Source organism: Enterococcus sp. 6D12_DIV0197 (genome assembly GCF_002174385.1).
Lineage (GTDB): Bacteria > Bacillota > Bacilli > Lactobacillales > Enterococcaceae > Enterococcus_D > Enterococcus_D casseliflavus.
On the sequence record NZ_NIBN01000001.1, the window covers coordinates 415,001 to 530,343 of the forward strand.

The 115,343-nt window shown below is 43.3% G+C and carries 119 protein-coding genes and 2 pseudogenes (1 of these 121 cut by a window edge); 102 read left to right on the forward strand and 19 right to left on the reverse strand.

Translation table 11 applies throughout. The features are described from left to right. The first annotated feature begins 415 nt into the window (after positions 1-415). From A5867_RS01970 to A5867_RS02010, 8 genes and pseudogenes are all read left to right on the forward strand, one after another. Entirely contained in the window at positions 416-709 is a 294-nt protein-coding gene (locus A5867_RS01970; RefSeq protein ID WP_005226807.1) for a hypothetical protein, read from the forward strand. 19 nt (positions 710-728) lie between these two features. Beyond that, the gene (locus tag A5867_RS01975; RefSeq protein ID WP_005226808.1) at positions 729-1,616 is read left to right on the forward strand and encodes a hypothetical protein; all 888 of its coding nucleotides are present in this window, start codon (positions 729-731) and stop codon (positions 1,614-1,616) included. Positions 1,617-1,632: 16 nt separating this feature from the next. Further along, positions 1,633-2,109, forward strand: a complete 477-nt coding sequence (locus tag A5867_RS01980) for a hypothetical protein (protein ID WP_060791603.1) — start codon at positions 1,633-1,635, stop codon at positions 2,107-2,109. A gap of 518 nt (positions 2,110-2,627) precedes the next feature. Next, positions 2,628-2,840 (forward strand): hypothetical protein, encoded by a 213-nt coding sequence (locus tag A5867_RS01985; RefSeq protein WP_236596103.1) that lies wholly within the window; start codon positions 2,628-2,630, stop codon positions 2,838-2,840. A 14-nt stretch (positions 2,841-2,854) separates the two neighbouring features. Then, positions 2,855-3,040: pseudogene (locus tag A5867_RS01990) on the forward strand (site-specific integrase); the annotation flags it as partial. A gap of 366 nt (positions 3,041-3,406) precedes the next feature. After that, positions 3,407-3,847 carry a GTP pyrophosphokinase gene (locus A5867_RS02000; RefSeq protein WP_249270005.1) on the forward strand — a complete coding sequence of 147 codons (441 nt, stop codon included), beginning with the start codon at positions 3,407-3,409 and terminating at the stop codon, positions 3,845-3,847. 6 nt (positions 3,848-3,853) lie between these two features. Further along, positions 3,854-4,654, forward strand: coding sequence for a metallophosphoesterase (locus tag A5867_RS02005; protein ID WP_087626773.1), 801 nt, complete (start codon positions 3,854-3,856; stop codon positions 4,652-4,654). A gap of 115 nt (positions 4,655-4,769) precedes the next feature. Beyond that, positions 4,770-5,066 (forward strand): hypothetical protein, encoded by a 297-nt coding sequence (locus A5867_RS02010; RefSeq protein WP_087626774.1) that lies wholly within the window; start codon positions 4,770-4,772, stop codon positions 5,064-5,066. 74 nt (positions 5,067-5,140) lie between these two features. Here the strand turns inward: A5867_RS02010 and guaA are convergent, their stop codons facing one another. Further along, positions 5,141-6,706, reverse strand: coding sequence for a glutamine-hydrolyzing GMP synthase (gene guaA / locus A5867_RS02015; protein WP_008376418.1), 1,566 nt, complete (start codon positions 6,704-6,706; stop codon positions 5,141-5,143). A gap of 80 nt (positions 6,707-6,786) precedes the next feature. Further along, positions 6,787-7,710 (reverse strand): type I pantothenate kinase, encoded by a 924-nt coding sequence (gene coaA, locus A5867_RS02020; protein ID WP_005226828.1) that lies wholly within the window; start codon positions 7,708-7,710, stop codon positions 6,787-6,789. Positions 7,711-8,046: 336 nt separating this feature from the next. Between coaA and A5867_RS02030 the strand changes: the two genes are divergently transcribed. The 13 genes from A5867_RS02030 (at position 8,047) to A5867_RS02090 (ending at position 21,808) form a co-directional block, all read left to right on the forward strand. Beyond that, positions 8,047-8,652 carry a class I SAM-dependent methyltransferase gene (locus A5867_RS02030; protein ID WP_005226831.1) on the forward strand — a complete coding sequence of 202 codons (606 nt, stop codon included), beginning with the start codon at positions 8,047-8,049 and terminating at the stop codon, positions 8,650-8,652. Between the two features lie 250 nt (positions 8,653-8,902). After that, a complete protein-coding gene (locus A5867_RS02035) occupies positions 8,903-9,922 on the forward strand; it encodes a LacI family DNA-binding transcriptional regulator (RefSeq protein ID WP_005226832.1) in 1,020 nt (339 codons plus the stop codon). 123 nt (positions 9,923-10,045) lie between these two features. Next, the gene (locus tag A5867_RS02040; protein ID WP_005226834.1) at positions 10,046-11,347 is read left to right on the forward strand and encodes a pyrimidine-nucleoside phosphorylase; all 1,302 of its coding nucleotides are present in this window, start codon (positions 10,046-10,048) and stop codon (positions 11,345-11,347) included. A 13-nt stretch (positions 11,348-11,360) separates the two neighbouring features. Continuing rightward, positions 11,361-12,023 carry a deoxyribose-phosphate aldolase gene (gene deoC / locus A5867_RS02045; protein WP_005226835.1) on the forward strand — a complete coding sequence of 221 codons (663 nt, stop codon included), beginning with the start codon at positions 11,361-11,363 and terminating at the stop codon, positions 12,021-12,023. Positions 12,024-12,077: 54 nt separating this feature from the next. Next, positions 12,078-12,476, forward strand: coding sequence for a cytidine deaminase (locus A5867_RS02050; RefSeq protein WP_005226837.1), 399 nt, complete (start codon positions 12,078-12,080; stop codon positions 12,474-12,476). Positions 12,477-12,539: 63 nt separating this feature from the next. Continuing rightward, on the forward strand, positions 12,540-13,658 hold the full coding sequence (locus A5867_RS02055) for a BMP family protein (RefSeq protein WP_087626775.1): 1,119 nt from the start codon (positions 12,540-12,542) through the stop codon (positions 13,656-13,658). Between the two features lie 178 nt (positions 13,659-13,836). Then, entirely contained in the window at positions 13,837-15,405 is a 1,569-nt protein-coding gene (locus A5867_RS02060; RefSeq protein ID WP_005226842.1) for an ABC transporter ATP-binding protein, read from the forward strand. Continuing rightward, entirely contained in the window at positions 15,398-16,549 is a 1,152-nt protein-coding gene (locus A5867_RS02065; protein WP_005226844.1) for an ABC transporter permease, read from the forward strand. The genes A5867_RS02060 and A5867_RS02065 overlap by 8 nt, the downstream gene beginning before the upstream one ends. Next, positions 16,549-17,502, forward strand: a complete 954-nt coding sequence (locus A5867_RS02070; protein ID WP_005232556.1) for an ABC transporter permease — start codon at positions 16,549-16,551, stop codon at positions 17,500-17,502. Before A5867_RS02065 ends, A5867_RS02070 begins: the two co-directional genes overlap by 1 nt. Before the next feature lie 194 nt (positions 17,503-17,696). Next, positions 17,697-18,863 (forward strand): phosphopentomutase, encoded by a 1,167-nt coding sequence (gene deoB, locus A5867_RS02075; protein WP_015508806.1) that lies wholly within the window; start codon positions 17,697-17,699, stop codon positions 18,861-18,863. Positions 18,864-18,873: 10 nt separating this feature from the next. Beyond that, positions 18,874-19,692 carry a purine-nucleoside phosphorylase gene (locus A5867_RS02080; protein WP_005226849.1) on the forward strand — a complete coding sequence of 273 codons (819 nt, stop codon included), beginning with the start codon at positions 18,874-18,876 and terminating at the stop codon, positions 19,690-19,692. A 25-nt stretch (positions 19,693-19,717) separates the two neighbouring features. Next, positions 19,718-20,422 (forward strand): purine-nucleoside phosphorylase, encoded by a 705-nt coding sequence (gene deoD / locus A5867_RS02085; RefSeq protein ID WP_005226852.1) that lies wholly within the window; start codon positions 19,718-19,720, stop codon positions 20,420-20,422. 198 nt (positions 20,423-20,620) lie between these two features. Further along, on the forward strand, positions 20,621-21,808 hold the full coding sequence (locus tag A5867_RS02090) for an iron-containing alcohol dehydrogenase (protein WP_010748609.1): 1,188 nt from the start codon (positions 20,621-20,623) through the stop codon (positions 21,806-21,808). A gap of 52 nt (positions 21,809-21,860) precedes the next feature. Here A5867_RS02090 and A5867_RS02095 read toward each other — a convergent pair whose 3' ends face one another. The 4 genes from A5867_RS02095 to rpiA all read right to left on the reverse strand — a co-directional run bounded on the left by A5867_RS02095 (position 21,861) and on the right by rpiA (position 24,898). Further along, the gene (locus A5867_RS02095; RefSeq protein WP_087626776.1) at positions 21,861-22,508 is read right to left on the reverse strand and encodes an SGNH/GDSL hydrolase family protein; all 648 of its coding nucleotides are present in this window, start codon (positions 22,506-22,508) and stop codon (positions 21,861-21,863) included. 102 nt (positions 22,509-22,610) lie between these two features. Beyond that, a complete protein-coding gene (gene gpmA / locus A5867_RS02100; RefSeq protein WP_005226871.1) occupies positions 22,611-23,297 on the reverse strand; it encodes a 2,3-diphosphoglycerate-dependent phosphoglycerate mutase in 687 nt (228 codons plus the stop codon). Positions 23,298-23,491: 194 nt separating this feature from the next. Then, on the reverse strand, positions 23,492-24,073 hold the full coding sequence (locus tag A5867_RS02105; RefSeq protein WP_005226873.1) for a recombinase family protein: 582 nt from the start codon (positions 24,071-24,073) through the stop codon (positions 23,492-23,494). 150 nt (positions 24,074-24,223) lie between these two features. Next, complete coding sequence (rpiA, locus tag A5867_RS02110) at positions 24,224-24,898, reverse strand: ribose-5-phosphate isomerase RpiA (protein WP_005226875.1); 675 nt, start codon at positions 24,896-24,898, stop codon at positions 24,224-24,226. Between the two features lie 304 nt (positions 24,899-25,202). Here rpiA and rpsL point away from each other — a divergent pair, with 304 nt between their 5' ends. The 4 genes from rpsL to tuf all read left to right on the forward strand — a co-directional run bounded on the left by rpsL (position 25,203) and on the right by tuf (position 29,658). Next, positions 25,203-25,616: a 30S ribosomal protein S12 gene (gene rpsL, locus A5867_RS02115; RefSeq protein ID WP_003127956.1), complete on the forward strand. Its 414-nt coding sequence runs from the start codon at positions 25,203-25,205 to the stop codon at positions 25,614-25,616. Between the two features lie 70 nt (positions 25,617-25,686). Further along, complete coding sequence (gene rpsG / locus A5867_RS02120; RefSeq protein ID WP_003127957.1) at positions 25,687-26,157, forward strand: 30S ribosomal protein S7; 471 nt, start codon at positions 25,687-25,689, stop codon at positions 26,155-26,157. Between the two features lie 80 nt (positions 26,158-26,237). After that, positions 26,238-28,322 carry an elongation factor G gene (gene fusA, locus A5867_RS02125; protein ID WP_005226900.1) on the forward strand — a complete coding sequence of 695 codons (2,085 nt, stop codon included), beginning with the start codon at positions 26,238-26,240 and terminating at the stop codon, positions 28,320-28,322. Between the two features lie 148 nt (positions 28,323-28,470). Next, the gene (tuf, locus tag A5867_RS02130) at positions 28,471-29,658 is read left to right on the forward strand and encodes an elongation factor Tu (RefSeq protein WP_005226902.1); all 1,188 of its coding nucleotides are present in this window, start codon (positions 28,471-28,473) and stop codon (positions 29,656-29,658) included. Between the two features lie 128 nt (positions 29,659-29,786). Here tuf and A5867_RS02135 read toward each other — a convergent pair whose 3' ends face one another. Further along, positions 29,787-30,512 carry a nitroreductase family protein gene (locus tag A5867_RS02135; protein WP_010748613.1) on the reverse strand — a complete coding sequence of 242 codons (726 nt, stop codon included), beginning with the start codon at positions 30,510-30,512 and terminating at the stop codon, positions 29,787-29,789. Continuing rightward, on the reverse strand, positions 30,496-31,941 hold the full coding sequence (locus tag A5867_RS02140) for a PLP-dependent aminotransferase family protein (RefSeq protein ID WP_074934450.1): 1,446 nt from the start codon (positions 31,939-31,941) through the stop codon (positions 30,496-30,498). Before A5867_RS02140 ends, A5867_RS02135 begins: the two co-directional genes overlap by 17 nt. A gap of 107 nt (positions 31,942-32,048) precedes the next feature. On the opposite strand from A5867_RS02140, the gene thiD reads away from it, so the two are divergent. The 34 genes from thiD (at position 32,049) to truA (ending at position 50,887) form a co-directional block, all read left to right on the forward strand. Next, entirely contained in the window at positions 32,049-32,879 is an 831-nt protein-coding gene (gene thiD, locus A5867_RS02145) for a bifunctional hydroxymethylpyrimidine kinase/phosphomethylpyrimidine kinase (protein WP_087626777.1), read from the forward strand. A 341-nt stretch (positions 32,880-33,220) separates the two neighbouring features. Next, positions 33,221-33,529 carry a 30S ribosomal protein S10 gene (rpsJ, locus tag A5867_RS02150; RefSeq protein ID WP_003127966.1) on the forward strand — a complete coding sequence of 103 codons (309 nt, stop codon included), beginning with the start codon at positions 33,221-33,223 and terminating at the stop codon, positions 33,527-33,529. 22 nt (positions 33,530-33,551) lie between these two features. Further along, entirely contained in the window at positions 33,552-34,181 is a 630-nt protein-coding gene (gene rplC / locus A5867_RS02155) for a 50S ribosomal protein L3 (RefSeq protein WP_003127967.1), read from the forward strand. Positions 34,182-34,210: 29 nt separating this feature from the next. Continuing rightward, a complete protein-coding gene (gene rplD / locus A5867_RS02160) occupies positions 34,211-34,834 on the forward strand; it encodes a 50S ribosomal protein L4 (RefSeq protein ID WP_005226910.1) in 624 nt (207 codons plus the stop codon). Beyond that, a complete protein-coding gene (locus A5867_RS02165) occupies positions 34,834-35,127 on the forward strand; it encodes a 50S ribosomal protein L23 (protein ID WP_005226911.1) in 294 nt (97 codons plus the stop codon). The genes rplD and A5867_RS02165 overlap by 1 nt, the downstream gene beginning before the upstream one ends. Before the next feature lie 39 nt (positions 35,128-35,166). Then, positions 35,167-36,000 (forward strand): 50S ribosomal protein L2, encoded by an 834-nt coding sequence (gene rplB / locus A5867_RS02170; protein WP_005226912.1) that lies wholly within the window; start codon positions 35,167-35,169, stop codon positions 35,998-36,000. A 42-nt stretch (positions 36,001-36,042) separates the two neighbouring features. Beyond that, positions 36,043-36,321: a 30S ribosomal protein S19 gene (gene rpsS, locus A5867_RS02175; protein ID WP_005226914.1), complete on the forward strand. Its 279-nt coding sequence runs from the start codon at positions 36,043-36,045 to the stop codon at positions 36,319-36,321. A gap of 23 nt (positions 36,322-36,344) precedes the next feature. Continuing rightward, complete coding sequence (gene rplV / locus A5867_RS02180) at positions 36,345-36,692, forward strand: 50S ribosomal protein L22 (RefSeq protein WP_003127973.1); 348 nt, start codon at positions 36,345-36,347, stop codon at positions 36,690-36,692. 13 nt (positions 36,693-36,705) lie between these two features. After that, positions 36,706-37,362, forward strand: coding sequence for a 30S ribosomal protein S3 (rpsC, locus tag A5867_RS02185; protein ID WP_005226916.1), 657 nt, complete (start codon positions 36,706-36,708; stop codon positions 37,360-37,362). Between the two features lie 2 nt (positions 37,363-37,364). After that, positions 37,365-37,799, forward strand: coding sequence for a 50S ribosomal protein L16 (gene rplP, locus A5867_RS02190; protein WP_005226918.1), 435 nt, complete (start codon positions 37,365-37,367; stop codon positions 37,797-37,799). Next, positions 37,789-37,977: a 50S ribosomal protein L29 gene (rpmC, locus tag A5867_RS02195; protein ID WP_002288664.1), complete on the forward strand. Its 189-nt coding sequence runs from the start codon at positions 37,789-37,791 to the stop codon at positions 37,975-37,977. The genes rplP and rpmC overlap by 11 nt, the downstream gene beginning before the upstream one ends. Positions 37,978-38,001: 24 nt before the next feature. Next, the gene (rpsQ, locus tag A5867_RS02200) at positions 38,002-38,268 is read left to right on the forward strand and encodes a 30S ribosomal protein S17 (RefSeq protein ID WP_003128005.1); all 267 of its coding nucleotides are present in this window, start codon (positions 38,002-38,004) and stop codon (positions 38,266-38,268) included. Positions 38,269-38,328: 60 nt separating this feature from the next. After that, the gene (gene rplN / locus A5867_RS02205; RefSeq protein ID WP_003128006.1) at positions 38,329-38,697 is read left to right on the forward strand and encodes a 50S ribosomal protein L14; all 369 of its coding nucleotides are present in this window, start codon (positions 38,329-38,331) and stop codon (positions 38,695-38,697) included. 35 nt (positions 38,698-38,732) lie between these two features. Beyond that, positions 38,733-39,044, forward strand: a complete 312-nt coding sequence (rplX, locus tag A5867_RS02210) for a 50S ribosomal protein L24 (RefSeq protein WP_003128007.1) — start codon at positions 38,733-38,735, stop codon at positions 39,042-39,044. 27 nt (positions 39,045-39,071) lie between these two features. Then, positions 39,072-39,611 (forward strand): 50S ribosomal protein L5, encoded by a 540-nt coding sequence (gene rplE, locus A5867_RS02215; protein WP_005227088.1) that lies wholly within the window; start codon positions 39,072-39,074, stop codon positions 39,609-39,611. A gap of 18 nt (positions 39,612-39,629) precedes the next feature. Continuing rightward, entirely contained in the window at positions 39,630-39,815 is a 186-nt protein-coding gene (locus A5867_RS02220) for a type Z 30S ribosomal protein S14 (protein ID WP_003128010.1), read from the forward strand. A gap of 32 nt (positions 39,816-39,847) precedes the next feature. Then, positions 39,848-40,246, forward strand: a complete 399-nt coding sequence (rpsH, locus tag A5867_RS02225) for a 30S ribosomal protein S8 (RefSeq protein WP_005227093.1) — start codon at positions 39,848-39,850, stop codon at positions 40,244-40,246. Positions 40,247-40,277: 31 nt separating this feature from the next. Next, positions 40,278-40,814, forward strand: coding sequence for a 50S ribosomal protein L6 (gene rplF / locus A5867_RS02230; RefSeq protein ID WP_005227095.1), 537 nt, complete (start codon positions 40,278-40,280; stop codon positions 40,812-40,814). A 57-nt stretch (positions 40,815-40,871) separates the two neighbouring features. Next, positions 40,872-41,228: a 50S ribosomal protein L18 gene (gene rplR, locus A5867_RS02235; RefSeq protein ID WP_081118833.1), complete on the forward strand. Its 357-nt coding sequence runs from the start codon at positions 40,872-40,874 to the stop codon at positions 41,226-41,228. 20 nt (positions 41,229-41,248) lie between these two features. Beyond that, positions 41,249-41,749, forward strand: coding sequence for a 30S ribosomal protein S5 (rpsE, locus tag A5867_RS02240; RefSeq protein WP_003128014.1), 501 nt, complete (start codon positions 41,249-41,251; stop codon positions 41,747-41,749). A 13-nt stretch (positions 41,750-41,762) separates the two neighbouring features. After that, positions 41,763-41,942 (forward strand): 50S ribosomal protein L30, encoded by a 180-nt coding sequence (gene rpmD / locus A5867_RS02245; protein WP_003128015.1) that lies wholly within the window; start codon positions 41,763-41,765, stop codon positions 41,940-41,942. A 40-nt stretch (positions 41,943-41,982) separates the two neighbouring features. Beyond that, positions 41,983-42,423, forward strand: a complete 441-nt coding sequence (rplO, locus tag A5867_RS02250) for a 50S ribosomal protein L15 (protein ID WP_003128016.1) — start codon at positions 41,983-41,985, stop codon at positions 42,421-42,423. Then, positions 42,423-43,718, forward strand: a complete 1,296-nt coding sequence (gene secY, locus A5867_RS02255; RefSeq protein WP_087626778.1) for a preprotein translocase subunit SecY — start codon at positions 42,423-42,425, stop codon at positions 43,716-43,718. Before rplO ends, secY begins: the two co-directional genes overlap by 1 nt. Positions 43,719-43,778: 60 nt before the next feature. After that, positions 43,779-44,423, forward strand: a complete 645-nt coding sequence (locus A5867_RS02260) for an adenylate kinase (RefSeq protein ID WP_005227100.1) — start codon at positions 43,779-43,781, stop codon at positions 44,421-44,423. Between the two features lie 188 nt (positions 44,424-44,611). Continuing rightward, the gene (infA, locus tag A5867_RS02265; protein WP_002288695.1) at positions 44,612-44,830 is read left to right on the forward strand and encodes a translation initiation factor IF-1; all 219 of its coding nucleotides are present in this window, start codon (positions 44,612-44,614) and stop codon (positions 44,828-44,830) included. A gap of 32 nt (positions 44,831-44,862) precedes the next feature. Beyond that, entirely contained in the window at positions 44,863-44,979 is a 117-nt protein-coding gene (gene rpmJ, locus A5867_RS02270) for a 50S ribosomal protein L36 (RefSeq protein ID WP_002288710.1), read from the forward strand. A 17-nt stretch (positions 44,980-44,996) separates the two neighbouring features. After that, positions 44,997-45,362 carry a 30S ribosomal protein S13 gene (gene rpsM / locus A5867_RS02275; RefSeq protein WP_005227102.1) on the forward strand — a complete coding sequence of 122 codons (366 nt, stop codon included), beginning with the start codon at positions 44,997-44,999 and terminating at the stop codon, positions 45,360-45,362. Between the two features lie 27 nt (positions 45,363-45,389). Beyond that, complete coding sequence (gene rpsK, locus A5867_RS02280) at positions 45,390-45,779, forward strand: 30S ribosomal protein S11 (protein WP_005227104.1); 390 nt, start codon at positions 45,390-45,392, stop codon at positions 45,777-45,779. Positions 45,780-45,858: 79 nt separating this feature from the next. Beyond that, positions 45,859-46,797, forward strand: a complete 939-nt coding sequence (locus A5867_RS02285) for a DNA-directed RNA polymerase subunit alpha (RefSeq protein WP_008376367.1) — start codon at positions 45,859-45,861, stop codon at positions 46,795-46,797. Between the two features lie 70 nt (positions 46,798-46,867). Beyond that, positions 46,868-47,248, forward strand: a complete 381-nt coding sequence (gene rplQ / locus A5867_RS02290) for a 50S ribosomal protein L17 (RefSeq protein WP_003128038.1) — start codon at positions 46,868-46,870, stop codon at positions 47,246-47,248. A 271-nt stretch (positions 47,249-47,519) separates the two neighbouring features. Continuing rightward, positions 47,520-48,356, forward strand: coding sequence for an energy-coupling factor ABC transporter ATP-binding protein (locus tag A5867_RS02295; RefSeq protein WP_005227109.1), 837 nt, complete (start codon positions 47,520-47,522; stop codon positions 48,354-48,356). Beyond that, positions 48,332-49,198 (forward strand): energy-coupling factor ABC transporter ATP-binding protein, encoded by an 867-nt coding sequence (locus A5867_RS02300; protein ID WP_005227111.1) that lies wholly within the window; start codon positions 48,332-48,334, stop codon positions 49,196-49,198. The genes A5867_RS02295 and A5867_RS02300 overlap by 25 nt, the downstream gene beginning before the upstream one ends. Then, on the forward strand, positions 49,188-49,985 hold the full coding sequence (locus A5867_RS02305; protein ID WP_005227113.1) for an energy-coupling factor transporter transmembrane component T: 798 nt from the start codon (positions 49,188-49,190) through the stop codon (positions 49,983-49,985). Before A5867_RS02300 ends, A5867_RS02305 begins: the two co-directional genes overlap by 11 nt. A gap of 155 nt (positions 49,986-50,140) precedes the next feature. After that, a complete protein-coding gene (gene truA, locus A5867_RS02310) occupies positions 50,141-50,887 on the forward strand; it encodes a tRNA pseudouridine(38-40) synthase TruA (protein WP_060791592.1) in 747 nt (248 codons plus the stop codon). Positions 50,888-50,947: 60 nt separating this feature from the next. Here truA and A5867_RS02315 read toward each other — a convergent pair whose 3' ends face one another. Further along, positions 50,948-52,258 (reverse strand): MFS transporter, encoded by a 1,311-nt coding sequence (locus A5867_RS02315; protein WP_087626779.1) that lies wholly within the window; start codon positions 52,256-52,258, stop codon positions 50,948-50,950. 311 nt (positions 52,259-52,569) lie between these two features. Here A5867_RS02315 and A5867_RS02320 point away from each other — a divergent pair, with 311 nt between their 5' ends. Then, a complete protein-coding gene (locus tag A5867_RS02320; protein WP_074934444.1) occupies positions 52,570-53,556 on the forward strand; it encodes an Rgg/GadR/MutR family transcriptional regulator in 987 nt (328 codons plus the stop codon). Positions 53,557-53,765: 209 nt separating this feature from the next. Here the strand turns inward: A5867_RS02320 and A5867_RS02325 are convergent, their stop codons facing one another. Further along, entirely contained in the window at positions 53,766-56,414 is a 2,649-nt protein-coding gene (locus A5867_RS02325) for a YfhO family protein (RefSeq protein ID WP_087626780.1), read from the reverse strand. Positions 56,415-56,576: 162 nt separating this feature from the next. Continuing rightward, positions 56,577-56,765 carry a 50S ribosomal protein L28 gene (gene rpmB, locus A5867_RS02335; RefSeq protein WP_003128045.1) on the reverse strand — a complete coding sequence of 63 codons (189 nt, stop codon included), beginning with the start codon at positions 56,763-56,765 and terminating at the stop codon, positions 56,577-56,579. A gap of 266 nt (positions 56,766-57,031) precedes the next feature. Here rpmB and A5867_RS02345 point away from each other — a divergent pair, with 266 nt between their 5' ends. The 14 genes from A5867_RS02345 (at position 57,032) to ftsY (ending at position 75,274) form a co-directional block, all read left to right on the forward strand. Beyond that, entirely contained in the window at positions 57,032-57,394 is a 363-nt protein-coding gene (locus tag A5867_RS02345) for an Asp23/Gls24 family envelope stress response protein (RefSeq protein ID WP_005227125.1), read from the forward strand. Positions 57,395-57,440: 46 nt separating this feature from the next. Further along, positions 57,441-59,123, forward strand: coding sequence for a DAK2 domain-containing protein (locus A5867_RS02350; protein WP_005227126.1), 1,683 nt, complete (start codon positions 57,441-57,443; stop codon positions 59,121-59,123). Between the two features lie 111 nt (positions 59,124-59,234). After that, positions 59,235-61,265: an ATP-dependent DNA helicase RecG gene (recG, locus tag A5867_RS02355; RefSeq protein ID WP_087626781.1), complete on the forward strand. Its 2,031-nt coding sequence runs from the start codon at positions 59,235-59,237 to the stop codon at positions 61,263-61,265. A 45-nt stretch (positions 61,266-61,310) separates the two neighbouring features. Beyond that, the gene (plsX, locus tag A5867_RS02360) at positions 61,311-62,330 is read left to right on the forward strand and encodes a phosphate acyltransferase PlsX (RefSeq protein WP_087626782.1); all 1,020 of its coding nucleotides are present in this window, start codon (positions 61,311-61,313) and stop codon (positions 62,328-62,330) included. A 110-nt stretch (positions 62,331-62,440) separates the two neighbouring features. After that, positions 62,441-62,683, forward strand: a complete 243-nt coding sequence (acpP, locus tag A5867_RS02365) for an acyl carrier protein (RefSeq protein ID WP_005227129.1) — start codon at positions 62,441-62,443, stop codon at positions 62,681-62,683. A 324-nt stretch (positions 62,684-63,007) separates the two neighbouring features. Further along, the gene (locus A5867_RS02370) at positions 63,008-64,015 is read left to right on the forward strand and encodes an ABC transporter ATP-binding protein (protein ID WP_005227130.1); all 1,008 of its coding nucleotides are present in this window, start codon (positions 63,008-63,010) and stop codon (positions 64,013-64,015) included. After that, positions 64,016-64,960, forward strand: a complete 945-nt coding sequence (locus A5867_RS02375; protein ID WP_087626783.1) for an ATP-binding cassette domain-containing protein — start codon at positions 64,016-64,018, stop codon at positions 64,958-64,960. It abuts the gene before it with no gap. After that, on the forward strand, positions 64,960-65,916 hold the full coding sequence (gene opp4B / locus A5867_RS02380) for an oligopeptide ABC transporter permease (RefSeq protein ID WP_005227132.1): 957 nt from the start codon (positions 64,960-64,962) through the stop codon (positions 65,914-65,916). The genes A5867_RS02375 and opp4B overlap by 1 nt, the downstream gene beginning before the upstream one ends. Positions 65,917-65,931: 15 nt before the next feature. Continuing rightward, on the forward strand, positions 65,932-66,849 hold the full coding sequence (locus tag A5867_RS02385; RefSeq protein WP_005227133.1) for an ABC transporter permease: 918 nt from the start codon (positions 65,932-65,934) through the stop codon (positions 66,847-66,849). 16 nt (positions 66,850-66,865) lie between these two features. Next, complete coding sequence (locus A5867_RS02390; RefSeq protein ID WP_087626784.1) at positions 66,866-68,653, forward strand: oligopeptide ABC transporter substrate-binding protein; 1,788 nt, start codon at positions 66,866-66,868, stop codon at positions 68,651-68,653. A 212-nt stretch (positions 68,654-68,865) separates the two neighbouring features. Next, positions 68,866-69,558: a ribonuclease III gene (gene rnc / locus A5867_RS02400; protein ID WP_005227136.1), complete on the forward strand. Its 693-nt coding sequence runs from the start codon at positions 68,866-68,868 to the stop codon at positions 69,556-69,558. A gap of 15 nt (positions 69,559-69,573) precedes the next feature. Beyond that, positions 69,574-73,152, forward strand: coding sequence for a chromosome segregation protein SMC (smc, locus tag A5867_RS02405; RefSeq protein WP_087626785.1), 3,579 nt, complete (start codon positions 69,574-69,576; stop codon positions 73,150-73,152). 12 nt (positions 73,153-73,164) lie between these two features. Further along, a complete protein-coding gene (locus A5867_RS02410; RefSeq protein WP_005227138.1) occupies positions 73,165-73,983 on the forward strand; it encodes a Cof-type HAD-IIB family hydrolase in 819 nt (272 codons plus the stop codon). Between the two features lies 1 nt (position 73,984). Next, positions 73,985-75,274 (forward strand): signal recognition particle-docking protein FtsY, encoded by a 1,290-nt coding sequence (gene ftsY / locus A5867_RS02415; RefSeq protein ID WP_087626786.1) that lies wholly within the window; start codon positions 73,985-73,987, stop codon positions 75,272-75,274. A 282-nt stretch (positions 75,275-75,556) separates the two neighbouring features. On the opposite strand, the gene A5867_RS02420 is transcribed toward ftsY, so the two are convergent. Continuing rightward, positions 75,557-75,925, reverse strand: coding sequence for a BlaI/MecI/CopY family transcriptional regulator (locus A5867_RS02420; RefSeq protein ID WP_005227140.1), 369 nt, complete (start codon positions 75,923-75,925; stop codon positions 75,557-75,559). A 246-nt stretch (positions 75,926-76,171) separates the two neighbouring features. On the opposite strand from A5867_RS02420, the gene gshAB reads away from it, so the two are divergent. Both gshAB and A5867_RS02435 read left to right on the forward strand, forming a co-directional pair. Further along, on the forward strand, positions 76,172-78,436 hold the full coding sequence (gene gshAB / locus A5867_RS02430; protein WP_087626787.1) for a bifunctional glutamate--cysteine ligase GshA/glutathione synthetase GshB: 2,265 nt from the start codon (positions 76,172-76,174) through the stop codon (positions 78,434-78,436). Between the two features lie 903 nt (positions 78,437-79,339). After that, positions 79,340-80,842 carry a LysM domain-containing protein gene (locus A5867_RS02435; RefSeq protein WP_087626788.1) on the forward strand — a complete coding sequence of 501 codons (1,503 nt, stop codon included), beginning with the start codon at positions 79,340-79,342 and terminating at the stop codon, positions 80,840-80,842. Between the two features lie 221 nt (positions 80,843-81,063). Here the strand turns inward: A5867_RS02435 and A5867_RS02440 are convergent, their stop codons facing one another. Continuing rightward, positions 81,064-81,483 carry a hypothetical protein gene (locus A5867_RS02440; protein ID WP_010748629.1) on the reverse strand — a complete coding sequence of 140 codons (420 nt, stop codon included), beginning with the start codon at positions 81,481-81,483 and terminating at the stop codon, positions 81,064-81,066. Positions 81,484-81,497: 14 nt separating this feature from the next. After that, entirely contained in the window at positions 81,498-81,950 is a 453-nt protein-coding gene (locus A5867_RS02445; protein ID WP_010748630.1) for a YueI family protein, read from the reverse strand. A gap of 107 nt (positions 81,951-82,057) precedes the next feature. On the opposite strand from A5867_RS02445, the gene A5867_RS02450 reads away from it, so the two are divergent. The 6 genes from A5867_RS02450 to A5867_RS02475 all read left to right on the forward strand — a co-directional run bounded on the left by A5867_RS02450 (position 82,058) and on the right by A5867_RS02475 (position 85,565). Then, the gene (locus A5867_RS02450; protein WP_087626789.1) at positions 82,058-82,627 is read left to right on the forward strand and encodes a GNAT family N-acetyltransferase; all 570 of its coding nucleotides are present in this window, start codon (positions 82,058-82,060) and stop codon (positions 82,625-82,627) included. 15 nt (positions 82,628-82,642) lie between these two features. Continuing rightward, the gene (locus tag A5867_RS02455) at positions 82,643-83,020 is read left to right on the forward strand and encodes an iron-sulfur cluster biosynthesis family protein (protein WP_005227145.1); all 378 of its coding nucleotides are present in this window, start codon (positions 82,643-82,645) and stop codon (positions 83,018-83,020) included. A gap of 1 nt (position 83,021) precedes the next feature. Then, positions 83,022-83,915, forward strand: coding sequence for a metallophosphoesterase (locus tag A5867_RS02460; RefSeq protein WP_087626790.1), 894 nt, complete (start codon positions 83,022-83,024; stop codon positions 83,913-83,915). Between the two features lie 85 nt (positions 83,916-84,000). Next, a complete protein-coding gene (locus tag A5867_RS02465) occupies positions 84,001-84,222 on the forward strand; it encodes a DUF2829 domain-containing protein (RefSeq protein ID WP_005227147.1) in 222 nt (73 codons plus the stop codon). Beyond that, positions 84,219-84,968 carry a 3-oxoacyl-ACP reductase gene (locus tag A5867_RS02470; RefSeq protein WP_016609197.1) on the forward strand — a complete coding sequence of 250 codons (750 nt, stop codon included), beginning with the start codon at positions 84,219-84,221 and terminating at the stop codon, positions 84,966-84,968. Before A5867_RS02465 ends, A5867_RS02470 begins: the two co-directional genes overlap by 4 nt. Positions 84,969-84,998: 30 nt before the next feature. After that, positions 84,999-85,565: a nucleotidyltransferase family protein gene (locus tag A5867_RS02475; RefSeq protein WP_016609199.1), complete on the forward strand. Its 567-nt coding sequence runs from the start codon at positions 84,999-85,001 to the stop codon at positions 85,563-85,565. Positions 85,566-85,656: 91 nt separating this feature from the next. On the opposite strand, the gene A5867_RS02480 is transcribed toward A5867_RS02475, so the two are convergent. From A5867_RS02480 to acnA, 4 genes are all read right to left on the reverse strand, one after another. Continuing rightward, positions 85,657-86,196 (reverse strand): biotin transporter BioY, encoded by a 540-nt coding sequence (locus A5867_RS02480; protein WP_005227150.1) that lies wholly within the window; start codon positions 86,194-86,196, stop codon positions 85,657-85,659. A gap of 105 nt (positions 86,197-86,301) precedes the next feature. Beyond that, positions 86,302-87,156, reverse strand: coding sequence for a helix-turn-helix transcriptional regulator (locus A5867_RS02485; RefSeq protein ID WP_087626791.1), 855 nt, complete (start codon positions 87,154-87,156; stop codon positions 86,302-86,304). 104 nt (positions 87,157-87,260) lie between these two features. After that, positions 87,261-88,511, reverse strand: coding sequence for an NADP-dependent isocitrate dehydrogenase (icd, locus tag A5867_RS02490; protein ID WP_087626792.1), 1,251 nt, complete (start codon positions 88,509-88,511; stop codon positions 87,261-87,263). Further along, positions 88,504-91,200, reverse strand: a complete 2,697-nt coding sequence (gene acnA, locus A5867_RS02495) for an aconitate hydratase AcnA (RefSeq protein ID WP_015508827.1) — start codon at positions 91,198-91,200, stop codon at positions 88,504-88,506. Before acnA ends, icd begins: the two co-directional genes overlap by 8 nt. A gap of 256 nt (positions 91,201-91,456) precedes the next feature. Between acnA and A5867_RS02500 the strand changes: the two genes are divergently transcribed. From A5867_RS02500 to spx, 10 genes are all read left to right on the forward strand, one after another. Further along, the gene (locus A5867_RS02500) at positions 91,457-92,818 is read left to right on the forward strand and encodes a citrate/2-methylcitrate synthase (RefSeq protein ID WP_170927486.1); all 1,362 of its coding nucleotides are present in this window, start codon (positions 91,457-91,459) and stop codon (positions 92,816-92,818) included. 315 nt (positions 92,819-93,133) lie between these two features. Further along, the gene (locus tag A5867_RS02505) at positions 93,134-94,093 is read left to right on the forward strand and encodes an ABC transporter permease subunit (RefSeq protein ID WP_087626793.1); all 960 of its coding nucleotides are present in this window, start codon (positions 93,134-93,136) and stop codon (positions 94,091-94,093) included. Between the two features lie 9 nt (positions 94,094-94,102). Beyond that, entirely contained in the window at positions 94,103-94,990 is an 888-nt protein-coding gene (locus tag A5867_RS02510; RefSeq protein ID WP_016609205.1) for a carbohydrate ABC transporter permease, read from the forward strand. An 11-nt stretch (positions 94,991-95,001) separates the two neighbouring features. Then, the gene (locus A5867_RS02515) at positions 95,002-96,567 is read left to right on the forward strand and encodes an extracellular solute-binding protein (RefSeq protein WP_087626794.1); all 1,566 of its coding nucleotides are present in this window, start codon (positions 95,002-95,004) and stop codon (positions 96,565-96,567) included. 62 nt (positions 96,568-96,629) lie between these two features. Continuing rightward, the gene (locus A5867_RS02520; RefSeq protein ID WP_087626795.1) at positions 96,630-97,277 is read left to right on the forward strand and encodes a DUF624 domain-containing protein; all 648 of its coding nucleotides are present in this window, start codon (positions 96,630-96,632) and stop codon (positions 97,275-97,277) included. A gap of 219 nt (positions 97,278-97,496) precedes the next feature. Beyond that, positions 97,497-98,510 carry a LacI family DNA-binding transcriptional regulator gene (locus A5867_RS02525; protein ID WP_087626796.1) on the forward strand — a complete coding sequence of 338 codons (1,014 nt, stop codon included), beginning with the start codon at positions 97,497-97,499 and terminating at the stop codon, positions 98,508-98,510. Between the two features lie 13 nt (positions 98,511-98,523). Further along, positions 98,524-100,818: a glycosyl hydrolase family 65 protein gene (locus A5867_RS02530; RefSeq protein WP_087626797.1), complete on the forward strand. Its 2,295-nt coding sequence runs from the start codon at positions 98,524-98,526 to the stop codon at positions 100,816-100,818. 223 nt (positions 100,819-101,041) lie between these two features. After that, positions 101,042-102,475, forward strand: a complete 1,434-nt coding sequence (locus A5867_RS02535) for a peptidoglycan DD-metalloendopeptidase family protein (RefSeq protein ID WP_241655684.1) — start codon at positions 101,042-101,044, stop codon at positions 102,473-102,475. Positions 102,476-102,761: 286 nt separating this feature from the next. Then, the gene (locus A5867_RS02540; RefSeq protein WP_005227156.1) at positions 102,762-103,163 is read left to right on the forward strand and encodes an Asp23/Gls24 family envelope stress response protein; all 402 of its coding nucleotides are present in this window, start codon (positions 102,762-102,764) and stop codon (positions 103,161-103,163) included. A gap of 50 nt (positions 103,164-103,213) precedes the next feature. Then, complete coding sequence (gene spx, locus A5867_RS02545) at positions 103,214-103,663, forward strand: transcriptional regulator Spx (protein ID WP_010748641.1); 450 nt, start codon at positions 103,214-103,216, stop codon at positions 103,661-103,663. Between the two features lie 147 nt (positions 103,664-103,810). Here the strand turns inward: spx and rpsD are convergent, their stop codons facing one another. Next, on the reverse strand, positions 103,811-104,422 hold the full coding sequence (gene rpsD / locus A5867_RS02550; RefSeq protein ID WP_005227158.1) for a 30S ribosomal protein S4: 612 nt from the start codon (positions 104,420-104,422) through the stop codon (positions 103,811-103,813). A 367-nt stretch (positions 104,423-104,789) separates the two neighbouring features. Between rpsD and A5867_RS02555 the strand changes: the two genes are divergently transcribed. The 10 genes and pseudogenes from A5867_RS02555 to A5867_RS02600 all read left to right on the forward strand — a co-directional run. Continuing rightward, positions 104,790-105,587 (forward strand): formate/nitrite transporter family protein, encoded by a 798-nt coding sequence (locus A5867_RS02555; protein ID WP_060792410.1) that lies wholly within the window; start codon positions 104,790-104,792, stop codon positions 105,585-105,587. Positions 105,588-105,804: 217 nt separating this feature from the next. Continuing rightward, on the forward strand, positions 105,805-106,581 hold the full coding sequence (locus A5867_RS02560; protein WP_005227160.1) for a Cof-type HAD-IIB family hydrolase: 777 nt from the start codon (positions 105,805-105,807) through the stop codon (positions 106,579-106,581). Positions 106,582-106,699: 118 nt separating this feature from the next. Further along, on the forward strand, positions 106,700-107,122 hold the full coding sequence (locus A5867_RS02565; RefSeq protein WP_008376307.1) for a methylglyoxal synthase: 423 nt from the start codon (positions 106,700-106,702) through the stop codon (positions 107,120-107,122). A gap of 37 nt (positions 107,123-107,159) precedes the next feature. Further along, a pseudogene (gene pepT, locus A5867_RS02570) lies at positions 107,160-108,394 on the forward strand (peptidase T). A 150-nt stretch (positions 108,395-108,544) separates the two neighbouring features. Continuing rightward, complete coding sequence (locus A5867_RS02575) at positions 108,545-109,342, forward strand: TIGR00282 family metallophosphoesterase (protein WP_010748642.1); 798 nt, start codon at positions 108,545-108,547, stop codon at positions 109,340-109,342. 7 nt (positions 109,343-109,349) lie between these two features. Then, positions 109,350-109,739 carry a YlbF family regulator gene (locus A5867_RS02580; RefSeq protein ID WP_010748643.1) on the forward strand — a complete coding sequence of 130 codons (390 nt, stop codon included), beginning with the start codon at positions 109,350-109,352 and terminating at the stop codon, positions 109,737-109,739. Continuing rightward, positions 109,723-112,275 (forward strand): DNA mismatch repair protein MutS, encoded by a 2,553-nt coding sequence (gene mutS, locus A5867_RS02585; protein WP_087626799.1) that lies wholly within the window; start codon positions 109,723-109,725, stop codon positions 112,273-112,275. The genes A5867_RS02580 and mutS overlap by 17 nt, the downstream gene beginning before the upstream one ends. Positions 112,276-112,290: 15 nt before the next feature. Continuing rightward, a complete protein-coding gene (gene mutL / locus A5867_RS02590; protein ID WP_087626800.1) occupies positions 112,291-114,399 on the forward strand; it encodes a DNA mismatch repair endonuclease MutL in 2,109 nt (702 codons plus the stop codon). Next, positions 114,396-114,956 carry a Maf family protein gene (locus A5867_RS02595; RefSeq protein ID WP_087626801.1) on the forward strand — a complete coding sequence of 187 codons (561 nt, stop codon included), beginning with the start codon at positions 114,396-114,398 and terminating at the stop codon, positions 114,954-114,956. Before mutL ends, A5867_RS02595 begins: the two co-directional genes overlap by 4 nt. A 2-nt stretch (positions 114,957-114,958) precedes the next feature. Continuing rightward, positions 114,959-115,343: the 5' portion of a GFA family protein gene (locus A5867_RS02600; RefSeq protein ID WP_087626802.1), read on the forward strand. Its footprint extends 14 nt past the window's final position; 385 of the gene's 399 nt are visible here — the first part of the coding sequence; the start codon lies at positions 114,959-114,961; its stop codon lies beyond the right edge, outside the window.

Below are 115,343 nucleotides of genomic sequence, written 5' to 3' on the forward strand. Positions count from 1 at the left end.
CTGTAAAAAAGACATTGAAGACTCCTATATAGAAAATGATGTGAAAATAAAGATAGCATTAGATAGAGTCTTTGCTACTTATGAGAAAAATTTATCAGAATGATTTTCTACTATGAAAAAATATAAAAAACCAATTGATATCAGACACAAAAAAGCCTTGGTAGGCCTTTTTATAGGAACTCCAAAGCTTTTTATACTATTCCCATTCCATGCGCTTGATGATTTATAAGGATTGATTTGTTGAGTTTATGCAGTTTTGTATCGTTTGGGAGTGATAGAAATTGTAATGTTCTTCTTGTGTTGGTTGCAAATTGGTTGCAGTAATAAAATTTTTTTGAATGAAATGCTTGAAAATGATTGAATTTATGTTATTGTAAGTTGTAGTAATTCAAATAAACAAAAGAGGTGGGGTTTTATGTTGTTCAAAGAAAATCTAGATAGAGTTTTTAAAAGTAGTGACCTAAGAATTCTAATTGATCCAGAATTTAAAATATTAATTGATAACTGGGGAAAGCTTCAATTAAATGAATACTTAAGTAGAGATGAACTAAAAGAATTATGCAGGGGTATAAAATATGCTTTAATCGAAGCGAATAAAAAGGTTGTGGAAAAAGAGAACTTTGTTTTTTATGATTTTGATGCCAAATATTTCATTGATGATGTGCAGTTTTTCTTACTTGCAAGTGCAAACGCAAAAGATTTGATTTGAGAATTTGAGAGGGAAAAAAATGTTATCTGAAAAACAAGAAAAATTAAAACAAATGCTGCTAACACCTATTGTGGTTGATAAACTTACCAATACAATTCAAAAAGAAGGCGACACAATAAAAAGCGCTCAAGTATATAGAGGTGTGGAAGACCCCGACATGTCTGATGTATCAATTGCTTTTTACGAAATCATCTATAAAAATACTATTCCCAAAAATCAACAAGGCGAATTTAATGTATTTGGAAAATCTGATGATAAAGGAAATATTTATATTAATGATTTTGCCAATGTTTCTTTTGCTGGTGATACAATGAACTCTTTTAAAACAATTTCTGGGAAATTGATTAAAGAGTTATCAATAGATGGGGAAAAAATAAATAAGCAATACTATATGCCCAATGATTCAAAAGGACGAATGAGATTGATATTTGACAGTGATGCTGATGAGTATACTCAAAAGATATTTTATGAATTTTATAAACTGTATCATAGTTTAGCTAATTTTTGGATAATACCTATAGAGATGGGAAGAAAGAGTTCTAAAACAATTTCTATAGATAATTTTGAATTTAGAACACAAGATTATATGGGAAGGTTTTTGAGTGAAATTAGGAATAATTGGAACAGATTGAAAAAACAAGGATTATACAATTTCTATTTTAAAAATTTTGAAGATTACAGCGAATTTATAGAAAAGCATTTTATTATTGAAACGGACTATTTAGAATCTCCAAAAGATGAAACTGAAAACTTCGGTTCACTGAATGAAAAAGATGCTGTTAGCATTGTTTCAGGAATGATTACTGCAATTAAAAATAGAGCGGAACTGTTATCGAAATCAGAATACGCCGAACAATTATGGATTTTACTTAGCAATATCACAACAGATAGCTCTGATAAATTGTAAATAGGGAGTATGACAAATGGCAAGGGTATATAAAGCAGTCAGATTGGCTTATGAGGCTAAAATTTGGATAGACAAACTAATTATTCATAGAGAACGAGAACTAAAAAATGAACTAAAAAATGGCTTGATTAATAAACTAGAAACAGACATGCAAGAACATTACAGTGATTTGCTGGATGGGATATCATTCAATGTGGTGTTAAAAGTATCAGCTGGTAGTGTTATAGAACAAGCTTACAGATATTGTAAAAAACAAAATTTCACTGATGACGATTGGGAAAAAATTCAAAATCGCATGGATAGAACAATTGTAAAAGAAAATTATAAAGATAAATCTTCCGTTACGCCCCGACTTTATTTAGATGAAAATGTATTAGATGGCTTAGAGGAATATCGTTACCATTTTAAAAGTGATGAGCCTAGTAAACGTCTACCGCGATTAAGTTATATCATTAAATTAATTATTTTTGCCTTTTATAGTCAAATCGACTAGAAAGTTATTTTTCTAAATAGTTTAGTCGCTATTTAGAATTTTATTTCAAATAAATGTTTACATGTTGTACCACGATATCGAATAGAGGGTGTTATTATGAAAAAGTGGAACAAGCAAGCCTTATTCTAAAAGAAATCGAATACTACTTACAATTCGATACCCTATAACGTGAATACGCCGAAAAAGCATACTCAAAGCATTATCAAAAATTGAAAGGATTGAAAAAAATGAACGCTGATAATTTTCGTTTCTACTTTTTCTTAGCTCTAGGTATAGGGCTAGCCATAACAAAGGTGACTGGCTTAATGTTTGGTTTACTAGCCGTAGTCAGTTCCCTCAACAACAAATTAACCCCCTCGAAGTGAGTGAAATAGGCAGGTAGTCGCCCCAGCGACTAAACGGAGTGTCCGAGTCTTTTCACTCACTTTGTGGGGGCCAGTCGGGCGGTTTTTGCCTGACACTTAACTTGATATATAAAACAACATCTGCTCGTTTGAGCGCGCGCTGAGAGGTGTGTGATGTCTAAAGAAACTCGTGCGTATAATACTAAAATTATTGAAACTTCCACCTATATTGAGGTGTATCAGTATGATGAACCTATTTTCTATAGTTATTCTGTTGAAAATGAAAATGGTTCACGTCAATTAGATTGGTTAATTGATAGTAATACACGTCGAACTTATGATGAGCTACCAACTATTGAGAAATATGATAGCTTAAAGCGAAAATAACAACATTATGAAGAAATGCGTTGGTCGTTCGTGATCGCTTAGGTCATGAAGATATTCAAACAACTTTGGGAACTTACGGACATTTATACGAGAACGCTAACAAAGAAGTCGCTAAAAAATTAACGAATACTATTGAAATGCCTAAGGAAAATGCGCAACGGAAACTTACAGGCAATCAGTATGTGAAGCATAAAGAATGACGAGGTGTATCAATATGGAAAATACTGTTTTTGATTCAGACAAATTTAAAGGGTAAAAAATACCGAAATATGATTCTAAATCTGGTGTTTGGGCTGTTGATACAGGTAATCGTGTTGAATTTGGCGATATGTATTATGTTTTATCGGAATTTATTGAGGACGGGTTACATTATAGTTTTAATACCTTAATAGCCGGAGATGTACGGCGAGACCATGCACATTCTTTTGATTGTGTCGTTTCAGCTTTACTCAAGAATGTCACCCATTTTTCAATTGTCGGATTTGAGAAAGATGATTCTCAGCAAGAAATAAAGTTCCTCAATGACATTCAGACCAAAATTTTAAAAGAAAGTCGGGATTACCAACATGACAGAATATAATAAATTTAAAAATATGGCTATCGAGGTAGCGAAAAAAGCTCACGTTCGTCCAACTGACAAAGGTGGTGAACCTTACTTTTTTCATGTTCAGCGAGTGGCAAATTCATTAACAGATAAAAATTCTAAAGTTGTTGCCTATCTTCATGATACTGTTGAAGACACAGATATTACTATTGAAAAACTGAAAGAGTTAGGTTTTCCATACACGATTGTTTCGGCAGTACAGGGTTTGACGCATGAACGTTATCAACCCTATTTTGGCTATATTGTAGAAATTAAGAAAAATAAACTAGCCACTATGGTAAAACTTGCAGACTTAAAAGATAATATGAATCTTTCAAGAATTACTTCCCCAACTGAAAAAGATTTTGAAAGAGTTAAGAAATATCAAAAGGCGTTTAAAATATTAGAGTTAGAGGGAGAGTGATTCAAAATGAGAACACTTTTAGTGGGCGATTTACACTTAACAGCACAAATAATCTTGCCAATGGTTGAGCAGAAAGTTAAAGAATTAGGCATTAAACAAGTGATTTTGCTAGGAGATTATACAGACGCATACGAGCAAGAAAAAAACGTTGATCTTTACATGAATGAATTAGACTATTTGTTCATATGGAAATCAAAGATGAAAGTTTTCGGTGTCGAAGTGATAAATCTCTTAGGAAATCATGACGTGTCTTATTTGACGGTTACACCTAGAAGGTATTCACTGCAAAGTGCAGATGGATTTCTTTCAGTCGGTCGAAAGCTGTTGAAGTTAAATCTGCAAATTGCCTTTCAGTTAGATGATTATTTGATTAGTCATGCTGGTTACACCCAAGACTTTAATTTAGAAGATTGGCATTTTGAAACAATAACTGAAAATTTAATCGACAATTTAGATGATTTAGAAGACCATGTCGGCAAAGCAAGAGGTGGGAAATACTTTTTAGGTAGTCCATTATGGGCTGACTTTGACCATGAATTAAGCTGTTTGCCAAATCCAAAGTATCAAAAACAAATTGTAGGGCATACACCGCAAACGAAAATCACGACTGTTCATAAGGGAGAGTCTGAACTTGTGGGAATTGATACATTTACGATTATTCCAATTAAAAGAAAACCTTTTTTCAAAGAAATTGGTAGTGGAGAAATTTTACTTTATGATAATGGCACACTAATACCAATTCAAGTGGATTGGCAAAGTGATGAAGTGTTTAACAAGTTGAACGAAATATTTGAAAAAAATTCATAGTATTGCTAAGTTATATGGCATTTTATTAGATTTTAAAAATGGTCGATGACTGTTGATGATAAAGAAATCTTTTTGAATAGAAAATATCTTTAGAACATAATTAGGAGGTTGTTGTATGCGGAAAAATCAAGTATCTATAAAATTTGAAAGATTTGGCAAAGATATACCAGATGAGTTTAAAGAATTGAATATGCAAGTCATGTCTGTTTATGCTGATGGAAATGATTTATATGAAACATTATGTGGAGCTTTTCAGTTAGCCTTAAATGAAGTTGCTAAATATGAGCATAATAATTTCGGATGTAGAGAAAGTTATGATTCTTTAGAACTTACACAAAGAAAAGTTAAGGGGTTAAAATTATGTAGAAAAATAAAACATGATTTTTCTGATTCTAACTCAAAAGAAGAGTAAAAGCTAATGGTTGAGTAACCTCAAGAAAAAGAGCCTAGACACCCTATAAATAAAGGGTTCTAAGCTCTTTTTTCTTATTCCCACTCCACAGTAGCAGGTGGTTTGCTCGTAATATCGTACACGATCCGATTGACGTGTGCGACTTCGTTGACGATGCGGACACTGATTTTTTGTAGGACTTCCCATGGGATGCGGGCAAAGTCAGCGGTCATGCCATCGATTGAAGTGACTGCACGGATGCCGACGGTATAATCGTAGGTCCGGCCATCACCCATGACACCGACGGAGCGGATGCCTGGTAAGACGGTAAAGTACTGCCAAATGTCGCGGTCTAAGCCGGCATTTGCGATTTCTTCCCGCAAGATTGCGTCCGAGTCGCGGACGATCGTTAGTTTTTCTTCTGTTAATTCGCCAAGGACACGAATGCCTAGACCTGGTCCAGGGAATGGTTGGCGCCATACGATACTGTCTGGCATGCCAAGCTGGGTTCCTAACTCACGGACTTCGTCTTTGAACAAGGTGTTCAATGGTTCGATCAATTTGAATTGCATGTCTTCAGGTAAACCACCTACATTGTGGTGTGATTTGATGGTTTGAGCAGTCTCGGTCCCTGATTCGATGACGTCGGTATAAAGGGTTCCTTGGGCAAGGAAAGAAACGCCTTCTTCGCCAGCTAGTTTGGTTGCTTCATCATCGAAGACGTACACGAATTCATTTCCGATGATCTTGCGTTTTTCTTCAGGATCAGAAACCCCAGCAAGTTTTGATAGGAAACGTTCTTTGGCATCAACTTTGATGATGTTCAAGCCGAATTTGCCGCCTAAGCTTTCCATTACTTGCTCGGCTTCGCCTTTACGCAAGAGGCCGTGGTCAACAAAAATACAAGTCAGCTGATCGCCGATCGCTTTTTGTAAAAGAACACCAACGACAGAAGAATCGACCCCGCCGGAAAGACCAAGCAAGACTTTTTTGTCGCCCACTTGTTCGCGGATTTTTGCGATTTCCATATCGATGAAGTTGTCCATTGTCCAATCACCTGTACATTGACAAACGTCAATGGCAAAGTGACGCAATAAGTCGTTGCCGTATTCTGAATGGCGAACTTCTGCGTGGAATTGGATACCGTACATTTTGCGCTCGGCATCTTGGATAGAAGCAATCGGGCAATCTTTGCTCGTTGCCACGACATCAAAGCCTGCAGGTGCTTGAGTGACCAAGTCCCCGTGGCTCATCCACACGGTTTGGGTTGCGGGCGTGTTTTGGAAAAGGGCCGCTGCATCAGAAGTGACTTCCAATTCTGCTTTGCCGTATTCACGGTTTTTGGCAGGTTCAACTTTTCCGCCTAATTTATAAGTAATCAACTGCATGCCGTAACAGATCCCTAAAACTGGGATGCCTAACTCAAAAATTTTCTCGTCGATGCCGAAAGAGTTCTCGTCGTAGACGCTGTTTGGTCCGCCAGATAAGATGATCCCTTTTGGGTTCATCGCTTTTACTTCTTCAGCGGTAATGCGGTGGCTCAATAATTCTGAGAAAACACCGAACTCACGAATACGGCGTGTAATCAGCTGGTTGTACTGACTACCGTAATCAAGTACGATAATTTTTTCGACGTTTGGCAAAGTGTCAACGTTTGTCACAATAAATTACCTCAATTCTTTTAGTTTTTATTGAAAAAAGGCTGGGCCTTTTCAACAGCATAATCATAAAAATGAAGCGGTCAATACTTGCGCAAGAACACTTCATCGATCAAATGGTGCTTTGTTTTATGAAGAATTATATCGGCTCTGCTGCGTGTAGGCAAGATATACTCGTGTAAATTCTTTAAATTCACATTTTTCCATACTTCTTTTGCCATTTTAATCGCTTCCTTGCGATCCCCGATCGCATATTGGTAATAATAATTGCTGGGATCTTGAAAGGCCGTGTCTAGTAATGATTCAAATCGTTCCAAATACCATTTTTCGATCAGTGCTGGTTGGGCATCCACGAAAATTGAAAAATCAAAAAAGTCACTGATATAGATTTGTTGGTTGGCAGGCAGTTGCAGGGTATTGATGCCTTCCACGATCAAGATATCTGGTTGACTGATCGTTTCATACGTATCAGGAATAATATTGTAGACTTCATGGGAGTAGACGGGGATCTGAATGTCTGGTTCTCCTGATTTGACCGCATTCAAAAAGTTGATCAAGGCTTCCATGTCATAACTTTCTGGAAATCCTTTGCGATTCAAGCTGCCGCGTTCCTCCAAGACTTCGTTCGGGTACAAAAAGCCGTCAGTGGTGATCAGTTGGACGGTTCTACGGGGAAACAAACGGGCCAACAAATTTTGGACGAGCCGTGCGGTGGTGCTTTTGCCGACGGCGACACTTCCAGCGATGCCGATGATAAAAGGCGGCATTTTGACGTAGCGGTGTAAAAAGAGTCCCTTGCTGAGGGTCAATGATTCAAACTCTTTCATATAAAGATGGATCAGATGGCACAAAGGCACGTAAACATCTTCCACATCTTGGACCGAGATCCGGTCGTTCAAACTTTTGATATTATCCAATTCTTCTTGAGTGAAAGGCATCATGCCGTTCGTATAAAACCCTTGCCATTGCTCACGAGGAATTTGATAAAAATTCATGGTTTCTTGCATAGTAGGCTCCTTTTTTGCGGCATCATCGGTTTCTGTTAGAAGCGACGGGCCACTGTTCGAAAGTATTTTACCATAGAAACTTGCGGAACTTGAAAAAAAGACATGATTTCCTTTGCAGAAACAACAAAAAACTGTTTTTTCGTTGTTTTTTTTGCTGGGCGTTTACTTCTGACTGTTTTTCGGTATGATTAGAAAGAAGCAGCAGACAAATCTTGCAGGGCTTTTTTACTGGTGATTTCACTATGTTCACTTGTTCGAATAGAAGAAACAAGGAAAAACTAGTAGAAACCAGTAGAAAAAACAAGCGAAGAGGAAATAGAAGAAAGGAGCATAACCATGAGTAATCATTACTATACAGAAAATCCTGATACGGCCCATGATTTTGAGCAGTGGTCGTTTGAATTAAGAGGAAAGAACTTTCATTTTGTGACAGATAGCGGGGTGTTTTCCCGTGACACGGTGGACTATGGCTCGCGGGTGTTGATCGATGCGTTTGAGTGGGGGGAGCTACCAGAAGGAAGTCTGCTGGACGTTGGGTGCGGCTATGGACCTGTTGGCTTAGCGTTAGCTTATGCGAGTCAACGACCTGTCGAGATGATCGATATCAATCAGCGGGCAGTGGATTTGGCAAAAGGCAATGCCCAGCGTAACGGCATTGAACAGGTAGATATCCATCAATCCAATATCTATGCCCAATTAAATCAACCTGCTTATGCGGCGATCCTCAGCAATCCGCCGATTCGGGCAGGAAAAGAAGTCGTTCATGAGATTTTGACGGGGGCGTTTCCTTTGCTTAAAGCAGGCGGGACTTTAACGATCGTGATCCAAAAGAAACAAGGGGCGCCGAGTGCTCAAAAGAAAATGCAAGAGACCTTTGGCAATGCCGAAATCATCAAAAAAGACAAAGGCTATTACATCATTCAAAGCGTAAAAGAAGCGTAGCTGCTCCTTGATTCTCAACAGATCAAAGGTATCGCCAAGACAAGCACTGGTTAGCGGCAACTAGACCAGTTGGTTTCTCAAAAAGCCTGTTGTCATCAGCCTTTGGAGCAATCGCAGCTCCGCTAAAAGAGCTGTCTGTATCATCGGGCCATTTTTGATCAACGAAAAAGAAAGTCGCACACTTGTTGAAAGTGTGCTATTTTTTTTGAGAAAAATTTGCTACACTTTAGGCAAGAGAGGAGAGAAGCAGATGAAATTGACGATTAAACAGATTGCTGAAATGGCTGGCGTCTCTGTCACGACCGTGTCGCAGATCCTAAACAATAAAGGCAGCCGTTTTAGTGAAGAAACCCGAAAGCGGGTCTTAGATATCGTAAATAAATATCACTATAAGCCGGATTTTTTTGCTTCGAATCTTATCAACCGCCATTCAAAAACGATCGGAATGATCGTGCCTGATGTGACGGATTTCTTTTTCTCTAAAGTCATTGAAGGGGCGGAAAGTTATTTCAATCCACTAGGTTACATGCTAGTGTTATGCAATTCGCGCCACAGCCAAGAAAAAGAGGTTCAATATTTGAATGAACTGTCTCATCGTTCGGTAGATGGCATCTTATTAGCGACGCCGCATTTGCTGCCAGAGGATTATTCCTTGAAGAGCGGGTTCTTTGATGACCGACCAATTATTTTAGTTGATCGTGGGATCAATCAGCGGGACAATGGTCGTTTGATCGTGAAAGAATACGAAGGCGCCTACCAAGCCGTCAGCTATTTGATCAAAAATGGTCACCGCAACATTGCGATGCTCAAAGAAATCACCGGCTACTATCAATTAGAGGAACGGTTCAATGGCTATCGCCATGCCTTAAAGGATCATCAGATCCCTTTTAAAGGCCGATATGTAGAAAATGCTGAATTAACGGTTACCGGCGGGTACGAAGCAACGAAGGAATTATTGAAGTACAAAGAGATCACAGCGTTCTTCTGTGGCAACGATGCCATGGCGATCGGCTGTTATCAAGCGATTTATGAGGCGGGCAAAAAAGTACCAGAAGACTACTCGGTGATCGGCTTTGATGCCTTGAAATTATCGGAATACATCACACCACCGCTTACCACGGTCATGCAGCCGACTTTTGAGATCGGGTTTACCGCAGCGAAGTTTTTAGTGGACGCCATTGAGTTTCCGACACGGCGAATTCCAAATAAGATTTTTGATACAAAATTAATTATTCGTGAGAGCGTGAAGACATTGACAAGCGAGAAATAATGCGGTATATTTCTTCTTGTAAGTGTTTTCATAGTTTTGCGATATTTAGTAAACTGTTTTACTAAAGTGGTTTACCCTACGAAAAATTATTGTATAATGTTAAAGGAAGCGAGGGTCATTTCGATGCGAATGGTGGATTTAATTGAAAAGAAACGTGACGGCAAGTCATTGACGAAGGAAGAAATTGACTACATTGTAACTGCGTATACTGAAGGAAGTATTCCAGATTATCAAATGAGTGCCTTGTTGATGGCTATTTTTTATGTAGATATGACAGATGAAGAGATCACGAACTTAACGCTAGCAATGGCAAATTCTGGTGAAGTGATCGACCTATCCTCAATTGAAGGAATCAAAGTCGATAAGCATTCGACGGGCGGTGTTGGTGATACGACCACATTGATCTTAGCGCCCTTAGTGGCTAGTGTTGGCGTACCAGTTGCGAAAATGTCTGGGCGCGGCTTAGGCTATACTGGTGGGACGTTAGACAAGCTTGAAGCGATCCCTGGATTTAAAATCGAGCTTTCTGAAGCCGACTTTATCCGATTAGTCAACGAAAGCAAAGTGGCCGTGATCGGTCAATCAGGAGATTTAGCTCCTGCAGACAAAAAACTGTATGCCTTACGAGATGTGACGGCAACGGTTAGTTCGATCCCATTGATCGCCAGCTCGATCATGAGTAAAAAAATCGCGGCAGGTGCCGATGCGATCGTGTTAGATGTAACCACAGGCGATGGCGCCTTTATGAAAAACTTGGAGGATGCCAAACGCTTAGCCCAAACGATGGTCCGCATCGGAAAATTGGCAAATCGCCAAACGATGGCAGTCATTTCTGATATGTCACAGCCTTTAGGGGAAGCGATCGGCAACAGTTTGGAAGTGGTGGAAGCCATTGAGACACTGCAAGGAAAAGGACCGAAAGACTTGGAAGAAATGTGCTATGCACTGGGCAGCCAAATGGTCGTTTTAGCGAAAAAAGCTGATTCATTGGAAGAAGCACGCCAACTGTTGGAAGAAGCCCTGCATTCGGGCAAAGCGTTAGAAAAATTCAGACAGATGATCACAGACCAAGGCGGAGACGCTACAGTGATCGATGACCCGAGCAAGATTTTGACAGCGAAATATGAAGTGGAAGTCCCAGCGAAAACTAGCGGCGTGGTGACGAAATTAGTTGCCAATGAGCTAGGGATCGCGGCGATGATGTTAGGGGCAGGTCGTAAGACCAAAGACGAAGACATCGACCATGCCGTGGGCATCAAATTGCATAAGAAAGTTGGCGAATCCGTAAGCAAAGGGGAATCGCTATTGACGATCTATAGCAATACCGAAGCAATCGAGGATGTCAAAGCATTGATCGACCAAAATATTGAAATTGGGGAAGATGGCGCAGAACCGCCATTGATCCATGACATTATTACAGAATAAGGAGCGAATAAAAATGGAATTGAATCGCATGATCGACCACACGATTTTGAAAGCAGACGCAACGGAGGAAGATGTTTTACGAATCATCGAAGAGGCAAAAACCTATCACTTCTATTCTGTCTGCATCAATCCAACGTGGGTTTCATTAGCAGCAGAAAAATTACAAGGCGAACCAACGGCTGTTTGTACCGTGATCGGTTTTCCTTTAGGGGCAAACACATCTGAGGTCAAAGCTTATGAAACAACAGATGCGATCAAAAACGGCGCAGATGAAGTCGATATGGTAATCAACGTAGGTGCCTTGAAATCAAAACAATACAAAAAAGTTCAAGCAGACATCGAAGCAGTCGTTGAAGCAGCCAAAGACAAAGCGCTTGTCAAAGTAATCATTGAAACAGCGTTATTAGACAACGAAGAAATCGTCAAAGCCTGTGAATTAGCCAAAGCAGCTGGTGCAGATTTCGTGAAAACCTCAACTGGCTTTTCAACTGGTGGGGCAGTCGTTGAAGATGTTCGCTTGATGCGTGAAACAGTAGGACCAGAAATGGGTGTCAAAGCTTCCGGTGGTATCCACAACGAAGCAGAAGCTGCAGCTATGGTCGAAGCGGGCGCAAACCGCTTAGGAACAAGCGCAAGTGTTGCCATCGTGACTGGCTCAACAGGTGCTGGCTACTAAGCTTAGCATTATTAAGTAAAGTAGCAAAAAATAAAAATAAGAGCGGGGAAGACAATGACAATAGCGAAAAAAGAGTGGATCGACACCGCCGTTTCCGCCTTAGATAAAGCGTATGTGCCGTACTCTAAGTTTCCGGTCGGTGCTTGTCTCGTTGCCAAAAATGGTACGATATATCAAGGGATCAACATTGAAAATGCCTCATATGGCTTAACAAATTGCGCAGAACGAACCGCTTTTTTCAAAGCCGTTTCTGAAGGCGAAAAAGAGTTTCAACATTTGGTTGTGGCGGGTCATACGCCAGAACCGATCTCTCCTTGCGGTGCTTGCCGCCAGGTCATGGTGGAATTTTGTGCGCCAGATATGCCGGTGACCTTAGTCGGCGATGATGGTGTCATCAAAGAAACCACGGTAGAAGGCCTATTGCCTTATTACTTCACGAACAAAGATTTATAAACCATGTTCATTCAGTCGATGCGGCTGTTGAAAAAAACTATATTTTTAGGGGGCTTTACAGCAATGAAAAAAGCAAAATTATTTAGTTTAGGTATTGTTGCAGTAGCTGGGTTGACTTTACTTGGTGCTTGTGGCGGAGGAAATTCAGGTTCAACTGATTCAACTGGCGGAGGTTCTGCAGACGGTACGACTGATGCAGCGCATAGTGTCGCAATCGTTACCGACATCGGCGGGGTAGATGACCGTTCATTCAACCAATCCGCATGGGAAGGCTTAGAAGCATGGGGGAAAGAACACGGGATCGCTCGCGGTGCTGGTGGTTATGACTACGTGCAATCAAATGAAGCTTCAGAATACACAACCAACGTAAATGGTGCCGTTCAAAATGGTTTCAAAACGATTTTCGGTGTGGGTTACTTATTGAAAGATTCAATCGCAGCAGCAGCTGACCAAAACCCTGATACACAATTCGGGATCATCGATGATGTGATCGAAGGCAAAGACAACGTTGTTTCAGCAACATTTAAAGATAACGAAGCAGCTTACTTAGCTGGTTTTGCCGCAGCATATACAACCAAAACAAACAAAGTCGGCTTCATCGGTGGTGAAGAAGGCGTCGTTATCGACCGTTTCGAAGCTGGTTTCACGAAGGGCGTTCAAGACGCAGCTGAAAAATTAGGCAAAGAAATCACGGTTGATCCTCAATATGCAGCATCATTTGGTGATCCTGCTAAAGGGAAAGCATTGGCAGCTTCAATGTACCAAAGTGGCGTTGACGTAATCTTCCACGCATCTGGTGGTACTGGTGCAGGTGTCTTCCAAGAAGCAAAAGCAATCAATGAACAATTGAACGAAGCAGACCTAGAAGATAAAAAAGTTTGGGTCATCGGTGTAGATAGCGATCAACAAGACGAAGGAAAATACACAACTGCTGACGGCAAAGAAGATAACTTCACATTGGCTTCAACATTGAAAGGTGTTGGCGCAGCGGTACAAGATATCTCAACTCGTGCGTTAGAAGACAACTTCCCTGGCGGCGAACATATTGTTTACGGCTTGAAAGATGGCGGTGTAGACATTACTGAAGGATTCCTTTCAGATGATGCCAAAGCAGCGATCGAAACAGCGAAACAAGACGTGATCGACGGCAAAGTAGAAGTACCAGAAACACCTGAAAAATAAAGTTGTTCTTTTCGGTTATCTTGCCCTAGTTTAGGGCAAGATGATCGTCATTGGATTACTATGTTGATGAAAGCTACGGGTTTTCATGAGGATAGTAATCATCCTAAGCAATAGCAATTATTTTTTGACATGACGAATGGTTTGTATAAGCGAATTAGAAAGTAAGGATGTGAGTAATTTGGCTGAGGAAAAATATGTTGTAGAAATGCGTCATATCACCAAAGAGTTTGGAACGTTCAAAGCCAATGACGATGTCAACTTGCAAGTAAGGCCAGGAGAAATCCACGCATTGCTTGGTGAAAATGGAGCGGGCAAGTCGACCTTGATGAATATGCTGTCAGGATTATTGGAACCAACATCTGGTGAAATCTGGATGAATGGTGAAAAAGTGAATATCACGAGTCCGACCGCAGCAAACAAATTGGGGATCGGTATGGTGCATCAGCATTTCATGCTGGTAGACGCCTTTACTGTAACAGAAAATATCATTTTGGGTAGCGAACCCCATCATCTCGGTGTGTTAGATCGCAAGAAAGCCCGCAAAGAAATCAAAAAAGTTTCTGAACAATATGGTTTATCGGTTGATCCAGATGCTTATGTGCGTGACATCTCTGTCGGGATGGAACAACGGGTAGAGATCTTGAAGACTCTTTACCGCGGCGCAGATGTACTGATTTTTGATGAACCAACGGCAGTTTTGACACCGCAAGAAATCGAAGAGCTGATCGAAATCATGCGCGGATTGGTGCGTGAAGGCAAATCGATTATCTTGATCACCCACAAACTGGATGAGATCAAAGCGGTGGCAGACCGTTGTACAGTTATCCGTCGGGGACAAGGGATCGGCACTGTCAATGTCAAAGACGTCAGCTCGCAACAGTTGGCCGATATGATGGTTGGTCGTTCTGTGTCCTTCAAGACACCGAAGAAAGAAGCGTCACCAAAAGAAGTCGTGCTTTCTGTTGAAAACTTAGTCGTAAAAGAAAACCGTGGCTTAGAAGCAGTCAAAAACTTAAGCTTAGAAGTACGTGCAGGTGAAGTATTGGGGATTGCTGGGATCGATGGCAATGGGCAATCAGAGCTGTTACAAGCCATCACTGGTTTACGGAAAGTCGAAAGCGGCAAGGTCTTGCTGAATGGTGATGACATCACCAACTTCAAGCCTCGGAAAGTCACCGAAGCCGGCGTTGGTCATGTGCCAGAAGACCGCCATAAATACGGACTTGTCTTGGATATGATGTTATCAGAAAACATCGCCTTGCAAACCTACTACAAAAAACCTTTGAGTAATGCAGGTGTCTTGGATTACGGAGAGATCAACGAGTTTGCTCGTGACTTGATTCAAGAATTTGACGTACGAACAGTCAACGAGATCGTACCAGCACGGGCATTGTCCGGCGGGAATCAACAAAAAGCGATCATCGCACGAGAAATCAGCCGCGATCCTGATCTATTGATCGTTGCCAATCCGACCCGTGGGTTGGATGTTGGAGCGATCGAATTTATCCACAAACGCTTGATTGAACAGCGGGATAAGTTCAAAGCGGTATTGTTAGTCAGCTTTGAATTAGATGAAATTTTGAATGTATCAGACCGCATTGCTGTTATTCATGCTGGTGAGATCGTTGGGGTCGTTGATCCGAAAGAAACATCAGAGAAAGAGCTTGGCTTGTTGATGGCAGGGTACTCCTTGGAGGAAGCAAGACGAGAGCTGCAAATGGAGGAAGTAGGTGGTTCGGTTGAATAACCGCAAAGAAAAGATCCGCAATATATTAGTGCCGATCATCGCTGTCTTGTTGGGATTCGTCCTTGGCGGGATCATCATGGCGGCCTTCGGCTACAGCCCAATCACAGGGTATACACAAATGTTTCGGACCGTTTTTATCAACGGACAAACAGGTGGGTTAAATGCCCGCAACATTGGTGAGATTTTTGTTACAGCAGGACCATTGATCTTTACCGCTCTGGGGTTTGCCGTTGCAAACTCAGCCGGATTCTTCAATATCGGTCTTTCTGGTCAAGCGCTAGCAGGTTGGGTTGCCAGTATCTGGGTCGCACTAGCGATGCCAGATGCGCCTCGGTTGGTGGTCTTGCCATTAGCCGTGATCGTAGGGGCTTTATGCGGGGCGATCGCAGCTGCGATTCCTGGTTTCCTACGGGCATTCTTTGGAACAAGTGAAGTCATCGTGACGATCATGATGAACTATATCTTGCTTTATACGGGGAACCATTTAGTCAATAATGTGATGAGCGAATCCATGATCACGACAAAAGGGGTCACAAAAATGGTGGGGGAAAATGCCTCCATGCAGACGCCGTTTCTAGCAAGCATCACGAGCAACTCTCGCTTGAACTTAGGGATCTTCTTAGCCTTGATCTTCTTAGTTTTGGTTTGGTTCTTGATGAAAAAAACCACTCTTGGTTATGAAATCCGCGCGGTGGGCTTGAACCCAAGCGCTTCTGAATATGCGGGGATGAGCAGTAAACGGACGATCATTATCTCCATGATCATCTCTGGAACGCTTGCTGGATTAGGTGGAGTCGTTCAAGGACTAGGAACGTTTGAAAACTTCTTCGTTCAAGGGTCATCATTGAGCATCGGGTTTGACGGTATGGCTGTATCCTTGTTAGGAAGCGGCTCATCGATCGGAATCTTGCTTTCAGCCCTCTTGTTCAGTATTTTGAAATTAGGTGGACAAGGCATGCAGTTTGCAGGTATTCCATCTGAATTAGTCGATGTCAATATCGCAATTATTATTTTCTTCGTAGCGATCAGCTTTGTGATTCGTTTCTTGTTGGCAAAAATCTTTGACGGCAAAAAAGAAGCGCTGGTCGTACAGGAGATTGAAGCCCAACCAAACGATCAAGATCAGGAAGGAGGAACCATCTAATGGATATTAGTTTAATTTCTTCGATCGTCACTCAAACATTGATTTATGCGTCTCCTCTGATTTTGACGGCGCTAGGTGGCGTGTTCTCAGAGCGCAGCGGGATCGTTAACGTGGGGCTTGAAGGAATCATGGTTATGGGTGCTTTTAGCTCGATTGTTTTCAATATTGAATTTGCGTCACAATTTGGTGCGTGGACACCATGGTTAGGGATGCTCGTCGGCGGACTTGTCGGTGTGGTTTTCTCCTTGCTGCATGCGGTGGCAACCATCAACTTCCGTGCCGACCACATCATCAGTGGTACGGTGATGAATTTGATGGCACCAGCTTTGGCTGTGTTCTTAGTCAAAGCGATCTACAACAAAGGGCAAACGGATAACATCCAACGGACATTGGGGTATTTCAATTTCCCGATTCTTAAAGATATTCCTATCATTGGCCCGATTTTCTTTAATCAAACATTCTTACCGGCGTACTTCGCTATTTTGATCTCAGTGATCGCGTGGTTCGTGATTTTCAAAACACGCTTTGGGTTGCGTCTTCGTTCTGTCGGTGAGCATCCACAAGCAGCGGATACCTTAGGGATCAATGTTTACGTGATGCGCTACTCAGGTGTCTTGATCTCTGGTTTCCTTGGCGGGATGGGCGGTGCCTTGTTTGCTCAATCGATCGCGGGTCGCTTTGCCGTGACAACGATCGCCGGTCAAGGGTTTATCTCGATGGCTGCGATGATCTTTGGTAAATGGAATCCACTTGGTGCAATGGGAGCTGCGATTTTCTTCGGTTTTGCGCAAAACATCAGTATCGTAGGTGGCCAACTGCCAATCATCTCTTCCATTCCAGCGGTTTACTTACAAGCTGCGCCTTATGCCTTGACGATCATCGTGCTCGTTCTTTTCCTTGGAAAAGCCGCTGGTCCGAAAGCTAACGGGAAGAACTACATTAAATCTAAATAATTTTTTCAGTATGAAAGGGTGGGGCTATGGGACATGAATGTGTTGCTGTGTCCTGCCCTTTTTCTATCCTCTGGGTGAAAGGAACGCATCAGGAAATTTCCAAAGCAACCCAGCGCAATTTTTGCTTAAGTTTAGTATGATAGAGGTAGTAGATCCGCTTGTAAAAGCATAAAATAAAGAAAGTAGGGAATAGAATGTTTAAACGTGTACACTTGATCGTGATGGATTCAGTCGGAATTGGTGAAGCACCTGATGCGGCAGCTTTTGGTGATGTCGGTTCAGATACGTTAGGCCATATTGCAAAAGAAGCAGGCTTGACGATCCCTCACTTGGAACAACTAGGCCTAGGGACGATCCGTCCTTTAGAAGGCGTGAAGGCGGTAGCTGACCATGATGGGTATGCAACCAAATTGGAAGAAGTTTCCGTTGGGAAAGATACGATGACGGGACACTGGGAGATCATGGGCTTGAATATCCAAAAACCTTTCCGCGTATTTCCCGATGGGTTTCCCGATGAATTGTTGCAACAGATCGAAGCGTTCTCTGGACGTAAAATCGTCTGCAATGCGCCGTACTCAGGGACAGCAGTCATTGATGATTTCGGCGAACATCAAATGAAGACAGGCGATCTGATCGTTTACACCTCGGCTGACCCAGTGTTGCAGATCGCTGCGCATGAGGAAATCATTCCATTAGAAGAATTGTATCGTATTTGTCAGTACGTTCGGGATATCACGAAAGATGAGCCATATATGATCGGCCGCATCATCGCGCGTCCGTATGTCGGTGAGCCTGGAAACTTTACTCGTACGAGCAATCGTCATGACTACGCACTCGATCCATTTGGCCATACAGTATTAGATTCCTTGAAAGAAGCTGGAAAAGACGTGATCGCCGTTGGGAAGATCAATGATATCTTCAACGGACAAGGAATCACCGATTCTGTACGGACGAAGAGCAATATGGACGGTGTGGATCAGTTACTGAAGGTGATGAAACAAGACTTTACGGGTCTAAGCTTTACGAACTTGGTCGACTTCGATGCGCTTTATGGTCACCGTCGCGATGTTGTAGGGTATGCCCATGCCATTGAAGATTTTGATTTGCGTATTCCAGAACTTTTAGAAGCAATGGGAGACGAGGATCTGTTGTTGATCACAGCTGACCACGGCAATGACCCAACCTTTACGGGAACGGATCACACGAGAGAATATGTGCCATTATTAGCGTACAGCAAGAAATTCCAAGGCCAAGGCAAATTGCCACAAGGCTACTATGCGGATATTTCCGCAACGATCGCTGAAAACTTTGGTGTTTCAGCTACAGAAAACGGAACAAGCTTTTTACAACATTTAAACTAGAGGTGATGAAATGACAACGTTACATGAGAAATTACAAGAAACAACGGCATTTATCCAAGAAAGCGGCGTCGGTGAAGTGGAATTTGGGTTGATTTTAGGATCTGGCTTAGGTGAATTAGCCGATGAGATCGAAAACCCAATCGTGTTGCCTTACAACGATATCCCGCATTTTCCTGTTTCGACAGTGGTTGGTCATGCAGGACAATTGGTCTATGGAACATTAGCTGGGAAAAAAGTCTTAGCGATGCAAGGACGATTCCACTATTATGAAGGCCATTCGATGCAGACAGTTACTTACCCCGTCCGTGTGATGGCGGCATTGAAAGCTCACTCTTTAGTCGTGACCAATGCCTGTGGCGGCGTAAACGAAAGCTTCCAGCCGGGAGACTTGATGTTGATCACCGATCAAATCAACTTTATGGGGGACAACCCACTGATTGGTGAAAACGAAGAAGAAATGGGTCCACGTTTCCCAGATATGAGCCAAGCCTACCATTTGCCTTATCGGGAAGCGGCACAAAAAGTTGGTGCATCAAAAGGATTGCACTTAAAAGAAGGCGTTTATATGGGCTTCTCAGGTCCTACGTATGAAACGCCAGCAGAGATCCGCTTTGCTCGGACGATCGGCGCCGATGCTGTCGGTATGTCGACTGTCCCGGAAGTGATCGTTGCTGTTCACAGTGGCTTGAAAGTCTTAGGTGTTTCTTGTATCACAAACTTGGCTGCTGGTATGCAAGCGAGCTTGAATCATGAAGAAGTCGTGGAAACGACGGAACGGGTCAAGGCAGAATTTAAAGCGTTGATCAAAGAAACGTTAGCAGTACTATAAAAAGCAGACCAAAGGAGAAAAACGAATGAGCGTTCATATCGAAGCAAAAGCAGGCGAGATCGCAGACAAAATCTTGTTACCAGGTGATCCACTGCGGGCAAAATATATTGCTGAAACATTTTTAGAAGACCCGATCTGTTACAACAACGTTCGGGGGATGTTGGGCTATACAGGCGTTTATAAGGGCGAGCGGGTCTCTGTCCAAGGAACCGGCATGGGCATGCCTTCAGCGAGTATCTATGCCCATGAATTGATCAACTCTTACGGCGTGAAGAAATTGATTCGGGTCGGTACGTGTGGTGCCATCTCAAAAGATGTCCACGTGCGTGATCTTGTGATTGCCCAAGCGGCAGCAACAAGTTCATCGATGGTAGCAAAAAACTTTCAAAGTTTCCATTTCCCACCAATCGCTGACTTTGCACTGTTGCGTAAAGCCTATGATACAGCGATTGAATCAGGATTTACGACTCACGTCGGTAACATCTTATCTGAAGATACCTTCTACAAAGATGACATGACGGAAACGTTACAGTTGGCAGACCTTGGGGTGATGGGTGTTGAGATGGAAGCCGCAGCCTTATACTATTTAGGGGCGAAATTCCACGTTCAAACTTTAGCGATCTGTACCGTCAGCGACCACATCATCACTGGAGAAGAAACAACGCCAGAAGAAAGACAAACGACATTTAACGACATGATCAAAGTTGGCTTAGAAACAGCGATCGCGTAAAAAAGATACCGCAGGATCAGTGCATGAACGATGCGAAGGCTGCTTGCTTTTGATAGAGCAAGCAGCCAAATCGTATTGGTTTGCATGCAACCGAGAATGTGTTATCTTTTTTTGTTGGCAAAAAGCCACGAAGAAGCGTTGCACTTTTGCCAGAAAATGGTTTAATGAAAAGAAAAGGTGTAAAAAGGAGACGAGACAATGAATAATTTTACGTTTCATGTAACGACGGACATTCGTTTTGGGAAAGACCGTCTGAACGAGCTGCCAGAAGTACTGAATACATTTGGAAAAAACGTCTTGCTAGTCTATGGTGGCGGCAGTATCAAGAAAAACGGTTTGTACGATGCAGTCATGGCGCAATTGACTGCCAACGGCAATCAAGTCACTGAATTGACTGGTGTCGATCCAAATCCACGAATCGAAACCGTTCGTCAAGGAGCCGCTCTTTGTCGTTCAGAAAAGATCGACGTCATTTTAGCTGTTGGCGGCGGTTCTGTAATTGATTGCAGCAAAGTGATCGCTGGGGCGGCTTGCAGTGAGCAAGAGCCTTGGGACTTAGTTCTTTCCAGAAGCTATCAAGGACCAGCGATTCCATTAGTAACGATCTTGACCCTTGCGGCTACTGGCAGTGAAATGAATCGCGGCGCGGTGATTTCTAATCTAGAAACGAAACAAAAACTTGGTGTTCACGGACCCGAATTTTTACCGAAAGTATCTTTTTTAGATCCAACAACGACCTTTAGTGTCAGTCGCTATCAAACGGCTGCCGGTTCAGCGGATATCATGAGCCATCTGATTGAAAATTATTTCAGTAAAACAGAAGGAACAGATGTCCAAGACGGTGTAGCAGAAGGATTGCTAAAAGCAGTCATTAAAAATCTGCCCATCGCATTAAATGACCCCACAGACTATGATGCACGGGCGAATTTGATGTGGGCGAGCACCTTAGCCTTAAATGGTTTGACTGGAAGCGGCAAGGGTGGTGCTTGGTCTTGTCATGCGATGGAGCATGAGTTGAGTGCGTTTTATGACATTACCCATGGCATCGGCTTAGCAATCCTGACCCCACGCTGGATGCTTCATGTATTGAATGAAGAAACGGCGCCGAAATTTGCGCGGTTTGCTAGAGAAGTCTTTGGTGTCCAAGAAGCAGTGCCAGAATTAGCTGCCCGAATGGGGATTCAAAAACTGTATGACTTTTTTGCTTCTTGCGATATTCCGATGACTTTGCCAGAAGTAGGGATCGCCGATGACACCCATTTTGCTGAAATGGCGGCTCAAGCAGTTCAATTCAGCTCTATTGCAACAAATGCGTATGTACCGCTGCAAGAAGAAGACGTGATTGCAATCTACCAAGATTCCTTGACTCCTTCAACCTATCTTTAATCATAAAAAAGACCGTTCCTGCGACTTGGTTGTCGCGGAGCGGTCTTTTTATTTACCCTTCAGAAGAAAAAGCCAAACGGGCCATTAGCTGATCTGCAATCAAGGCGTGTCCAGCAGGAGTGGGGTGCACCCCGTCATCGCCTGTCAGTGCCTGCGGGGAGCTAGCGACGGCTGCTTCGGCAAACAAGCCATCCAGCGGCAGCAGCTGACAATGAAAGGCGGCAGCTAAGCGACGAACGATTTGGATTTTCGGATCAAGATCGATCCGCCAAGTTTGGCGATCCTCAGGATATGGCAAAACAAAAGGTTCCAGCAAGAAAATACGCGTGATCCCCTGTTGGGTCACTTGTTCCAGAATTTGACGGTAGGTTGCCTCAAAGGACGTTGCCGCAGCTTCTGAACCAAAATCGGGACCACCGGCATTGTGCCACGTGTCGTTGATCCCAATCATAAAGATCAAGACGTCAGGTGCTAATTGAAGGCAATCTTCTTGGAGACGGGCTAAGACGTCGGCAGCTTTGTTGCCGCCGATCCCCCGATTATAAAAGGTAAAGTCCGCAGGGGGGAATTTCTCTGCCAGCTGATCGGCAACGAGACGGGCAAACCCATGTCCTAAATCGTGGGGATCTTGGCGATCACGATCGCAATCTGTGATGCTGTCACCTAAAAATAAAACGGTATCATTTTTGACTAGTTTCATAGTAAGCTCCTTTCGAGTACGCCCTCAATTATAAAAGAGGGGGGAGGAAATGCCAATAAAAAAACTGCCCTTTTTTTAAAAAAGGGCAGCGATAAGCGAGGCTTATAAGTAGTATTTTTTCGCAACAGTCAAATCATCGTTCAATTCATAAACAAGTGGTTGACCAGTTGGGATCTCAAGATCCATGATATCTTCGTCAGAAATACCTTCGATATGTTTTGCTAATGCACGTAGAGAGTTTCCGTGAGCCGCAACTAAGACAGTTTTGTCGTCTTTTAATGCTGGGGCGATTTCATCTTGCCAGAAAGGCAATGCACGTTCTAAAGTAACTTTTAAGTTTTCTCCACCAGGTACGTCGCGAGGGTCAAGCATTGCATAACGACGGTCGTTTGCAGCAGAACCTTCATCTGAAGCTTCCATCAATGGAGGTAAAACATCGTAAGAACGACGCCAGATGTGTACTTGTTCGTCACCGTATTTTTCAGCAGTTTCTTTTTTATTTAAACCTTGTAATTTACCGTAATGACGTTCGTTTAAGCGCCATGATTTGATCGTTGGTACCCAAAGTTGATCAGAATATTCTAAAATGTAATTACAAGTTTTGATGGCACGAGTTAAAACAGATGTGTAAGCAACGTCAAATTCGATGCCTGCTTCTTTGATTTTACGTCCGCCTTCGATTGCTTCTTCGACACCTTCTGGCGCTAGATCAACATCAGCCCAACCGGTAAACTGGTTTAATTTGTTCCATTCGCTTAGTCCATGACGAGAAAATACTAATTTTGGCATGTAAAACTCTCCTTTAGATATTCGATATTTTTCTGAAATTTTCAATTCCGTATTTATTGTACACTCTTTCTCAAAGAATTTCCATGGTTTTGGAGGAAAAGCTGGGGGAAAACGCCATTCTTAAGGAAAAACAAAAGGGGATCATTAAAAAGAGGACCGCTTTTGTTTCATGCTGTTCTAGGGGGAGTCGACAACTATGAACGTAACTTGTTCCATTCTTCTTCGGATAATTTTATGTATTTATAGCATGTACCTACAGAAACACCGCATTTTTCAGAAATATATTGAATCGTTTCTTTTTTCTCGTAGTACAATTGACGGATTTTTTTGATCGTTTTCGGATCGATTTTTGGACGACCGCCAATTTTGCCTTTTTTGCGGGCTTTATTTAAGCCGACCAGCGTGCGCTCTTTGATGAGTGAGCGTTCCATGATCGCAAGTCCTTCCATTAAATTGAAGTAAACCTGTCCCATCGGACCGCGGGTATCGATTTGTTCTGCCAGTGAAACCAGATGAAGCTCTCGCTGTTTTAATAGATCAGTGAGATCGGTCAGCTGTCTGGTGGTTTTCCCTAAACGATGCAGTTCCGTAACGACTAAGGTGTCGCCGGGCTGCATTTGTGCCACCACTGACTCCAATGAATGATTTTCTTCACTTTCTTCCACGCTAAATGTCTCATGGAAAAATTCATGACACCCAAATTCTTCGAGCTTGTTTAATTGTTCACTTGTTGAGTTGTCGGTGATCGTTGAACGAGCATAGCCTATGATTTTCATAAACCCTCCTACCTTTCCCTTTTTATTGAATGTATCATAATTATTTCTTAAATGATAGGGTAATTTGCACAAAAAATAATAAAAATTAAGTCGATTGAAGAAAAATAACGAAAAAAAGAGAAGCATTATCGCTCCTCTTTTTTGTTTCCTTTATCTAACGTGCTTGGTACTCGGGCCTTCAGGCAATCCAACAATGATCGTATGGACCATATCCAAAAACAGACCGTGTTCAACCACGCCCACTGTAGCATCTAATTCCTGTGCCAACTCAGTAGGAGCGGTGATCGTTTCTAGATGAAGATCAATGATGTAATTGCTGCAATCGGTTTTTAACGGTTCGCCTTCTTCATTCAGACGCAGTTTTGGATGGTAGTTTTTCTTCTCGAACAGACGCAGCAGCTGTTGGCTGCCATAAGGGATCACTTCCACTGGCAACGGGAAGGCACCAAGTGTTTCGACCATTTTCGATTCATCAACGATCCACAAGACTTTTTTTGAGTTAGACGCCACGATTTTTTCGAATAAAAGGGCTGCACCGCCGCCTTTGATGCCATGATAATCCTTGCTGATCTCATCTGCACCGTCGATCGTTAGATCCACAGCGTCCACTTCATCGATGGTGCGAATCGGGATACCTAATCCTTCTGCTTGTTTTTTCGATGCCCAAGAAGTTGGGACACCCGTGATCGATAGACCTTCTTCTTTTACACGTCGACCCAGTTCTTCAATCATGTAGTAGGCTGTTGAGCCAGTGCCCAAGCCAACGACCATGCCATCTTTTACATAACTAGCCGCTTCAATGCCGACCATTTCTTTTAGGTTCATTTTCTTCCCGCCTTTTTTAAATAAATGCTTTGTCTCTATTATATAGGAAGAAGCGTAAAATTTGCGGTTTTTTTCGTAACAGATTTCTTTTGAAAAAAGCTTAGGAGGATACTTGACAGGTAAGAATAAGCATGATATTCTATCAAAGGTGCTTTATCTACAGGTCTCTCGTTGGAGACGTGCTGACTGTCTATCAAAGCATAGTTGATATGAATGCAGAGAATGCATTATTTTTTATCGCAAAAAAAGAACCACCTGGATGTGTGGGACTATAAAGCGAATCAAGGAAGGAGGACAACTAGGGATGCCTACAATTAATCAATTAGTACGTAAACCTCGTAAATCCAAGGTTGAAAAATCAAATTCACCAGCATTGAACAAAGGATATAACAGTTTCAAGAAAGCTCAAACGAATGTTAACTCACCTCAAAAGCGTGGGGTAGCTACTCGTGTGGGAACTATGACACCGAAAAAACCGAACTCAGCTCTACGTAAATATGCGCGTGTTCGTTTGTCAAACTTGATTGAAGTGACAGCTTATATTCCAGGTATCGGACACAACTTACAAGAACACAGCGTGGTCTTGTTACGTGGTGGACGTGTAAAAGACTTACCAGGGGTACGTTACCATATCGTTCGTGGTGCATTGGATACTGCCGGTGTTAACGATCGTAAACAATCTCGTTCTAAATATGGTACAAAACGTCCTAAAGCTTAATCTTTAAGACAAACAGATCAAATGAATCTTATTTAAATCAGAACTGATATCTCGGAAGGAGGAGTTACGGATGCCTCGTAAAGGTCCTGTTGCAAAACGTGATGTTTTACCAGATCCTATTTATAACTCAAAATTAGTAACTCGTTTGATCAACCGTGTAATGGTTGATGGTAAACGCGGTGTTGCTGCAAATATTATCTACAATGCTTTTGGCATTATCAAAGAATCTACAGGAAATGATCCATTGGAAGTTTTCGAACAAGCAATGAAAAACATTATGCCTGTATTGGAAGTTAAAGCTCGCCGTGTCGGTGGTTCTAACTACCAAGTACCAGTAGAAGTACGTCCTGAACGTCGTACAACTCTAGGTCTTCGTTGGGTGGTAAACTATGCTCGTTTGCGTGGCGAACACACAATGGAAGAACGTCTTGCAAAAGAAATCATGGATGCAGCGAACAACACTGGTGCTTCTGTGAAAAAACGCGAAGACACACACAAAATGGCGGAAGCCAACCGCGCATTTGCTCACTATCGTTGGTAAGATCCTCACTGCTTTTTATTGGAAGGTACTGAGACAACCTTAGCTTAAGTTAAGTAAGAATGAGAGGGGAACAACCTAGAATGGCAAGAGAATTTTCGCTAGAAAAAACTCGTAATATCGGGATCATGGCCCACGTTGACGCTGGTAAAACAACGACAACTGAACGTATCCTTTATTACACAGGTAAAATCCATAAAATTGGTGAAACACATGAAGGTGCTTCTCAAATGGACTGGATGGAACAAGAACAAGAACGTGGGATCACAATCACTTCTGCTGCGACAACTGCGCAATGGAAAGAAAACCGCGTAAATATCATCGACACACCAGGACACGTGGACTTCACAATCGAAGTGCAACGTTCATTGCGTGTACTTGATGGTGCTGTAACTGTGTTGGACTCACAATCAGGTGTAGAACCTCAAACAGAAACAGTTTGGCGTCAAGCGACAGATTACCGCGTACCGCGTGTTGTATTCTGTAACAAAATGGACAAAATTGGTGCAGACTTCTTATACTCTGTATCAACTTTACATGATCGTTTACAAGCAAATGCTCACCCAATCCAATTACCAATTGGTGCGGAAGATGACTTTACTGGTATTATCGACTTAGTAAAAATGAAAGCTGAAATCTACACAAATGACTTAGGAACTGAAATCCAAGAGACTGAAATTCCTGAAGAATACGTAGAATTAGCTGAAGAATGGCGCGAAAAATTAATCGAAGCTGTTGCTGATACTGATGAAGAACTAATGATGAAATTCTTGGAAGGTGAAGAAATCACTGAAGAAGAATTGAAAGCTGGTATTCGTCAAGCAACATTGACTGTTGACTTTTTCCCTGTTCTTTGCGGATCTGCCTTTAAAAACAAAGGGGTTCAATTGATGTTGGATGCAGTCATCGACTACTTGCCTTCACCACTTGATGTTCCTGCGATTAAAGGGATCAATCCTAAAACAGACGAAGAAACTGATCGTCCGGCTGACGATGAAGCACCATTTGCTTCATTAGCATTTAAAGTAATGACTGACCCATTCGTAGGTCGTTTGACATTCTTCCGTGTGTATTCAGGTATCTTGAACTCTGGATCATACGTATTGAATGCTTCAAAAGGCAAACGCGAACGTATCGGTCGTATCCTACAAATGCACGCCAACACTCGTGCTGAAATCCAAACAGTATACTCAGGCGATATCGCCGCTGCTGTTGGTTTGAAAGACACAACAACTGGGGATACACTATGTGATGAAAAATCACCAGTAATCCTTGAATCAATCGAATTCCCAGAACCAGTTATCGAAGTCGCTGTTGAGCCTAAATCAAAAGCTGACCAAGATAAAATGGGGGTTGCTTTACAAAAACTTGCTGAAGAAGATCCATCATTCCGTGTGGAAACAAACGCTGAAACAGGCGAAACTGTTATCGCTGGTATGGGAGAACTTCACTTGGACGTCTTAGTTGACCGTATGCGTCGCGAATTTAAAGTTGAAGCAAACGTAGGTGCGCCTCAAGTTTCTTATCGTGAAACATTCCGTGCAGCAACACAAGCGGAAGGTAAATTTGTACGTCAGTCTGGTGGTAAAGGTCAATACGGTCACGTATGGGTCGAATTTACACCAAACGAAGAAGGTAAAGGCTTCGAATTCGAAAACGCGATTGTCGGTGGTGTGGTTCCTCGTGAATACATCCCAGCAGTTGAAAAAGGACTTGAAGACTCAATGGCGAACGGTGTCTTAGCCGGTTACCCATTAGTAGACATCAAAGCAAAACTTTATGATGGTTCATACCATGATGTCGATTCAAGTGAAACTGCCTTCCGTGTTGCAGCTTCTATGGCTTTACGTGCTGCAGCGAAGAAAGCAAACCCAGTAATTCTTGAACCAATGATGAAAGTAGTTATCACTGTACCAGAAGATTACTTAGGTGATGTTATGGGTCACGTAACTGCTCGTCGTGGACGCGTAGAAGGAATGGAAGCACACGGTAACTCACAAATCGTGAACGCAATCGTGCCATTAGCTGAAATGTTCGGTTACGCAACAACACTTCGTTCATCAACACAAGGTCGCGGTACGTTCATGATGACATTTGATCACTATGAAGATGTACCTAAATCTGTTCAAGAAGAAATCATCAAGAAAAACGGCGGCAAAGCTGAATAATTGATGGAAGTATAGGAAATTAAGTAAAAAGCTATATTTTTTTCTGAGTTTCGTGTACAATATTATCGATGATAAGGGATGGGGAGCTGCGGCTCCCTACCTATCAAATATAAAAAATAAACTGCATTTTTAGGAGGAACATTTTAAAATGGCAAAAGAAAAATTTGACCGTTCTAAACCCCACGTAAACATTGGTACGATCGGACACGTTGACCATGGTAAAACTACACTTACAGCTGCTATCACAACTGTATTATCTAAAAAAGGTTTGGCTCAAGCTTCAGCTTACGACCAAATCGATGGCGCTCCAGAAGAACGCGAACGCGGAATCACTATCTCAACTGCTCACGTTGAGTACGAAACTGAAGCACGTCACTATGCTCACGTTGACTGCCCAGGACACGCGGACTACGTTAAAAACATGATCACTGGTGCTGCTCAAATGGACGGCGCGATCTTAGTAGTATCTGCTGCTGATGGTCCTATGCCTCAAACACGTGAACACATCTTGTTATCACGTAACGTTGGTGTACCATACATCGTTGTTTTCTTAAACAAAATGGATATGGTTGATGACGAAGAATTACTAGAATTAGTTGAAATGGAAGTTCGTGACTTATTGTCAGAATATGACTTCCCAGGCGACGATGTTCCTGTAATCGCTGGTTCTGCTTTGAAAGCTCTTGAAGGAGATGCTTCATACGAAGAAAAAATCATGGAATTAATGGCTGCAGTTGACGAATACGTTCCAACTCCAGAACGTGACACTGACAAACCATTCATGATGCCAGTCGAAGACGTATTCTCAATCACTGGACGTGGTACTGTTGCTACAGGCCGTGTTGAACGTGGACAAGTTCGCGTTGGTGACGAAGTTGAAATCGTTGGTATTGCTGAAGAAACTGCTAAAACAACTGTAACTGGTGTTGAAATGTTCCGTAAATTGTTAGACTATGCTGAAGCAGGGGATAACATTGGTGCATTGCTACGTGGTGTTGCTCGTGAAGACATCCAACGTGGACAAGTATTGGCTAAAGCTGGTACAATCACACCTCATACAAAATTTAAAGCTGAAGTTTACGTTTTAACAAAAGAAGAAGGTGGACGTCATACACCATTCTTCACTAACTACCGTCCTCAGTTCTACTTCCGTACAACTGACGTAACTGGTGTTGTTGAATTACCAGAAGGAACTGAAATGGTTATGCCTGGTGATAACGTAACAATCGACGTTGAATTGATCCACCCAATCGCTATCGAAGACGGAACTCGTTTCTCAATTCGTGAAGGCGGACGTACTGTTGGTTCAGGCGTTGTAACTTCAATCCAAGCTTAATTTGATTGATCGAAGAGCAAAAGCGTACGCGCTTTTGCTCTTTTTTTGACTCTTGTAGAAAAAAAGCCGCTCTCTCTAGCGTGGATGAATCCGTTACGGTTCATCGAAGCTAAAGAGAGCGGTGCTTTTTATTTTATTAGTTTTTGCTTCTTCAAGAAGGCGTCAAATCCTTGGTCAGGACGATTGCTGTAAAAGCCAGCGAATTTTTCTGACCATGGTTTGGTCTCGCGGGCTTCTCCAAAAGCAGTCATCGTTTGATCGTACGCTTCGATCGCCTCATAAGAATAGTCCTGATAATGGTTGTAATGAATGACCGCTTCTTCTGGCAAGCGAGGTTTGACCTTCATTTCTACGATTGGTTTACCGATGCTCAAACCAGCCACAGGATAGACATATTCTGGTAAGTGCAACAATTCAGCGATTTTGGCGCTGTCTTTGCGGACACTGCCAGAAATGACGGTGCCTAAGCCCAGTGATTCAGCAGCGATCGCACCAGATTGCAAAGCGATGCTGGCATCAGTGGTGGCGATCAATAGTGGCTGATAGCCCTCATCGATTGGATAGGGAGTCTGTTTTTCGTCAGCAACTTTTTTGGTTCGGTTTAAATCAGCTAAGAATAGCAGAAAGAGTGAACTTGCTGCGATATGAGGATTGCCAGGATTCCATTCGACCATTTGTTGGCGAATCTGCGGGTCGTCGATCACTAAGATCGAATAGGCTTGCCCGTTCATCCAGCTAGGTGCTTGACGAGCCGCAGTCAAAATCGCGGTTACTTGCTCTTGGCTCAAGCGGTAGTCAGGATCAAATTGTCGGTAAGTGCGGTGGTTGTGTAAAAGCTCAATGGTTTCGTTCATAGGTTTGCTCCTTTAACTGTTGGGTGATTTTTGTGAATCGTTCTTGAAATCGCGGTAAATCATCTTTGGCTAAGCGGGTATAGTTCAAACGCAAGCCATTCGTATCGTTACTGAAAAGAAACGCAGGTGCTACTAAGCAATCGTTCGCCAAAAAGAGTGCCCAATCTTTGCGAGTCAATGTGCGGTGACGCCAAGTCAACCACAGGTAAAGACCACCTTTCGTCGGCTGCCATTGCCAATCCTCCTGAAATGCCTGCAAGAGTTGGAGTAAGTCTTGCTGACGCTGGGCCATTTCTGCAAGCAGTGTCCGCTGTTGCTGGTGGTAATCAAAGGAGCGTAAGGCGATGTTGGCAAGGACTTGCGGGAAGATCGTGGTATCGATCGCCATCCGTTTTTTCGCTTGGGCAAATTGGTCGGCTAACGCTTCTGGCACCAAAAGCCAGCCGATTTTGATGGATGATCCTAGTAATTTGGAAAGCGAACCTAAATAAATGACGGTTTCGGGAGCCATGGATTTTAGCTTGGGCGGTACTTTCTCAAAAGCCAACTCGCTAAAAACATCGTCTTCTATGATCGGTACTTGGTAGGTCTGGCAAAGGCGGATGATCGCTTGGCGCCGATGGTCACTCATAGTATGACCCGTTGGATTTTGGAAGGTGGGATTCAGATAGACGAATTTGATCTTCTTTTCCTTCAACACTTTTTCCAATGCCGCAGGCCGCATCCCTTCGCTATCTTGCTTGATCCCGATCAGCTGGACATTCATCGTGGAAAACAAGGGGAGAGAGAACAAGAAAGAAGGGTCCTCTGTCGCGATACAATCCCCCGCATGCAATAAGACTTGCATTAGCAAGGTGATTCCTTGTGTCGATCCAGCAGTGATCACTAGTTTTTGTCCGTTGGTGGGCAAATTGAAGGAATCAGCAAGGTGCTGCAATAAGATTTCTTGCAAAGGTTCATAACCCGTCGGTAATACTTTGGTGCTTTCCTTGCGAATCTCTTCCCAGGTAAAGGCAGGAAACGTGAAATCGGGGATCAGATCGGCAGGTAGATCACCTGTGTACAGATCCAGCACATCCTTCTCGGTGCGCAAATGCTGAATCTGTTGAACGTAAGGGTCTTGCTGCAGATAAGGGCTGCTTAAAGACGAGCGCAAATAAGAAAGTGGCGTTTGGCGGTTCCCCCAACGGCCTTCCAATACACGAGAGCCGCTGCCTTGTTTTCGTTCGATCCATCCTAAGCTTTTTAATTCATCTAACGCTTTGACGACGGTGGAACGATTGACGCCAAAAGTCTGGGCGAGGCTGCGCTCTGGTGGCAAACGATCCCCAGGTCCATAGATTCCCGCTTGGATCTCTTCGATAAAATGAGTCACGATCTGCTGGTAAATCGGTTGTTTCTTCTGTTTGTCGATACTTGATGAAGCCATCCTGCACCACCTTTTTCAATTGGATGGTTTAAAAATAAGCCAAATGGCTCTTTTCGTCAAGGGGAAGATTGACTATACTTAGCAAAAAGCACAAGGAGATGAGGAAGATGGAAAAAGTCCTATCAATTGCTGGGTCAGATTCAACCGGAGGTGCCGGTATCGAAGCAGATTTAAAAACATTTCAGGAATATGGTGTCTTTGGTTTTGCCACGATCGCTTCGATCGTCACGATGGACCCACAAGCAGGTTGGAGCCATGAAGTAACAGCGATGGAAACAGCGCTTGTCGAAAAACAATTGATCGCTGCTTTTGCAGGTGATCCGATGGATGCTCTGAAAACGGGCATGTTAGGCAATGAAGACAATATTGTCCAAGCTGCGCAGATGATCCAACAGCAGCAAGTCAAAAATGTGGTGATCGATCCTGTCATTGCTTGCAAAGGGACTGCAGAAATCTTACAGCCAAAAAGCGTCGATGCCATCATCACGCATTTGTTGCCGTTAGCAGATGTTGTCACCCCTAATTTAGTAGAAGCGGGGATTCTTTCAGGTTTGGGTGATTTGACGAGTGTGGAGGCCATGAAGCAAGCTGCTGAAAAAATCCATGAATTAGGTGCTAAATACGTCGTGATCAAAGGGGGGCATCGCTTGCCAGGAGCAAAAGCCGTTGACCTCGTTTATGATGGGCAATCCTTCCTCTTGTTAGAAAGTGAAAAAATCGCTACCGATTTCAATCACGGGGCAGGCTGCGCCTTTTCAGCTGCGATCGCTGCTGGTCTTGCAAAAGACAAACCCGTCGTGGAAAGCGTTCGGTTAGCGAAAGCCTTTGTCACAGCGGCAATCAAAGAAGGAGTGGTGATCAATCCTTATGTGGGTCATGTGTGGCATGGTGCCTATACCCACGCCCAAGACCGTATGCAGGAGGAAGCGCCGCAATAGCAGGTTTTCTTCTATAATAAATGGGAAATGAAGAAGTGCTTAAAAGAAGCGGTCAACGCTTCTTTTTTTGTGTTACGAAACCAAAAGAAAATTTTCTGAAAGAAATGCAAAAGAATCCCGGTTTTTCCATAAAAAAAGCTTGCAATCAATGTTTATCCGTAATATAATCATAAAGGTGCTGTTTACGTAAATACGTAAGTCACACTGGCAGCAAAGAAATTTTCTGCCGGCTACGAAACGAGAGGTTGCGACACGCCCGGACGCTTTGCCATGGACGAGCGTGACGGAAAATTTTCGTGGAGCTATGTCTACTTTTCAAAATAGGCGAAGGAGGGAAAACAATGGCAAAACAAAAAATTCGTATCCGTTTAAAAGCGTATGAACATCGTATTTTAGATCAATCAGCGGATAAAATCGTAGAAACTGCAAAGAGAACTGGAGCTGGCGTATCTGGTCCAATTCCATTACCAACTGAACGCAGCTTGTACACGATCATCCGTGCGACGCACAAATACAAAGATTCACGCGAACAATTCGAAATGCGTACACACAAACGTCTAATCGACATTGTGAATCCAACACCAAAAACTGTTGATGCTTTAATGAAGCTAGACTTGCCAAGCGGTGTTAATATCGAAATCAAACTATAATAATTAAGATGGAGGTGTAATCATGACCAAAGGAATCTTAGGGAAAAAAGTGGGAATGACTCAAATCTTCACTGAATCTGGCGAATTGATTCCAGTAACTGTAGTAGAAGCTACACCAAACGTAGTGCTACAAGTGAAAACAATCGAAAATGACGGCTACGAAGCAATTCAAGTCGGCTACCAAGATATGCGTGAAGTTTTGTCTAACAAACCTGCGAAAGGTCATGTTGCAAAAGCAAACACGGCTCCTAAGCGCTTCATTCGCGAATTCAAGAATGTAGAGCTAGAGGGCTTAGAAGTAGGATCAGAAATCAAAGTTGATATTTTTGAAGCAGGAGACATCATCGATGTAACCGGCACTTCGAAAGGTAAAGGATTCCAAGGCGTTATCAAACGTCACGGACAAAGCCGCGGACCAATGGCTCACGGTTCTCGTTACCACCGTCGTCCTGGATCAATGGGTCCAGTTGCACCTAACCGTGTATTCAAAAACAAACGTCTTGCTGGACGTATGGGCGGAAATCGCATCACGATCCAAAACTTGGAAATCGTACGCGTAGACGCAGAACGCAACGTTATCTTGATCAAAGGTAATGTACCTGGCGCGAAAAAATCATTGATTACAATCAAATCAGCTGTGAAAGCTAAATAAGTAGATAGGAAGAAAGGAGGAACTAAGGAATGCCGAATGTAGCATTATTCAAACAAGATGGAAGCCAAAATGGCGAAATTACATTGAACGAAGAAATCTTCGGAATCGAACCAAATGAATCAGTTGTCTATGATGCAATCATCATGCAACGCGCTTCATTAAGACAAGGAACACACGCTGTGAAAAACCGCAGTGCCGTTCGTGGCGGTGGCCGTAAACCATGGCGCCAAAAAGGAACTGGACGTGCCCGTCAAGGTTCAATCCGTTCACCACAATGGCGTGGAGGTGGCGTAGTCTTCGGACCAACACCACGTTCATACAGCTACAAACTTCCTAAAAAAGTTCGTCGCTTAGCAATGAAATCTGTATTGTCAGAAAAAGTTGCTTCAAATAACTTGGTAGCAGTAGAAGGATTAAGCTTTGATGCTCCAAAAACAAAAGAATTCAAACAAGTTTTAGCTAACTTGACAATTGACTCTAAAGTATTGGTAGTTTTAGAATCTGAAAACGACTTTGCCGCTTTATCTGCGCGCAACTTGCCAAAAGTTTCTGTAGTTACTGCTGATAACATTAGTGTTTTAGACATCGTTTCTAACGACAAAATGTTAGTGACACAAACTGCTCTTACTCAGATCGAGGAGGTGCTTGCATAATGAACTTACTAGACGTTATTAAACGCCCAGTGATCACTGAAAAATCAATGCTTGCCATGGATGACAAGAAATACACTTTTGAAGTGGACACAAAAGCTAACAAAACTTTAGTAAAACAAGCTGTAGAAGCTGCCTTTGACGGAGTGAAAGTGGCAAACGTGAACATCATCAACGTTCGTCCGAAATTCAAACGCATGGGTAAATATGCAGGATATACAAAAAAACGTCGCAAAGCTGTTGTGACTTTAACTGAAGATTCTAAAGAAATCCAAATTTTCGAAGCTGCTGAATAAGCAACTCACGCATAAACTTTACATGGGAGGGAAAAAGACGTGGCGATTAAAAAGTACAAACCTACCACGAACGGCCGTCGTAATATGACAAGTTCTGATTTCGCTGAAATCACAACTTCAACACCAGAAAAAACATTGTTAGCTCCTTTGAAAAACAATGCTGGTCGTAACAACAACGGACGTATCACGGTTCGTCATCAAGGTGGCGGTCACAAACGTCAATACCGTTTGATCGATTTCAAACGTAACAAAGACAACGTCGTTGCTACGGTTAAAACGATTGAATATGATCCAAACCGTTCTGCTAACATTGCGTTAGTACATTACGAGGATGGAGTAAAAGCATACATCTTAGCACCTAAAGGATTAGAAGTTGGCATGACTGTCGTTTCTGGTCCAGATGCAGATATTAAAGTAGGGAATGCATTACCACTAGAAAACATTCCAGTCGGTACTGTTATCCACAACATCGAAATGAAACCTGGTAAAGGTGGACAATTGATTCGTTCAGCTGGAACAAGTGCTCAAGTACTTGGTAAAGAAGGCAAATACGTATTGATCCGCTTGAACTCTGGTGAAGTACGGATGATCTTAGCATCATGTCGTGCAACAATCGGTTCTGTTGGTAATGAACAACACGAATTGATCAACATCGGTAAAGCCGGTCGTTCTCGTTGGATGCGCAAACGCCCAACTGTACGTGGTAGCGTAATGAACCCTAATGATCACCCACACGGTGGTGGTGAAGGTAAAGCACCAATCGGACGTAAAGCACCAGTTTCTCCTTGGGGACAACCTGCACTTGGTTACAAAACACGTAACAAAAAAGCAAAATCAGACAAACTTATCGTTCGTCGTCGTAAAACTAAGTAATATACTTGACCGTGTGTCGCACATTTTGAGAGGAGGTACACCATGGGTCGTAGTTTGAAAAAAGGACCTTTTGTCGATGACCATTTGATGAAAAAGGTCGAAGCACAAGAAGGCGCTGAAAAGAAAAAAGTGATCAAAACTTGGTCACGTCGTTCTACAATTTTCCCTAATTTTATCGGATTTACAATTGCTGTGTATGATGGACGGAAACATGTACCAGTTTACATCCAAGAAGACATGGTAGGACACAAATTAGGTGAATTTGCACCAACAAGAACTTATCGCGGACATGCTGCCGATGATAAGAAAACAAGACGCTAATTTTGAGGGGAGGATATCCAAAAATGGCAGAACAAATCACATCAGCGAAAGCAACTGCTAAAACAGTCCGCGTTTCTCCTCGTAAATCTCGTCTAGTTATTGACTTAATCAGAGGGAAAAGCGTTGCTGAAGCAATCGCGATCTTAAAGTTCACACCAAACAAAGCAGCTGGAATCATCGAGAAAGTCTTGATGTCAGCTATTGCCAATGCAGAAAATAATTTTGACTTAGATGTTGAAAACTTGATTGTTTCTGAAGCATTCGTAAACGAAGGACCAACGATGAAACGTTTCCGTCCACGTGCGAAAGGTTCAGCTTCACCGATCAACAAACGTACAAGTCATATTACTGTAGTCGTATCAGAAAAATAAGGAGGGACAATCAGTGGGTCAAAAAGTACATCCAATTGGAATGCGTGTAGGCATCATCCGTGACTGGGATGCTAAATGGTATGCTGAAAAAGAGTATGCTGAATTTCTACATGAAGATTTGAAAATCCGTAAATTTATCGCATCTAAACTTGCTGATGCCGCTGTGTCTACAGTTGAGATCGAGCGTGCAGCAAACCGCGTGAATATTTCAATCCACACAGCTAAACCAGGTATGGTTATCGGTAAAGGCGGATCTGAAGTCGAAAACCTAAGAAAAGAATTAAATAGCCTAACTGGCAAACGAGTTCACATCAACATCGTTGAAATCAAAAAACCAGATTTAGATGCTAAATTAGTAGGCGAAGGAATCGCACGTCAATTAGAAAACCGTGTTGCTTTCCGTCGTGCTCAAAAACAAGCGATCCAACGCACAATGCGTTCTGGCGCTAAAGGAATCAAAACACAAGTTTCTGGCCGTCTAAATGGTGCGGATATCGCTCGTTCAGAAGGTTACTCAGAAGGAACCGTTCCACTTCATACATTACGTGCGGACATTGATTACGCATGGGAAGAAGCAGATACAACATACGGCAAACTAGGAGTTAAAGTGTGGATTTATCGTGGAGAAGTTCTTCCAACTAAAAAGAACACTGAGAAAGGAGGGAAATAAACATGTTAGTACCTAAACGTGTAAAACACCGTCGTGAGTTCCGCGGAAAAATGCGTGGCGAAGCGAAAGGCGGAAAAGAAGTAGCATTCGGTGAATACGGCTTACAAGCTGTTGAATCACACTGGATCACAAACCGTCAAATCGAAGCTGCCCGTATCGCAATGACTCGTTATATGAAACGTGGCGGGAAAGTATGGATCAAAATTTTCCCTCACAAATCTTATACTGCCAAAGCTATCGGGGTACGTATGGGTTCTGGTAAAGGGGCTCCTGAAGGATGGGTATCACCAGTTAAACGTGGTAAAATCATGTTTGAAATTGCCGGTGTACCTGAAGAAGTTGCGCGCGAAGCGCTACGTCTTGCTTCTCACAAATTACCAGTGAAAACGAAGATCGTAAAACGTGAGGAAATGGGTGGTGAATCGAATGAAGGTTAAAGAAATCAGAGAATTAACCACTGCCGAAATGCTAGATCAAGAAAAACAATTGAAAGAAGAATTGTTCAATCTTAGATTCCAATTAGCAACAGGTCAATTAGAAAACACTGCACGTATCAAAGAAGTACGTAAATCGATTGCACGCATTAAAACAGTATTGCGTGAACAAGCTAAGTAATAGTGGAAGGAGGCCATTTAGCGTATGACTGAAGAAAGAAATCAACGCAAAGTTTACCAAGGTCGCGTGGTATCAGACAAAATGGATAAAACTATCACTGTTGTCGTTGAAACAAAGAAAAACCACCCTATCTACGGCAAACGTCTGAACTATTCTAAGAAATACAAAGCACACGATGAAAACAACGAAGCAAAAGTTGGCGATATCGTGAAAATTATGGAAACTCGTCCATTATCAGCTACGAAACGTTTCCGTCTAGTAGAGATTGTTGAAAAGGCAGTGATTATCTAATCACACGAGATTTTCCTATATAGATTGTGAATTGCAAAATCTGAAAGGAGGATACACATCGTGATCCAAGCAGAAAGCCGATTAAGAGTGGCGGACAACTCAGGTGCCCGTGAAATTCTAACGATCAAAGTCCTTGGCGGATCTGGTCGTAAAACTGCCAATATTGGTGACGTGATTGTTGCTACGGTTAAACAAGCAACGCCAGGTGGGGTTGTCAAAAAAGGTGACGTCGTTAAAGCCGTTATCGTTCGTACTAAATCAGGAGCTCGTCGTACAGACGGTTCATACATCAAATTCGATGAAAATGCTGCGGTTATTATCCGTGACGATAAGAGCCCTCGTGGAACTCGTATCTTTGGCCCAGTTGCCCGCGAATTGCGTGAAGGCAACTTTATGAAGATCGTTTCCCTAGCACCAGAAGTATTGTAATAGTGATTCTTATCTAAAGGAGGTGCGAAACAAACATGTTTGTTAAAAAAGGCGATAAAGTTAAAGTTATCACTGGTAAAGACAAAAACAAAGAAGGCGTTGTGCTAGCAGCGTTTCCTAAAAAAGACAAAGTCGTTGTTGAAGGTGTCAATGTTGTCAAAAAACACCAAAAACCTTCTCAAACTGCTCCTCAAGGCGGAATCGTTGAAATGGAAGCACCAATTCATGTTTCTAACGTGATGGTGGTTGATCCATCGAACGGTGAAGCTACGCGTGTCGGTTACAAAGAAGTTGACGGCAAAAAAGTCCGCGTTTCTAAGAAAACCGGAGAAGTTCTTGATAAATAATCTGATGAAGGAAGGAGGGGCTAACAGATGAACCGCCTTAAAGAAAAATATTCAAAAGAAGTTGTCCCATCATTAATGGACAAATTTAACTACAGCTCAATCATGGAAGCACCAAAAGTTGATAAAATCGTTATCAACATGGGTGTCGGTGACGCTGTTTCTAATGCTAAAAACTTAGACAAAGCTGTTGAAGAATTACAATTGATCTCAGGTCAAAAACCATTGATCACAAAAGCGAAAAAATCTATCGCAGGATTCCGTTTACGTGAAGGAATGCCAATCGGTGCGAAAGTAACACTACGCGGCGAAAGAATGTATGAATTCTTAGATAAACTAGTAAGTGTGTCATTGCCACGTGTCCGTGACTTCCACGGTGTGAGCAAAAAAGCGTTCGACGGACGCGGAAACTACACTTTAGGTATCAAAGAACAATTGATTTTCCCTGAAGTAGATTATGATTTGATCGACAAAGTACGTGGTATGGATATCGTGATTGTAACAACAGCAAACACAGATGAAGAATCTCGTGAATTGTTGACACAATTAGGCATGCCATTCCAAAAATAAAAAAAGGAGGCGAACTACGTGGCTAAAAAATCAATGATTGCTAAAAACAAACGCCCTGCTAAATTCTCAACGCAAGAATACACTCGTTGTGAACGTTGCGGACGTCCACATTCAGTTTATCGTAAATTTCATCTTTGCCGTATTTGCTTCCGCGAACTTGCCTATAAAGGACAAATTCCCGGCGTGAAGAAAGCTAGCTGGTAAACTATACTCGCATAAAGGAGGTAAATTATCCCATGGTCATGACAGATCCAATTGCAGATTTTCTAACGCGCGTGCGTAACGCAAACATGGTTAAACACGAAAGCCTAGAAGTACCTGCTTCAAAAATCAAACGTGATATCGCTGAAATCTTGAAACGTGAAGGTTTCGTCCGCGATGTTGAATACATTGAAGATGACAAACAAGGCGTGATCCGCGTATTTCTTAAATACGGTAAAAACGGTGAACGTGTTATCACAAACTTAAAACGTATCTCTAAACCAGGCTTGCGTGCTTATGTCAAAGCTGACGAAGTACCAAAAGTATTGAATGGTCTAGGAATCGCGATTATCTCAACTTCTGACGGTGTAATCACTGACAAAGAAGCTAGAGCAAAAAATGTTGGCGGCGAAGTAGTCGCTTATGTATGGTAATTTAAAATATTCCACAAGGAGGTGCCTCTAAGTGAGTCGTATCGGTAATAAGATCGTCGTTCTTCCTGCTGGTGTTGAAATCAAGCAAAACGGAAACGACATTACAGTTAAAGGACCTAAAGGTGAATTAACACGTACTTTCTCTTCTGATATCACAATGAATATCGAAGGAAACGAAGTAACATTCACTCGTCCAAATGATAGTAAAGAAATGAAAACTATCCACGGAACTACCCGTGCAAACTTCAACAACATGGTTGTTGGTGTTTCTGAAGGTTTCCAAAAAGCGTTAGAATTAATCGGGGTTGGGTACCGTGCTCAATTACAAGGGAAAAAACTTGTATTGAACGTTGGTTACTCTCATCCAGTTGAAATCGAAGCGCCAGCTGGAATCGAAATCGAAGTTCCTTCAAACACTTCTGTGATCGTTAAAGGATCAGATAAAGAAGTCGTTGGCGAATTGGCTGCCAATATCCGTGGCGTTCGTCCTCCAGAACCTTATAAAGGCAAAGGAATTCGTTATGTTGGCGAATTTGTACGCCGTAAAGAAGGTAAAACTGGTAAATAGTCGTAATTCTTTACGACTAGCAGCTTAGGCTAGCAAAATTAAAAGAGGTGACAAATTGTGATTACAAAACCAGATAAAAACAAGACACGTCAGAAAAGACATCGTCGTGTACGTAACAAAATCTCTGGTACTGCTGAGTGCCCACGCTTAAACGTGTTCCGTTCGAACAAAAACATCTACGCACAAGTAATTGATGACGTAGCGGGTGTGACGCTAGCAAGTGCCTCTGCCTTAGACAAAGAAGTTTCAGGTGCAACAAAAACTGAACAAGCACAAGCTGTCGGTAAATTAGTCGCAGAACGTGCAGCAGCAAAAGGTATTAAAGAAGTAGTCTTTGACCGTGGTGGATACCTTTACCATGGCCGTGTAGCAGCTTTAGCTGAAGCAGCTCGCGAAAATGGACTGGAATTTTAAGAGAAGGAGGAACACCATTCATGGTTTATATTGATCCAAAACATTTGGAATTAGAAGACCGCGTTGTTGCGATCAACCGTGTAACTAAAGTTGTTAAAGGTGGACGTCGTCTACGTTTTGCTGCATTAGTTGTTGTCGGTGACAAAAACGGACACGTAGGTTTCGGTACTGGTAAAGCACAAGAAGTACCAGAAGCAATCCGTAAAGCAATCGAAGACGCGAAGAAAAACTTGGTGGAAGTACCAATGGTTGGTTCTACAATCCCTCACGAAGTTATCGGTGTATTCGGCGGCGGACGCATCCTTATGAAACCTGCTGTAGAAGGTTCTGGGGTAGCTGCTGGTGGACCAGTTCGTGCCGTATTGGAATTAGCTGGGGTAGCTGATATCACATCTAAATCTTTAGGTTCTAACACACCAATCAACGTTGTTCGCGCAACAGTTGAAGGTTTAAAACAATTAAAACGCGCTGAAGAAGTGGCAGCACTTCGCGGCAAATCAGTAGAAGAATTAATCGGTTAAGGAGGACACTATAATGGCTGAATTGAAAATTACTTTAAAACGCAGTATTATCGGACGTCCCCAAAACCAACGTGATACTGTTAAAGCGTTAGGTCTTACAAAGTTGAATTCAACAGTTGTAAAACCTGCTAATGATGCAATCAAAGGCATGGTTAACACTGTTTCTCACTTAGTGGACGTTGAAGAGGTCTAAGGATCAGCAGATCTAGTTTGATTAAGGAGGTGCCAAACCTATGAAACTTCATGAATTAAAACCATCAGAAGGCTCACGCCAAGTACGTAACCGTGTCGGTCGAGGAACTTCATCTGGTAACGGTAAAACAGCTGGACGTGGACAAAAAGGTCAAAAAGCTCGTTCAGGCGGCGGAGTACGTCTAGGATTCGAAGGTGGACAAACACCATTGTTCCGTCGTTTACCAAAACGTGGCTTTACAAATGTGAACCGCAAAGAATATGCAGTCATCAATCTTGATGTCTTGAACCGCTTTGAAGACGGTGCTGAAGTAACACCTGTTGCTTTACACGAAGCTGGAATCGTCAAAGACGAAAAAGCTGGAATCAAAGTATTAGCTAACGGAGAATTAACGAAGAAATTGACTGTGAAAGCAGCTAAATTCTCAAAAGCAGCTGAAGAAGCAATCGTTGCTGCTGGTGGATCAATCGAGGTGATCTAATGATCAGACTATTGAAGGATGCCTTTAAGGTTAAGGATATTAGATCCAGAATATTGTTCACCGTCTTAATCTTGTTTGTCTTTCGTCTGGGAACACATATTACTGTGCCAGGCGTAGACGCAAGTCGCCTAAATACCATCGCAGATCTACCATTTTTAAACATGTTAAACTTGGTAAGTGGTGGCGCCATGCAACAATTTTCGATTTTCTCGATGGGGGTTTCGCCTTACATCACTGCCTCAATTGTTATTCAGTTGTTGCAGATGGATATCGTCCCTAAATTTGTTGAATGGTCGAAGCAAGGTGAAGTGGGTCGTAAGAAACTAAATCAGGCAACACGTTACTTGACGTTGGTATTGGGCTTTGTTCAATCCATGACATTAACGGCTGGATTTAACTATTACACTCAACTCGGGTTTGTAAACAATCCTAATATGGCAACCTATATCGTGATTGGTCTGATTTTAACAGCCGGAACGATGTTAGTCACTTGGTTAGGAGAGCAGATCACCGAGCGTGGTATCGGAAACGGTGTGTCAATGATCATCTTTGCAGGGATCATTTCACGCTTACCAGCAAGCATCAAAGAATTGATTGAAGATTACTTCATTAACGTGGATCAATCGGATATCTGGCTAAATGCTATCTTTATGGCGCTGCTTGTGATCGCTGTGTTGATCGTCATTACTTTAGTAACGTATGTTCAACAAGCAGAACGCAAGATTCCGATCCAATATACAAAACGGGTAGCAGGAGCGCCTACCAGCAGTTACCTTCCTTTGAAAGTAAATGCTGCCGGGGTTATCCCAGTTATCTTTGCCAGTTCTTTTATTACAACACCAAATGCGATCATTCAAGCATTAGGTAGTTCATATAAAGGAGAAACTTGGTACGACGTGGTGCAAACGATCTTTAGTTACAACACTGTACCGGGTGCGATCATCTATACTGTCTTGATCGTTGCGTTTACTTTCTTCTACGCATTTGTTCAAGTGAACCCTGAGAAATTAGCGGAAAACTTGCAAAAACAAGGAAGTTACATTCCGAGTGTGCGTCCTGGTAAAGGAACCGAAGAATATGTATCACGTTTGTTGATGCGATTAAGCACGGTTGGATCGATCTTTTTAGGATTGGTTGCTTTACTTCCAATCATCGCTCAGATGGCTTGGAATCTACCGCAATCGATCGGTCTAGGTGGAACGAGTCTATTGATCATTATCGGTGTGGCACTTGATACTGCCAAGCAGTTAGAAGGGCTTATGCTGAAACGGAAATATACTGGTTTCATCAATTAAAGTTATTGAAGTGTTGAGGATTTCCTCAACACTATTCAAAAACTTACAGGAGGAATTAGAATGAACTTCATTTTAATGGGATTACCTGGTGCTGGAAAAGGTACTCAGGCAGAACGTATCGTTGCTGAATACGGTCTTCCTCATATTTCAACAGGCGATATGTTTCGGGCTGCGATGGCGAACGAAACAGAACTAGGCCTTAAAGCAAAATCATACATGGATCAAGGCGCATTAGTTCCTGATGAGGTTACAAATGGGATCGTTAAAGAACGTTTAGCTGAACCTGATACCGAGAAAGGTTTCTTATTAGATGGTTTTCCTCGTACATTGGATCAAGCAAAAGCGTTAGATGAGATGCTAGCTGACCTTAACAAAAAACTTGATGCCGTTATTGATATTCATGTTCCTGAAGAAGTTCTTGTAGAACGTTTAGCCGGCCGCTTCATGTGCCGCAATTGTGGGGCAACTTATCATAAATTGTTCAATCCTCCAAAAGAGGAAGGAACATGTGATCGTTGTGGAAGTCATGACTTCTACCAACGTGAAGATGATAAGCCTGAGACGGTCAAAAATCGTCTAGCTGTCAATATCAAAAGCAGTGAACCAATTTTGACTTATTACAAAGACAAAGGGTTATTGCAATCGATTGATGGGGATCGCGACATCGACGCTGTATTCGAAGATGTTCAAAAGATCATTGACTAATCATAGATTGCCCGAGTCCAACTTGCAGCTTAAAACTTTCTCTTGAAATCTTTGACAGGATATGATAGAATATGTCAGTCCGACTTCTACTTTTTATTAAGTAGGAGCATAGTTTGAGAATATCAGGTGGGAACCGAGTTTCCGCCATTTTATCGTGTGAAAATCACAAGTACAAGGAGGTACTGTGCGTGGCAAAAGAAGATATGATTGAAGTCGAAGGTACAGTCGTCGAAACTTTGCCGAATGCAATGTTTAAAGTAGAATTGGAAAACGGACACCAAGTTCTAGCGACCGTTTCTGGTAAGATCCGGATGCACTACATTCGTATTTTACCTGGAGACAAAGTGACGGTGGAATTATCCCCGTATGATCTGAACCGTGGCCGCATTACTTATCGCTTTAAATAATTGTACTCCGTAAAACCACAGGAGGTATTATCATGAAAGTAAGACCATCAGTAAAACCAATGTGCGAACATTGTAAAGTAATTCGTCGTAAAGGACGCGTTATGGTGATTTGCCCAGCAAATCCAAAACATAAACAACGTCAAGGATAATCGGAGGTGTAACAAATATGGCTCGTATTGCAGGAGTAGATATTCCTCGTGATAAACGTGTGGTCGTTTCACTTACTTATATCTATGGTATTGGTAACACGACTGCAAAACAAATTTTAGCTGACGCTGGCGTGTCTGAAGAAGTTCGCGTTCGTGATTTAACGAATGAACAAACAGATGCTATCCGTGCGGAAGTTGATAAATTAAAAGTTGAAGGTGACCTTCGTCGTGAAGTGAACTTAAACATCAAACGATTGATGGAAATCGGTTCTTACCGTGGAATCCGTCATCGCCGTGGATTGCCAGTTCGTGGACAAAACACGAAAAACAATGCACGTACTCGTAAAGGCCCGTCTAAAACAGTCGCAGGCAAGAAAAAATAATTCCTAAGTGAAGGAGGTTAAAACTTCATGGCAGCAAAAAAAGTGAGTCGTAAACGCCGTGTGAAAAAGAATATTGAAGCGGGTATTGCACATATTCACTCAACATTCAATAATACAATCGTAATGATCACTGATACTCATGGTAATGCATTAGCATGGTCATCAGCTGGTTCATTAGGTTTCAAAGGAAGCAAAAAATCTACTCCTTTTGCCGCTCAAATGGCAGCAGAAACAGCTACCAAAGCAGCAATGGAACACGGATTAAGAACTGTTGAAGTAACAGTTAAAGGACCTGGTTCTGGACGTGAAGCAGCAATTCGTTCATTACAAGCAGCAGGTTTGGAAGTGAGTGCGATCCGTGACGTGACTCCAGTCCCTCATAATGGATGCCGCCCTCCAAAACGCCGTCGTGTTTAATGAGTGCTGCTCATTTTGAGTGTAACAAATACGTCATTGAACAAGACACTTTTCGTTTTGAAAGGGGTAATAGATAAGAATGATTGAATTCGAAAAACCAAGAATCGCAAAGATTGATGAAGACAAAGATTATGGCAAGTTCATCGTGGAACCTCTTGAAAGAGGCTACGGAACTACACTAGGAAATTCCCTACGTCGTATTTTATTATCTTCTTTACCTGGTGCGGCAATCACCAATATTCAAATCGATGGAGTTTTACACGAATTCTCAACTGTTAAGGGTGTTCGGGAAGACGTTGCTCAAATCATCTTGAATATTAAAGGTCTTGCATTGAAAATGTACGGGGATGAAGAAAAGACCCTTGAAATTGATATTTCAGGACCTGCTACAGTAACTGCTGGCGATATCATCGTCGATAGTGATGTAGAAATCCTTAACAAAGATATGTATATCTGTACCGTTTCTGAAGGTGCTACGTTCCATGCTCGCTTAACAGTGAAACCTGGCCGCGGCTACGTTCAAGCGGACGAAAACAAAAAAGAAGACATGCCGATTGGCGTTCTTCCAGTCGATTCAATCTATACACCAGTACGTCGTGTCAACTACCAAGTAGAAAACACACGTGTCGGTCGTCGGGATGATTTCGACAAATTAACGATGGAAATATGGACTGATGGCTCAATCGAACCATTGGAAGCAATGAGTTTGTCTGCGAAGATCATGACTGAACATTTAGACATCTTTGTTAACCTAACGGATGAAGCGAAAAACGCTGAAATCATGGTTGAAAAAGAAGAAACACAAAAAGAAAAAATGTTGGAAATGACGATCGAAGAATTAGACTTATCTGTTCGTTCATACAACTGTCTAAAACGTGCAGGAATCAATACTGTACAAGAATTGACAAACAAATCTGAACCAGAAATGATCAAAGTAAGAAACTTAGGCCGTAAATCTCTTGAAGAGGTCAAAGTGAAATTACATGATTTAGGTTTAGGACTACGTAAAGACGATTAAACCGTTTTCGATTACGTTAGTTCGGTTCGTCTGACCGATACAACATTCGAAAGTGAAGGAGGGAAACCACGTGAGTTATCGTAAACTAGGACGCACATCTAGCCAACGTAAAGCGATGTTGCGTGATTTGACAACTGATTTATTCATTAACGAACGTATCGTTACGACTGAAGCTCGTGCGAAAGAAGTTCGTTCAACTGCAGAAAAAATGATCACTTTAGGTAAACGTGGTGATTTGCATGCACGCCGTCAAGCAGCAGCATTCGTTCGTAATGAAGTTGCAAGTGTACGTGAAGAAAACGAAGAAGTAGTTATTGAATCAGCATTACAAAAATTATTCAATGATATCGCTCCTCGTTACACAGATCGCCAAGGTGGATATACTCGTATCTTGAAAACAGAACCAAGACGCGGAGATGCTGCACCAATGGTTATCCTAGAACTTGTTTAAAATCACACTTATCATCACTTTATAGATGTTTACTAAGAGTGTTATGATGTTGGAAGAAACTTTCCGAGTCTAGCTCAGCGCCTACACCTCGATGTATTTCGAGGTGTACGCACTCATCATAAAGTGCTTTTTTTTTACTTTCGATTACCTGTCAAGACAGGTAATGGCAAGTGAAAAAAAGATCTGGAGACAAATCGTGCGTGAATCATTGAAAAACGTGCGCTTTTTTGGTAGTGTTAGAAAGAATTAATCGCAAATGAAGGAGTCTATCATGAAGCCAATCATTGAATTGAATGCTATTACTGTGCGTTATAGCGAAGAAGAGCGTGCCGCGTTAAATAACGTATCCTTTTCCATCAACAAAGGGGAATGGGTGGCGTTGATCGGCCATAACGGCTCTGGTAAATCAACTTTAGCAAAAACCATCAATGGCTTGATCTTGCCGCAAGAAGGCAGTGTTTCTGTCGGCGAATTGCCTTTGAATGAAGAAAATATCTGGAATATTCGAAAAATGGTCGGTATGGTCTTTCAAAACCCTGACAATCAATTCGTTGGTTCGACGGTGGAAGATGATGTGGCTTTCGGTTTGGAAAATCAAGGAATCCCGCGAGAAGAAATGCTGGTTCGTGTCAAAGACGCTCTGGAACAAGTACGGATGAGCGAGTTTGCGACCCGGGAACCCGCGCGTCTTTCTGGTGGTCAAAAACAGCGGGTAGCCATTGCTGGCGTAGTTGCATTGCGCCCAGATATCATCATTCTTGATGAAGCCACTAGTATGCTAGATCCAGAAGGCCGTGAAGAAGTGATCGCAACGATCAAAAAAATCAAAGAAAAAAACAATTTGACCGTGTTATCGATCACCCATGATATCGATGAAGCAGCCAACGCCAATCGGGTGCTGGTGATGCGTCAAGGAGAGCTCGTCCGCGAGGGGACACCCGCAGAGATTTTTTCTGCAGGTCCAGAACTGATTGAGCTAGGCTTAGATCTGCCATTTCCTGAAAAATTAAAGGCGGCACTAAAACAGCGGGGCGTCACGGTACCGCAAGCGTACTTAACTGAAGAAGGGATGGTGGATTGGCTATGGACATCCGTTTTGAACAAGTAGGATTCACCTACCAACCGCATTCTCCGTTTGAACAACGGGTTTTGTTCGATATTGATTTAGAGATCAAAGAAGGCTCTTATACTGCCTTAGTCGGTCATACAGGGAGCGGAAAATCTACGTTGTTGCAGCACTTGAATGCATTATTAAAACCAACGACCGGCACGGTCACGATCGGTGAGCGAGTCATCAAACCCGAGACAGACAACAAAAATCTAAAACCGTTACGTAAAAAAGTCGGGATCGTTTTTCAATTTCCTGAATCCCAATTATTTGAAGAAACCGTTGCGAGAGATATCGCTTTTGGACCGAAAAACTTTGGGGTCTCCGAAGAAGCAGCCAAAGGTTTAGCCCAAGAATACATTCAATTGGTAGGTTTAGATGAAAGTTTTCTGGAACGTTCACCCTTTGACCTTTCAGGGGGCCAAATGCGCCGTGTAGCGATTGCTGGGGTCTTGGCTATGGAACCAGAAGTTTTGGTCTTAGACGAGCCGACAGCTGGCTTAGATCCACAAGGACGCAAAGAGATGATGGAAATGTTTGATCGCCTGCATCGGGAAAAGAACATGACGATCATTTTAGTGACCCACTTGATGGATGATGTGGCAAACTATGCTGATTATGTCTATGTGTTAGAAAAAGGCCGTCTCGTCAAAGCAGGCACGCCGTCCGTTGTGTTTCAAGATACTGCCTGGCTGCAAGAAAAGCAGTTAGGCGTACCGACAGCAACCGCATTTGCGGAGCAACTACAAGCCAGAGGATTGGCATTTGAGCAGTTGCCGCTAACAGCTGATGAGCTGGCAGATGTTTTAGTAGCAAAGGGGGCGATTGCCCATGATGAATAAACTGATTTTCGGTCGTTTTATTCCCGGGGACTCCTTGATTCACCGCTTAGATCCACGAGTCAAATTGATTGCTAGTTTTTATTTTATCGCGATTATCTTTTTGGCGAATAATTGGCAAAGCTATTTATTAGCGGGTGCTTTTACGCTCTTTTGTATCTCCTTTTCAAAAATCGATTTTGGCTTCTTTATTCGAGGCGTGCGACCTTTGATTTGGCTGATTTTATTTACTGTGGCGTTACAGATTTTATTTACTACCGGCGGGGACGTCTACTGGTCTTGGTGGATCTTTAACATCACAGAATTTGGTGTCCAAAACGGGATTTTTATTTTTTGCCGTTTTGTTTTGATCATTTTCATGTCGACCTTGTTGACGTTAACGACACCCCCATTAGAGCTTTCAGATGCGATCGAATACATTTTGCGTCCTTTAAAAGCGATCCGTTTCCCTGTCCATGAAATCTCACTGATGCTGTCGATCGCGTTGCGCTTTGTGCCAACCTTGATGGATGAAACAGAAAAAATTATGAATGCTCAGCGTGCCCGCGGGGTCGATTTCGGCGAAGGGGGACTGTTGCAGAAGATGAAGGCGATCGTTCCTTTATTGATTCCTTTATTTGTCAGCAGCTTTAACCGTGCGGAAGATCTAGCTACCGCTATGGAAGCCAGAGGCTATCAAGGCGGCGAAGGGCGTACGAAGTATCGGATTTTGCACTGGCATCAACGGGACACATTGGTTGTCATCGTTTTTGCGCTCTTTACAGTAGCGTTAGTGTTCTTAAGAGGATAATCAAAGACCTATGATTGAAGTCAACCCGCGAAAGGTTCTTAACGAAGCAACGAGGCTGCTGGCGATCCCAGCGGCTGGTTCGAAAAGGCCTGTCGATCGATCAGACTTTTCTCATAGGCTTTTTTGTGAAAAAATAGAAAGAAACAGGTGATTCAATGGTCCGCTATAAAGCGACGATCGCTTATGATGGCACGAATTTTCAAGGATTTCAGCGTCAACCCAATGGACGAACGGTTCAAGAAGAGATTGAGAAGACATTAACGAAGATGAACAATGGGCAGCCGATTCAGATTCATGGCTCTGGCCGCACCGATGCGGGTGTCCATGCGCAAGGGCAAGTGATCCACTTCGATTTCCCTCAAAAGCGCCCCCTGGAAAAAATGCGCTTTGGTTTAGATACCCAAACGCCAGAAGATGTTGCGGTAAAATCGGTGGAGATCGTTGACGATACCTTCCATGCCCGCTACTTAGTCGTTGAAAAAACCTACCAGTTTCGAGTGGACATTGGGAAACCTCGCAGTCCTTTCCGCCGTCATTATGCCAGCTATTATCCGTATCCGCTAGATTTGGAAAAAATCCAACGAGCGTTGCCAGATTTTTTAGGCACCCATGACTTTACCAGTTTTTGTGCGACGGGCAGTTCCGTTGATGACAAAACACGGACGGTCCATGAAGCATCCATGGCAGTCAATGACGCTGGAGATGAGTTGATTTTCACCTTTCGCGGCGATGGATTTTTGTATAAGATGATTCGGATCATGGTGGGCACATTGCTGAAAATCGGCAATGGACGCCTCGCACCTGACAGTATTCCTGCAATCATTGCGCAAAAAGACCGAAATGCGGCAGGACCCACAGCTCATCCAGAAGGATTGTATTTGGTTCACGTTGCCTATGAATAAGGAAAAACACAAGCTTCGCTGCTCTTATCCAACAAGAGAAAGCGAAAGCTTGTGTTTTTATTATTTCTCAGGCAAAACAGGGGTGGTTTCTTGCCAATTCTCAGTCCTTTCCGCTGCCTTCTTAGGCGCAGCAGTGGGGGGTGTTTTTTCTAAGGTACTGGCAGCGACTAAGGCAGCGATCGCTACTAAAAATGCAAAAAGCAAGTAAAGCAGCCAGCTCCAAGCCACGTGATAGCGATTGCCGATGCCTAAAAAGACCATTTGTCCGACGGGCCCCCCTAGCATCACAATGGTGGAAAAGATCCCGCTGCTGATGGCGAGATGTTCTTCATCGATCTCACGAATCAGATGTGCCGAAAAGCGAGGATTGATTTTTCCAATCAGATAGCCTTCAGCAAAGAGCAGCGCAATCATAAGCCAACGGTTATGCAGAAAGAGAAAATTCAAGGTCAATAGACATAAAACGAAGGAGGTATACGCAATCAAGCGAACCAGACCAGTATTCTTGAACCAGTCGGCAGCAAACAAGGCGCCAGCGACCATGCCGATGGAAGTTGCGATGCCTGCCATCGCAACGGTGTTGCCATAAGTGGCAAACCAAAGCGCAAGGTCATCCAACAGCTGGAGATTTAGTAGACCGCTCGTGCTAGCAGCTAAGGTATTGATCAGTAAGGCAAAGAGGATCATCTTTTTAAGAAAAGCTGTACCAGTCAATAATTTAAAGGTTTCCGAGAAATTCTGAAAGAGTGGTGTTGGTGCTTGATTGATTTTCCCTGGCACCGCATAAAAGAGCGAGCGGTTCCAGAAGATCACGATGGCGGCTAAGAAAAACGTCACGGCATTGATCAAACCAAAAGCGGCAAAATTATTATTCAGTAAAATGATCCCCCAAGCACCGATCCCTTGAAAGACGATTTGAACGGTGGTTTGACACGCCATTTGAAAGCCCATGGCACTGTCTAAGGCGTCAGCAGGCACAAGACGGCGAACATAGGGCAGCTGCAACCCAGAACAATAAGCGCCCAAACAATCAGATACAATGTTGATGCCTAGCAAAAGGAAGAAAGACCATAAACTAGGCGGCAGTTGGATCAAAAAAGCGAGTGCTACAAAAAGGACTCCTTGTAATAGTCGACTGCTGATCATCCATTGCACTTTGTTTCTGGTACGATCGGCTAGATAGCCAGTCAGGATCCGTAAGAGATCAGGGACTAACAGTGCCATGGAGGCTAAGGAAACAGCAAGGGCATTAAAGGGTAATGTACTGGCATAAACTACAAAGACGATATTAAATAAACTCATGCCGATGCCGCTGAGTAAGGCGGCGTTGACTAAGGCACGATAGCCTTTGTTTTGTTGATATTCTTTCATCGAAATCATCCTTTCACGTTCTACGTTGTAAAATCAGTATAGGATGCTTTATACTAAGAGAAGAAAATATTCCACTATAGTGGAATTAAAATGTACCAGGAGCGTACCAGAGGTTACTGTCACGAGTGGCTAACAGCTAAAAGAGTGGCATGTAAATAGGGTACCGTAGATTTTGTTCCTCAACATTTTATAAGGTTGAATCTAAATTTGAATCTAGATTTGAATCTAAAATAGTAGCATTTAATGGCAGAGCTTCATTCGTAAAGCAAGTTTGGTTTGGCGTTTGCAGACTGATCGCTAGGAGGATGGTTATGGAAGAAGGAAAACTGTACCGACAATTGCGCAAAGAGCGCGGCTATACGATCGCTCAAGTGGCGGATGAACAAAACAGTCGCTCGTTTATCAGTAAATTTGAGCAAGGTGCTTCAAGTATCAGTATTCATCGATTGGAACGCTTATTAGAAAATATCCATGTTACGGTAGAGGAGTTTTATTATTTACGTGCGCAGCAAAAAGGCATAAAAAGTCACGACAACCTGATGAGCTTCCCCAGCTATATGACGAGCGAATTTATGGATTTACTGGATCGAATTTTAGGGATCAACAAAGAAGCTTTCTTGAGTAACGCCCACGCCCAGCGAAGCAAAGAAGGGTTGGAGGAAATGCGCAGCGAACTGATCGCCGCTTCCAAACAGCATTCTTTTGTTTTTCTTTACCTTGAGATCACAAAGGAGATACATGAAATCAATCTATCAGGTCCTAAACCCAATCACTCTTCTGGTGACTATATGGAAAAGCTGCGCACCAAAACTCGCCCCGTCATTTCCTACCTTACGAAAGTAGACAACTGGGGCGTTTATGAGATTTTGCTGTTTCGGTATTTTCAATTCTTGTTTCCAGTCGAAACCTCCTATCACTTACTGCAGATCGCTATTTCCCGCACCAAAAAAGAACAAGGCTTGTCCTTGATGCGAGAAATACAAATGGATTTGATTTTTAGTTGTTTTACGACGTTTGTCAATTTTCGCCGCCTGGAGTGGGCAAAAGAGGTGTTGACCATTGCAGAGGAATTATTGGCAGATCGCGGAGATATGCTAAACAGCACGCATCTTCTTTGCTATCAAGGGTGGTACTGGTATATTTATGGCGATCAAGAAAAAGGACTGTTGAAAATCGACCAAGGGCTTTCAATCTTTCGCGTCTTGAAACAAACCAAAATGGTTAACTTATGGGAGCGATCGTTGCACTCCATCAAGAAAAATGCGGAAGAACCTAACAGTTATCTTATGTTTCGCTAAACGCTCTAAGGGCTAACGGGCTAGGCATTTGGCCCCGCATCGAAGGGAACCTAGTCGGTAGTGGAGGCTAAGGCCACTAGAGCGAACAACTGCGGAACGCCAGCACAAAAAAAGAACCAAACTCACCGATCATTGAGCGACACCCATAAGTCAGCGTTTGCTCTAACTTATGGGGAGCGCCTCAAAAAGACGAGTTGGTTCTTTTTCGATTAGGTTTCTGGTGGTTGATCCATGAGTTGACGTTGGTCGTCTAAAACTTGCTTTTTGGCTACTTGTTTCTGGTAAAACCAAGCAAACAGGATAAACAATGCGATGCAGCCGAAGAACAAGCAAACACCGATAACAAAGCCTTGCGGCAAGAAGGACAGTTCCAAGTGATGGGTGCCACTTGGGATCGTCACACTGATAAAGCCGTCTTGAAAAGCAGTGATTGGAACTTCTTTGCCGTCAAGCGTAGCAGTCCAGCCCTTGTCATAAGGGATGGTCGTTACAAGCTGCTGCTCTTTTTCAGTCGTGATATCGGCTTTGGCACTGCGTTTGCCGACCGTCATAGCGACCCCTCGATCTTGGATCGCATCAATTGCTTGTTGGTAGGCGTTGGTATCCAAGGTCACGACTTGCGGGTTTTGGAAGGAGATTTCAGGCGTTCCGTAGAAGCTGACGGTGAATTGAACCGTCGTATCGGTCTCATAGTGCCCTAAGTCGTAGTATTGACCGTTGATACTGATTTGCGTTTCTCGCTGCTGACCGTTGACTGTCACGGTGGCAGATGAGCTTTCCAATTCCCCAAAGTTGGCAGGGAAAAGACTCAAGTATGCTTGCGAGTTCGCTGGAACCTCCACTTGCCAAGTCACTTCTTTTGCGACATTGCTTTCTTGCTCGGTAAATTTCATATACATGCCGTCATTGGTGATATCTGTATTTTTACTATGGATCACCGTGATCGGCTGAAAGGCAAAATACTCTAAATTTAAATCGGCCAAGCCATTGAAAAGATTTTTCTGGCTCGTCAAGTTGTCATTTTGCGGCTGTTCAATCGATTCAATGGTCGGTTCAGCCAAGAAACCTAGCGGTAACGCATTTTGATTCTCATAAAGCTTGTATTCACCAGATTCCCCCACACGTTGAAAGCCGTATTTGGTGAGATTTGGCTTGGAGATATTGTATTTGATCCCTGTAAAAGCATCCATCAGCAAGGTATTATTCGGATAGCGGATATTTAAATTGGTGCCGCGGGACCGAAAGCCCAGCTTATCCAGGTAGCTTGAGGAATTGCGGTTACGGATCGAAGAAAACATGCTGACACCGCTGTAGCCATAATTGATACTGTCGTTGGAAGAAACAGGATCAAGGTTTTCTAATCGGAAAAAGGTATCATTGTCTTCGTTGGCTTGAGTGACTAGTTTTTTGATGTCCGGATAAGGTTCTGTATACAAACTACGAGAAGCATAGTTCCAATCATTCAAAATTCCGCGAACCATGCCGCTCGTATTGACGGCCATTTCTCCGCAGACGAAGATCAGCATCAAGATCGTCACTCGTTTTTGTGTTAAAAGACCTAATTGCCCGAACCCAATACATAACAAGTAAAGAACAAAGAATACGATCGTTAGCGCAAAAGAAGTAGCGGAAACATATTCATAGGTTCCAGGTCCTTTCAATGCGTAGGAGAGAGCAAACACCACGATCGTAGAAAGACCAATAATGAGAAACAATCCGCGCTCTTTTTGCTGCAGCTGCTCCCACCCGTATCCCGCCAGCATGATCACTAAGAAGGAGAACAAATAGGCATAACGGAAAAGGAACATATTTGGGGCATGCATCCCGTGCCAAAAAAGATTCATCGGCACGATATAAAAACTGGCGATCAAAACAGCAAACATGCCAGCGTATAAGAATTTATCCTTCAAGCGAATTTTCTTCGAAACAAAATATAAAATACACAACAGCAGCGGCAATAACCCGATATAGATGAAGGGAATGGAGCCGTATTTTGTCGTATCGTAAACACCGATCATGTTTTTCATCACAAGGTCAAAGACATCGGTGGCTTCGGTTTTAAAGGAAGATATCGTCGTCAATTCTTCCCCGTTTGAGCGTAAATCCAATAAGGCAGGTAAGATGATCACCATTGAGGCGCCGCCAGCTAACAAGGAGGTGATGCCGTAAGGGATGATCGCCCCCCGAGCTTGCTTCCAGTTGCGACCCAACTGAACCAAGAAATACATCACGGAAAAGAGACCGATCATAAAGCCCATGTAAAAACTGGATAAAAATAACAGCAGATAACTGATAAATAACACGACTGGTTTTTTCTTTTTCACTAAACGGTCAATACCTAAAATCACTAGCGGTAGATAGATCATGGCATCAAGCCACATGATCAGTTCCGAATGGGCGGTGATGAAGGACATCAAGGCATAACAGACGGCTAAGGTCACATGCTGCCAACGTTGGATCTTAAAGGTTTGGCTGGCATAAAACCAAAACGCCAAGCCCGCACTGCCGATCTTGATCAAGGTCAAGAAGTACAACGCATCTGGCATCAGCTGATTTGGGAAAAACCAGACCAGAGGAGTGAAGATCCCGCCTAAGTAATAGGAGATCAGTGCCAGATAATTCAAGCCTAAAGAGGCATTCCATGTATAAAAGATACTTTGCTTGCCTAAGAGCATATTGCGAAAGCTGGCATGAAAGTTTGAGAATTGCGAAAAGGCATCACTGGCTAAGACACTGCGGCTGCTGCCAGGGTAGATGCCGATGGTCAAATAGATCACTGCCATGATAAGAAACGGCAAGAAGAAACTAGCAAGCATATAAGGCCAATGTTGTTTGGCAAATGTTTTTATTTTCGTCACAAGAAGTCACCTGTTCTTTATCAATTTTTTCTTAGTTTACCACAGGTGAATCGATTAAAAAAACAAAGACCTGTTTTCTTTAATGAAAACCTAAGTGAAAGCGCACCAAAGAAAAAAGGGTACAAAAAAAGCCGTTCAAAACGAACGGCCGAAAAGGTCTAATTATACGCGCTCAACTTTTCCAGATTTCAAAGCACGAGTTGACACCCAAACTTTTTTAGGTTTTCCGTCAATCATAACGCGAACTTTTTGCAAGTTAGGTTTCACAGTACGTTTTGTCGCATTCATTGCGTGAGAACGATTGTTTCCACTTGTAGTTTTACGTCCAGTAAAGTAACAAACTTTAGCCATGTGGTTATTTCCTCCTTTGCCTTGATGTTGGAGCGCTATTTCAGCTCATACCATCTGAATTTATCACAGAAAGGTGAAAAAAGCAAGAGTAATTTTCAAGAAACATTGACTTTTCCCGGTAAACATTGTAAATTAAACAAGGTCGAAATGCAAGACGTTTGGTCAGAAAGCCCCTTTTCATATGTCTCATCCTTTTATTTGCGGTACAGCTATGATAAAATATGTAAGAAGAAAGATGGGTCATGCCCATTGAAGGAGGCTATAAAATGGCTGTAAAAATTCAAACCTCATCAGGTATTATTGAAATCAGCAATGAAGTCATTGCAACAGTGGTCGGAGGCGCAGCAACAGATGTGTTCGGCATTGTTGGTATGGCTAGCAAGAAACAAATCAAAGATAACATCAATGAAATTTTACGAAAAGAAAATTATTCTCGCGGTGTCGTTGTCCGCCAAGAAGAAAACGGCATTGCAGTGGATGTATACACGATCGTCAGCTATGGAACAAAAATTTCCGAAGTTTCCCGCAACGTGCAGGAAAAAGTGAAATACAACTTAGAAACGATGCTAGGTGTATCTGCGAACTCGGTGAATGTATTTGTTCAAGGCGTACGTGTACTGCCAGATTAGGCAAGGGATCCGTTCATGGCGGATGATTTTAAGGAGGACTATCTAAGTGAAGGTAACGAATATCAGCGCAAGTCAGTTTCAAGAAATGGTGCAGGCAGGCGCGGCTCGTCTACAAGTTAATGCAGAGTTTGTCAACTCATTGAATGTGTTTCCTGTTCCAGATGGAGACACTGGGACAAACATGAATCTATCCATGACCAGTGGAGCAAAAGCGGTCGCAGATGCGACTTCAGAAAACGTCGGCGATCTTGCCGCTACACTTTCAAAAGGACTATTGATGGGCGCACGTGGGAATTCTGGCGTCATTTTATCTCAATTATTCCGCGGTTTTTCTAAAGCTATCCCGACCGCAGAAACACTTACTGCACCAGAATTGGCTCAAGCCTTTACTCATGGAGTAGAAACCGCCTATAAAGCAGTCATGAAACCTGTGGAAGGAACCATCTTGACTGTGGCACGCATCGCAGCTGAATATGGCGAGAAAAAAGCACAAACTACCGATGATTGTATCGAAGTGATGAAAGCCGTGGTTCACGGTGCAAAACGTTCATTGGCGAAAACCCCAGATCTATTGCCCGTCTTAAAAGAAGTCGGCGTGGTAGATAGCGGCGGTCAAGGATTGTTGTTCATTTATGAAGGCTTCTTAAATGCGTTGACGGGTGAATACCCAGCCGATGAAATCTTCGAACCTTCCCCAGCGGCTATGGATGAAATGGTCAATGCCGAACATCATCGCAGCGTTCAAGGACACTTAGCGACAGAAGATATCACCTTTGGTTACTGTACAGAAATCATGGTGAAGATCGGTGAAGGTCCGACTGTAGATAGTGAATTTGATTATGAAACATTCCGTAATTACTTAAATGAGTTAGGGGATTCCTTATTAGTGGTCAACGACGATGAGATCATCAAAGTCCATGTCCATACGGAACATCCTGGCGAAGTCATGAATTATGGTCAAAAATTCGGCTCATTGGTGAAAATCAAAGTCGACAACATGCGTCTTCAGCATGAAACGATTTTGGAACACGACCAGCAAGGTGCAAAACCTGCACCAGTGAAACGTCCACGGACACCATTTGCGATCATCGCGATCGCGGCTGGCGAAGGCTTGAAAGAATTGTTCACTAGCCTGGGTGCTTCATATGTCATCAGTGGCGGCCAAACGATGAACCCAAGTACGGAAGACATTTTGTTGGCGATCAATGAAGTTAATGCCGACCAAGTGATCGTTCTACCAAATAACAAAAATATCTTTATGGCTGCACAGCAAGCAGCGGAAGTTTCCGAGATTCCAGTAGCGGTTGTTGAAACACGGACGATCTCACAAGGGATGACAGCGATGCTGGCATTCCACGAGCAATCCACACTAGCTGAAAATCAGCAAGCTATGACCGATGTCTTAGCAAGTGTTGTCAGCGGATCAGTGACTCATGCGATCCGTAATACATCAATTGATGGCATCGAAATTACAGAAGGCGACTTCTTAGGAATGGTCGACGGAAAAATCGTTGTTTCTGTTCCGGATCGTTTCTCTGCTTCCATGACTACCTTAGAAAAAATGATCACAGAAGATACTGAGATCGTCACCATCATTATCGGTGAAGAAGGCAAAGCCAAAGAAGCAGCGAAAATTGAAGAAGCGATCGTTGAGCTGCATCCTGAGATCGAAGTAGAGATCCATCAAGGCGATCAGCCAGTTTATCCGTATCTTTTCTCAGCAGAATAAACAAATTAGGCGGCGGGGGCAAAAATCGTAGATGATTTTTGGCTCCGTCTTTTTCTATGAATGCAGGAATCTCTGCAATAAATAAAATTACTTTGGAAAAGGAGGGTACCTATGCTGAATCAGCCACTTACGGTATTAAAGGGTGTCGGAGAAAAACGCGCCCAAGACTTGGCGAGTTTAGGGATCGAAACCATTGAAGACCTGCTGAAGTATTATCCGTTTCGTTATGAAGACATTCAAGAACGGCAATTAGCGGAGATTCAAGACCAAGAAAAAGTAACGATCAAAGGGATCGTCGTTTCCCCGCCGGTCGTCAATCGCTTTGGCTATAAAAAAAGTCGGTTGCAATTTCGCATGATGCAAGACCACGATGTCTTTAATGTCTCCTTTTTCAATCAGCCTTATTTGAAGGATAAAGTAGAGGTTTCAGAAGAGATCGCCGTCTATGGCAAATGGGACGCCAAACGCAAAGGACTGACGGGGATGAAAATTCTCGGCAGCAAGAGCGCAGAAGACTTTGCCCCCATTTATCATGTCAATAAAGCCGTGCGTCAAAGTGTGTTGATCGAACTGATCAAACAGGCATTCCTTGATTTTGGTGATCAAATCACAGAGATCTTGCCTTTGTCATTGATTGAAAAATATCGCTTGTTGGATCGGAAATCCGCGATGTTTGCGATGCACTTTCCTAAAGATCCGCAAGAGAGTCATCAAGCGAAGCGTCGGGTGATTTTTGAAGAGTTCTTTTTGTTCCAAATGCAGATCCAAGGACTGAAGAAAAGCGAAAAAGCCGAGAAAAACGGCTTGGCGATCAATTATGATGTGCAACGCTTGAAAGAGTTTACTCGTAAACTGCCCTTTGAATTGACGAATGCGCAAAAGCGCGTGACCAATGAAATCTGCCATGACCTGAAAAGTCCGCAGCACATGCAGCGACTCTTGCAAGGAGACGTAGGAAGCGGGAAAACAGTCGTGGCGGCGATCGCCCTTTATGCCACGATGACGGCTGGCTTTCAGGGCGCACTGATGGTGCCGACTGAGATTTTGGCTCAGCAGCACCTAGAAAGCTTGAATCAGCTCTTTGACCCCTTAGAAGTGACCACCGCTCTTTTGACAGGCTCGACCAAACCAAAAGAACGGCGGGTCATCTTAGAACAATTAGCAGCTGGGGAGATCGACATCATCGTTGGGACCCATGCGCTGATTCAAGAAGGGGTGGATTTTGCACATCTAGGCTTAGTCATCACCGATGAACAACACCGTTTTGGCGTCAATCAGCGAAAAGTCTTACGGGAAAAAGGCTATCTGCCTGATGTGCTCTTTATGACCGCCACGCCGATCCCTCGTACGTTAGCGATCACGGCTTATGGCGAAATGGATGTTTCGGTGATCGATGAAATGCCAGCAGGACGGATTCCTGTAGAGACTCGCTGGGTCCGTCCGCCGCAGTTTGAATCGATCTTAGAGTGGGCGCAAAAAGAATTGGCACAAGGGCATCAGATGTATGTCATCTGTCCTTTGATCGAGGAATCCGAAATGCTGGATGTCAAGAATGCCACGGAGATTTATGAGCAGCTGCAAAGTTACTTTTCTCCTACTTATCAAGTGGGAATGCTGCATGGGAAAATGAAGAATCAAGAAAAAGACAGCATCATGGAAGCTTTCAAAGAAAATCAACTGCAGATCTTGGTTTCCACGACGGTCATCGAAGTAGGGGTCAATGTCCCCAATGCGACAGTGATGCTGATCATTGACGCCGATCGCTTCGGGTTAGCCCAGCTTCATCAATTGCGTGGACGGGTAGGGCGCGGTGCCGATGCTTCTTACTGTATATTGATCGCAAACCCGAAGAATGAGACAGGGGTCGAGCGAATGAAGATCATGACAGAAACCACCAACGGCTTTGTTGTCAGCGAAAAAGATTTGCAGTTGCGAGGACCAGGAGAAGTCTTCGGCAATCGACAATCGGGCTTGCCAGAGTTTGCGGCTGCCGATTTGGTCGCAGATGCCCATATTCTAGAAGTGGCACAAGTCGAAGCTTCCCAGCTTTGGCAAAAAAATGGCTGGCAGCTGTTGCCAGAATTTTCGGCATTGGCGAACTATTTAGCAGCAAAAAAAGCAGACAAACAATTTTTTGATTAAAGAATATGCTATACTGATTGGGAAAATGAAGGGAGTGGCAGCGAGATGCGGATTGCTGTTGATGCAATGGGCGGAGACAACGCCCCAAAAGCGATCGTAGAAGGAGTCATGCTGGCAAAAAAAGACTTTCCAGAGATTGAATTCCTCCTTTACGGAAAAGAAAATGAAATCAAAAAATACATGACGGATGATAAAAATGTCACCATTATCCACACGGATGAAAAAATCAATAGTGATGATGAACCTGTCAAAGCGATCAGACGAAAAAAAACCGCCTCAATGGTCTTGGCAGCACAAGCGGTCAAAAATGGTGAGGCAGATGCGATTTTTTCAGCTGGAAATACTGGGGCCTTATTAGCGGCTGGTTTGTTTATCGTCGGTCGGATCAAAGGGATCGACCGTCCCGGATTGATGTCCACGATGCCAGTGATCGGCAAAGATGCTGGCTTTGACATGCTGGATCTAGGTGCCAATGCCGACAATAAACCAGAACATTTGGCAAACTATGCCGTCTTAGGGTCCTTTTATGCCCAAAAAGTTCGCGGGATCAATCGACCACGGGTCGGCTTGTTAAATAACGGAACGGAAGAAACCAAAGGCAGTGAATTAACGAAAAAAACCTTTGAACTGCTTTCGCAAGACCCGACGATCCACTTTATCGGCAATGTCGAGGCTCGGGAATTATTGGATGGTGCAGCTGACGTCGTCGTGACAGATGGCTTTACTGGAAATGCTGTTTTGAAATCGATCGAAGGAACCGCCTTGAATTTGATGGCGCTGTTGAAACAATCGATTCTCGATTCTGGTGCCAAAGGGAAATTAGGCGCATTATTATTAAAAGATGCGTTGCGGAAAGTGAAAAATGAAATGGATTATGCGAAACACGGCGGTGCCGTATTGTTTGGGTTGAAAGCACCAGTCATCAAAACTCATGGTGCGACAGGACCAGAAGCGGTGGCGTACACCATCAAGCAGATCCATACGATGTTAGCGACAGATGTCGTGGCACAATTGGTCGCCCATTTTGAAGAAATGCCGACTGACAAAGACGAAACGCAATCATAATGCAATGATTGTAATGAAATTGCAAAAATATCTAGACAAAAAGCATAGAAAGCAGTACAATGTTTGTTAGCCATTCTATGTTTTGTGCAAACGCGTGGAGGTGAAGCCAGTTGACACGAGATGAAGTATTCAAGAAAGTTGCGGTCGTGATCGCCAATCATTTTGAAATTGACGCAGAGAACGTAACGGATACGATGAGCATTAAAGACGACTTGAACGCTGATTCGATCAGTGTGATGGAATTCGTCCTTGAACTAGAAGATGAATTTGGTACCGAGATTTCTGATGAAGATGCCGAGCAGATCGAAACAGTCGGTGGAGCGGTTGATTATATTTCAAGCCATCTTGCTTAAGACAGACATAAGAGCTAAGTCCTAGATGACTTAGCTCTTTCTTTCTCATAATTGATCCGCAGTGATTTTGAGCGGCTTTTCTTTGGTAGCGGAATCTAAAAAACGGTCGTTAAACCTGACATGACGGCGTTGAAAGCATAATGTAAATTTTCTGAAAATTCAGTGTATTAACTTTTCTGGGACTTGCATTATTGGTGGCATTTCTATATAATTATTAAGAATATATTATACAATGTTAAGAAAGCTTTTGGAAATGAAATGCATGTTCCTTCTTTTTTTACATTAAATTGCAAGACATCTTAGAAAGTAGAGAGGGGTATTCGATTGTCCAGAGATAATCAATTACTAGATGTTCAAAACCTTCACACAGGTTTTCGTATTAAAGACGATTACTATGACGCAGTAGATGGTATTTCTTTTACACTGGATCGCAATGAGATCTTAGCGATCGTAGGAGAATCTGGTTGCGGCAAGAGTACGTTAGCTACAACGATCATGGGGCTGCATGACCCAAACAACACGAAAATCACCGGAGAAATCTTATATAAAGATTTAAACTTGTCAAACTTAAACGAAACGCTGTACAACAAAATTCGCGGAAATGATATTGGGATGATTTTCCAAGATCCATTGTCTGCACTGAATCCTTTGATGCGGATCGAAGATCAAATCAAAGAAGGGTTATCCTACCATACGGACATGACCGCCGAACAGCGTCAAGCACGAGCATTAGAATTATTAGAACAAGTGGGGATCCCGAATCCACCGCGAGTAGGACGTCAATACCCTCATGAATTGTCAGGTGGGATGCGTCAGCGGGTCATCATTGCGATCGCGATTGCTTGTAAACCACCAATCATTATTGCCGATGAACCAACGACCGCGTTGGACGTGACGATCCAAGCACAGATCCTTGATCTACTAAAAGATTTGCAAGAAGAAACACAGACGGGGATCATTTTGATCACCCACGATTTAGGTGTCGTAGCAGAGATGGCCGACCGAGTAGCCGTAATGTACGGGGGACAGTTTGTGGAAGTCGCAACAGCCGAAGAGTTGTTTGCCAATCCGAAACATCCATACACCCGCTCATTGCTCAACTCGATCCCTCAAGAAAATTCACAAGACAGTGAACTGCACGTGATCGAAGGCGTAGTTCCTTCATTGAAAAATATGCCACGGACGGGTTGTCGGTTTGCCGCACGGATTCCTTGGATTCCTGAAAGCGACCACGAAGCAAACCCAGTCTTGCATGAAGTAGCACCTGATCATTTGGTCCGTTGCACATGCTACAAGCATTTTCATTTTAGAGACGAAGAAGGAGAAGTGTAGATGACAGAATTAATTACAATTAAAGATCTGAAAGTCCACTATCCTATTCGCAGCGGATTTTTCAACCGCGTCATGGACCATGTGTATGCCGTTGACGGTGTGGACTTCATCATAGAAAAAGGAAAAACCTACGGATTGGTTGGTGAGTCTGGTTCTGGTAAATCCACGACGGGGAAAGCCATCGTTGGATTAGAAAAAATCACCAGTGGCGAAATCATTTATGACGGGCAAGACGTGACCAAACGTTCCGTCCGCAAAAAAATGAACTACAACAAAGATGTCCAAATGATTTTCCAAGATTCAATGTCCAGCTTGAATCCTAAAAAACGCGTGGTAGACATTATCGCCGAACCATTACGCAACTTTGAACGCTTAAGCGATCAAGAAGAGAAAAAACGAGTGAAAAGCCTTCTGGATATCGTTGGGATGCCAGAAGATGCCCTATACAAATATCCTCACGAGTTCTCTGGTGGCCAACGTCAGCGGTTAGGGGTTGCCCGCGCGGTAGCATCCAATCCCAAACTGATCGTCGCCGATGAGCCGGTTTCAGCCCTTGACTTATCCGTTCAAGCGCAGGTACTGAACTTTATGAAACGGATCCAGCAAGAATTTGGCTTAAGTTTCTTATTCATCTCTCATGACTTAGGGGTCGTAAAACACATGTGTGACAATATCGCCATCATGTACAAAGGCCGCTTCGTTGAGATCGGGACACGGGAAGACATCTATCAAGACCCGCGTCACATCTATACAAAACGTTTATTATCAGCGATTCCTCAAATCGACGTAAAAAATCGCGATGCTCACAAAGAAAACCGCCGCAAGGTCGAGTTGGAATATGTGACCCATCAAAAAGATTACTACGACGAAACTGGCAGAGTGTATGACTTGCGTAAAATCACCGAGTCGCACCAAGTCGCATTGAAAAACGGGGGTGCTGAATAATGTGGAAAACAATTCTACGTCGTTTGTTGTTGATGATCCCGCAAGTCATTATTTTGAGTATCTTGATTTTCTTGATCGCACAAGCAATGCCTGGGGATCCATTTACTGGTTTGATCAATCCAAACCAAGATCCAGCTGTTATTGAGCGGATGCGTGAAGCCGCTGGTTTGAATGACCCATGGTATACCCAGTATTTCCGTTGGATCGGAAATGCCTTAAAAGGGGACTTTGGTCAAAGTTTCATCTTTAAATTACCTGTTTCAACGTTATTAGCAGGACGTATCAGCAATACATTGTGGTTATCTTTATTGACGGTCATTTTGACTTACGTGATTGCCATTCCTTTAGGGATGTGGGCAGGACGTTACCAAAATTCATTGCTTGATAAAGTCGTCGTTGTTTACAACTTCTTCAGTTTCGCCGTACCGTTGTTTATCTTTGCGTTGATCGCATTGTTCATCTTCGGTTACCGATTGGCTTGGTTCCCAACGGGTGGTTCCGTTGCACCGGGGGTCAGCGGCATGGCTGAGTTTTGGAGTCGCTTGTATCACCTACTATTACCGGCGATCACTTCTGCATTATTAGGAACAGCAGTGACGATCCAATACTTGCGAAGTGAAGTCATTGATTCGAAATCATTGGATTTCGTTCGTACCGCTCGTTCAAAAGGGGTACCAACGAATAAAGTCTTCTCACGTCACGTTTTCCGGAATGCATCGTTGCCGATCGCATCACAAATGGGCTACGAGATCACGTCATTGATCGCAGGTTCTGTGGTCATTGAGAAAATCTTCGCTTACCCAGGTGTCGGAAAACTGTTTATCGATAGTATCGTCCAACGGGACTATGCCGTGATCACTTCACTGACATTGATCTTAGGACTAGCGACCTTGATCGGTACGCTGCTATCAGATATCATCATGAGTATTGTCGATCCAAGAATCAGAATCCAGTAATAGGAGGGGATAAATGTGTCTGAAAAGAAAGAAAAAGTACTAAAACAAGAGAGCATCCCGCCTATGGGATTAAAAATGATTTTTCGCGAATTCTTAAAAGATAAAATGGCGATCTTTTCATTAGTTTTGTTAGTCGCAGTTTTGTTGTTCGTGTTTATCGGCTCAGCAGTTATCGACCAATCACAAGTGATGCGTGTCAGCATCCTTGATAAATACGCTGTACCTGGCGCGATTTCGCCAAACGGCGGCACCTACCTTTTAGGGGCGGATGAAGGTGGCCGTGATGTTTGGGGACAATTGATCATCGGTGCGCGTAACTCAATCTTGATTGGTTTTTCAATCACGATCATTACGTCGATCGTTGGGGTCGGACTAGGGATCATCTCAGGTTACTATGGTGGCATCATTGATAACATTTTGATGCGTATCGTTGACTTCGTTATGATTTTACCGATCATGTTGATCATTATCGTTATCGTATCGATCGTACCTCGTTATAACGTTTGGACCTTTATATGGGTCATGAGTGCCTTTTACTGGGTCGGAAAAGCAAGGCTCTTCCGAAGTAAGACCCTTTCAGAAGGCCGTCGCGACTATGTTAGTGCATCGAAAACCCTCGGAACCAATGACTTCGTCATCATGTTCCGCGAAATCATGCCGAACCTTAGCTCATTGATCATCACCAACTTAACAATGAACTTTGCAGCGAATATCGGTATTGAAACGACACTAACATTCTTAGGTTTTGGTCTGCCGACCAATGTTCCAAGTTTGGGAACACTGATCGGATATGCCAGCAGCGGTGATGTGCTGGTCAACAGACAGTGGATCTGGTTACCCGCATCAATTCTAATTTTAGTCTTGATGTTGAGTATCAATTACGTTGGTCAAGCATTTAAGCGTTCAGCGGATGCGCGTCAACGACTAGGATAAACAAGGAGGATACAGGATGAAGAAAAATATTTTTGGTATGGTCACTCTTTTGTCAGTGTTAGCATTGGCAGCTTGTGGCAGCAACGGCGGCGGAACCGATTCTTCTGGTGGCGGCAGCAATGCAGCAAACGATACGGAAGATGTAAGCAACTTCCCAATCGAAGTTAGCAATGATGCAGAGGCAATCGAAGGTGGTACTTTGGATGTTGCAGTAGTGATGGATACGCAATTTCAAGGGTTGTTCCAAACAGAATTTTATCAAGATAACTATGATGCACAATTTATGTTGCCAAGTAATGAAAGTTTATTCGTCAATGACGCTGATTTCAAAATTGTTGACGGTGGGGCTGCAAACCTTGAGCTAGATGAAGACAACAACACAGCAACAATTACTTTACGCGACAACCTGAAATGGTCTGATGGCGAAGATGTTACGGCAGATGATATCATCTTCACTTACGAAGTAATTGGTAACAAAGATTATACTGGTATTCGTTATGATAGTAACTTTACTAACATTGTTGGTATGGAAGATTACCATGATGGTAAAGCTGATACTATTTCTGGTATCACCAAAGAAAGTGACAAAGTCGTTAAAATTGAATACAAAGAAGTTCACCCTGGTATGATGCAAGCAGGTGGTGGTATTTGGGCTTCAGCATTACCAAAACACGCCTTTGAAGGAATCGAAGTCAAAGATATGGAATCAAGCGATCAAGTTCGTAAAAATCCAATCGTCTTCGGACCTTATGTAATGTCAAATATCGTAGCTGGTGAATCCGTAGAGTACGTTCCAAACGAATACTATTATGGAGATAAGCCAAAACTAGATAAATTATCATTTAAAGCAGTTCCAACTTCATCTATTGTTGAAGCGATGAACGCAAAACAATATGATATGGCTTTATCAATGCCGACAGATACGTATCCTACTTATAAAGATACTGACGGTTATCAAATCTTAGGCCGAACAGATACTGCTTACACTTATTTAGGTTTCAAATTAGGTAAATGGAATGCCGATGAAGGAAAAGTTGAATACAATCCTGATTCAAAAATGGCTGACAAGTCATTGCGTCAAGCAATGGGTTATGCATTAGATAATGATGCTGTCGGAAGCCGTTTCTACAATGGCTTGCGTACAAATGCAACGACATTGATCCCACCAGTATTTGGCTCATTACACAATACAGATGTTGAAGGTTATACTTTAAACATCGACAAAGCAAATCAATTACTTGATGATGCTGGCTACAAAGATGTCGATGGCGACGGTATGCGTGAAGACAAAAATGGTGAGAAATTAACCATTAACTTTGCTTCAATGTCAGGTGGCGAAACAGCACAACCATTAGCAGATTACTACATCCAACAATGGAATGAAATCGGACTTGATGTACAATACACAACAGGTCGCTTGATCGACTTCCAAGCATTCTATGACAAATTGGAAAATGATGATCCTGAGATTGATGTTTACCAAGGTGCTTGGAATACTGGTTATGACCCATCACCAATGGGCTTGTATGGACCTAACTCTGCGTTCAACTACACTCGTTTTGAATCAGAAGAAAATACGAAATTGCTAGAAGCAATCGATTCAAAAGATTCGTTTGACGAAGCAAAACGTAAAGAAGCATTTGATGCATGGCAAGAATATGCTGCTGATGAAGCGTTTGTTATCCCAACACTTTACCGTAGTGCGGTGTTACCTGTATCAAATCGCGTCAAAGACTTCACATGGGCTTATGATGTGAATTACAATCCTTGGGCAACAATTTCAGTTACAGCTGAATCTCGTTAATCAATGATCGATGAAAAGACGTCCTTTCCAGGACGTCTTTTTTTCTGTTTTTTTGCGGGTATCTGAGGAAAACAGGTTTTTTTATACAGGAGAAGATTAAGTAAATAAAATTTTATTACAGTCTTTCCAAGAATTTGGAGGAAACATTTCATAATTCGGCAAAAACCAGTATAATAGGGAAGTGTCGATAAACTAATGAAGGAATGTGACAAATGAATACACAATTAACGAAAGAACTAAAAGAAAAGTTTGATATTGTGTTCCATGATGTAGATCTGCTTGAACAAGCGTTTACGCATTCATCTTATGTGAATGAGCACCGCAACTTGCACTTGTCAGATAACGAACGTTTAGAGTTTTTGGGCGATGCTGTCTTAGAGTTGATCGTTTCACGGTATTTGTATCGTGAATTGCCAGATCTGCCCGAAGGTAAGCTGACGAAGCTACGGGCGGCAATCGTTCGCGAAGACAGTTTATCCATGTTTGCTAAAGATTGCCGATTCGATGAATACATTCGTCTAGGCAAAGGGGAAGAAAACTCTGGCGGTCGTAAACGACCTTCTTTGCTTTGTGATCTATTTGAAGCCTTTTTAGGTGCGTTATACTTGGACCAAGGACTGGAAAGTGTCAGCGGCTTTTTGACGAAAGTTGTCTTTCCAAAAGTAAAAGCAGGTGCTTTTTCCCATGAGATGGATCACAAGACCCGCTTGCAAGAAGTCTTGCAGCGTGGCGGCGATGTTTCCATCAATTATCGTTTGATCAAAGAAGCAGGCCCCGCCCATGAACGGATTTTTTGGACGGAAGTCTATTGCGATGATACCTTGATCGGAAAAGGACAAGGAAAATCGAAGAAATTATCAGAACAGGACGCCGCTGCGAATGCCTTGGCGGATCTTGAACAGTAAGAGAGGACTGGCGGAGTGTATTTAAAACGAATAGAGATTGCCGGCTTTAAATCCTTTGCCGACCGCACAGTCATTGATTTCGAACATCGAGTGACTGCAGTCGTCGGACCAAATGGCAGCGGCAAGAGCAATATTACCGAAGCGATTCGTTGGGTTTTAGGAGAACAATCTGCCAAAAATCTACGTGGTGGCAAAATGCCTGATGTTATTTTTGCAGGTTCTGACACCCGCAGAGCGCTAAATATAGCGGAAGTGACGATCATTTTAGACAATAGCGATCATTACTTGCCGATGGATTACAGTGAGATCAGCGTGACTCGCCGCTTGAGAAGAACCGGCGAAAGCGACTTTTTCTTAAATAAACAAGCTTGCCGCTTAAAGGATATCCAAGAGCTGTTTATGGACTCTGGGTTGGGGAAAGAATCATTTTCGATCATTTCCCAAGGCAAGGTAGAAGCAATTTTCAGCAGCAAACCAGAAGACCGTCGTGGGATTTTTGAAGAAGCGGCGGGGGTATTGAAATACAAACAGCGGAAAAAGAAAGCCGAGCAAAAATTGTTTGAAACTGAAGACAATTTAAGCCGTCTACAAGACATCATATATGAACTAGAAGATCAGTTGGTGCCTCTGGCAGCCCAAAGTGAAGCAGCCAACCGCTTTTTAGCGTTAAAAGAAAAATTGACGACGGTCGATGTGGCCTATGCGGTCTTAGAGATCACGAAAGCAAAAGAAGCGTGGGAGACAGCCAAAGCTCAACTGAGTACCTTTAACCAAGAACTGGCGCAGATTTCCGAAAAGATCAACCAAGGGGAACTGTCGTTACATTCTTTGCGGCAACAACGTACTGCTTTTGATGAAACGTTGGAGCGTTTGAATCAGCAGCTTTTAGAGGTCACCGAAGGACTGAAGCAAGCCGAAGGGCAAAAAGAAGTCTTGGATGAACGTTCAAAGCATACGCAAAAAAGCTCTGCCGAATACCAAGAAACTTTAGAGGAAGTCACTGAGCGGGTCACACTTTTAAATGAAGAAAAAACGGAACTGATCGGCTTGCTTTCACAAAAGAATCGTAGTGTGCAGGAAGTTGAAGCAGCGATGCTGGCGTGTCAGCAAGAGCAAGAAAAGTACCAACGTTCAGCAAAAGAAATCATTGAAGAATTGCGCAGCCAATATGTCGAAGCCATGCAGGAGCAGGCAACGATCGGAAACGAATTGAAATACTTGGAGCGGCAATACCAACAAGAAGCCGCGAAAAATCAAACGGCGCTAAGCAAGCAGACGCAAATGAATACGTCGTTGAAAGAAAAGACGACGGAAGCGCAAATCGTGGAAGAGCAGCTGACGCAGGCTAAAGCGATTTTAGAAGAACAACGCAAGCAATACATCCATCTTCAAGAAAAAGCTCAGACCAACAAAAAACGCTTTGATGAAGAACAAAAGAAAATGTATCAGTTAATGAGTCAAGTGCAGCAGGTACGAGCGAAACAGCGCAGTCTGCAAGACATTCAAGAAAATTATAGCGGCTTTTATCAAGGCGTTCGCTTGATTTTGAAAAACAAACAGCAGATCAGCGGTATCGTTGGCGCAGTAGCGGAGTTGATCGATGTGCCGCAAGACTATACCGTGGCGATCGAGACCGCATTAGGCGCCGCTGCACAGCATGTCGTCGTTGAAAATGAGCGGGATGCGCGAGCAGCCATCACGTATTTGAAAGAAAATCGCGGGGGTCGTGCAACCTTCCTACCGCTGACGACCATCAAAGCCCGTCATTTGCCAGATTATGCCCGCAATCAAGCCAAGCAAGTGTCTGGATTTATCGGCGTTGCCAGCGAATTGGTCCAGTCGCCCGAACACGTCCAAACCATTACGGATAACTTGTTAGGCAGTATCTTGATTGCCGAAGACTTGCAAAGTGCCAATGCGTTAGCGCGGGCATTGAACTATAGCTATCGGGTCGTTTCCTTAGAAGGGGATGTCATGAATGCTGGCGGTTCCATGACGGGTGGCGCAACGAAGAAAAATGCCGGTAGTTTGTTTAGTCAAAGCAACGAGCTGCAACAATTGACGGCACAAGCGGCGCAACTGGATGAGCGGCTTTTAAAAACGGAAAAGCAAGTCCAGCATTTTGAAGCAGCGACCAAAGAAGCACAAGCAGCACTAGAAGAATTGCGGACGCAAGGAGAACAGGCTCGCATGACGGAGCATGAGCTGCAAAGCCGCTTACAAAATCTTGAGAATGACCTGAGCCGCTTGAAGCAAGAGCAGCAAGTGTTTGATTTTGAACATCGCGAAGTGCAAGCCTTCTTTGAGGAATATGATGAGAAGAAGACGAGCTTGGAAGAACAGCAAAAGAATATTGCAGCGCAATTGGCGAAAATCGACCAAGATATTCATCAAATGAATGCCGAAGAAGACTTGATCGAGGAAAAACGCCAAACCTTAGCACAAGAAAGTGCGCGCTTGCAGGCAGCTTTCGCAGTTCAAAAAGAACAAGTGGCGCATTTGCAGCAAAAAATTGCCGCTACGAATCAAGCATTAGAAGAAAACGAAGCGCGTCAACTCTCCTTAGAACGGCAGTTAGCTGCCTTGACAAGCAACGTCAGCGATCATGAGTTTTCAGAAGAAAGCATTCTTCAGCGAATTGAAGCCTTCACAAAAACCAAGCAGCAGGTAACAGCGGAATTGACGGTGATTCGTGAACAACGTCAAGTCGTTCAACAAGAAATCGGCGCATTAGACGAAGCCCTGAGTGCTGAAAACTTAACGCAAAAAGAAAAGCTGTCAGAAAAAACCGAAGTTGAGATCGAAAAAAATCGCGCAGAATTGGTGATGGATAATCGTTTGTTGTATTTACAAGAAGAATACAATCTCACCTTTGAAAAGGCAGCGCAAGATTTCCCTGAAATTGAGGATGCAGAACAAGCCAAAGTCGACATTCAGGAACTAAAACAAGCGATCGAGCAAATTGGTCCAGTCAATTTAAATGCGATCGAACAATATGAGCAAGTCAATCAACGGCATTTGTTCTTGACGAGTCAGCGAGACGATCTGCTGTCGGCTAAAGCACAGCTGTTTGATACGATGTCTGAAATGGATGAAGAAGTCAAAACCCGTTTCGGCGAAGTCTTCGATGCGATCCGTCTGCAATTCAAACAAGTATTTCCTAATATGTTTGGCGGCGGTCATGCGGAATTAGTCTTAACAGATCCGAAAGATTTATTGAACACTGGGATCGAGATCGAAGCCCAACCACCGGGCAAGAAATTGCAAAACCTCAGCTTGCTATCAGGGGGCGAACGGGCGTTGACTGCGATTGCGTTATTGTTTTCCATTATTCAAGTTCGTCCAGTACCGTTTTGTGTGCTTGACGAAGTGGAAGCAGCATTGGATGAAGCCAATGTCTCTCGTTTCGGTCATTACTTGAGTGCTTTCCAAAATGATACACAGTTTATCGTCGTAACTCACCGCAAAGGAACGATGGAGGCAGCAGACGTGTTGTATGGTGTGACCATGCAAGAATCTGGAGTGTCGAAGACCGTGTCCGTTCGCTTAGAAGAAGTGCGTGAAGGCGGTAGTTTTGCAGCAGATCAAGCATAGAGGAGGAATGATATGATTAAACTGATTGCGATCGATTTAGACGGAACGTTATTGAATGACAAAAAAGAAGTGACTCCTCGCAACAAAGAGGTACTTGCTCGTGCCAAAGCACAAGGCGTAAAAATCGTCATTTGTACGGGACGTCCATTACGGGCGATCCGTCCCTATTTAGAAGAATTATCGCTGAAAGAACCCGGCGACTATAGCATCACCTTTAACGGCGGTTTGGTTCAAAAAAATGAGACTGGCGAGATCATTGAAAAAGCAGCGATGCAGCTGGCAGATATCCATGAATTGGTTTCAGTAGCGGAAGACTTGAATTTGCCTCTAGACGTGGTATCCGAAGAGATCGTCTTGAGTTTACCCACTTCAGCAGCGCATCCATCGATTTATGGCTCGTTAAATCCTTTATTGGATTGTCGTCCTTTTGCCGTAGCTGATCTTGATGAATCGATGCTCTATAATAAAGCGGTGATCGCCTACCATCAGGAAGTCTTGGATCCTAAGATCCCTGAGATTTCCTCAGAGATCCGCGAGAAATATGAAATCATCAAAAGCCGGAATAACCTGTTGGAATTTATGCCTAAAGGAATCACCAAAGCTTATGGTATCAGCCTATTGGCGCAAGATTTAGGGATCAAGCAAGAAGAAGTGATGGCGATCGGTGATGAAGAAAATGACTTGCCGATGATTCGCTATGCAGGGATTGGCGTAGCGATGGCCAATGCCGTGCCAATCATTAAAGAGGCGGCTGACGTTGTCACCGTTTCAAACCAAGAAGACGGTGTGGCAGCAGTAATTGAAGAATATGTCTTAAAAGGAGGTGCGTAAGATGGGATTTTTTGACAAAATCAAAAAAGCGCTGATTGGAGAAACCAAAGAAGCAGAGCAAGAAACCGACAAACCGTTAGTCGATGCTGACTCACCAGAGGCACAGCATTCAGAAGAAAGCCAGCCAGCACAAACTCCTGCTGAACAAGGCGCTTCAGAACCAGTGGCACCTGCAGAAACCGCCGACTCCAGTGATTTGGAGGCAGAGCAAGAAACTGCTGAAGTGTCCCCGCAGCAAGAAGCAACGACAGCGAATAAAGAAGAAGCACCAAGTATTCCAGAAGAAGTGGCTAAGGATACACCATCAGAGGAAGTACCAGCTTCTGAACCAATCCTTCAACCAGCGCCAGAAACGGAAAGTGTGCAGGATAAATACACCAAAGGATTGACGAAATCACGGAAAACCTTTGGGCAACGGATGAACGAATTGTTTGCCAACTTCCGTACGGTGGACGAAGACTTCTTCGAAGAAGTGGAAGAAACGCTGATCGGCGCAGACGTCGGCTTCGATGCGGCGATGAAGATCGCGGATGCATTGAGGCAAGAAGTCAAACTACGTAATGTGAAGAAAACGGCAGATGTCCAAAATGTCATCATCGAAAAATTGGTTGACCTATATGGGGAAGCGGGTGTCGGTGAAGTCAACGAGTTGAATATGCAGTCAGGGCTGACCGTCATTTTATTTGTTGGCGTGAACGGTGTTGGAAAAACCACCAGTATCGGGAAATTAGCCCACCAATTCAAAGCCGAAGGCAAGAAAGTCTTATTGGCTGCAGCGGATACTTTCCGTGCCGGTGCCATCGATCAATTAGTGGTCTGGGGTGAACGGGCTGGTGTTGAAGTCGTTCGTGGCAATGCAGGAGGCGATCCAGCAGCAGTCGTGTTTGATGCGATGGAGCGCGCAAAACGAGAAAATGCTGACGTTTTATTAGTAGATACAGCGGGTCGTTTGCAAAACAAAGTCAATTTGATGAACGAACTAGAAAAAATCAAACGGATCATTCAACGAGTGGACCCAACGGCCCCTCATGAAGTCCTGCTCGTGTTGGATGCAACAACAGGTCAAAACGCGATGAATCAAGCAAAACAATTTAAAGAAACGACGGATGTTTCTGGTCTCGTCTTAACCAAACTTGATGGAACAGCCAAAGGGGGGATCGTCTTGGCGATCCGTAACGAGCTGCGGCTGCCCGTCAAATTAGTGGGACTCGGAGAAGGCATCAATGATTTAGAACCATTTGATCCAAATGAATTTGTCGTTGGCTTATTCAAAGGCTTGATCAAAGAATAAAAAAACAGAGCCCTGTGTTAGGTGATACACCTACACATGGCTCTCCTTTATTGTTGCTTTTGTGAGATCAAAGGGAAGAGAAAACGGGTCGTCGTCTCTTTCCACGAGCTTGACTTGTGACGTAAAGCTGAGAACACTCGGCGTGGCAAATGTGGGTACAGCGATGCACGACTTTGCCAAAAAATCAGGAAAAGCAGTTTGAAGGCTTCGTTTTCTTCTGCACTGTCTAAAAACTTTGGGAAGTATCAGGCAGAATACAACGAGTTGAACGATGGGGAAAGATTATTTCTTAAGTTCCCCTTGGCGCTCAGTGATCATTTTTTCCAAGTTGTTCAATGTATCGATATCTTTATTGGTTTCGATAAAGTTCGTAATCAAATTCAATAAAGATTGATCAGACAATTCTGCTGCTAAGAAGTCTTCTTGGGTCACATTCGGAGAATACAACCGAGTCAAAACAGTACCGCTGTAGCCGATATCCGCTACTTTCAATAAGTCGTGGTTTTTTAGTTTACGTACGACTGCTTGAATGGTATTCTTGCTTAGATCTTGCTGTTGGACAGCAATGTCATTTGCAGAAAGAGGTTTGTCTGAATTCCAAAAGATATTCATGATTTGACGTTCGCGTTTGGTAAGATTAAGTGGCTTCATTCACTATTCTTCCTTTCAAAAAAGAGTAATATGGACATAATAATTTACTGTTCTATAAGCAGTATACTTTATTTTGAAGGTAAATATCAAATTTATTCAAGTATTTTATAAATTCTTGGTAATTTTAGTAAGAGATATTACAAGTGAGGAGCAAATTTCTGCATTTTTCACCAGTTTTCACTATAATAGATGGAAAGAAATAGCATTTGAGAAAAAATTTAGTAGAAGAACATAGAGGGCAGTCGAATGAAAATAAAAACATTGTTATCACATAAAGAGCTTTTTCCCTATTTATTGAAAGGACGCTACGGGATTGAGCGTGAAGCGCAGCGGGTGCGGCTCGATGGGACGTTTGCAGGTACCGATCATCCTAAAACGTTAGGCAATCGGCGCTTCCATCCGTATATCCAAACGGATTTTTCCGAAAACCAACTGGAACTGATTACGCCCGTCGCTGATTCCGTGGATGAATTGTTCCGTTTTTTAGGGGCTATTCATGATGTGGCGTATCGTTCGATGTCAGCAGAAGAAATGCTCTGGCCATTGAGTATGCCACCGGCTTTACCAGAAAAAGAAGAAGACATCGTCATTGCTAAATTAGACCAATTTGAAGATGTGCTCTACCGCCGCTATTTAGCTAAAACATATGGTCGCCGCAAGCAAATGGTCAGTGGGATTCATTTCAATTTCGAATTTGCGGAAGACTTTTTGCAACAGCTGTATGCTTTGTCTGAAACGAAGGAAAGCTTCCAGACGTTTAAAACCGCACTTTATTTGAAAGTAACTCGCAATTATTTGCACTATCGCTGGTTTTTGACGTATTTCTTTGGGGCGACTCCTGCTTCAGAAGCCAATTATTTTACGACAGAAAACGGACCGCAAGAACCAGTCCGCAGTATTCGCAATAGCCGCTATGGGTACACGAATCACGAAGACGTCAAGGTATCTTACGCTTCGTTAGAGACCTATCTTGCAGATATTGCCAAATTAGTGGAGACGGGAAAGCTTTCAGAAGAAAAAGAATTTTATGCGCCAGTGCGTCTACGTGGGGGAAAACGGGTCGCAGATTTAGCCTCAGCGGGTATCCGTTATATTGAGTTAAGAAATATTGACATCGATCCCTTTGCCCGCTATGGGATTTCCAAAGAGCAAGTCGCATTCTTGCATTTCTTCTTATTGTTTTTAAGTACAAAAGAAGAAGGCAGCGATGCGGATGCGTGGATCGAAGAGGGCAATCAGAAAAATGATCAGGTCGCATTAGAACATCCGCTTGCACCTTTGACTTATCAGCAAGAAGCGCAAGCGCTGATTACTGAAATGATGGACTTTGCCCAAGCCCTTGAGCTGCCGCATCCACCATTTTTGGATCAGCTTTCAGAAATGCTGGCTGAACCAGAAAGAACCTTCGCGGGACGTCTTTTCTCAGCAAGTCAAGCAACCAGTCAAGCCCAGACAGCAACAGTGCTGGGACAAAAGTATCATCAAGCTGCTTGGGAAAAACCATATCAATTAGCTGGCTTTCGAGCAATGGAATTGTCGACCCAGATCCTCTTGTTCGATGCGATCCAAAAAGGAATCGAAGTGTCGGTACTGGATGAAACGGATCAATTCTTGAAATTAGCCGTGAAAGACCACATCGAATATGTTAAAAATGCCAATATGACCAGTAAGGATCAGTACATCGTCCCATTGATCATGGCGAATAAAACGGTCACTAAAAAAATCTTAGCCGAAAATGGCTTTCATGTACCAAGTGGCGCTGAGTTCGCTTCGGCAGAAGAAGCGATCGCGTTTTATCCTCAGATTGCCCACAGCGGGTTTGTGGTAAAACCGAAAACCACCAACTATGGGATCGGTATCTCGATTTTCAAAGAAGGTGCCTCTTTAGCGGATTATCAAGCGGCGGTCGCCATTGCCTTTGCGGAAGATGATTCGATCCTCGTTGAGACTTTTTTGTCAGGGACTGAATATCGGTTCTTCGTGATCGATGGGCGAGTCGATGCGATTTTACTACGTATCCCTGCCAATGTCGTGGGTGACGGCAAGCGCACGATCACGGAACTCGTCGCAGAGAAAAATCTCGATCCATTGCGCGGCACCCATCATCGGACCCCATTAGAGCTGATCCAATTAGGGGAACTGGAACAACTGATGTTAAAAGAGCAAGGGTATCAAGTGGATTCAGTACCCGAAGAGGGGCAGATCGTTTATTTGCGAGAAAACTCGAATATCAGTACTGGCGGTGATTCTATCGATGTGACGGATGACTTCAACGATGATTACAAACAAGTAGCAGTCGATGCGGTAGCCACATTACAAGCATCTATCAGCGGAATCGATCTGATTATTCCAGATAAAACCAAGCCAGCCAATGAACCGGGGGCTTATGGAATCATTGAAGCCAATTTCAACCCAGCGATGCATATGCACGTTTATCCATACAGCGGGAAAGGCCGACGCTTAACTATGTCTGTTTTACGCCTGTTGTTCCCTGAAGTCTTCGAGAGCTGATGGAAGTATAAAAAGCAAAGAACTGCACATTTTGGAAGGAGAGTTCCTTTCAAAGTGTGCAGTTTTTTTTATATCGTTGTTTGATTCCTGATCTGACAGTTAGCACAATAGTTAATTCCTTCGTTTTTCGTCTTTATTTATAAAAAATATTTATTTTAATATGAATACTGGAAAAATAATTGTATTTTTGGTAATCTAAAGAGAGGAATTTCTAGTTTTTTTATACACGATTAAATAACTATCGTTTTTTGAAGAGTCGCTAAATTAGGTCAGCATGTATAAAAAAGATATGAACATAGATATTGTCTTTCAACTATGCTTTTACATATAACAAAATGGTTGGCATCAAAAAAGCGGCAAAGGCAGACGGCTTCTCTTAACTTTGTTAGTGACAAAAGAAGCGCAAAGATTGTTTTCAATTGAATCAAAAATGAAAGTTCATCATCGGAAACGGAGTTGAATCGATACTCAATGTTCAAGTTATTTGGAAGTAAGGCAGGTTTTATAGCCGAAACTGATTGTGGTTCGATGGGTGACTCCTAAACATAGGCGCATTGCTTTAAGAATTTGCGGAACGGTCCTTTGGCAGCACCTTATAGGTACACAAAGGATATGGATGATTTTTTCTGATCCCTGCGAAGGTTTGACAGTGCTTTGTCGGTTCTTCATTCAGTGTGCAGGCTTTTTTCGTAGGCTTAAATCAATGGTTTTAGTGCTTCCAACCGAGGAATCACTTTTTCTTTAGCCGCTCTTTTCTGTCTTTCAACGGGCTATGATTCACACGAGCCCTTCTGCGTAGATAAGTATACTAAATTTATTATACTGATCCATCCTGAAATTTTAATCGGGTTATGGTGTGTAATAAGTTGAATATAATAGCATTATAAAAAAGGAGAGTACGGAATGAAAAAATTTAATGGTAAGATTGTTAAAACGCTGGCATTACTAGCAACAATTTTTACGGCTGGTGCGTTATCAAATCAAGTTTCGGCATCAGAAGAAACAGCATCCCCTATTTCCGCAAGCGTATGGGTTGCCAGAACACCCGAACAAATCAAAGCTGATATTACTGGGAATGAATATACGATTGTTTGGGGTGATACACTTAGCGCCATCAGTAAAGCGACAAATATTACGATCGAACGTCTAGCACAATGGAATAATATTTACAATATTGACTTGATTTATGCTGGCAACAAATTAGTGTTTGATGGAAATGTGGTTTCTCTAAAGGATGCAGAGGGGAATACGATTAGTCAAGCAGTGATTCAAGATACTGACAAAATTGATCCGACCAAACCAATTGGGGGAGGAAGCAATACAAATCCTGGAAACAGTAATAATGGATCAAATGTTTCTACAAAACCGACACCTCCAGCAACAGATAACGGATCAGGAGACGGATCAACAAAACCAACGCCGCCTGCAACAGATAATGGATCAGGAGATGGCTCCACAAAGCCAACACCACCAGCAACGGATAATGGTTCAGGTGGAGATAATGGTTCCACTAATCCACCAGTTGATCGAGAGTTTGAAGTGACAGTCGTTGCAGAAAATGAAGAAATTACACGCCTCCGTGTCGGACCATTCTTAACTACCGATGAAGTGGCGGCATGGCTGCTTGAAAACTATGTTGGCTTAGTTTCAGACCTACAAATCTATCTAGAAGGAAACTATATCTATATTGAGTTCAATATTCCGACACCTGATAATGGAGGCGCGACTGACCGTGAAATTGTAGTTGAAGTTGTCTATGAGAATTCATATTATACTCGTCTACGTGTCGGACCATTCCTAAGTAACGAGGAAGCTACTGCTTGGAAGCATGAAAATTATCCAGAAGTAGTTAAGGGGCATGAAGTTCATTTTGTAGGTGACTATATCTATATCGAATTTGTTGTATTTAATAAAGATGAAGATGACAAAGATGTAGACGGCGGAGATAACGGTTCCGGTGGCGGAGATACAGATGTAGATGGCGGCGAAAACGGTTCTGGTGGCGGTGACACAGATACCGATGGCGGCGAAGACGGCTCTGGTGGCGGAGATACAGATACCGATGGTGGAGACAATGGCTCTGGTGGCGGAGATACAGATGTAGACGGTGGCGAAGATGGCTCCGGTGGCGGAGATACAGATACCGATGGTGGCGAAGATGGCTCTGGCGGCGGTGGAACCGATGTAGATGGCGGTGAAGATGGCTCTGGCGATGGCGAAACAGATGTGAATATTCCAGTCAATCTGGGCAATAGCGGCATTTTTGCAGCTACTAGTGCAGAAGCGAGTGCAAGTGCATATTCTTTATGGGCTGAAGGGAAGTTTTTAGAGTTTACAGGCTTTGTTATTCGGCCAGCGCTAAATGCAAATGGAGATCCAATTGGTTTTACAGTTGATTTTTACTAAATAAAAAAAGTTAAGTTGATTCTTTGATGTTTCATATAAATTAAGAAGAATACAACTTAAAACTAATAAAAACCAGTCAGAAACTGCCTCTGACTGGTTTTTCTTTGAAGAAATCATGAGAAATACGTTAACGTCCTGCTTTATGGTTCGCTTTACTAGCAATCTATTTTATTCGGTGCTTTTTATCTGCAGGAAGTAACGTGAGCCTTTTTTGGATGTTCTTATCCTTCAAAAGCAGCGATTTCAATCGTTTGTTTTGTTTCTTCCACCTTGAGACCCGTTCGGGCTTCCCACCATTGTTTCATTTCTTTTTCATACGTGGTAGGAAAACGTTGGATCAAGGTTAATAACGGTACGCCTTGAATCGAGGCGTAGGGAAAGTTTAAAACCAGATTGTACTTCAGTTCCGACAGGAGGCTATAATATTGAAACATCATAAAGTTCATTTCATTCTTATCCTCCAACAGGAGTACTTTCGGAGCGCGATCCAGCATAAAACCCAAGCTGCGCATCATGAACAATACGCCATCTAGATGGCTGGATTCGATCGTGGGTGCCGTTTTTAACAAATCGATATGCAGATCCAAAGCATCAAGCAGTTCTTTCTTTAATGAAAGGTAGGGCGGTGTTGATTGTTCCATGATAGTTCCTCCTTTTAATGGAAAAGACGTTTCCAAAATGACGTTTTCTCTGGTTGTTCCTGCTCTTTATCCGATGGAGCGGCAGCTGCAGGGAATTTTTTTTCGATATCGATGACGTCTTCATTGACGGCTTCTTTCCCAGCAATCAGCAAGCCGATACTGTCTGGACCGGCATCTTGGGCATCGGAGACGATCCGAAATTCCATCTGTTGTTTGGTCAGTAAAGTGATGTAATCGGTCTGGATCGATTCTGGCAATTTTCCGTTAAGCAGCACGAGCGCTCCTTGATAATCTGGTAAGGCGTTCAAGAGCGTTTTCTGGTTGTCCTTCTTCTTCATTTCTGTTACTGTCATACTAAGATAACACCGTTCACGAAACGTGCCTAAATACTTGCGCTGTTCATCTGGGTTGACGCGAGGCGTCCCATACATTCCTGTATCAAGGCGTTTTTCTAATTCGTCTGACATTGAAGTATCCTCCTCAAAGCGTTTACTTATGCTTATTATAGCATATCCAGCAAATAGCAAAAGAGGGGTGCGATCGTGAGAGAGTATTGACAGAAAGTAGGGATCCTATGACAACAAAAGAACGACATTTGCTATTGTTAGCAGAAAATCAACGGTTGGAGACACCGAGGCTGCTCTTGCGTCCTGTTTCCTTGGCAGATGCAGCGGACATGTTTGCCTATGCAAATGATGAAGAAACGACGACCTTCGTCTTTGCTAGACATGGGTCGGTTGAAGAAACAAAACTACGCATCGCCGAGTATTTTGTTGCTGCACCCTTAGGAAAATTTGCGATCGAAGAAAAAGACTTAGGAAAAATGATCGGGACCATCGATTTGCGGGTAGAATCAGAAAAAGAGATCGCTGAGCTCGGTTATACATTGAGTCGCGATTATTGGGGGCAAGGGATTATGCCAGAAGCGGCAATGGCACTGCTGCATTTCGGTTTTGAAACACTCGAATTGATTCGAATTTTTGCTCGACATGATGCCCGAAATCCCAAGTCTGGACGGGTCATGGAGAAAATTGGGATGAAATTGGAAGCAACGATCCCAGCTGCCCGCAAATCGGGTGAAGAAATCATCGATGAAGTCACGCGCGGCATCACCCTGGAGGAATGGAAAAAACGTATCATGTAAAGGAGGGCTCTCGTCATGGAACTGAACATTGAGCCAGCAGCAATTGAAAAAATAACCCCTTATGTGCAGCCAGATGATCGTCTCTACTTGGATTTTGAAGACGGCGTTGGTCCGTTTCCTGCAACGGAGATCACCTGCCGTTTGGACATCCATTTTCGCCTGATCATCGTGCCGCAAAGCTATCCAGAAGAAGGATTGGCGATCTACGACACCCCTTTAACGACACCCTTAGGCACGATTTGGTTGAAGCAAGGGGCTCAGGTGTATTTAGAAGAACAGACTCGGATGCAGGTGGAACCGACCTATCAACGGTTGCAATTGGTGGGAAATAGCGGGATCTTAGCTAACGATGTTCAATTGTTACGGATCGAAAAGCAGACGGCGGGCCGCTGAGATGGGCACGCTGGCGGTTATTAGCGACTTGCACGTTGATATCAACCAATTACTCGATCCCCATCTGCAGCTGATCGCTGATTATTTGCAGCAAAATCAGGTGACCCATCTGCATCTGGCAGGAGATGTGGCGAATAAAAAACAACGGCTATTAGACGTGGTCACATTTTTTCAAAGTCGACAGGTGCCAACGACCTTTCACTGGGGCAATCATGAAATGGTGGACTTGACGGAACAAGAGATCGAGGCTTTCGATGATCCCGCCTTTCTTAATTTTCAGACGTATCGCTTATCAGAAAAAACACTGCTGTTGGGAATCAATGGCTGGTATGACTACCAATATTCTGATCTGACCAGTGAAGCTGAGATCTTGCGGCTGAAAAATTTGTTTTGGTATGACCGCATGATTCAACGAAAGGGATCGGATAAGGAGATCAGCCAATCCATCAATGAGCGTTTAGCGGAAACATTGGCCCATTTGCCGCAAGACCAAGAAATTTTTCTTTCTACGCATTTTGTGCCCCAAGAAGCGTTTATTGTGCGGCAGACCGGCAAGTACGCCCGCTGGAACCACCTAAATGCGTTTTTGGGGTCGCCCGATTTTGGCGCAGTGATCGACCAGTACGCCAATGTGCGGGCAGTCGTCTTTGGGCATACCCATCGACGCTTTGAGAAAAAAGAGCTTGCGGGAACCAGCTACTATTGCCGTCCCTTCGGCTACTATTATGAATGGCAGTTGACCCGACGCTTCGTTTTGGAAAATCACTTAGCAGAAGCATATTCTCCAACGAAAGTTCGGACGCTGCTGCGAAACCATCATGAGGCATTTGAGGACTATAAAACGGCGCATCTTTTAGAGGAATTGGCGCAAGCGATCACGCTGCTGCCGTATTAGCGCAGCAAACGAGTTCTGCTTGTTTTCGTAATTGATTTTCCAGGCAATTTAAACCATTAGAAGAAACACACAAAGGAGAAAAATCATGACATTTGAAGAAATCTTACCAGAATTAAAAGCCGGCAAAAAAATCATTCGTGAAGGTTGGGGCGGCTTTGAACTTTATGTGACATTCGTTGAAGGCGAAGTGTACGACAATGCCCCAGTCACCCCTTACTTTTTGATCAAAACAGCGGATGAGGGATTCTCGAGTTTCGCACCGACTGTTTGCGACATTCTTGCGGAAGATTGGAAAATCGTGGAATGACGGCAGCGTGGATCGATGACAAAACGATTGTGTTTGTCACAGGGGCTGCTTCAGGCATCGGTAAAGCGCAAGCAGAGGCGTTTCTTGTAGAAGGCGCTCAAGTATTTGGTGTTGACTGCCAATCGTTTCCTGATTCGCTTTTAGCCCAGCCCCGCTTTTTCGGCACATGTTGTGACTTAGCGGTGAAAGAAAATTGTCTTGCAGCGGTCCAAGCTTGTGTGACGCACTTTGGCGGTATCACGGTCTTGTTAAATACAGCAGGAAAACTTGACGGCTATCATACGATCGCTGAGACGACGTCAATGGAGTGGGAGGAGATATTTCAAACCAATGTCTCCAGCATGTTTTATTTAACGAAAGAAATTTTGCCGCTGATGCAAGCCAACGGCGGCGGAACGATCATCAATATGGCGTCGATCGCTGGAATGGTCGCAGGTGGTGGCGGGATCGCCTATACAACCGCAAAACACGCGATCGTCGGGTTTACCAAACAGTTGGCATTGGATGTTGCAGATCAAGGAATCTCGGTGAAGGGCATCGCGCCAGGTGCGATTCAAACGCCGATGAATGCGGCTGATTTTGCGGGTGACGGGAAAATGGCGCAATGGGTGGCAGAAGAGACGCCAGTCAAGCGTTGGGCGCAACCAGAAGAAGTTGCAGCGCTGACCCTTTTTCTTGCTAGTCCGCAAGCTAGTTACTTGCAGGGGGCGATCGTGCCCATCGACGGTGGTTGGACCTTGAAATAACTAGCCTGAGCCCATTAGAGGAGGACGCCAATGAAGGAACAAGCGATCCAGAACTTGTTTGCAAAAAATCGTGAATGTCGACAACTGCTTACGATCATTGAAGCGTTGCAGCTGTCGGATTGCTGGCTGTGTGCTGGGTACCTGCGGAATTATTTATGGGGTTTTCTCAGTGGAAAAATAGCGGAGGTGCCAATAACCGATATTGATGTCGTGTTTTATGATCCGACTGTAAGCATAGAAGAAACAGCAGCGATCGAAGCGCAACTGCGCCGTTCGTTTCCCGAATTTCCTTGGGAGGTTCGAAACCAAGCGTTGATGCACCAACATAATTTTGCCGAGGAGCCGCCTTATACAAGTACCTTCGATGCTTTAACGAAGTTTCCAGAGCGTTGTACAGCGGTAGCGGCACGAATGAATCAAGGCAAGCTTGAATTGATGGCGCCTTTTGGTTGGCAGGATATTTGCAGTTTTCGGGTGCGTCCAACACCGCATTTTGCCCAAAATGAACAGTATCTTGCGGTTTATCGACAACGCCAAGTGATGAAGCAGTGGCAGAAAATTTGGCCGCAGCTCTCGATTGAAGAGGGGAAGAAATAAAAAAGAACACTCGCGTGATGCGGCGATTTTCAAAAGTTAGACGAAAAAGCTAACTGATGGGAATCGCTGCATATGACGCGAGTGTTTTTTATTAACGTAAAGCCAATGGTTGCGCCAAGCGGTTTCTTAAAAAGATACCTAGATAAGCTGCGGCAACGGCTTTGATGATCCCAGGGATAATAAACAGAACAAAGCCACCGTTAAAGGCAGCCGGCCATGCCATGCCCGTGCTCCATTTCAGCCACAATGTACCAAACAACAAAGTTGCCAGCGCACCGACAATATTGCCGATCACTGCTCCTGTGTAGCGAAACGCTGTTTTTTCTACGATCAATCCAGTAAGCAATCCATTAAAGAGGAAGCCGACTAAATAGCCACCAGTTGGTCCTAACAAAACACCGACACCGCTGGAAAAACCAGCGAAAACGGGCAAACCAATCAATCCTAACAGCAAGTAGATGATGATCGCCATCGTTCCTGTTCGCGTGCCGAGGAAAGTCACTGCCAACCCGATCGCAAAGGTTTGTCCTGTCAATGGGATCAAACCTAATGGAATCGTCAGTTGGGAAAGACCAGCAATAATGATCGCAAATAAAGCGGCATGGATTTGTTCACGTAATGATAATTTCATCGAATCCTTCTCTCTAATAATAATTTCGTTAACCTAAAAATGAATTATTTGGTTAACGAAATTATAAACGGTGGTTTACCAAAAGTAAAGAAGAATCTTGTTTTTTTAGTGTCCTTTTTTTAAAAGGACAATCAAGTTCTTTGAGGAGAGGAAAGGGGCGATTTCTTCCAGCTCATCTGTTGAGAAGGGCAGTGCTTGAACGAGCCGGCAGATCGTTGCTTCTGTTAGAAACGGCAGCAGTTCTTCGATTTCATCATAAGCCAAGCGTTCTGCTGCGGTAACGTTTGGCTGTTCCAGGGCGGTCAGCAGGAGTTCATCCAGATACGGCGCAGGTAAAAAGGGCAGCAGTTCTTCAATCTCAGAAAAGCGGAAGTCAGGATTTTCAAGCCAGCCTTTGATTTCTTCCGCCAAAAAGTTGGGGGGTAAAAAGGGCGCCGCCTCTTCCCAAAAAGCCATGGAATAGTGCTTGCCTTTCAGGAGCTCTTCTACTTGGGGCTTTTTCAAAAACGGCAGGAGTTCTTCCAGTACCTCTTCTGGGATATTCTCGGCACCATTTAGCAGGTGCTGCAAGTCTGCGCTGGTCAAATGAGGTGCTAGCCTAGGCAATAAGTCTAAATCTAAAGAAGTTTCTTGAAACGGTTCTTCTTGAATCAACGCTGACAATTCTTGCGGTTTGATCAGCGGAGCTAGTTCGGCGATTTCTTCTGGCTGTGCGGTTCCCGCTTGATAATGTTGCACCGCAGCTGCTGGCTTTCCTAACAGCTCATCGATGGATAGGTCTAAAATCGCTGCTAGCTGCGGCAATTTTTCAATGTCCGGCAGTGAGTTACCCCGCTCCCAATTACTGACCGCCTGATAGCTGACAAGTAACTGGTCGGCCAAGTTGCATTGGGTCAGGTTTTTTTCTTTGCGTTTGGCAGCGATCTGCTGACCGATTGTTCTCATGTTGAATTCACTCATAAATGAATTCCCCCTTTCATGCTCTAAGTATAGTTTCTCAAAAGGTGAAAACGCAATCAAGCTGTGATTGAGCAGGCAAATGCCGACTCAATCACAGCTTGAGTTTACGAATGGATCAACTGAAGGAGGTGTTCACCAAACGCTTGTGTCGTTAAACAGACCGCTTCTGGCATCAACTGCGCGAAGTCGGCAGTGACGTGTTGACTTTGCAAGGCTTGTTCAATGGCTTGTGTTAGGATTTGAGCTGCTTCTGGCCAGTTCAAATGTTCTAATAGCATGCACGCTGACAGCAGCAGCGAACAGGGATTGGCTTTGCCAAGTCCTGCGATATCCGGTGCTGTTCCGTGGGTAGCTTCAAAGATGGCTGCCCCAGTAGCGTAGTTGATATTGGCACCGGGGGCGATCCCGATGCCGCCGACTTGTGCAGCAAGTGCATCAGAAATGTAGTCGCCGTTCAAATTACAAGTGGCAATGACGTCGAATTTTTCTGGATACAAAAGGATCTGTTGTAAAAAGTTGTCTGCGATCACGTCGTTAACAACGATTTTCCCAGCCGCTTTTGCCGAGGCAAGGGCGGATTCGGCTGCCTTTGAGCCGCTTTCTGCTTTGATTTTGTTGTATTGATTCATTGTAAAACACTGGTCGGCGTATGTGGTCTCTGCAAGCTGATAGCCCCAGTTTTTAAAGCCGCCTTCTGTAAATTTCATGATATTGCCTTTATGCACCAGTGTCACCGTGGGCCGCTTTTGAGCGATCGCATACTCAATGGCAGCAGCGATCAAGCGCTGACTGCCTTCTAAAGAGATCGGCTTGATGCCGATAGCGGCAGTTTTAGGAAAACGAATCGCCTTGACAGCAAAGTCTGCTTGCAGTGTCTGGATTAGACGCTGCGTTGCGTCGTCGTCTTTGGCAAATTCGATGCCAGCATAAACATCTTCAGTATTTTCTCGAAAGATCACCATATCGGTTTTTTCTGGCTGTTTTAAAGGCGAAGGGACCCCTGTAAAATAGCGAACAGGTCTGACACAGGCATAAAGATCCAGCGTTTGCCGCAAGGTGACATTCAAGGAGCGAAAGCCTTCGCCAATTGGGGTAGTCAACGGTCCTTTTAAGGCGTATTGTTGAGCCTTGATCGTATCGATGGTTGCTTGCGGTAGCCATTCCCCCGTCTGTTCAAAGGCGGCTTCTCCAGCTAAAACTTCCAGCCATTCGATGCGGCGTTGATTGTCATAGGCTTTATTTACAGCGGCATCAATCACAGGTTGCGCAGCTTGCCAAATCTCGGCACCGATGCCGTCTCCTGCAATGTAAGGAATGGTGATCGTCGTTGCTTCATGGGTTGTTTGGTTAGGCATGGGCAGTTCCTCCTAATTCAGCTTTTTTTCGAATGACCATCGGTAAAATTCCTTGATGCTTCCAATAGCGAATATCTGCAGGGGCATCAAAGCGCAGGCGGGTCATAAAGGAGACAGTCCCTCCGTCAATCCGTTGCGCAGTGACTTCGATCAGCTGCTTGACCACTGGCTCTTCTGGCAAAGCGATCGAGAATGTTTCGCTGCCGTCCAAATCAAACGATGCGGCACTTTCACCAGCAAGATATTCAAGCGGAATGATCCCCATCATGACCAAGTTGCTGCGATGGATTCGTTCGAAGCTTTCTGCTAAGACGACTTTAACGCCTAACAATTGTGTTCCTTTGGCGGCCCAGTCGCGAGAAGAACCCATGCCATAATCTTTACCAGCTAAAATGATACAGCTTTGACCAGCTTTTTGGTAATTCATAGCTGCGTCAAATATCGACAGGGTTTCCCCAGTTGGAAAATAATGCGTGACACTGCCAGTACTGCCAGGCACTAGCTGGTTTTGCAGACGGATGTTGCCGAAAGTCCCCCGCATCATAATCTGATGATTGCCGCGCCGCGAACCAAAGGAGTTGAATTCACGATACGGAACTTCTTTTTCTTGTAAAAATTTTCCGGCTGCAGAATCCATACTGATGCTGCCAGCAGGAGAAATATGGTCAGTGGTGACGGAATCACCCAATTTTGCCAAGACTTTCAGATCAGCTAAGACATCTGGTTTAGGCAACTCTTTGGTCAATGTTTCAAAGTAGGGCGGATGAGCGATGTAAGTGGATTGCTCCTCCCATTCATAACATGCGCTCGTGGTGGTTTCGATCGCATTCCAGCGTTCATTGGCATCAAAAAGATGCTCATAGGCAGCGCGAAATGCTTCTGGTCCGACGTACTCTTGAACGTAAGCATTGACTTCTTCATTGCTAGGCCAAATATCAGACAAATACACCGGCTCGTCATTGACGATAGCTAACGGTTCTTTTGTGAGATCTTTGCGAATGCTGCCAGCGATGGCATAGGCAACAACTAATGGCGGTGAAGCCAAATAATTGGCTTTGATCTGTGGATGGATTCTTCCTTCAAAATTTCGATTGCCTGACAGAACCGATGCCACCAGTAGATTTTCTGCCTCAATTGCTTCAGCGACCTGCGCTTCTAAAGGACCTGAATTTCCGATACAGGTGGTACAACCGTAACCCACCAAATAAAAGCCGAGTTGCTCTAAATACGGCAGCAAACCACTGTTTTGCAAATAGGTGGTCACGATCTGGGAGCCAGGTGCAAGGGAGGTTTTGACCGTACGAGAGACGGTCAGACCTTTTTCAATGGCTTTTTTAGCCAATAAGCCTGCCGAGAGCATGACGAAGGGATTGCTAGTATTCGTACAGCTAGTGATCGCCGCCAATACGATATCGCCGGTCACTAATTTGTCAGGTGCAGCATCTGGCCAGGTAACGCTGGCTGCTTTTTGCCATTCGTCCTCTGAAAGACCAAAGCCCTTGGGACCGACGGCAGCCGTGACCGATTGTTCAAAATCCTGACGGACTGCTGGAAGCAAAATCCGATCTTGCGGGCGCTTAGGGCCCGCTAATGCTGGCTGAACTTCTGCTAGATCGATGGTGATCGTCTTAGTATAGGTCGGCACGATCGTTTCATCATAAAAGAAATGGTTGGCTTTGGCGTAAGCGGCAACGAGTTCGATCAGCTCGCTGGAGCGACCGGTCGTTGCTAAGTAGTTCAAGGTCTCTTGATCAATCGGACAAAAACCGCAAGTCGCACCATATTCGGGAGCCATGTTTGCTAACGTTGCTCGATCAGCTAAACTTAAATGACGATAGCCAGGACCGAAGTATTCGACAAATTTTCCGACCACTTTTTCGATCCGCAGCACTTCAGTTACTTTTAGTGCTAAATCGGTGGCGGTGGTACCTGCAGGCATCTCGTTGATAAATTTCACCCCGATGACTTCAGGCGTAGGGAAGAAAGAAGGTTCGCCAAGAATCGCAGCTTCCGCTTCAATACCGCCAACCCCCCAACCGAGAACCCCCAAGCCGTTGATCATCGTGGTGTGAGAATCGGTTCCTTGCAATGTATCAGGAAACAGCAGTCGTTGATCTTCGTGTGTTTTTTGCAAGATCACATCAGACAACGATTCGATGTTGACTTGATGAATGATCCCTGTTTCAGGTGGAACGACTTCGAAATTGTCGAAAGAACCTTGCGCCCATTTCAAGAATTGATAGCGTTCTGCATTGCGTTCAAATTCCCGCTCCGTATTAAAAGCAATCGCCCCAGGAGTACCGGCTTGATCGACTTGCACAGAGTGGTCGACGACGAGTGTGACGGGAATCTCAGGATTGATGTCTTCTGCGGCACCGCCTAAAGCGACCATCGCATCCCGCATGGCAGCCAAATCAACGACTGCGGGTACCCCAGTAAAGTCTTGCAAAACGACCCGCTCTGGTTTGAATGGCACGACACCAGTAGGGGTTTCTGCCTGCCAGTTCGCTAAAAATGGTAAATAATCCTCTGTAATTTCCTCGTCTTGATGACGAGCAACACTTTCCAATAAAACTCGAATGGAGTAGGGCAAGCGAGATAAATCAGCCCCTAAGTCTTGGGTGATTTTCGCTAAGTCAATATACGTGTATTGCGTATCATTGACGGTGAGTTGAGATTGCCACTTCATAAGAATCCTCCTTTTTACGAAGATAAACGTACTTATTAGGAATAATTATACGTTGATAATTTAAAAAATCAATTAAATTTATGAAAAATATCTGTCTCTTATACACATCTAGATGTGTATAAGAGACAGGTGCTATAATGTGTGAAAGTTTGTTAAAAAGCAACGATTTTATAGGATGACTATTTTAACGATGTTTGTATACGGTTAAATAACATTGTAATCGATAGTTTGTAGAAAGATTGGAGGTAACATCACCGTGGAAAGATTAGAAAAGAAAGAGAAGATGTCCTATCTTGCATCGCAATGTCAGAAATACAATTTGATAGATGTGAATCTTTATTCAGAATATGATGTGAAACGTGGACTGAGGGATTTAAATGGCACGGGGGTCTTAGCAGGGCTTACGACGATCTCAACCATTTATCCAGAAAAAATCATTGCTGGCAAGCCAATTGAAGCTTGTGGCGAGCTGCGTTATCGCGGAATTGACATCAACGAGTTAGTTGCAGGGTTCGTCAATGAAAAACGCTTTGGCTTTGAAGAGATTGCATATTTATTACTTTTCGGCGAACTGCCAAACAAAACAGAACTTGCGGCCTTTCATTGCCTATTAGCAGAAAAACGTACATTGCCGACCAATTTTGTTCGTGACGTCATTATGAAAGCACCTTCTTCTGATATCATGAATAGCTTATCTCGCAGTATCTTGACACTGGCAAGTTACGATCCACAAGCAGATGACATCAGCATTGAAAATGTATTGGAACAAAGTCTGATGCTGATCAGTGTCTTTCCGCTCTTGGCAATCTACGGCTATCATGCCTACAATCATTACAATCAAGGGGAGAGTATGTATATCCACCGTCCGACCGAAGAGTTGAGTACAGCTGAAACGATTTTGACTATGCTACGTCCAACGAAAGAATATAGCTTCCAAGAAGCCCAAACATTGGATATGGCACTGGTTTTGCATATGGAACATGGCGGCGGGAATAATTCGACCTTTACGACACGAGTCGTTACCTCCAGTGGGACGGATACCTATTCAACGATTGCTGCAGCGCTAGGTTCTTTGAAAGGGCCTAAACATGGTGGTGCTAATATCAAAGTGACGGAAATGATGGGAGATTTGAAGCGCAACGTTGCTGATCTTACCGATGAACAGGCGATCCGCAGCTATTTGGAAGCAGTCTTAGATAAAGAAGCGTTTGACCGTAAAGGATTGATTTATGGCATGGGCCACGCGGTATACAGCGACAACGATCCCCGTGCGGCGATTTTTAAAAATTATGTGGCAAAACTGGCCCAAGAAAAAGGATCAGAAGCTTGGCAAGAATATCAATTGTATACGATGGTCGAACGTATTGCTCCTCAAGTCATCAATGAAAAGCGCAAAATCTACAAAGGAGTCAGTGCCAATATCGACTTTTTCAGCGGGTTTGTTTATAACATGTTGGATCTGCCAGAAGAACTGTATACACCAATGTTTGCTATCGCGCGGATCGTCGGCTGGTCCGCCCATCGGATCGAAGAGCTGGTCAACGCACAAAAAATCATGCGTCCCGCCTACAAAGAAGTGTCAAACGATCGGGAATATATCGATATAGAGTCAAGATAGATCAAAACAGCAGGGAGGAAGCTCGCTGCTGTTTTTGTTTTGTTCAAAATCCTAGTGCTTATACGACCATCCAATTACTCAGAAGAAGTTTGTTGTTTTTTATTAATGAAAGCGTTGACAACGAATAAGTTTAACGTTAAACTTTGTCTTATAGTTTAACGTTAAACCTTCAAGAGACAGACTAAAAAATTGATTCACTTCTAAGTAAAAAACAATCAGGATACGTGGCCAATGATTGTTTTACATTCGTTCTATAGTAGACGAAAGGCTATTTGGAGGAGTAGTTACTTTTTTCCTATCTCTACCGTAAAAAAAATGAAAAGAATGATTTTCTTTGTAGGAGGGTTACATGTGCAAAAAAAAAGCAACGCAAGTTTTCACAAGAATAAAATGAAAAATAGTCTTTCTTTGTACGTCTTATTAGCGCCGGCTTTGATTTTATTAGTCATATTCACTTATATTCCAATGTATGGTTTAGTAATTGCATTTAAAGATTACACCCCATCACTGGGTATTTTTGGAAGTCCGTGGGTTGGTTTTAAGCATTTTTCTCAATTTTTTAATTCGTTCCAATTTGGAGTAACCCTTAGAAATACGCTAACTATTTCCCTCTACAGTATGATTGTCGGCTTTCCATTGCCAATTGCATTAGCAATTCTTTGCAATCAAATTCGTGTAGAAAAATTCAAGAAGTTTTTCCAAGTCACCACCTATTTACCTCACTTCATTTCTACAATGGTTATGTGCGGGATGTTGATCTTGTTTCTATCACCTACCAATGGTTTGATTGTCAACCTCATGCGGCTTGTTGGCATAGAATTGCCTTCCTTGCTTTCTCAGCCAGGAAGTTTTGCAAGCGTATACGTTTGGAGTGATGTCTGGCAACATGTTGGGTGGGACAGCATTATTTATCTAGCGGCTTTATCAGCGATCGATCCCACTTACTACGAAGCTGCGACTATGGATGGTGCCACAAGACTACAAAAAATCAAGCACATTGATTTACCACTGATTCTTCCCACCGCAATGATCTTGCTTATATTAAGAGCAGGTAGTTTATTGAGTGTTGGGTTTGAAAAAGTGTTGCTGTTACAAAATGCCTTGAATTTAGCAGGAAGTGAAATTATCTCCACATATGTTTATAAAGTAGGGTTAATAAACTTTCAATATAGTTATTCAACTGCTATCGGCTTATTTAATACAGTGATCAATATAATCATATTGATCTTAGTGAATGCATTGTCGAGGCGCTTGACGAAAACTGGGCTGTTTTAGGAGGAGATTATGAAAAAAAGTAAAAAAACTGGTTCTGAAAGGATATTCGATTTCTTTGTTTATGGGGTAGCCATTTTGTTGATCCTTCTAATCATTTATCCGCTTTGGTTTGTGATCATTGCTTCCTTTAGTGATCCAGCGGATGTCGGGAATGGAAATGTTTGGTTGTGGCCAAATGAATGGCGATTAGATGGGTATATCCGCTTGTTTGAGCAGAGCTTATTCTGGCGAGGCTACTTGAATACCATTTTATATACCATCGTAGGAACCGCTGTCGCATTATTCGTTAATATCCCCGCTGGTTATGCCTTATCTAGAAAAGATTTGCACGGTAGGAAATGGCTGGCTTTATTGTTTATTATTCCCATGTTCGTTTCGGGCGGCTTGATCCCGATTTACTTAACGATCAAGAATGTCGGTCTCTTAGATACGTTTTGGGTAATGGTCATTCCTTTTGCAGTATCTAGTTACAATATCATCGTAGCTAGAACATTCTTCAACAATAGTATTCCTGCTGGTTTATGGGAAGCAGCTCAAATTGATGGTTGTGGAACGATCCGTTATTTCTTTAGCATGGTGTTACCACTTTCAAAAGCGATATTGGCTGTTATCGGTTTATGGACAGCAGTTGGTATTTGGAACTCGTGGTTCAATGCATTGATTTATTTGACCAATGACAATCTACAACCACTGCAATTGATACTTAGACGATTACTAATAAGTAATCAATTACTACAAACACAAGCAACCGGAGAACTTGCATCTGAGCTAAGAGCAACGGCAGACATGATGAAATATGCAGCAATTGTCGTATCAACAGCACCAATTATGATGTTATACCCGTTTTTACAAAAGTATTTTAATCAAGGTGTCATGATCGGCGCGTTGAAAGAATAAAAAATGGAGGAATGATGATGAAACAGTTTAAATGGAGGTATTTGTTTTGTTCTTTAGGAATTTTAGGGATGATGACTGGCTGTGGAAATGAAGGAGCCGTAGAGGAGCAAGGAAGTGACACGAATCAATTTAAAATCACCACTGTTCGCTGGTCAGACTGGGGAGATGATTTTACAAAAGGCTTTTTAGAAGAAGCAGAAGAAAATGCAGGGATTCAAATCGAATGGGATATTCATCTTTCAGCAGATTGGGGTGAGAGAAAGTCGGTTTTGATGGCTGGAGGCGATTTGCCAGATGCCTTTTTAGGGTCAATCACCTTTAATGATGCCGAAATAGCCCAAAATCAAGATGTGTTTATCCCTTTAGAAGACTTGATTGCAGAAAACATGCCTAATCTTACTCGCATCATGTCGGAAGATCCGAAAATTAAAGCAATGATCACCTCTCCAGACGGGCATATCTATAGCTTACCGAAAAAACTACCGATGCGTCCGCTCATTGCGAACCAACTATTTATCAATCAAACATGGCTTGATAATCTTGGCTTGGAGATGCCTGATACGTATGAAGATTTTATTGATGTCTTAACAGCTTTTAAAGAAGAGGACGCCAATGGAAATGGAGATGCAACGGATGAGATCCCGTATGGTGTCGGAAACTTTAGTGAAACCTTCTCATTCATTTTACCGTTTAACAATCGGCTTGGAGCTGACAATACGTACGAAATGTCAATGAAGGATGGAAAACCAATCTACTTACGCATGGAAGAAACCTATCGTGATGGCATTGCTTGGATGAGTGAGGCGTATCAAGCTGGGTTAATTGATCCAGAATTGTTTACCCAAGATACATCCATGAGTGATGCGAAACGAATGAATAAAGATACCGCTCTTGTAGGGGTGGCTGCTGGATGGACGGCGGATGCAACGTTTGGCTTACATGCTGAGGAGTATGTTGCACTACCACCATTGAAAGGACCAGATGGACAACGCTATGTCATATCCGATCCAGATCATTATAACTACGGTCGGAATGAGTTTATGATAACAACGAGTTGTGAAAATCCTGCTGCGCTCTTAAAGTGGGCTGATCAATTCTATACAGATGATGCAAGTATTCAAACCTTTTATGGCTCATTTGGTGTTGGTGTTGAGAAAAACGGGGACCAGTATACAGTTTTACCACCACAGGATGGGAAATCAGCGGATGAATGGGCTTGGATCAATTCATTGCGCGATTTTGGACCAAAATATGTGGATGATCAATTTAATGAGCGTGTGACGATTGATGAAACACAAGGGGATGGATTGAAATTGATTCTTGATAGTGAAATCAATCAATACGTCCAACCTGCATTTCCGAATGTGATTTACTCGCAAGAAGAATTGGCTCGGTTGTCAGCACTTTATGTAGATATTAGTTCTTATGCTTCGCAAATGGCTGCCAAATGGGTAGTAGAAGGCGGAATTGAAGAAGAATGGGAGAGCTATCTGGAACAATTGAACGCAATGGGGATCGAAGAGTTTATGGGGATCCAAAATGATGCCTTTGATCGATACTCAGCAATTATAAATTAGATCGTGCGGGCTGAAGTAGAAATACTGCTTCAGCCTTCCTATTCTAGGTGAAAGGAGTATACATGAAAACTTTGTTTCGATTTGATACGCCATTGATGAAAGGATTAACAAGGATTACCGATATATGCTTGCTTAATGGCTTATTTCTTCTTACTAGTCTGCCGATCCTTACAATCGGCGTCTCTTTGACAGCCATGAACACTTGTTGGCAAAAAATACTGGCGGGCCAAGAAGAAGGGCTTGTGCGACACTACTTTTCTACGATAAAAAGGGATTTTTTTGAAGCAACAATTATTTGGTTAGGTATTCTTTTTTTTACAACGATCTTTTCACTCAATTTCTATTTGTTTACCCTTCAAGCTATAGTCTTTAGGGTGATTGGCTTAGCCATTTTATTCCCTTTCATTGTCTGTCTCTTATTATTGTTTGTCATGCTATTTTCTTATATTGGTAGATATGAAGATGGTGTGTGGCGTAGTATCAAGAACTGTTTGCTGATAGCAATTCAAAATGGGAAGCAAGCGGGTTTGCTGTTGCTCTTTAATAGTATGATGATGTATTTTAGCTTGAGTAGTCCCGAAAGATTGTTGACTGCTATTTACGTTTATACGTTTGGTGGGTTCGCCATGACTTCATTGATCAATAATCTGCTCTTAAAAAAAATGTATCAAAAGACTGAGCGAACCATCGCTGAACCCCAAGAAATTTGATGAGTTCGTAGTTAGCTAGAGACCTTGATCCATGTGCTGTGCCCTTTTGTCCTACAAAATAGAGAGCGTAAGAAGAACTCAAGGAGGAAAGAGTCCACTTTCTTAAATTGTCATTGTTCTAATAAAGGGTACCCATTCTTGTTGGCTATCCTTTGATTGATGCTTCTCGACAATGCGGTATAATAAGGAAAAACAAGTACTATCGAAAGGACAAAGCGCATGAGGATTACAATTAAAAAAATTGCAGAAGAAGCAGGGGTCAGTGTGACGACAGTCTCGAATGTTATAAATAAAAAAGCGCACCGTGTGTCCCAAGATAAGATAGAAATGATCGAAGGGATCATAAAAAAATATAATTATTCACCAAATATGAATGCACGAGCGTTAGTCAAATCTTCTTCTCGCTTAATTGGGGTACTGTATTTTTCAGATCAAAAAAATTTGGACTTTGCGGACCCTTTTGTGACAGAAGTTCTAGATGGCATACAGCGAGTGACAAAAGAGCACAGCTTTTTTACACTCGTCCATAGCGTGACCAAAACAGATGATATTGGAGAATTACAGAAAAATTGGAAATTTGATGGGTTTATTGCAGTAGGATTTAGTCAAGAATTATTTGAAGAAGTCAATCGGATTGTCCAGGTCCCAATCGTTTTCATTGATACGCATCTAGAGGATGAAGTGTTCAATCGAATCACGGACTATCCGAATAGTTTTTTTATTAATACGAATGATCAAAAAGCGGCATATGAAGCGACTGCCTTTTTACTTGAAAAGGGTCTGACTAAGATCGGCTTTTTGTCCTATGAATTTGATCAATCAAAGACATCGGTTATTCAACAAAGGTATCTAGGCTATCATCAGGCTTTGCAGGATTTTGGTATAAAGCCTGATGGGGGATTAGAGTATACAGAAGAACAACAAGCAACAATGATCAGCAGCATAGACAAGTTTCAAGCAGTGCTCGTTACAGCAGACTACTTAGCGATCAAGTTTATTCATAAATTAAAACAAGAAGCTATTTTTTATGAAAAGAAACTGTCGATCATCAGCTTTGATGATATCCGTTATGCAGCTTTAAATGATCCTCCGTTAACTACGATCAGATTAGATCAGATTAAAAAAGGGGAAGCAGCCATGACTACCTTGGTCAATATCATTGATAACCATTCGAATGAACCGCAAATCACATTACTCAATGGGAAATTGATTGTAAGAAAAACAACATACTAGAAAGGAACGTGTTATGGGGAAAATTGCAGATAGATACTATACGGTTGATCCGTGGAGTGTTTCAGAAGAAGGGTTTGATAAAGAACGAAGTGAAGTGTCCGAATCGATCTTTTCTTTGGCAAATGAATATATGGGCATCCGTGGTTATTTTGAAGAAGGATATTCGGGAGAACGATTGCTAGGTAGCTACTTCAATGGAATCTACGAAAATAGCCCTAAGGAAAACCGCGTAAAGTATAAGGGGATCATTTCGAGGAGTCATTTTATGGTCAATGCGGTCGATTGGCTATATACCAGAATTTGGTGTGGTGAGGTGTTACTAGATTTAGCTTATTCAGATATCGAATCTTTTCAACGACGACTTGATCTTAGAACAGGTATCATGACTCGTAGTTTTTATTGGAAACCTGAGAAGGATATCAAATTAAAAGTGACTTTTGTACGTTCACTAGATAGAGAAACGGTATCATTAGGGTATCAGCAGATCTCGTTAAAAGTCATTGAAGGTAGTCCATCCATCTCAATTTTGATGGGGATTGACTTTGCCACGAGCCATCTATCTGAAGGTCAAAATTTTTGGGTGGAACGAGAAAAAGAATCTTCAAATAGGCATGCGTTTTTAGCAGCAGAAACAAGAAGCACCAAGCAAACCATTTATGCTGGCTTTTCTTTATCCGCCACTGAGTCCCTCGACACGCAACTTGTGGAAAGGGATAAATTTATCGGCCGCAAGTTTAACGTTAAACTAGAAGAAGGGATGAACTTTCAAGTAAACCGAAATGCGGTAAATATTGCCGATAAAACCGGACTTGATTTAAATCAACTAAAACACCATTGTCTCACCGATCTGGAAAAAAGTCTTTCCTTTGATGAGATGGAACGAAAGAGTCGCACCTATTGGCAAAATGTTTGGGCTAAGGAAGACATCCAAATCGATGGTGATCCAAGTAATCAACAAGGGATTCGCTACTGCATCTTTCAGCTACATCAAACATACCATGGTCAAGATCCTAGTCATAATATTGGTGCGAAAGGGCTCACTGGTGAAGCATACGGTGGCCATGCTTTTTGGGATACGGAAACTTCCTGCCTTCCTTTTTACTTATTGACAAATCTTGATGCAGCAAAAAATTTATTAGAATTTCGCTATCATACTTTGGCGGAAGCAAAAAAACGAGCACGCCAGCTTGATTGCCAAGGAGCGTGTTATCCCATCGCTACATTGAATGGGAACGAAGCCAGCGATCTTTGGCAGCATGCCAGCCTTCAGTTTCAGCCAAGCACTGCTGTTGCTTATGGTATCTGGCACTACATGCAGGTAGCAAAAGATACTGAATTTTTGTATGGACACGGAATCGAAATGCTGATTGAAATTTCACGCTTTTTGGCTTCTAGAGGTGATTGGTCTCCAGAAGGTGAATTTGGCTTTTTTGGGGTGATGGGACCAGATGAATTTCAGATGATGGTAAATCACAACACGTATACAAATTATATGGCGAAAAGAACATTCGATTATACTGTAGAGGTATTGAAAAAATTGAAAACGAGTGATGAAACTAGATATAGTATCCTTCTATCAGCGCATGGTTTGAGTGAAAAGGAGATTGGCTACTGGCAAATTTGTAGCAAAGAAATGCTTATTTTAAAAACGGAGTATGGTTTGTTTGAACAACATGATGGTTTTTTCAAATTACCTCATGTGGATATCCGGTCGATTCCCATCGAAGAGTTCCCGCTTTATGATCATTGGTCCTACGATCGAATCTATCGTAACAATATGATCAAACAACCAGATGTCTTAATGTTTCTTTTCTTGTATAACCAATCTTTTCCGAAAGCGGAAAAGCAAGTCAACTATGATTACTATGAACCAAGGACGATTCACGAATCCTCGCTGTCACCTTCGATTCATTCTATTTTGGCGGCAGAATTGGGCATGGAAAATGAAGCTTATCATTTTTTTGAATTTGCCACTAGAATGGATCTAGATAATTTCAATCGTAATACTCGTGAAGGATTGCATATGACTTCGATTGCTGCAGCTTGGATGAATATCGTCTATGGATTTGGTGGCGTGAGAACTGATGGAGAAGGAATAAAAATAGCCCCCACAATTCCAGCAGACTGGAAAAAATATACATTCAAAATTACGTATAACCAATGTTTGATTGACGTGTCAGTCAAACATCAGGCAATCAAAATTTCGCTAATAAAGGGTAGTGGTATTCAACTACAAGTCTATCAAAAGAAACTGACGCTTACTCAAAATCCCATCGTCATTGAGCGATCAACGAAAAGAATCGTCTGAATTTCTTAGCGCTCATTCGCATAAAAAACAACGGTGAAGAACAGCACCGTTGTTTTTTGTTTTTTTGCAAGCAAGAGGAACTTCTTGTGCGTAATTAAAGATAGGGAAGAGTAGCGAAAAATCAAGTTTTTCTCGTTTTTCATATAGGAATGCAAAAATTGATTACAAAGTTTCTTGCATTTTTTGTATGATAGAGGGAGGAATAAAGGAGGAAAGTTCACGAATGAAAATAAAAAAATGGATGGCGATTGCCATTATTACCAGTCAATTTTCAACAATGCTGCCAGTATCGGCTGCGGCATCTGTTTTGACGAACGAGTCTACTGCAGGTCAAAATACAGCTGAGTCAACGGTTCCGGGAGTGAACGGGCCAACCATGGGCTTGGTCCCTGAAGATGCCGCAACGGTACCAGGAGAAAACGGCGAAGTAGTTCCAGGAGAGTCAACACCTGCTCCTGAACAGCCAACACCAGAACCTTTGCCAGAACCAGAACCAACCCCGACACCAGAACCAACACCAGAACCAGAAGAGCCGACACCAAATCCTGATCCTGAGCCGAATCCAGAACCAGAACCAACACCTGAGCCGGTGCCAGAACCAGAAGAACCAGCACCAAATCCAGCACCAAATCCAGAACCAGAACCAAATCCAGAGCCAGAATCAACACCAAGCCAGCCTTCGCCTGACATCAAAGAAGTACCGAATGTACCAGAGTTGACGGTAACGCCGCCGCAAGAAGATGAGCCAGCAAAATTTGAAGTCACGCCAGTCAAAGAAACGTGGGACTTTATTATGGAGATTGGAGAAGATGCTCGTAAAGTTGGACAAGAAGAAGATCTTTACGCATCGGTCATGATTGCCCAAGCGATTTTAGAGTCTGGCAGCGGAAGAAGCCGTCTGAGCCAAGAGCCTTTTTATAACCTATTTGGTATTAAGGGACTTTATGAAGGGAATGGGATTTCCTTCCAAACGCAAGAAGACGATGGTTCTGGTAATTTATACACAGTTCATGCCACTTTTCGCCAATATGACAGCATCGAATCTTCTTTGAAAGATTATGCGAAATTGTTGAAAGAAGGATTGGACCACAATCCGAATTTTTATAAAGGTGTTTGGAAATCAGAAACAGAATCTTATGAAGATGCTACGGAATATCTGACCGGACGTTATGCATCAGATACACAATACAATGAGAAGTTGAATGCGCTGATTGAAGCGTATGCCCTGACGAGTTATGACAAAGAGAAACCAGAATTACCGACAGGCAGCGAAAAGATGATCTATCCTGTCAGCAATCCAGTTGTCTCCTCTGTCTTTGGTCCGCGAGGCAATGGGTTTCATCGTGGAGTGGACTTCGCGTCACCACAAGGAACGCCAATAATGGCTAGTCTTTCAGGAACGGTGATCCGCTCAGAATATCATTCTTCATGGGGAAATTATGTTGCCATTGAGCACAAAGATGGGCTGACGACATTGTATGCCCACAATCATCGCAATTTAGTGGAAGTCGGTCAAACGGTCGAACAAGGCGAGGTGATTGCTTCTATGGGAAGTACTGGGAACAGTACAGGCCCGCACTTGCATTTTGAAGTCAGTCTTTCACCAAGTTTAGCGCGACACCAACTGATTGATCCGTTGGAAGTTTTGTCAAAATAACACGAAAAAAAGAGAGCGTTGTAGATGCTTTCTTTTTTTTTGTCAAGAAAAACGAATCATTTCAGGAAAATTACGCTTTGAGATTTTTTTAGCGCATTCATTTTATCTTGCACGATAAATTTATTCCGAAAACAAGTGTTTTTCTTTGTAAAAAAAACAAAAAGAATTTATGCTAGAAAGGTAGGGAAAAAAATTCCCAAGAGGAATGTCCACTTTAGACAAGGTCGTGTATGCGACTTTGCGATGTCTCTAGTATCCTTTCTTATTTAACCAAGGAGTGTGAAAAATGACTGACGATCAGCAAACAACGAATGTGTCTAATGAAGCAGCGCAAGCAAGTCCACTGTCCTTTGAAGAGAAAGTCATTGAAACAATTGTTGGTGTCGCTTTGCAGTCAATTGATGGCTTGATTAGTGTAAATGGCAGATTTCTTTCAGATATGACCGAAAACCTTGAAGAACAGCCGCAAGTCGCTTCTGGCATTGATGTGGAAGTTGGCAAAGAAGAGGTTGCAGTTGATTTGGAAGTAATCGTGGCTTACGGCAAAGATATCCCCAAACTCTTTGCGCAAGTCCAAGAAGTGGTCTTAGAAGAAATTAGCCGCTTGACTTCTTTGAAAGTCAAAGAGATCAATATTCGAATCGCCGATATCGTCAAACAGGAAACGATCGATCAAATCGAAGGTTGAGCACCAAACAAAAAATCGAAGTACATCAAAGAGAAAGGAAGAATGAACAAATGATATCACTATATACAACACCCAGCTGTACGTCATGTCGTAAAGCCCGTGCATGGTTGACCGAAAATGAACTACCATTTAAAGAGAGAAACATTTTTAGCGATCCATTAAATAGTGATGAACTAATGGAGATTCTTTCTTTAACGAAAAATGGAACGGAAGACATTATATCTACTCGTTCGAAAGTGTACCAAAAGCTAGACATTGATTTAGAAGAGTTGAAGCTAGAAGAGCTGCTTTCATTGATCGAAAAATACCCGAACTTATTGAAACGACCCATTATCTTAGATGAGAACAAGCTCCAAGTGGGGTACAATGAAGAAGACATTCGTAAATTCGTGCCACGAAACTTACGAAAGATCATTTTCAAACGTCGCCAAACAGAGCTGCTCATGTTTAATTATCGCCAAAAGCAAGAAGAAGGCGAATCTGTTGCGAACTTTATCTAAAATAGGAACAAAACCGGCAAATGAATACAGCGATGTATCATTGTCGGTTTTTTTGTATTTTTTTAAGGGTCTTCTTAAAGGGATCCGTAAATCCGTTGAGTCCACAAAAAAACACGATTCCCAAAAGGAATCGTGTCGGTTGAAATCTTAAAGTTTTTGGTTGTAGAATTCAACGACTAGTGCTTCGTCAACTTCTGCAGACAATTCATCACGCTCAGGTAAACGAGTTAATGAACCTTCTAATTTTTCGCTATCAAAGCTTACAAATGACGCGCGGCCAGCTGTTGCTTCAACTGCTTCTTTGATTGTTGAGATGTTTTGTGATTTTTCACGAACGCTGATGACTTGTCCAACTTCAACGTGGTATGAAGGGATATCAACGCGTTTGCCATCAACTAAAACGTGACCGTGGTTTACTAATTGACGTGCTTGACGACGAGTAGTTGCTAAACCTAGACGGTAAACAACGTTATCTAAGCGTTGTTCTAGCAAGATCATGAAGTTAACACCGTGTTTACCTTCTTTGATTTTGCTTGCTTTGATAAACAATGTACGGAATTGACGTTCGTTCATGCCATACATATGACGCAATTTTTGTTTTTCAGTTAATTGCATACCGTATTCTGATTTTTTGCCACGGCTGTTTGGTCCGTGTTGACCTGGAGCGTAAGGGCGACGTGCCAATTCTTTTCCAGTTTCTGATAAAGAAATTCCTAAACGACGAGAAATTTTCCATGATGGTCCTGTATAACGAGACATAATTTAGTTCCTCCAATAAAATAGTTTGGAGTAAAATAATCCGTTGAAAAACTCACATTCGTGCAGTTCGTTCTTCAATCTTCACCTTTGCAGCCGCGGTTACGCAATTGCACCCGAGGGGCAACGAACTGGTGACGAGCTGTTATTTTCCTGCTGCATTATTTTACACAAGGAATAGTATACGACAAACTAGGGGCAAAAGTCAAGATGGAGCTGGCTTTGGATTTGATGAAAACAAAGCTTGAAATTTTTCATTAATTACTTATATTTTCAAATATCTCTTTACAAATCAGCATTTCGTCATTAGAATATGGAAGTATTGTGCAAATTATAACGAAGTAAAATTTTTCATAAAAGGAGTAGAAAAATGAATCCAGTATCCCCATTATTTGAGAAGATCGATTCATCCATAGAAAAGAAAATCGATTTGATCAAGAGTAGTTATTTGCGTTACGCTGTACGTGCGATGATGGCTTGTTTATTCTTGACCCTCGGAACAGCTATTGCTTTTGCGATCGCTATGAAAGGTGAATCAATGGTTCACGGGTTAGGAAAAATTTTGTATGCATTTATGTTTAGCTGGTCTTTAGTCATGATTCTTTATATGAACGCAGAATTAGGAACATCGAATATGTTGTATATGACTGTTGGGGTTTACCGTAAACGTCTAAGTATTCCTTTGGCATTGAAAATTTTGCTTACGTGTGTCTTGTTCAACTTGATCGGCGGGGTGATCTTCGGCTCGATCGTTGCGCTAACGGGACCTTTTCAAGGGCTGACCGCAGACAACTTTATGCTGACCTCGATCACTGCAAAATTAGAAAAATCCACTATCCAAATTTTAGTGGAAGCGATGTTCGCTAATATCGTGGTAAACACAGCCGTGTTGGTAAGCATGCGGATGAAAGACGATGCTGGAAAAGTCGCAGCAATCATTTTCATCATCTTCATCTTTGCTTTCTTAGGCTTCGAACACGTCATCGCTAACTTCCCAGCGTTTACCTTAGCTTTTTGGGCTTCAGGCGGACATTTGGCAGGCATGACTGCCGGCAGTGTGATCCATAATTTAGTTTTTGCCTTTATTGGTAACTATATCGGCGGTGGCTTGGTCATGGGACTTGGCTATGCATGGTTGAACAACTCAAAATCGACCTATGTCGACTAATCAGAACCTACAAAAAGAAGCAGCGATGCTTCTTTTTTTCTTTTCTCTAACATTTCTCCAGGAAGAAGCTATCATCCCTTAACGGAGCGTTGAAATCAGCGGTCATTTGTGTTAAGAATAAGTATGTACGGTTTTTCTTGCTGTTTTTTGTAAAAATGACCGCAACCAAGACCAAAACCTTAGTTACTTCTTAATAGAAAGCGAGCCTTAACCTTTTATGAATCGGAAATTCTTTGCCTTTGATATTGATGGAACCTTGCTTGACTCGAACAAACAGCCACTAGACAGTACGCTAAAAGCCCTTGACCTTCTGCGAGATGCTGGCCATTTCGTGACCGTTGCCACTGGGCGCAGTCGGTTTCACGCCCAAGACATTATTCGTTCATTGTCCTTTGATAATTACATTTTATGTAATGGGGCAGCCGCCTTTCTTTCGCATCAGCAGGTGTATAAAAATTTGCTCGATGAAACGCAATTGGCTGCTTTCGTGGCAGAAGCCCAAGAGCTTGGGATCGATACGGCCTTTGTCGGGATGGATACAGCGAAACGAGCGTCTTCGTTGGATATTGCTAAAATGGAAGCAGCGATGCATTCCTTTGGTGCCCAACTTCCTGAGTTGGACATGGACTTTCCTGAAGAAAAAGAAGTCTATCAAGCATTGGCTTTTTACGGAAAAGAGTATGAGCATTTCTTTGACGAGAAATACAGCAAACTGCGTTTTGTACGTTGGCATGAAAACAGTGTGGATGTCGTTCCAAAAGAAGGCTCCAAAGCAGCAACGATCCTGTGTGTCGCAGAACAATTAGGGATAGCGCAAGAAGATGTGATCTGTTTTGGTGATGGCCAAAACGATCGTGAAATGCTGACTGCCGCAGGTGTCGGTGTGGCAATGGGCAATGCGGTCCCTGAGATCCAACAAGTCGCAGATATGGTGACCGCTAGCAATGATGAAGATGGTATCTGGTTAGCCTTGAAAGAATTACAACTGATTTAAAAAGGAATCCTTTAGACATAGCACAGTCGATTTGCGGCATCTGTGCTATGTTTTTTTGTTTTTTCTCGGTCGCAAAGAAAATAAATTGGTACAATAGAAAAAAGGGGGAATGCAGCAAATGAAAATCGCATTGATTGCTCATGATCGAAAAAAGGATGTAATGGTAAAATTAGTGACTGCCTATCGAGAAATTTTAGCGCAGCATGAACTTTTCGCAACAGGAACTACGGGGAAGAGGATCGAAGAAGCAACCCAGTTGCCTGTCCACCGCTACAAATCAGGGCCGCTGGGAGGAGACCAGCAAATTGGCGCCATGATTTCGCAAGATGACTTGGACATGGTGATCTTTTTGCGCGATCCTTTAGCCGCACAACCCCATGAACCAGATGTAACGGCATTGATTCGCTTGTCAGACGTGTACGAGATTCCTTTAGCCACCAATATGGGAACGGCAGAGATCTTGCTGCGCGGCTTAGCAGCTGGCTTTGCTGATTTTCGACAAGTGATCCACGAAACGGACAATCGTCCCCTGTCGTTATAAAGATAGTAGAAGAATTGAAGAAAAAGGACGTGCAGAATTGAAAGCAATCTTAAAGGATTTTTTGACCTATGCAAAAATGAATACTCGCTCGGATGCCACGAGTCAGACCATCCCAACGACGCAGGGACAAGTTGAGTTGGCTCTTTTATTGAAAGATCAGTTGATCGAGATGGGATTAGCGGATGTTGCTTACTATGAAAAGAATAGTTTTGTGATCGGACGTCTACCTGGTAATCCTGAAAAAACGGCGATTGGCTTTATTGCCCATGTAGATACGGCAGATTTCGAAGCTGAAAATATTCAACCGCAGATCCATGAAAATTACGATGGCAAGGATGTTTGTTTAAATAAAGAAAAAGCCATTTATATGACAACTGCTGAATTTCCTAATCTCAAAGACTATGTCGGCGAAACGTTGATCACAACGGATGGAACGACCCTGCTGGGTGCAGATGATAAAGCTGGTATCGCAGAGATCATTGATGCGCTGCGGATCTTACAAACGATGGATGCGCATAAGCGTGGCGATGTCTGGGTCGCTTTTGGTCCTGACGAAGAGATCGGGACTGGCGCTGATCGCTTTGATGCGGCGGATTTTCCAGTAGCATTTGCTTACACGATGGACAGTGGTCGCGTGGGCCATATGGAGTATGAAACCTTTAATGCGGCTCGTATCGATATAACGATCGACGGTACGAGTGTGCATCCTGGGACTGCCTATGGTCGTTTGGTCAACGCCTTGAAAATCGCGCATCAAATCGATGATGCCTTACCAGCAGAGGAAGTTCCTGAACGCACCCGCGGGTATGAAGGCTTCTACCTGCTGCACAATTTGACGGGACATATTGGTCGAGCAGAAGTTTCTTATATCATTCGTGATCACGATCATACGCTTTTTGAACAGCGAAAAGCCGACATCGTGGGGATCATTGATGAACTGAACACAGCCTATGGGCAAGAACGTATCACCTATACGCTGTATGACCAATATTACAATATGGGGGATTTGATCAAGAAAGATCCCCGCAGTATCGAAGCTGCCCGAGCAGGGATGCAAGCGATTGGCGTGACGCCGATCGAAGCACCGTTTCGTGCGGGACCGACGGCTCGAAAATCACCTATAAAGGGATCCCAACACCGAACTTATTTGTCGGCGGTGAAAACTTCCATGGCCAGTATGAATTTATTACCGTGGAAGCGATGGAAAAAGCCCGTGATTTGATCGTGGCGATCGTAGAACACGTAGGACAAGAGGACACCACTGTTTCCTAAGAGAATTAAGCGACACGCTAGACTGATGCGAAAGAGTCTAGCGTGTTTTTTTGTCCTGCTGCAGGGAAGAACCGCAAGTGAAAGAACCTTTTTTTTCTGGACCAAAACCCTTATAATAGAAAAGAAGCTAAAAGAGAAGAGGAAAAATGTGTGCGGGTATTATTCATTGGAGATGTAGTTGGTTCATTAGGAAGAGAAACGATCACGGAGTACCTTCCAAAATTAAAAAAGGCGTATCGACCACAGGTGACGATCGCAAACGGCGAGAATGCTGCGGCGGGTCGTGGGATCACTGGTAAAATCTATAAGAAATTTTTGCAAGATGGTGTCGATGTCGTGACACTAGGCAATCATACATGGGACAACCGTGACATTTTTGAATTTATTGGCGATGCGAAGAAAATGATTCGTCCAGCCAATTTTCCAGAGGGAACACCGGGCGTCGGCATGGTATTTGTGAAAGTCAACACCATTGAATTAGCGGTAATCAACATGCAAGCTCGCTCGTTCATGGTAGACCTTGATGATCCGTTTCGCAAAATGGATGAACTGGTTGCGATTGCCCGCAAACGTACACCGTTTATCTTTGTGGATTTTCATGGGGAGACCACCAGCGAAAAACAAGCGATGGGCTGGTATTTGGATGGCCGTGTTTCGGCAGTCGTCGGCACGCATACCCACGTCCAGACCAATGATGCGCGGATTTTGCCCCAAGGAACAGCTTATTTGTCAGATGTCGGCATGACTGGTCCTTATGATGGGATCTTGGGGATGAAACGCGAACCAGTCATTGAAAAATTTTTGACGGCGTTGCCGCAACGGTTTGAAGTGATTGAAAAAGGCCGCAGTATTTTGTCGGCTTGCTTGCTTGAGATTGATGAAGCCACTGGTAAAGCAAAATCGATCCGTCCGATCCAAATCAGTGAAGATCGCCCATTTACAGAATAGGAGAAGCATGGAAGAGCAATTAGCCAAGGAACCACACGTTGCCCAAGAGCTGGCTGCTTTGCAAAGGCTCTTGTCTGATCATCCGATCGTTCAAGAATTTCAAGAAATTCAAGCACGAGCCTTGCAAAACCAAGGGCTATTGGAGCTGGAAGAAGCGCTGAAGCAAGCGCAAAAAGAAATCGTTCAATTTGAGCATTATGAGAAACCCGAAGCAAAAAAAGCTGCCGAGCAGCGTTATGCGTCATTGACAAACGAATACGAGCAGCATCCTTTAGTGGTTGCTTATCGCCAAGCGTTACTGCAAGCAGATGAATTGCTGCAATATGTCACGACGGAGATCCAAAAGAAAATGAATAAAGCCATCGAGGAGGATGAAACCAATGCCTCAAAAAACTAAAAATACCCCGATGATGGAACAGTATTTAAGCATCAAGGCTCAGTACCAAGATGCTTTTTTATTCTATCGTTTAGGGGATTTCTATGAATTATTTAATGAGGATGCTGTCAAGGCAGCACAAATTTTAGAACTGACGTTAACCAGCCGCAACAAAAATGCGGAGGAACCGATCCCTATGTGTGGGGTGCCTTACCACGCTGCCAGCAATTACATCGACACCTTGATCGAGCAAGGCTACAAAGTAGCGATTTGTGAGCAAGTGGAAGATCCAAAAACCACCAAAGGAATGGTCAAACGCGAAGTCGTTCAACTGATCACGCCGGGAACGGTGATGGACAGCAAAGGCCTATCCGCCAAAGAAAACAACTTTTTGACAGCTGTTTTGCAGCAAGGGGAGCGTTTTGGCTTTGCCTATGTCGATCTAAGTACCGGTGAATTAAAAGCAGCGCAATTGGAAGATGAAGAAGCTGTCGTCAATGAGGCCGCCGCTCTGCAAACGAAAGAAGTCGTTTTGTGCAGCGAGATCCCTGAGTCATTGCAAACAACACTGACCAATCGCTTGAATGTCGTGTTTTCTAAGCAAGAAACGTTGGAAGAAAATGCCGAATTTCAATTTTTAACAGAACCTCTCTCCCAAGAGTTAGAAAAAGTAGTCACAGGGAAGTTGCTAAGTTATTTGGCGATCACCCAAAAACGCAGTTTAGCGCATATTCAACAAGCCGTGGAATATCAGCCCGATCATGCCTTGAAAATGGATCATTATTCCAAATTCAACTTAGAATTGACGCAGTCGATTCGAACTGGCAAAAAACAAGGGACTCTTTTGTGGTTGTTGGACGAGACAAAAACCGCAATGGGTGGCCGTTTGTTAAAGCAATGGTTGGACCGTCCCTTGATCCAGCCAAAGAAAATCACTGCCCGCCAAGAAATGGTCCAATCGTTACTGGACAGTTTCTTTGAGCGAGCAGATCTGCAAGAAGCGTTGACGAAAGTCTATGACATGGAACGCTTAGTCGGACGGGTCGCCTTCGGAAATGTCAATGGCCGCGATTTGCTGCAGTTGAAATCTTCTTTGGAGCAAGTGCCTTTGATCGCGCAATTGCTGCAAGGCATCAACCGTGGCGAGTGGAATGACTTGCTGCTGGAATTAACGCCCCTAGATGATTTGGTTGCACTGATCGAAGCTGCGATCGATGAAGATGCCCCGTTACAGATCACGGAAGGCAACATTATAAAAGATGGGTTACATCAACAATTAGATGAATACCGTACAGCGATGCGTAACGGCAAGCAATGGCTGGCGGAATTAGAAGCCAACGAACGCCAAGCGACGGGAGTCAAAAACCTGAAAGTTGGGTTCAACCGCGTCTTTGGCTATTACATTGAGATCACGAAAGCCAATCTAGTGAATTTAGATACCTCTCGCTACGAGCGCAAGCAAACGTTAGCCAATGCGGAACGGTTTATTTCCCCCGAGTTGAAAAAACTGGAGACTTTGATTTTAGAAGCCGAAGAGAAATCGGTGGATTTGGAATACCGCCTGTTTCTTGACGTCCGTGAAGAAGTGAAAAAGAGTATCACCCGTCTACAAAAGTTAGCCAAAGCCGTCAGTGCGGTCGATGTCTTACAAAGTTTCGCCACAGTTTCGGAACGCTACCAATACGTGCGGCCGACAGTAGCGAAAAAACGAGCGGTATCGATCATCGACGGCCGTCATCCTGTAGTGGAAAAAGTCCTTGGTCACCAAGAGTACATTCCGAATAGTATCGTGATGGATGAAGAAACAGAGATCTTGTTGATCACAGGCCCAAATATGTCTGGGAAAAGTACGTACATGCGGCAGTTTGCCTTGCTAGTCATTATGGCGCAGATCGGCTGTTTCGTACCCGCACAATCTGCAGAGATGCCGATTTTTGATCGGATCTTTACTCGCATCGGTGCCAGCGATGACCTGATCGCCGGTCAAAGCACGTTTATGGTGGAGATGATGGAAGCCAACCAAGCGCTGCGTCATGCAACGCCTAACAGCTTGATTTTGTTTGATGAGTTAGGGCGTGGGACTGCGACCTATGATGGGATGGCATTGGCACAAGCCATCATTGAATATATCCACAAAGAAGTTCATGCCAAAACACTTTTCTCCACCCATTATCATGAGCTGACGGTTTTAGATGAGGAATTGGCGCACTTGCGTAATGTCCATGTTGGTGCCGTTGAAAAAGAAGGCGAAGTCGTCTTCTTGCATAAGATGATGGAAGGGCCCGCAGATAAAAGCTATGGGATCCATGTAGCCAAAATCGCTGGACTGCCAAGTGCACTCTTACAGCGCGCAGCCACGATCTTAAAAGCGCTGGAAGAACATGAACCGACGGTACAGCCAAAACCCGTCGTCGAAGAAAGTCAGCAGTTGTCGTTGTTTAGTGAAGTATCTACGGAAGAAATCGGCGTCATCGATCAATTGAAGAAATTGAATCTGTTGGAAATGACCCCGATGGATGCTCTGAATACATTGTACGAGCTGCAAAAACGAATTTAGAAAGAAGGTCAGCAGATGGGAAAGATCCAAGAGTTATCCGAACGTCTGGCGAACCAAATCGCGGCAGGAGAAGTCGTTGAGCGACCGGCTTCTGTCGTCAAAGAATTAGTTGAAAACGCCGTGGATGCCGGCAGTACCCAAATCGATATTTTTATTGAAGAAGCGGGCTTGCGTAAAATCCAAGTCATCGATAATGGCGAAGGAATTGCAGAAGAGGATGTCTTGACTGCCTTTAAACGCCACGCCACCAGTAAAATCCACAATCGGGATGACTTGTTTCGAATACGTACCCTCGGGTTTCGCGGGGAAGCTTTGCCTAGTATCGCTTCGGTTTCAATCCTCTCGATTGAAACGGCAGTCAAAGGCGCCCAACAAGGCTCCTTTGTGCGCTTAAAAGGCGGCGCTGTTGAAGAGCATCTGCCTGCCAACTTGCGGCAAGGAACCAAGATCACTGTGGAAAACCTCTTTTACAATACACCGGCACGTTTGAAATATGTCAAGACGCTGCAAACGGAACTAGCGAACATCGGCGATATCGTCAATCGGATCGCCCTGAGCCACCCAGAAGTGGCTTTTCGTCTCGTTCATGAAGGCAATAAGATGTTGAGCACCACTGGAAGTGGGCAGTTAAAACAAACCATCGCAGGGATCTACGGGGTGGAAACCGCCAAAAAAATGATCGCGATCGATACTGAGGACCTCGACTTTAAAGTCACTGGCTTTGTGTCACTGCCAGAAGTCACCCGAGCCAGCCGCAACTATTTATCCACGATCATCAATGGTCGTTATATTCGCAACTTCGCTTTGAATAAAGCGATCGTTGCTGGTTACGGATCAAAATTGATGGTCGGTCGTTTTCCATTAGCTGTCCTTGAAATCAAAATGGACCCCTTATTAGTCGATGTCAACGTTCATCCGACTAAGCAAGAAGTTCGTTTGTCAAAAGAAGAAGAATTGACCAAGCTAATCAGTAAAGCCATCAATGAGGCGCTGCGGGAAATCAATTTGATTCCTAACGCGGCTGACAATCTGCGTTTTAAGAAAAAAGTTGCCGATCAGCCAAAAGCCCAGCAGCTTGGCTTGGAACTGGAGTCAGCAGGAAATTCGACTTCTGGGTTGTCTTATAATCGCGAAACAGGGAAATTTGAGGTGCAGGGCAACACTTATCAACAGACTGTGGATAACTCTGTGGAAAAACCTGTGGAGGAAGGTGGAAAACTTCCAGAAATGCCACAGGAATCTAGCGACAACCTTTTGGAAGAAACCGAGGAAACCTTTCGCAGTTTGGAAGAGACGCTGCCAAATAAGCCTGTCCGAAAACCATTTGTGGAAGGCCAGACGGAAACAAAAGCGTCGCTGCCAGAAGCGCCAGTCTTTCTCCCAGATGAGACGCCAGAGCTTACGGCGCAAGATCTGCAAAGTCAAGCGACTCTGCATCCTGAAATGCATGGGGATGACCGCAACTACCTAAAAACGGTCGAACGGTTGCTGGAAGAAGAACCAGCGAAGGAGCGTTTTCCCCAATTGGATTATTTTGGGCAGATGCATGGGACCTATTTGTTTGCCCAAAGCGAGGCGGGGCTTTATATCGTCGACCAGCATGCGGCGCAAGAACGAATCAAATACGAGTATTACCGCGAAAAAATCGGCGAAGTGACCAATGACCTGCAAGAATTGTTGGTGCCGATCGTTTTGGATTATCCCAACAGCGATGCACTGCAATTACAAGAACAAAGCGACAAGCTGGCAGAAGTCGGGATCCATCTGGAATCTTTTGGGATCAATAGTTTCATCGTCCGAGCGCACCCGACGTGGTACCCTAGCGGTGAAGAAGAAGGCATCATCCGCGAGATGATCGATATGTTATTGACGACAGGAAGTGTCAGTGTCAAAAAGTTTCGTGAAGCAACCGCGATCATGATGAGCTGCAAACGATCCATCAAAGCCAATCACTATTTGAATGAAGCACAAGCTAGGATCTTGTTGCAAGATTTAGCGAAATGCGAGAATCCCTTCAACTGTCCCCATGGTCGTCCGGTGCTGATCCATTTCACCAACAGCGACATGGAGCGGATGTTCAAACGGATTCAAGATCCTCATCGAGCAAGGAGTGGCATGGAATGATTATTTTGGCTTCACAGTCGCCGCGGCGCAAAGAATTATTAGCAGAGTTAGTCTCGGAATTTGCGGTCATACCAGCAGATATCGACGAGTCGGTCCGACCAAACGAAGCTGCGATCCCTTATGTCCAAAGGATGGCAGCAGAAAAAGCGGCGGCTATTGCGCAAACCTATCCTGAAGATCTGGTGATCGCGAGCGATACGACGGTCGTGGTGGGTGAAGAAATCTTAGGAAAGCCAGTCGACCGTAAAGATGCTCGGTCGATGTTGCGAAAAATGAGCGGACATACCCATTGGGTGCATACCGCCGTCGTTTTGCAAAAAGGCAAACAGCAACGCCAAGCAGTGGTTTCGACGGAAGTTGTGTTTCGTCCTTTGACGGATCAAGAGATCGACAAGTATCTTGCCTTAGATGAGTACCAAGACAAAGCGGGCGCCTATGGGATCCAAGGGGCAGCCAAAATATTTGTCTCATCGATAAACGGCGATTTTTATACGATCGTAGGATTTCCTGTCGCTACGGTCTATCAGTTGTTGCAAGAGTTTACGGAGGAGGAATAAGGATGGATGTTTCTGGTAGTTGTCTTTGCGGCAAAGTCACGATCAACTTGACGGGAGTTGCGAAAGAAATCACGGTTTGTCATTGTAGTCTCTGCCAGAAATTTCATGGCGGACCGATGTTTGCTCTTGCGCCATGCGCTGAGGACCAGATGACTCTTCAAGGAGCGAAGTGGCTGCGACGTTACGATTCTTCTGAGTGGGCACAGCGAGGATTCTGCAGTCAATGCGGCTCGAGCCTGTTCTTTTACCTCAAAGAAGCACACACCTATTTTTTTGCGGCTGGGTTGTTTGGCAACTTGCCAGAAGCTGTCTTAACCGAAGAAATCTATACAAAAGACCAACCGCATTTCTACCACTTTGCGGAACCAACGACTCGTTGGCAAAAGC

Excerpts from the sequence above, each read along its gene's own strand:
- A5867_RS01970 (WP_005226807.1), top strand. The coding sequence starts at position 416 with ATGTTGTTCAAAGAAAATCTAGATAGAGTTTTTAAAAGTAGTGACCTA.
- A5867_RS01975 (WP_005226808.1), top strand. The coding sequence starts at position 729 with ATGTTATCTGAAAAACAAGAAAAATTAAAACAAATGCTGCTAACACCT.
- A5867_RS01980 (WP_060791603.1), top strand. The coding sequence starts at position 1,633 with ATGGCAAGGGTATATAAAGCAGTCAGATTGGCTTATGAGGCTAAAATT.
- A5867_RS01985 (WP_236596103.1), top strand. The coding sequence starts at position 2,628 with ATGTCTAAAGAAACTCGTGCGTATAATACTAAAATTATTGAAACTTCC.
- A5867_RS02000 (WP_249270005.1), top strand. The coding sequence starts at position 3,407 with ATGACAGAATATAATAAATTTAAAAATATGGCTATCGAGGTAGCGAAA.
- A5867_RS02005 (WP_087626773.1), top strand. The coding sequence starts at position 3,854 with ATGAGAACACTTTTAGTGGGCGATTTACACTTAACAGCACAAATAATC.
- A5867_RS02010 (WP_087626774.1), top strand. The coding sequence starts at position 4,770 with ATGCGGAAAAATCAAGTATCTATAAAATTTGAAAGATTTGGCAAAGAT.
- coaA (WP_005226828.1), bottom strand. The coding sequence starts at position 7,710 with ATGCAAGAAACCATGAATTTTTATCAAATTCCTCGTGAGCAATGGCAA.
- A5867_RS02030 (WP_005226831.1), top strand. The coding sequence starts at position 8,047 with ATGAGTAATCATTACTATACAGAAAATCCTGATACGGCCCATGATTTT.
- A5867_RS02035 (WP_005226832.1), top strand. The coding sequence starts at position 8,903 with ATGAAATTGACGATTAAACAGATTGCTGAAATGGCTGGCGTCTCTGTC.
- A5867_RS02040 (WP_005226834.1), top strand. The coding sequence starts at position 10,046 with ATGCGAATGGTGGATTTAATTGAAAAGAAACGTGACGGCAAGTCATTG.
- deoC (WP_005226835.1), top strand. The coding sequence starts at position 11,361 with ATGGAATTGAATCGCATGATCGACCACACGATTTTGAAAGCAGACGCA.
- A5867_RS02050 (WP_005226837.1), top strand. The coding sequence starts at position 12,078 with ATGACAATAGCGAAAAAAGAGTGGATCGACACCGCCGTTTCCGCCTTA.
- A5867_RS02055 (WP_087626775.1), top strand. The coding sequence starts at position 12,540 with ATGAAAAAAGCAAAATTATTTAGTTTAGGTATTGTTGCAGTAGCTGGG.
- A5867_RS02070 (WP_005232556.1), top strand. The coding sequence starts at position 16,549 with ATGGATATTAGTTTAATTTCTTCGATCGTCACTCAAACATTGATTTAT.
- deoB (WP_015508806.1), top strand. The coding sequence starts at position 17,697 with ATGTTTAAACGTGTACACTTGATCGTGATGGATTCAGTCGGAATTGGT.
- A5867_RS02080 (WP_005226849.1), top strand. The coding sequence starts at position 18,874 with ATGACAACGTTACATGAGAAATTACAAGAAACAACGGCATTTATCCAA.
- deoD (WP_005226852.1), top strand. The coding sequence starts at position 19,718 with ATGAGCGTTCATATCGAAGCAAAAGCAGGCGAGATCGCAGACAAAATC.
- A5867_RS02090 (WP_010748609.1), top strand. The coding sequence starts at position 20,621 with ATGAATAATTTTACGTTTCATGTAACGACGGACATTCGTTTTGGGAAA.
- A5867_RS02095 (WP_087626776.1), bottom strand. The coding sequence starts at position 22,508 with ATGAAACTAGTCAAAAATGATACCGTTTTATTTTTAGGTGACAGCATC.
- gpmA (WP_005226871.1), bottom strand. The coding sequence starts at position 23,297 with ATGCCAAAATTAGTATTTTCTCGTCATGGACTAAGCGAATGGAACAAA.
- A5867_RS02105 (WP_005226873.1), bottom strand. The coding sequence starts at position 24,073 with ATGAAAATCATAGGCTATGCTCGTTCAACGATCACCGACAACTCAACA.
- rpiA (WP_005226875.1), bottom strand. The coding sequence starts at position 24,898 with ATGAACCTAAAAGAAATGGTCGGCATTGAAGCGGCTAGTTATGTAAAA.
- rpsL (WP_003127956.1), top strand. The coding sequence starts at position 25,203 with ATGCCTACAATTAATCAATTAGTACGTAAACCTCGTAAATCCAAGGTT.
- rpsG (WP_003127957.1), top strand. The coding sequence starts at position 25,687 with ATGCCTCGTAAAGGTCCTGTTGCAAAACGTGATGTTTTACCAGATCCT.
- fusA (WP_005226900.1), top strand. The coding sequence starts at position 26,238 with ATGGCAAGAGAATTTTCGCTAGAAAAAACTCGTAATATCGGGATCATG.
- tuf (WP_005226902.1), top strand. The coding sequence starts at position 28,471 with ATGGCAAAAGAAAAATTTGACCGTTCTAAACCCCACGTAAACATTGGT.
- A5867_RS02135 (WP_010748613.1), bottom strand. The coding sequence starts at position 30,512 with ATGAACGAAACCATTGAGCTTTTACACAACCACCGCACTTACCGACAA.
- A5867_RS02140 (WP_074934450.1), bottom strand. The coding sequence starts at position 31,941 with ATGGCTTCATCAAGTATCGACAAACAGAAGAAACAACCGATTTACCAG.
- thiD (WP_087626777.1), top strand. The coding sequence starts at position 32,049 with ATGGAAAAAGTCCTATCAATTGCTGGGTCAGATTCAACCGGAGGTGCC.
- rpsJ (WP_003127966.1), top strand. The coding sequence starts at position 33,221 with ATGGCAAAACAAAAAATTCGTATCCGTTTAAAAGCGTATGAACATCGT.
- rplC (WP_003127967.1), top strand. The coding sequence starts at position 33,552 with ATGACCAAAGGAATCTTAGGGAAAAAAGTGGGAATGACTCAAATCTTC.
- rplD (WP_005226910.1), top strand. The coding sequence starts at position 34,211 with ATGCCGAATGTAGCATTATTCAAACAAGATGGAAGCCAAAATGGCGAA.
- A5867_RS02165 (WP_005226911.1), top strand. The coding sequence starts at position 34,834 with ATGAACTTACTAGACGTTATTAAACGCCCAGTGATCACTGAAAAATCA.
- rpsS (WP_005226914.1), top strand. The coding sequence starts at position 36,043 with ATGGGTCGTAGTTTGAAAAAAGGACCTTTTGTCGATGACCATTTGATG.
- rplV (WP_003127973.1), top strand. The coding sequence starts at position 36,345 with ATGGCAGAACAAATCACATCAGCGAAAGCAACTGCTAAAACAGTCCGC.
- rplP (WP_005226918.1), top strand. The coding sequence starts at position 37,365 with ATGTTAGTACCTAAACGTGTAAAACACCGTCGTGAGTTCCGCGGAAAA.
- rpmC (WP_002288664.1), top strand. The coding sequence starts at position 37,789 with ATGAAGGTTAAAGAAATCAGAGAATTAACCACTGCCGAAATGCTAGAT.
- rpsQ (WP_003128005.1), top strand. The coding sequence starts at position 38,002 with ATGACTGAAGAAAGAAATCAACGCAAAGTTTACCAAGGTCGCGTGGTA.
- rplX (WP_003128007.1), top strand. The coding sequence starts at position 38,733 with ATGTTTGTTAAAAAAGGCGATAAAGTTAAAGTTATCACTGGTAAAGAC.
- rplE (WP_005227088.1), top strand. The coding sequence starts at position 39,072 with ATGAACCGCCTTAAAGAAAAATATTCAAAAGAAGTTGTCCCATCATTA.
- rpsH (WP_005227093.1), top strand. The coding sequence starts at position 39,848 with ATGGTCATGACAGATCCAATTGCAGATTTTCTAACGCGCGTGCGTAAC.
- rpsE (WP_003128014.1), top strand. The coding sequence starts at position 41,249 with ATGGTTTATATTGATCCAAAACATTTGGAATTAGAAGACCGCGTTGTT.
- rpmD (WP_003128015.1), top strand. The coding sequence starts at position 41,763 with ATGGCTGAATTGAAAATTACTTTAAAACGCAGTATTATCGGACGTCCC.
- rplO (WP_003128016.1), top strand. The coding sequence starts at position 41,983 with ATGAAACTTCATGAATTAAAACCATCAGAAGGCTCACGCCAAGTACGT.
- secY (WP_087626778.1), top strand. The coding sequence starts at position 42,423 with ATGATCAGACTATTGAAGGATGCCTTTAAGGTTAAGGATATTAGATCC.
- A5867_RS02260 (WP_005227100.1), top strand. The coding sequence starts at position 43,779 with ATGAACTTCATTTTAATGGGATTACCTGGTGCTGGAAAAGGTACTCAG.
- rpmJ (WP_002288710.1), top strand. The coding sequence starts at position 44,863 with ATGAAAGTAAGACCATCAGTAAAACCAATGTGCGAACATTGTAAAGTA.
- rpsM (WP_005227102.1), top strand. The coding sequence starts at position 44,997 with ATGGCTCGTATTGCAGGAGTAGATATTCCTCGTGATAAACGTGTGGTC.
- rpsK (WP_005227104.1), top strand. The coding sequence starts at position 45,390 with ATGGCAGCAAAAAAAGTGAGTCGTAAACGCCGTGTGAAAAAGAATATT.
- A5867_RS02285 (WP_008376367.1), top strand. The coding sequence starts at position 45,859 with ATGATTGAATTCGAAAAACCAAGAATCGCAAAGATTGATGAAGACAAA.
- A5867_RS02295 (WP_005227109.1), top strand. The coding sequence starts at position 47,520 with ATGAAGCCAATCATTGAATTGAATGCTATTACTGTGCGTTATAGCGAA.
- A5867_RS02300 (WP_005227111.1), top strand. The coding sequence starts at position 48,332 with ATGGACATCCGTTTTGAACAAGTAGGATTCACCTACCAACCGCATTCT.
- A5867_RS02305 (WP_005227113.1), top strand. The coding sequence starts at position 49,188 with ATGATGAATAAACTGATTTTCGGTCGTTTTATTCCCGGGGACTCCTTG.
- truA (WP_060791592.1), top strand. The coding sequence starts at position 50,141 with ATGGTCCGCTATAAAGCGACGATCGCTTATGATGGCACGAATTTTCAA.
- A5867_RS02315 (WP_087626779.1), bottom strand. The coding sequence starts at position 52,258 with ATGAAAGAATATCAACAAAACAAAGGCTATCGTGCCTTAGTCAACGCC.
- A5867_RS02320 (WP_074934444.1), top strand. The coding sequence starts at position 52,570 with ATGGAAGAAGGAAAACTGTACCGACAATTGCGCAAAGAGCGCGGCTAT.
- rpmB (WP_003128045.1), bottom strand. The coding sequence starts at position 56,765 with ATGGCTAAAGTTTGTTACTTTACTGGACGTAAAACTACAAGTGGAAAC.
- A5867_RS02345 (WP_005227125.1), top strand. The coding sequence starts at position 57,032 with ATGGCTGTAAAAATTCAAACCTCATCAGGTATTATTGAAATCAGCAAT.
- recG (WP_087626781.1), top strand. The coding sequence starts at position 59,235 with ATGCTGAATCAGCCACTTACGGTATTAAAGGGTGTCGGAGAAAAACGC.
- plsX (WP_087626782.1), top strand. The coding sequence starts at position 61,311 with ATGCGGATTGCTGTTGATGCAATGGGCGGAGACAACGCCCCAAAAGCG.
- A5867_RS02375 (WP_087626783.1), top strand. The coding sequence starts at position 64,016 with ATGACAGAATTAATTACAATTAAAGATCTGAAAGTCCACTATCCTATT.
- opp4B (WP_005227132.1), top strand. The coding sequence starts at position 64,960 with ATGTGGAAAACAATTCTACGTCGTTTGTTGTTGATGATCCCGCAAGTC.
- A5867_RS02390 (WP_087626784.1), top strand. The coding sequence starts at position 66,866 with ATGAAGAAAAATATTTTTGGTATGGTCACTCTTTTGTCAGTGTTAGCA.
- rnc (WP_005227136.1), top strand. The coding sequence starts at position 68,866 with ATGAATACACAATTAACGAAAGAACTAAAAGAAAAGTTTGATATTGTG.
- A5867_RS02410 (WP_005227138.1), top strand. The coding sequence starts at position 73,165 with ATGATTAAACTGATTGCGATCGATTTAGACGGAACGTTATTGAATGAC.
- ftsY (WP_087626786.1), top strand. The coding sequence starts at position 73,985 with ATGGGATTTTTTGACAAAATCAAAAAAGCGCTGATTGGAGAAACCAAA.
- A5867_RS02420 (WP_005227140.1), bottom strand. The coding sequence starts at position 75,925 with ATGAAGCCACTTAATCTTACCAAACGCGAACGTCAAATCATGAATATC.
- gshAB (WP_087626787.1), top strand. The coding sequence starts at position 76,172 with ATGAAAATAAAAACATTGTTATCACATAAAGAGCTTTTTCCCTATTTA.
- A5867_RS02435 (WP_087626788.1), top strand. The coding sequence starts at position 79,340 with ATGAAAAAATTTAATGGTAAGATTGTTAAAACGCTGGCATTACTAGCA.
- A5867_RS02440 (WP_010748629.1), bottom strand. The coding sequence starts at position 81,483 with ATGGAACAATCAACACCGCCCTACCTTTCATTAAAGAAAGAACTGCTT.
- A5867_RS02445 (WP_010748630.1), bottom strand. The coding sequence starts at position 81,950 with ATGTCAGACGAATTAGAAAAACGCCTTGATACAGGAATGTATGGGACG.
- A5867_RS02450 (WP_087626789.1), top strand. The coding sequence starts at position 82,058 with ATGACAACAAAAGAACGACATTTGCTATTGTTAGCAGAAAATCAACGG.
- A5867_RS02455 (WP_005227145.1), top strand. The coding sequence starts at position 82,643 with ATGGAACTGAACATTGAGCCAGCAGCAATTGAAAAAATAACCCCTTAT.
- A5867_RS02460 (WP_087626790.1), top strand. The coding sequence starts at position 83,022 with ATGGGCACGCTGGCGGTTATTAGCGACTTGCACGTTGATATCAACCAA.
- A5867_RS02465 (WP_005227147.1), top strand. The coding sequence starts at position 84,001 with ATGACATTTGAAGAAATCTTACCAGAATTAAAAGCCGGCAAAAAAATC.
- A5867_RS02470 (WP_016609197.1), top strand. The coding sequence starts at position 84,219 with ATGACGGCAGCGTGGATCGATGACAAAACGATTGTGTTTGTCACAGGG.
- A5867_RS02475 (WP_016609199.1), top strand. The coding sequence starts at position 84,999 with ATGAAGGAACAAGCGATCCAGAACTTGTTTGCAAAAAATCGTGAATGT.
- A5867_RS02480 (WP_005227150.1), bottom strand. The coding sequence starts at position 86,196 with ATGAAATTATCATTACGTGAACAAATCCATGCCGCTTTATTTGCGATC.
- A5867_RS02485 (WP_087626791.1), bottom strand. The coding sequence starts at position 87,156 with ATGAGTGAATTCAACATGAGAACAATCGGTCAGCAGATCGCTGCCAAA.
- icd (WP_087626792.1), bottom strand. The coding sequence starts at position 88,511 with ATGCCTAACCAAACAACCCATGAAGCAACGACGATCACCATTCCTTAC.
- acnA (WP_015508827.1), bottom strand. The coding sequence starts at position 91,200 with ATGAAGTGGCAATCTCAACTCACCGTCAATGATACGCAATACACGTAT.
- A5867_RS02505 (WP_087626793.1), top strand. The coding sequence starts at position 93,134 with ATGAAAAGAATGATTTTCTTTGTAGGAGGGTTACATGTGCAAAAAAAA.
- A5867_RS02510 (WP_016609205.1), top strand. The coding sequence starts at position 94,103 with ATGAAAAAAAGTAAAAAAACTGGTTCTGAAAGGATATTCGATTTCTTT.
- A5867_RS02515 (WP_087626794.1), top strand. The coding sequence starts at position 95,002 with ATGATGATGAAACAGTTTAAATGGAGGTATTTGTTTTGTTCTTTAGGA.
- A5867_RS02520 (WP_087626795.1), top strand. The coding sequence starts at position 96,630 with ATGAAAACTTTGTTTCGATTTGATACGCCATTGATGAAAGGATTAACA.
- A5867_RS02525 (WP_087626796.1), top strand. The coding sequence starts at position 97,497 with ATGAGGATTACAATTAAAAAAATTGCAGAAGAAGCAGGGGTCAGTGTG.
- A5867_RS02530 (WP_087626797.1), top strand. The coding sequence starts at position 98,524 with ATGGGGAAAATTGCAGATAGATACTATACGGTTGATCCGTGGAGTGTT.
- A5867_RS02535 (WP_241655684.1), top strand. The coding sequence starts at position 101,042 with ATGAAAATAAAAAAATGGATGGCGATTGCCATTATTACCAGTCAATTT.
- A5867_RS02540 (WP_005227156.1), top strand. The coding sequence starts at position 102,762 with ATGACTGACGATCAGCAAACAACGAATGTGTCTAATGAAGCAGCGCAA.
- spx (WP_010748641.1), top strand. The coding sequence starts at position 103,214 with ATGATATCACTATATACAACACCCAGCTGTACGTCATGTCGTAAAGCC.
- rpsD (WP_005227158.1), bottom strand. The coding sequence starts at position 104,422 with ATGTCTCGTTATACAGGACCATCATGGAAAATTTCTCGTCGTTTAGGA.
- A5867_RS02555 (WP_060792410.1), top strand. The coding sequence starts at position 104,790 with ATGAATCCAGTATCCCCATTATTTGAGAAGATCGATTCATCCATAGAA.
- A5867_RS02560 (WP_005227160.1), top strand. The coding sequence starts at position 105,805 with ATGAATCGGAAATTCTTTGCCTTTGATATTGATGGAACCTTGCTTGAC.
- A5867_RS02565 (WP_008376307.1), top strand. The coding sequence starts at position 106,700 with ATGAAAATCGCATTGATTGCTCATGATCGAAAAAAGGATGTAATGGTA.
- A5867_RS02580 (WP_010748643.1), top strand. The coding sequence starts at position 109,350 with ATGGAAGAGCAATTAGCCAAGGAACCACACGTTGCCCAAGAGCTGGCT.
- mutS (WP_087626799.1), top strand. The coding sequence starts at position 109,723 with ATGCCTCAAAAAACTAAAAATACCCCGATGATGGAACAGTATTTAAGC.
- mutL (WP_087626800.1), top strand. The coding sequence starts at position 112,291 with ATGGGAAAGATCCAAGAGTTATCCGAACGTCTGGCGAACCAAATCGCG.
- A5867_RS02595 (WP_087626801.1), top strand. The coding sequence starts at position 114,396 with ATGATTATTTTGGCTTCACAGTCGCCGCGGCGCAAAGAATTATTAGCA.